Origin of the sequence: Sphingomonas glaciei, from assembly GCF_023380025.1 — a bacterium.
Taxonomy (GTDB): domain Bacteria; phylum Pseudomonadota; class Alphaproteobacteria; order Sphingomonadales; family Sphingomonadaceae; genus Sphingomicrobium; species Sphingomicrobium glaciei.
In genome coordinates, this window is the sequence record NZ_CP097253.1 from 115,031 (window position 1) to 227,172 (window position 112,142).

The following is a 112,142-nucleotide window of genomic DNA, read 5'->3' on the forward strand; positions in this document are numbered from 1 at the left end:
GTAGCCGACCTGGCGCTGCGAGCCGCTGAGCTTGGTGAAGGCCTGCAGCCGCCCCGACTGGGCGATGCGGCAGTTGAAGGCAGGGTAGGAGACGAACGGCAGCAGGCCGGGCGAGCGCGCGCCGAGTTTGATCACGCGGCAGCGATAGTCGTCGTTGGCGATGGCGCCGCCGACCGCCGCGTCCGGCTGAAGCAGGGCGCCCTCACGGGCGATCGCGGGGGCATTGCCCGAGGCGCGGGCCTGGGCGAGGCCGTTGACAAAGGCGGCACGCCATTCGCGCAGGCGACGGCGGTCGACGTCGGTCGCCACCGTCTGCCACGAGGCGGCCCTCGCAACCGGTCCGGCGGTCGGGCGCTCGTTCGGTGTGCAGGCGGCGAGCGACCCGAGCGCGAGCAAGGCGGCGAGGGCGCGCATCGTCATTGCGCGGTCCAGCCGCCGTCCATGCTGAGGTTCGCGCCGGTGATGCTGCCGGCTTCGGGGCGGCACAGGAACAGGGCGAGGGCGGCGACCTCGACCGGCTCGACGAAGCGCTTGGTCGGCTGGGCGGCGAGGAGGACGTCGTTCATCACCTGCTCGCGGGTCATGTTGCGGGCCTTCATCGTGTCGGGGATCTGGTTCTCGACCAAGGTGGTCCAGACATAGCCCGGCGAGATGCAGTTGACGGTGATCCCTTCGCGCGCGGTCTCCAGCGCGACCGCCTTGGTGAAGCCGGCGACGCCATGCTTGGCCGCGACGTAGGGCGCCTTGTTGGGCGAGGCGACGATGCTGTGGGCGCTGGCGGTGTTGATGATCCGCCCGAACCCGCGCTGACGCATGGAGGGCAGGCACAGGCGGGTGGTGTGAAACACCGCCGACAGGTTCACCGCCATGATCCAGTCCCACTTTTCGGGCGGGAAATCGGTGATCGGCGCGACATGCTGGACGCCGGCATTGTTGACGAGGATCGACGGGCTGCCGAGCTCATCGGTGCATTGTGCGACGAGGCCGTCGATCGCCTCGGGATCGGCAAGGTCGGCTTCGGAAAAACCGGCGCAGTCGTTCGATAAAGCGGCAAGCTCGTCCTTGAGCTGGAGGTTGGCTTCGCGGTCACCGAAGCCGTGAAGCATGACCCGCGCGCCCTCGGCAGCGAGCGAGCGGGCGATGGCGAGGCCGATGCCGCTGGTCGAGCCGGTCACCAGCGCGACCTTGTCCTTGAGGATCATGCGAACGGATACTCCTGTTTCTCTCTGCCGTTCCAAGTAGAACCGCGGCGCCGGGTCAAGCCCGGTGCGCCCGATGATCGCCCGTGCAACCGCGCGGCCCGCCGATCATTATGGAAGCGAAAGGGAGTTTGGCATGCGGCTGGGTGGCGGAAACGACGACGACTTCATCGATCGCACGGGGCAATCCGGCGGCATGCCGGTGCTTGGTGGTGGCGGAGGCATCCTGGGGCTGCTCATCCCGCTGGTGCTTAGCCGCTTCGGGATCGTCGGGATTTTGATCCTGGCACTCGGCTATTGCGCGCTCGGCGGGCTGGGCGGGGGCGGCATCCTGGGCGGCGGTGGAAGCCCGACCCAACAAACCGGCGACGCGCCCAATTCGAGGCTGTCTCCGGAAGTCGCGCGTGAGCTGGAGCTAACCCTCAATAACACGGATCAGGTCTGGACGCAGCTGTTCGCCGCTTCCGGGCAGCGTTATGTCGAGCCTACCCTGGTCGCCTATCGGGGCGGCACCGGGACGGCTTGCGGGCAGGGCCAGGCGAGCTTCGGGCCGTTCTACTGCCCGGGGGACCAGAGCATCTACATCGACCCGAGCTTCTTCAACGAGCTGTCGCAGAAGTTCGGGGCGCCTGGCGACTTCGCTCGCTATTACGTGATCGCGCACGAGGTCGGGCATCATATCCAGAAGCTGGAAGGGACGCTGGACCGGGCGAGCACCGCGCAGGCGCGTCTCGGCAAGGCCGAGGGCAATGCGGTGCAGGTCGGGGTCGAGCTTCAGGCCGACTGCTATGCGGGCGTCTGGGCAGCGCTGGCCAAGAACCCCGAGGGCGGCCGTGCGCTCGAAAATGGCGACCTGGAAGAAGGTCTGCGCGCCGCCGAAGCGATCGGCGACGACGCGCTGATGCAGGGTGCGGGACAGGCAGTGCGGCCGGAGAGCTTCACCCACGGGTCGAGCCAGCAGCGGATGGAAGCGCTTCGCCGCGGGCTGCAGAGCGGCGACCCGAGCGTGTGCAACTACAACCGGGTGTGAGGCGAAGCTCCCCCGGGTTACCCGGGGGAGCTTGCCAGTTCAGAGCTTGACCAGCATCTTGCCGGTGTTGGCGCCGCTGAACAGGCCGAGGAAGGCTTCGGGCGTCTTGTCCAGGCCCTCGACGACCGTGTCGCGGCCCTTGACCTGGCCGGTCGCGACCCATGGGCCCATTTCGGCATAGAATTCGCCATTGCGGGGCAGATAGTCGGTGTAGATGAAGCCCTTGAGGCTGATCCGCATGGCAATCACGCGCATCAGGTAGCGCAGGCTGGTCGGCGCGCCGCTGTTGTAGCCGTCAATCATCCCGCAGATGGCGAAGCGGGCGTCCTTGCGGGCCAGCGCCAGCGCCGCGTCGAGGTGCTCGCCGCCGACATTGTCGAAGTAGACGTCGATGCCCTTGGGCGCGACTTCGCTCAGCGCCTTCACCAGCGAGGTGCCGGCCTTGTAGTCGATGCAGGCGTCGGCGCCGAGCGACTTGACGAACTCAACCTTGTCGGCGCCGCCGGCCGAGCCGATCACGGTCATGCCCTTGGCCTTGGCGATCTGCACCACCGCCGAGCCGACCGCGCCGGCCGCCGCGGAGACGAACACGATGTCGCCGGCCTTGGCCTTGGCGGCGTCGAGCAGGCCCCAGTAAGCGGTGCCGCCGGTCAGGCCGAGGTTACCGAGGAACGCCTGCGGCTCGACCCCGGGGATCGACGGCAGCTTGTTCAGGGCCGTGGCCGGGACCACCGCCTCGTCACGCCAGCCGGCCATGTGGAGGACCATGTCGCCGGGCTGAAAGTCGGGCGAGCGGCTTTCCACCACCTCGCCGACCGCGCCGCCTTCGAGCGGTTCGCCGACCTGGAACGGCGGGACGTAGCTCTTCACGTCGTTCATGCGGCCGCGCATGTAGGGATCGACCGACAGCCAGCGATTGCGGACATGAACCATGCCGTCCGCGAGATCCGGCAGGGCGATCTCCTTATGCTCGAAATTGTCGGCGGTGGGCAGGCCGTTGGGACGGCTCTTGAGGTGCCAGGCGTGGGGCATGGATGCGGTCCTTGAAACGAGAAAAGGCCCGGACACCGCTGGGGTGCCCGGGCCTCCTCGTCAAGCCGCTTGGGGCGGCTTACTTCTTGGTCGAACGGCCGCCGGTGGTCGAGCTGTCGTCGTAGGTGCCCGAGAAGCTCTGGTCGAGGACGTGGGGGCCCTCGCCGGTAGCCTGCCCGGTCGGCGTCTGGCCGGACTCGCCGGTCGGCTGGTTGGTCGATGTCTGCGTCTCACGACGCCCATCGTCCGAACCGCCGAACAGCGAACCCAAGACGCCGCCGCTCTTGCGGTCCGAGCGGTCGTGGTCTTCCTCGCGCTCTTCGGTCAGGCGCGAGCGGATCGAGTCCTTGGCGCCGGTCAGATAGACCTTGCCGTCTTCGACCCGCTCCACGAGCGACGCGGTAAAGCTGCGGTGGATGCCGTGGGCTTCAGGGTCGTTCTTGGTCAGGATGACCTTTTCGCCGCGAACCTTGTCGACGGTGCCGATATGCTGACCGCTTTCGTCCACCACTTCGGCATGCTCGCGGATCAGGCCGAGCATCTGACGCTTGGTCTGGCGCTGCTGGCGGAAGCCCGAGAATTCATTCTCGAACCGGCTCTGATGCTCACGGCAATATTCGTCGTAATCGCGGTCCAATTCCTCGATCTGGCGCTGGCGCCAGGACGAATAATGCTGGTCGTGCGGGCTGCGCATCGACTGGCCGCCGGATGTGCCGCCAAAGCTGGAGCTTCCGCTGCTGCCGAAGCCCGAGCTGCCGCCGAAGCTGGACGAGCCCTGGTCCTGGTAGCGATCCTGGCTGCCATATTGCTGCTGGCCAAAGTCCTGGCCGCCCATGCCCGAGCCCTGGCGTCCGCGTTCGCCGGTGCCACGGCCGTAGTCGCCGGTCATCGGGCGATAGCGCTCGCTGCCCTGGCTCTGCAGTCCGCCGCTCGAGCGGTCCTGGTCGGAGCGCGTGTTCTGCGCGCCATAGGACTGCTGGCTGTCGCGATACGATCCGCCACCGGACTGGCCGTAGCTCGACGAAGAGGAGCGGCCCGAGCCGGTGTCGCCACGGTTCTGGCTGCCGTAATCGCCGCGACCGAAGCCGCCGCTTTCGCCGCCGCCGCGACCATATTGGTTGCGATAGTCGCCCTCGTCACGGCCACGGCCGAGGCTGGTCGACTGTCCGCCGCCGAACAGCGCGCCGCGGTCGCTGGTGCCGAAGCGGTCGTCTTCACGCCCGCCGCGCTGGCGGCCCTCGTCCTGGTCGTAGGCGCGCGGTTCATAGCCGCTGCGGCTGTAGCCCGAACCCTTCTCGAAGGCGTTCGGATCGTAGTTGTTGGCTGCACGATTATAGCCGTGACCCTGGTCGCCGCGGCTGCCGCTTTCGTCGTCGTTGAAGAAGTTCGACACGCTGTCGATGGCGCGGTCGAAGAAGCCGCGTTCCTCATTGCGTCCGCCGCTGCGACCATCGCGCTGGCGGTCGTCACGATAACCGCGGTTGTCGCGGTCGTCATACCGATCGTAAGCCATTAACTATCCTCCTAGGGCATCCGCGAAGGGGGGCCGGGATGCTGAAGGGTTAACGAGGAGACGGGGCTGACGTTCCGATGCTTCAAGGTCAGGCGGGGCCGCGCAGAGCCGAAACGCCTGGGCGCTGGAAAGAGGCGGCGAAAAGCGCGTTGCAAGGGGGAGAAAGCGCGGCTAGAGGCGCTCGGACAACCGGTGCGGGGCTGTAGCTCAGATGGGAGAGCGCTGCAATCGCACTGCAGAGGTCAGGGGTTCGATTCCCCTCAGCTCCACCATCGCACCGGTTGTCTTCCTGAAAATCTGATCTGCCGGGCTGGCTTGAGGGTCGCCGCAGCCGGGACGTGGCGCGGATCGCTCCGCGCCATCGCCCTTCGCTCAGCGCCGCTTCTTGCGCGCTGCGTAGCGGGCGTCGCGCGCTGCCTTGCGTTCTTCTTCGGTCGGCTCGGGCTTGATCGCCGCCAGTCTTGCAGCCTCGGCTTCCTCGCTGGCGGCCTTGCTGTCGCGCGCGGCCTGTTCGGCGGCGGCTTCGGCAGCCTTGCGCTGGGCGCGCTTCTCGGCCTGCGCGGCTTCGCGCTTCTGGCTGGCGAGCAGGCGTGCTTCTTCGGCGGCGGGATCGACCTCTGGCTTGTCGCGCAATTTCTCGATCAGGCGCTGTTTGGCCTTGGCGACTTGGTCGACGCGGTCCTGGAAACCAGAGTTCTTGTAGGCCTTCATTGGTGATCTTACCCTTGGGTTTGCGGTTCTTCCGGACCCTTTAGGCTGCGAATGCACCAAAAAGCCACCGGCTCGGCCATTTGCCGCCCTGACAGGGCACGGCCGGTGGCTGACGGGGCCGACGGATCAGAGCTTCAACGACGCCCCAAGCGAGAAGGACCGGCCGACGTCGTAGCGGTTGATGAAGATGCGGGTGCCGCGAACGTCCTGGGTTTCTTCGTAGGCCTGACCGGTGAGGTTGCGCGCCTCGAACTTGAGCTCGAGCTCGCGCCCGGCGAGACGAAGGCCCTGCCGCGCAACGAGGTCGATGGTCAGGCCGGGCCGTTCGAAGATGTCCGACTGGCGGATGCCGCCGCTGGCCGGACCGCGGCTGCTGACCCGCTTTGAGGCATAATTGAACAGCAGGGTCAGCTGCTGCAGTTGGGCGGTATTCTCCACCCCGACCTGGGCGTTGGCGATATGTTCGGACTGGCCAGTCAGCGCATCGCCGTCGAAGAACACCTCGCGCGCCGGACGCGGCCCGCGAAGGTCGTTGAGGATCGTGGTGTCGCCGTCGCCGACCTCGATCTCAGACTTGGAATAGGTGTAGTTGCCGATCAGCACCAGGCGATGCTGGTCGAAGCCGAGGCCGCCGAGCGGGATATACTTCTGCGCTTCGACCTCGACGCCGTAGAGCTTCGCCTTCGGCGCGTTGCCGAAGGTGGTGATCAGCGCCGCGCCGCCGGTGAAGGTGGCGATCGCTTCGATCGGCTTGTTGATGCGCTTGTAGAAGCCCGCGAGGCTGATCCGCTGCTGGGTCGCGAAATAATACTCGAACCGCGCCTCGGCGTTGGTCAGCGTCGAGTCGGTCAGGAACGGGTTGCCGAAGAACTGGCGGTCGCTTTCGGTATCGAAATAGACTTGCGGCGCCAGTTCACGGAACTGCGGGCGAGCCAGGGTCTTCGAACCGTGCAGGCGCACCTGCATGTCGGGACGAAGGTTCCAGGTGAGAGTCGCGGCGGGCAGCCAGTAGCTCTTCTCGATCGCAGGAATCTGGGTCAGGCCGCCCTGGCTGAAGAGGTCGACCAGCGTTACTGACTGCTTGCCCTTCTCGTAGCGCACGCCGCCTTGCAGGCGGAGGCCTTCGACGATGTCGCCGGTCGCCTGCGCATAGCCCGCGCTGACCTGCAGATCGCCCTGGTAACGCGCGGTCCCGGCAAGGCCCGACGTCTCCACCAGCAGGATGTTGTAGGTGTAGACGTTGTAGTCGGACAGCAGGTAGTCCGGGCGCTGTTCGGTGACACCGCCGGGGAGGGCGCTGGCCGGGCGGAACGAGAAGTCGCGCCGGGTCGAGTTGCGGGTGGTGTCGAGATAGGCGCCGCCGGCACTCAGCGTCAGGTTGCGCGCACCGGGCACCCGGTAGCTGATGTCCGCGCCGGCATTCCACACATCCTCGTCGAGCTCCGAGAAGGTGATCCCGGCACTCTGCGGATTGGTGGTGAGGTTGTTCACGTAATCGCGAACGGTGGTGTTGTAGACGTAGTTGAAGCTGCGCTCATAGGGAGCGTTGCGCTGACTGTTGGCATAGGCACCGCGCAGGTCGAGATCGATGTCGCCGAAGTCGAATTCGGCAACCAGCTGCGAGTTGAACAGCTGGCGTTCGAACCAGGAGGTGCGCTGGTTGATCTGCTGAGCTGGGCCACCGGGAACGGGATCGCCGATCTGCACGTCATAGCCGGCGGCGAGGCGACCGATCTTGAGCGTGTCGCGGATCAGCAGGTTGGTAAAGCGGAAGTCATGGCCGCCGACTTTCGCGGTCAGGCCGAGAAGCCCGTTGGCGACCACGCGATTGTCGGTTCGCACGACTTGGAAGTCGGTACCGATCAGGTCGCCACCCTGGGTCTGCTGGGTGGCGTCGCGGGTGCGCCAGCTGTTGCTGTAGCCTGCCGCGGCAATCACGCCGAGTTCGGCGCGACCGAAGCCGAAGGTCGTCCCGGCCGACAGGTCTACGCCGTAATTGGCCGGGATGTCCTTGTTTCGCTGCAGCACGCTGGTGCGGCTGTTGGTGAGGTCGGCAGTGACCGCCTGGAGCTGCGCGCGGGTGAAGTTGGCGCCTTCGCCGATCACCTTGTTGGAGCGGAAGGCTTCGCCGAACGCGCCGTCAATCGCACGGTCGCCATTGTCGAAGCCGAGCCAGTCGGTGTTGCTGCCGTAATAGGTGTAACCAAGCTTGCCGGTGGTCTCGGTATCGCCGCTGACGCTGGCGCCGACCGTCAGGAACGGCTCGCGCGCCGCGGCGGTGGTGGTCAGGTTGATGACGCCGCCGCCGAACTCGCCCGGGTAATTGACCGAATAACTCTTCTGGACGACCGCGCTGCCGATCACGCTGGTCGGGAAGATGTCGAGCGGCACCACCCGGCGAAGCGGCTCGGGGCTGGGCAGGGCCAGGCCATTGAGCAGCGCCAGGCTGTAGCGGTCGCCGAGCCCGCGGACATAGACGAGGCCGTTGCCGACCACGCTGAGGCCGGGCACGCGGCCCAGCGCGCCGGCGATGTCGCCCTCACCGGTTCGCGCAATGTCCTCGCTCGACAGAACCGAGACGACTTCGGGGGTGGCCCGGACGATGTTGCGGCGGCCGCGGACGACGATATCGGCAGGCGGGGCATCGGCGCCGGGGGCCGACACCTCGATGATCGGCTCCTCGGCGGTTTGCGGCGCGTCGGGCTCGGCCGTGGCCGGGTCGGTCGTTCCCGCGGTCGGCGGGGTGACGACGGGCGGAGCGGCACCGCCGGCCTGTGCCAGCGCGGCGGCCGGGCACAGGACGGTGGTGATCAGCAGCAGCGCGGCAAAGCGCGAGACTTGCGACATGGTTGTGCGCGCCTCAGGCCGGAACGGTGTTGCAGCTGCCGCCCGAGCCGAAGCTCGCGTAGCCGCTGTCGCAGGTCCAGCTGCGGTACCAGGTGTCGTTAGCGTCGCGGACGGCGCCGACATAGCTGGTCTGGGTGAAATTGCCGGCGACGTAAGGCGCCGTGACGAAGCTCGTGTTGAGCAGCGTCGCATTATAGGGCGTCGCCGCCGTTTCGTTGGCGCCGTTGATGAACAGGCTGCTCAGCGTGCTGGTGTAGCCAAACAGGTTGTTGGTGTTGGTCGCCGCGTTGAAGGTCTGCGCTTCGAAATCGTCGGCATCGGCATCGTCGCGCGGGGTGCAGGCGAACAGGACCGAGCGGATGACCGGAACGCCGGCCTCGTCCGGGCCGGTCGCCTGGACGGTGGTCGCCTGGTCGACGTCGAGGCAGGCCGACGGGCTCACCACCACGCCATTGACCAGCGCATAGTCGGTGCCTCCGCGCAGGTGGATGGCGCGGGTGCCGGTGCGGGTCTGGATGAAGGTGAAGTTCGACAGACGGGTGTTCTGCCGCGGAGTGAAGTCGTCGGCGCCGGTGACCTCGGGGCTGCTGTCGGCCTCGATCATCGTGTCACCGTTCACGCCCAGCGACTGCGGCCGCTGGATGGCGATGGCGAACTGAATGAAGCCCTTGTAGCCGAAGTCGGTGTCGATCCCGTCGTCGTCGGCGCCGGTGATGACGATGTTGCGCATGTTGTGCGAGCCGCCGAAGATCTCGACGCCGTCGTCACCGCTGTTGTGGATGTGCACGTTCTCGATCCGGGTGCCGGCACCGACGCCGCCCGTGGTCAGGCCCTGCAACTCGGCATTGGGCGAAGCGCTGAAGCCGGTGAAGCGGATCTGGACGAAGCGCAGCTGACCGCTGTTATCGTTGGGCAGGTTGCCACCATAGAGCGCCGGCGAACCGGTGCCCTCGGCCTGCTGCTGGCATTGCGCTGAGCCGCCCGGGACGGCCGACAGGCAGTTGCTGATCGGCGCGCGGCCGAGCAGCTGGATGCCGCCCCACTGGTTGGAACTGGTGTCGGTCGCGCGGCCCTCGAGATTGTCGAGGCTGGTGAAGATGATCGGCGCAGTGCTGCTGCCGACCGCATTGATCTGCGAGCCGCGGTTGACGACCAGGAAGCTCGCCTGGCTTTGGCCGATGACGACCACGCCCGGGTCGATCGACAGAGTGGCCGACTGGCCGCCAGCTGCGGCGCCGTCACCGCCGACGTCGGTGCCGACATCCACGCGGCCATCGATCGAGTAGAACAGGCCGGCGACCTTGGGCAGCGACAGCGCCGAAGCGATCCGCGCCGGGAGGCCGCAGTTGCGGCGGTTGACCACCGGGTTGACGCCGCGGTCGACGGTTCCGGTGGGGCAGCTCGCAGCCGGGCCGGTGCTGACGGGAGGCGGCGTAGTCGTGCCACCGCCATTGCCGCCGCCGCCGATGATCACGCCTTCGCCTGGGGAAGCGATGTCGTCCGCGCCGCCGCAGGCCGTCAGAACGCTTGCCGCAACACCGACCATCAACAGCCGGCGACCCACGTGCACCATCTTCATTTCGATCCCCTTGGCATCATGTACTTTGATTATCGTAGGGACGCGTTGAACCGCTCCCCTTGCCCCGGACGGCTAGTGGGGACTCGCGACTCTCCAGTGTAGGAATCGTGACAGAAATTGGTCGGAGAGCGGTTTGAGACGAGCAGAGACATTGATTGCAGCAAGATGACAGTGATGTTACGCTTCGGCTTCAGTCCGGTGACAATACGCCGGGTAAGGAGTCATCATGCACGCTCTCCTCTTCGCAGCGCTTCTCGCAGCAGGGTCGGCCGAGCCGGCGTCAGAAATCGATTACTCCTCCGGGGCTTTGGCTTACGAGGCGCTTGTCCGGGGTGACCTGACGCTCGCCGAACAGCAGCTCGCCGGTTCGCAGGCCGCCAATCGGACCGATGGGGCGTGGCTGCTCAACTACGGGCAATTGCTCGCCAGGCAGGGCCGCGTGAACGAGGCCCGCGAGGTGTTTCGGCGGGTCGCGCGCGCGCCTGCAAGCGAAATCGTTCTTGCTTCCGGTGAGGTGATGACTACCCGCGAAGTTTCGCGCATTGCGTCGCGTCGCCTGACCCAACAAAGCCTCAGCGCCCGCTGAGCTTTCCAGGCGAGGCCCGAGCCGCCTCGCCGCCATCGGCTTAGGTCCTTGGTCCAGCCCGGGGAACAACTGCCCCGCCGGACCCGTTTCGTTCGCATATCCTATTGATCTGCGAGCAATACAGCCATGGCCACGCGCTTCCGCTCGACCCTGTCCGGGTCGCAATTCTTCAACGACGTCTTCCAGCGTGCACTCAGCCACTGGAACCACGACCGGCTTGCCCCGAGCTTTCCGGGAGCCGCGACCGCTTCGCGGATCGACCGCGACGCGCGGATGATGCGGCTGGAGCTGGGCTTCCTCGAGGAGATGCGCGCCGAAGTGGCGGACGAGGCGGCGAAGGCGCCGACCGATCCCGACGGCTTCATTGCCTGGTTCGAAGGGCTGGAGGCGACCGGCCCCGGTCAGCACCATCCGCTATTCGACTGGCTGGAAACCGAAGCCGACCTCGACGACCTCAAGCTGTTCTTGACTCAGGAAGCGGCGGGGGAGGCCGGGTTCGACGATCTCGTCGCGATGACCCAGGTCCGTCTGCCCGACCGGCCCAAGATGGAGCTGGCCCGCAACTATTGGGACGAAATGGGACGCGGCAATCCTAAGGGCATGCACGGCCCGATGCTTCATTTCGTGGTCGAGGCGTTGGGTCTGAAGCCGTCCATCGACACCACGTGCTGGGAAAGCCTGGCGCTTGCTAATGCGATGACGGCGATGGCCGCCAACCGCAATTATGCTTGGCATAGCGTGGGAGCGCTCGGGGTGATCGAACTCACTGCCCCGGCCCGCTCGGCAGCCACCTCGCGGACCATGCGCAGACTCGGCTTCGACGCCAAGCTGCGCCGTTACTTCGACCTCCACGCCGTGCTCGACATCAAGCATAGCGAGGAGTGGAACAAGGAAGCGATCCGCCCGGCGATCGAGGACCGGGCCGAAGGGCCCGCGCGTGCGCGGGCGATGGCCGAGGGCGCGCTGATGCGGCTGAAGTGCGGCGAGCGCTGCTTCGACTGTTACCGGGAGCTGCTTGGCGCCTGACCGACGGAGGGTTGCGGCGCTTGTCTTGTGACCAGCCCCTGCTACCCGCGTCGCCCATGACCTTTTCCCCCGAACCGCTCGCCGCTTTGCTCCAGGCTCTCGACCAGGAAGGCTATGCCTTCACCACCGTCACCCCGGCGACGCACCACCGGGTGCTGGCGCGGCGTCCCGGGGAGGCGGCGCGCGACCTGCGCGACATCTTCGGCTGGAGCCTGTCCTTCACCCGCGACACCCTCCCGGCCGACCTGCTCGACCTGCTGCGCGAAGGCGGCGCGCTCGAGGAGCGCAACGGCGTCCTGCGCAGCCTGGTCCGGGTGTCGTCCCTCTCCGGGCGGCTGTTCCTTCATTCGGCCTTTCCGACCGACGCTGCCGACAGCGTGTTCTTCGGTCCCGACACGTATCGCTTCGGCCGCTTCGTCGAGGCCAGCGCCGAGAATCTCGAGACGCCCAACCATCTGGTCGACCTTGGGGCGGGCGCCGGGCCGGGTGGGATCAGCGCGGCGGGGCTGCTCGAGCCCGAGCGGATCAGTCTGGTCGACATCAACCCCCAGGCCCTGTCACTCGCCTGCGCCAACGCACTGGCCGCGGGACTTGAGGTCGAAACGGTCGACGGCGGGCTCGAAGGAGTGACCGGCGACATCGACCTGATCATCGCCAACCCGCCCTTCATCGCCGATGCCAAGGGCCGCGACTACCGAGACGGCGGCGAGATGCTGGGCGCCGGCCTGTCGCTCGACTGGGCGCGCCAGTCGCTCGAACGGCTGAGCCCTGGCGGGACCATGCTGCTGTATACCGGCAGCCCGATCGTCGCGGGTGAAGACCGGTTGCTCTCGGCCCTGGCGGAGCTGGCCGAGGAAGCCGACGCCAGCCTGCGCTACGAAGAACTCGATCCCGACATCTTCGGGGAGGAACTGGATCAGCCCGCTTATGCCGAGGCCGGCGCCGAACGTATCGCCGCGGTGGGGGCGGTGTTGACCAAGGGCTAGGCGGCGAGGAGCGGCAGTTCGAAGCGGGCGAGGGCGCCGCGACCAGCGGCCGAAGTCAGCGAGTAGTTGCCGCCGATCTGCCCCGCCAGCATGGTCGCGATCCGGAGGCCCAGGCTGCCGCTCTGCTCAAGGGCGAAGCCATCCGGCAGGCCCACGCCATTATCCTCGATCTCGACCGCGAGCCGTTGCCGCTGAAGCCCGTGGCCGAGGCGGATCTCAAGCCGGGCATCCTCCTGTCCTGGGGCGAAGCCATGCTCGATCGCGTTGGCAATGCTTTCGGCGACGATCAGCGCCAGCGGAATGGCGGCTTCGGGCCCGATCCGTGCGTCACTGGTGGAGATCACCTCGTGACGGATCTTCATGGTAGTGCTCGACTCGATGACGTCGCGCGCCAATTGGTCAAGGAAGGAGCCGAGCGCCTGGTCGCCTCCTGCCGGATCGTAGAGCCGGCGACTGATCCTGCCGATCGTCTGAAGGCGACGCGCTGCTTCGTCCAGGGCAGACTTGGCGCTCTCGTCGGCAATCTGGCGCCGCTGCAACGTCAGCAACGCGGCGACCATCTGCAGATTGTTGGACACGCGGTGCTGGAGTTCGCGAAACAGCAGTTCCCGCGTCTGGGCGAGCCGGGCATTGGCCTCGCGTTCGACCACCAGCAGGCGATTGGACCGCTGCATCCAGTGTACCAGGGCGATCTCAGTGCCGGTGATGAATGCGTAAAAGGCCAGGGCGATCGCGCTGTTGTGGGTCAGCGAGAAATTGCTGCCCGGAGTCAGGAACCAGTACCAGCTCGCAAGGCCGCCGAGCAGCGCGGCAAGCACGCCGGCCCGCAGCCCGAGCGTGAATGCGACCAGCAGAACGACCGGGAAGTAGGTGAGGAAGGGAAAGCCCGGGGGGAGTTGATCGTCGATCGTCAGGCGAACCAGCGTTGCAATCGCTATACCCGCAAGCGCCGCGAGCAGATCGGCGACGAAGCTCAGCTTGGCAAGAGGGTAACGTTCGGTCCAGCGACTTCGAGAAGGGAACGCACCTGTCACGATCGCTGTCCTAGCGTTCAGGCGCAAAAATCGAAGCTGCGACATGACAAAGGCCCCGCGGATCGCTCCGCGAGGCCTTTGGTTTTGGCTTGGACTTCAATGGCTTTCCCTGACCGAGCAGGGAATGGCCTTAGTCGTCGTTGTTGTTGCCGCCGGTCAGGAAGGCCGGAGCGAACTCGGGCGCGGGGCCGTTGTCGTCGCGGCCGCCTTCACGGCGCGGGCCGCGATCGCCCCGACCTTCGCCGCCACGACCTTCGCCGCGCGGACCACGGTCGCTGCCGCCATCACGGCCGCCACGATCGCCGCCGTCACGACGCGGGCCACGGCCCTCGCGGTGACGATCGCCACCACGGCCACCCTCACGGGGGCCACGATCGCCGCGCGGACCACGGTCGCCGCCTTCACGCGGCTCGCGCGGGGGACGGGTGTCCTCCAGCTCGGCGCCGGTTTCCTGGTCGACGACGCGCATCGACAGGCGGACCTTGCCGCGGTTGTCGACCTCGAGCAGCTTGACCTTCACTTCCTGGCCTTCGGTCAGGATGTCGCGGACATTCTCGACGCGCTCGTTCTTGATTTCCGACACGTGCACCAGGCCATCCTTGCCGGGCATGAAGGTCACGAACGCGCCGAAATCGACGATGCTGGCGACCTTGCCGGTGTAGATGGTGCCGGGCTCCGGCTCCTGGGTGATGCCCTGGATCCACTGACGGGCGGCTTCGATCTGCGTCACGTCGGACGAGCTGATCTTGATCAGGCCCTCGTCGTCGATGTCGACCTTAGCGCCGGTGGTGGCGACGATCTCGCGGATCACCTTGCCGCCAGTGCCGATCACTTCGCGGATCTTGTCCTTGGGGATCTGCATGGTCTCGATGCGCGGGGCGTGAGCCGAAAGCTCGCCGCGCGTGCTGTCGAGCGCCTTGGCCATTTCGCCGAGGATGTGCGCGCGGCCTTCCTTGGCCTGGGCCAGGGCGACCTGCATGATCTCCTTGGTGATACCGGCGACCTTGATGTCCATCTGCATCGTGGTGATGCCCTGGTCGGTGCCGGCGACCTTGAAGTCCATGTCGCCGAGGTGATCTTCGTCGCCGAGGATGTCGCTGATCACCGCGAACTTCTCACCCTCGAGGATGAGGCCCATGGCGATGCCCGCGACCGGACGCGCCAGCGGAACGCCGGCGTCCATCATCGACAGCGAACCGCCGCAGACGGTGGCCATCGACGAGGAGCCGTTGCTCTCGGTGATGTCGCTGAGGACGCGGATGGTGTACGGGAACTCCTCCGTCGTCGGGAGCACCGGGTGAAGCGCGCGCCAGGCGAGCTTGCCGTGACCGACTTCGCGGCGGCCCGGCGCACCGAAGCGGCCGACTTCGCCGACCGAGTAGGGCGGGAAGTTATAGTGCAGCATGAAGCGCTGGTAGGAGAGGCCCTCCAGACCGTCGATCATCTGCTCGGCGTCCTTGGTGCCCAGCGTGGTGGTGCAGATCGCCTGCGTTTCGCCGCGAGTGAACAGCGCCGAACCATGGGTACGCGGCAGGAAGCCAACCATCGCCTCGATCGGACGGACAGTGGTGGTGTTGCGGCCGTCGATGCGGCGGCCTTCCTCGAGGATGGCGGTGCGGACGATGTCCGCTTCCAGCACCTTGACGAGCTTGGCGGCGACGAGCTGCTCCTGCGGCTCGGCGTCGGCGAAGGCTTCCTTGGCCTTGGCGCGGGCGGCATTGATGAGGTCCGAACGCTCGCCCTTGGCGGTAACCTTGTAGGCCGCCGCGATGTCGGCGCCGATCAGCTCCTTGAGCTTGGCCTTGGTGGCGGCCTTGTCGTCGGCCTGCTTCAGGTCCCACGGGTCCTTGGCGGCCTTTTCGGCGAGGTCGCAGATCGCATTGACGACCTTCTTCGAGGCTTCGTGTGCGAATACGACGGCGCCGAGCATGACCTCTTCCGACAGCTCTTTGGCTTCGGATTCGACCATCATCACGGCATTGCCGGTGGCGGCGACGACGAGGTCGAGCTCGCCGGTCTTCACCTGCTCCTGGGTCGGATTGAGGATATATTCGCCGTCGATGTAGCCGACGCGGGCGGCGCCGATCGGGCCCATGAAGGGAACGCCGCTGATGGTCAGCGCGGCCGAAGCGGCGCACATCGCGACCATATCGGGCTCATTCTCGCCGTCGTAGGAAAGGACCTGCGCGATCACGAGCACTTCGTTGTAGAAGCCCTCGGGGAACAGCGGGCGGATCGGGCGATCGATGAGACGGCTGGTCAGCGTCTCCTTTTCGGTCGCGCCGCGCTCACGCTTGAAGAAGCCGCCCGGGATGCGGCCGGCTGCGGAGAACTTCTCCTGATAGTGAACGGTCAGCGGGAAGAAGTCCTGGCCGGGCTTCACGCTCTTGGCGGCGGTGACGGCACACAGGACGACGGTTTCGCCCATGGTGGCGAGCACGGCGCCATCGGCCTGGCGGGCGATACGCCCGGTCTCGAGCTTGAGCGTCTTGCCGCCGAGATCGACTTCTACGGTGTTGATATTGAACATCTGATTTCCTTTGGCCCACCGCCGGATGCGGGGGGCTTCGTACATGTGGCGGGCAATCCGGCCTGCCAGCGGGTGGAGCGTTCGTTTAAGCTCCTGGGCTGCCTGCCGAATTGCGGGCGGCCCATAAGCGAAGGGCGCCGCGATGGGCGCCCTTCGAAATTCGTTACTTGCGGAGGCCGAGGCGACCGATCAGATCGGTGTAGCGCTGGGCGTCTTCCTTCTTGAGGTAGGCCAGCAGCGAACGGCGCTTGTTGACCATCATCAGCAGCCCGCGGCGGCTGTGATTGTCCTTGGCGTGGCTCTTGAAGTGGTCGGTCAGGGTCTGGATCCGGGTGGTCAGGATGGCGACCTGAACCTCGGGCGAGCCCGTGTCATTCTCGTCGCGGCGATATTCGCTGATCACTTCGGCCTTGCGCTCTGCGGTAATCGACATCGTGTTACTCCTATTCCTGAAGGTTGAACCCGCGAACGACCCGGTCCCCTTCGACCAGCGCGACGGGGGTAAGCCCATCGACGGCGAGGTGGAGACCGCCCGAGCGCGGAACCCGGGAAAGCCGCTGTCCGAACCGGAGCAAGCGGGCTTCTTCGGGGGTGACGGGAAAGGCCGGGATGTCGTCCAGCCCTGCTTGCAATGGCAGAAGTGCCCCGTCGAGCGTGCGCGCCTTAGCGCAATCACCCAGAAAGTCCAGCGATATCGCCTGACCAAGGGCGAACGGACCAGCCCGCGTGCGGCGGAGCATGGTGACATGCCCGACCGTGCCCAGTGCCAGCGCGACGTCGCACGCGAGGCTGCGGATGTAGGTGCCTTTCGAGACGGTGGCGGAAAGGGTGACCTCCTCTAATTGCCCGTCCTTGCCACCGATGATCTCGAGCGAGTGAATGGTCACGGCGCGGCTCTTGAGTTCGACCTCCTCTCCGGCGCGCGCCAGGTCGTAGGCGCGCTGGCCGTCGACCTTGAGCGCCGAATAGGCGGGCGGCACCTGGCTGATCGGGCCGGTGAAGGCGGGCAGGGCGGCCGCGACCTCGGCCAGGGTCGGGCGGATCGGGCTGCTGGCGATCTCCTTGCCTTCGAGGTCCAGCGTATCGGTCTGCGACCCGAAGCGGACGGTGAAGTCATACGCCTTGACCGCGTCGAGCATCCGCCCGGCAAGCTTGGTCGCCTCGCCCAGCGCGATCGGCAGGACGCCGGTAGCCAACGGGTCGAGGGTGCCGCCATGGCCGACCTTGGTCTTCGCCTCGCCCGCTTCGCGCAGCGCACGCTTGACCGCGCTGACTGCCTGGGTGGAGCCGAGGCCGAGGGGCTTGTCGAGGATGATCCAGCCCGACAGGGGCCGGGTCACGCCGCCGATCCGGACGGATGCGCTTCCTCGGCCGAGCGGAGCCGCGCGAAGAAATGGCGGCGGCAAAGCGCGACATAGCGGTCGTTGCCGCCGATCTCGGTCTGCTGGCCCTGCGCCACCGCGCGGCCCTCGGCATCGACCCGCAAATTCATGGTCGCCTTGCGACCGCACTCGCACACCGCCTTCAGCTCGACCAGCGCATCGGCCAGCGCCAGCAGCGTCGCACTGCCGGGGAATAGCGCCCCGCGGAAATCGGTGCGCAGGCCATAGCAGAGCACGGGCAGGTCCATCTCGTCGGCCAACCGGCACAATTGCAACACCTGGGCTTCGGTCAGGAACTGGGCTTCATCGACCAGCACGCAATGAAGGCGTCGCCGGCTGAGCTCGGCGCCGACGGTCTCCAGCAGGTCGGTGGTCGGGTCGAAGGAATGAGCGTCAGCGCCAATCTCCAGCCGTGAGGAGATGCGGCCTTCGCCGGCGCGATCGTCCAGCGCCGCGGTCCACAGCATCGTCTCCATGCCGCGCTCTCGATAGTTGAAGTCCGCCTGCAGCAGCGTGGTCGACTTGCCCGCGTTCATCGCGGCATAATAGAAATAGAGCTTGGCCATGTGCGGCAAGCGCTTAGCGCGGATGGCGAGCGGGAGCCAATGTCCGCTTACGACCCATTGCGGACATTTCACTTTTGAAGACCGATCACTGCGGCACCGAGCGTCGGATGAAGTCCAGCGCCTCCTGGTATCGAGGGTGCCAGTCGCCATTGAGGTCCTCGGCCAAAGGGTGCCAAAAGAAAGCGAAAACATGATTGAAGTCGTCATGCGTCTGGTGCGCCCATTGGTCGGGAAGGCTATCGATCTTGATTGCGAAGAAGTGCCATACGGCCGCCCCGATTGGTGCTTGGCCGAGATCGCATAGGCCGGACACAATGATGATGCCGCTCTCCTCCGCAAGCTCCCGAAGCGCAGCGACAGATGCGGCCTCACCTCCCTCGATGCTTCCCTTCACGAACTGCTTGCCTGCAGTCGGGTGCCGGAACGCCAAGAGTTCGGCGGCTCCACTCGATGTGCGAAACACCACTGGGCAGACTTTACACGCCATTAGGCAATCTTCCGCTCTGTCGCACCCGAACGCAACGCCCTCTTTCCACTTAAAGCGGACAGTCTGCTTTCCACCCATTGCGGACCTTAGTGTCGAAGCTGTTTAGCGGATGCTGGTTATTGCTCGCCCGCGAAAATAGATGCCCAGTCTGTCTCTGGTCGGCGAGTACCGATGCAGCGCCAACTCGTAGGGAACGCCGTCTACGCAGTAGACCGATGCAGCTTGGAACGGTCCTCGCAGTTCAATCTCACTGTTCAGCCGCTGGGCATCAGCTTGCGAGAGCGGTTTGCCGCCGATGCGAACGGCGTAATCGCTCTTGAGCCCCACCTTGTAATCCCAACTCTTAACGAGGGTCAGCGACTGCCGACCACATTGGTGCGTCCCGATCTCGGAGCCGGCCTGCGCCGGTGGCGGAGGCGGTACGGCTGCCGCTGGCACCGCGAACACTCCCACACTGAGGCCCGCGAAAGTAGCCCAAGTTTGCCGCATGTTCATCGCTGGCAAGTCTCCCGCCCGAAGTTTGCAGAAGGACTGAATAGCGGTCTGATGTCCGCTTTCCACCCATTGCGGACACTGGCGCCGGCAATGTCCACACCAATTTCTCCGGCTACTTCTTCGCGGCAGCTTTCCCGCCCTTCTTGCCAAGCTCGGACTGCGCCGCCGAGGACTTGCGCGGGTTCGATTTGCCTTCCTTGGAGGCTTTGGCGTTAGCCTTTTGCGCGGTGGCGCTGCCGTGGCCCTTCTTCTCGGTCATGTCCTGCTCCTCACTGTCTGCGTCCTCAACGCGAAACAGCGCCCGAGTGCCTTACAGTTCTTCGGCCACCCATTCGTCGCGCAAGATGGAAAACAGGACGGTGTCACGGACATGGCCGTTCCAGGTGATCCGGTCGGCCCGCAGCACGCCCTCGCGGGTAGCGCCGAGCCTGGCCATCGCCGCCTGGCTGCGCGCGTTGCGGGCGTCGACCCGGAACTCAGTGCGGCGATAACCGCAGTTGAACGCCCGCCTCAGCATCATGTCCTTGACCCGCCGGTTGAAGCCGGTGCCGCGCAGGGGAGGGCGGTAGTAGGTGCCGCCGATCTCCAGCACGCCGCGGGCCGGTTCTATCGCGAGGAAGCTCGACATGCCGGCAAACTCTCCGCCCTCGAACAGGACGAAGGTTTCCATGTCCGGACGCGCCAGCCAGGCGTCGAGGCTGGCGTCGAAATGGTCGGGATCGAAGCTGACCGAATAGATCGACCAGATGTCGCGGTCTTCGGCGCAGGCCGCCTTGAGCGCCGCGCGATGCTCTTCGCTGAAGGGGAGGGCGGAGCAGCCGTCGCCCGTCATCGGCGCGGCAAGGTCGCTCACTCCTCGGTAAGGTCCTGCTTGACGTGCGGCGAGCGGAGGATCTGATCGATCTTGCTACCTTCGTCGAAGCTTTCGTCGGGCAGGAACTTAAGCTTAGCGGCAAATTTGGTGTTCACCCGCCGCGCGACCTCGCCCTGGAGATAAGCGGTGTTGGTGCGCAGCGCCTTCAGCACCACTTCCTCATCCTGGCCGAGCAGCGGCTTCACGAACACGGTGGCATGACGCAGGTCGGGGCTCATCCGGACTTCGGTGACGCTGACGAGATGGCTCTGCAGCGTCGCGTCGTGCACGTCGCCGCGGGCCAGCACTTCGCTCAGCACGTGACGCACCTGCTCGCCGACACGGAGCAGGCGAACGGAGCGGCCTTCGGGGGACTCGGTCTTCTTCATGACTTTTCTCACGTCGCTGCGAGCCGGCGAGGGCTGCAACCCTCACCGGCATCGCAATGACGAACGCCTTACAGCGTCCGGGCGCGCTCCTCGACCTCGAACACTTCGAGGTTGTCGCCCGCCTTGATGTCGTTGGTATCGGCCAGCAGCACGCCGCACTCGAGACCGGCGATGACCTGCGCCACGTCGTCCTTGAAGCGACGCAGCGAGCTGATCGTGGTCTTGGAGACGATGACGTCCTCGCGGGTGAGGCGGGCGTGCAGACCCTTGCGGATCGTGCCCTCGAGCACCAGCAGACCGGCAGCCTTGTCGCGCTTGCCGGCCGGGAAGACCTCCTGCACGCGGGCACGGCCGACGACCGTTTCGATGATCTCGGGCCCAAGCTCGCCCGCCATCGCACCCTTGGCCCAGTCGGTAAGGTGATAGATGACGTCGTAGTAGCGAAGCTCGGTCTTGTTGCGCGCCGCAACCTCACGCGCCTTGGCGTTCGGACGGACGTTGAAGCCGATGATCGGCGCTCCGGTGGCCGAGGCCAGAGTCACGTCGCTTTCGGTGATCGCGCCGACACCCGAAGCGAGGATGCGTACCTTGATCTCGTCGGTCGACAGGCGATTGAGCGCATTGACGATCGCCTCGGCCGAACCCTGGACGTCGGCTTTCACCACCAGCGGGAACTCGATCACGGTGGACGCCTTGTTGGCGAACATGTTCTCGAGGCTCATCGGAGCGCTCGTGGTGCGCTTGCGGTCGAGCAGGCCCTGGCGATAGGCCGCGACTTCGCGGGCCCGCGCCTCGTTCTCGACCACGGTGAGCTGGTCGCCCGCCGACGGCACCGAGCCGAGGCCGAGGACCTCGACCGGCATCGAAGGCCCGGCTTCCTTGACCTGCTTGCCATGGTCGTCGGTCATCGCCCGGACCTTGCCCGAGGCGGCACCCACGACCAGCACGTCGCCGACCTTGAGCGTTCCGCGCTGGACCAGCACGGTGGCGAGCGGACCGCGGCCCTTGTCGAGCTTGGCCTCGATCACCGTGCCTTCGGCGGCGCGATCGGGGTTGGCGCGAAGTTCGAGAATCTCGGCCTGGAGCGCGATGGCATCGAGCAGCCCGTCGAGGTTGGTGCCCTTGAGCGCCGACACTTCCACGTCCTGGACGTCGCCGCCGAGCTGCTCGACCACGATCTCGTGCTGCAGCAGTTCCTCGCGGACCCGCTGCGCCTTGGCTTCGGGCTTGTCGATCTTGTTGATCGCCACGATCATCGGAACGCCGGCCGCCTTGGTGTGGTTGATCGCCTCCACCGTCTGGGGACGAAGGCCGTCGTCGGCAGCTACCACCAGCACCACGATGTCGGTGACATTGGCACCGCGGGCACGCATTTCCGAGAAAGCTTCGTGACCCGGCGTGTCGAGGAAGGTGATCAGGTCACCGCTCGGCACCTTCACCTGATAGGCGCCGATGTGCTGGGTGATGCCGCCGGCTTCGCCCGACACTACATTGGCACCGCGCAGGGCGTCGAGCAGCGAGGTCTTGCCGTGGTCGACGTGGCCCATGATGGTCACCACCGGGGGACGCGCCGTCAGCGTGGTTTCGGCATCGACGTCGGCCGCGGTGTCGATGTCGACATCGCTGTCGCTGACGCGCTTGATGTTGTGGCCGAATTCGGTGACCAGCAGCTCGGCCGTATCTTGGTCGATGCTCTGGTTGACGGTCACCGGAGTGCCCATCTTGAACAGTGCCTTCACCAGGTCAGCGGCCTTTTCGGCCATGCGGTTGGCAAGCTCGCCGACGGTGATGCTGTCGGGAACCACCACGTCACGGACCTGCTTCTCGCGCGGGCCGGACTGGGCGTAGGCTCGCTTCTCCTTCTCACGCGCCCGGCGAAGGGCGGCGAGGCTGCGCGAGCGGTCGTCGTCACCGGCAAGCGCGCGAGTGACGGTGAGCTTGCCCGAATGGCGGCGATCGTCGCCGCGCGCGGCGCCGGCACGCGCCGGACGGGCAGGTTCGGGACGGCGCGAGGGCGAGGCACTGCTGCCACCGCCGGAAGGAGCCGACTGACCCTGCGACTGCGGCGCGGCACCCTGCTGCGGCTGCGCCTGGGGCTGCGGCTTGGGAGGGGGAGGCGGCGGGCGGCGCACCGGCTGGAACATCTGGCCCGGACGCGACACCACCGTGCGCGGCGCAGCGGTGGCGGCAGGCGCCGGAGCCTCGGGCTCGGGAGCCGAGACTGCAGCCGGCTGCTCGGCAGCAGCGGCGGCCGCGGCATCGGCCTCGTCGGCGGCACGGGCGGCTTCCTCGATCCGGCGCTTGGCGTCTTCCTCGGCCTGGCGGGCGGCGTCTTCCTCGGCCTTGCGGCGATCCTCGGCGCGCTTCTTCTCGTCCTCGGTCGCGTTGAGCTTGGCCTGCTCCTCGCGGCGGCGAGCGTCCTCAAGCGCGGTCATGCGGGCTTCTTCAGCCTCGCGCATCTGCCGCGCCACCATCTCCTTGCGGGCGGTGATGTCATCGGCGCTCGAGCGCTTGGGAGCCGCCGGAGCCGGAGCAGGCGCAGCCGGACGGGCTGGGGCCGGGGCGGGTGCCGCGGCTTCAGGCTCGGGCGCAGCAACGGGCGCTTCGCCCGGCCGGCCAAGGATGCGGCGCTTCTTGACCTCGACCACTACCGTGTTCGAGCGGCCATGGCTGAAGCTCTGCTTGACCTTGCCAGTCTCAACCGTACGCTTGATGCCCAGCGGCGGCCGGGTACCCAGCTTCGGCTTGTCGGTCTGGTCGCTCATAAATTCCTTTGTCTACTCGTCGTCAGCAAGAGTCGGACCGACGGCGTCGTCGCCGCGGCCTACCCCAGCAGTTCCTACAATGAAAGCACGCCAGCGGGTCAGTGCTGCAAGCACGCGCGCGGCCGCTCCCGGGTCGGTCAGAGCCACATGTACCACATTTTCCCGCCCCAGCGCCATGCTCAAGATGGTGCGTTCGACCGGGATTTCCAAGCCGTGCCGGTGACCCATAACTTCCGAGCCCCCGACCCGCCACGCCTGGTCGAGCTTGCGGCGGCCGTCGAGGCTGGCGTCCGAAGCATATAGCAAGGCTCTCACCTTGCCGCCGCGAGCGGCTTGCTCGATCCGGTCGGAGCCAGTGGTCAGCGTTCCCGAACGCGCCTCCATGCCGAGCCGGTCGAGGGTCGCGCGGGCCAGTGCCTGCTCGATCCGGTCGGGAAGATCGGGCACAATTTCGAGCGTCTGCGTCTTGAACGCGCGCGCCAGGGCGCCGCGCAGCTTGCCTTTGGCGAGCGCGGTTTCGAGGTCAGCCTTGCTGACCCCGATCCACGCCCCGCGCCCGGGCGCCTTGGCGCGGACGTCGGGATGAACCTGATTGTCGGGGCCGAGGACGAGCCGGATCAGCTCCGACTTGTCCGCGGTCCGGCGGGTGAGGACGCAGCTGCGCTGGGGAGAATTACGAGACTTGGCGTCATCCTCGACGGTTGCGTCCTGGTCCTCAGGGCGCGACTCGGCGTTCGTGTCTGGCGGTGTCGCCGCACGTCCGGAAGGTTGATCCTCGACCCCGAGATTGCTCTCGGGGCCGGTGGTGGCTGGAGCGCCTAGCGGATCATTGCGAGGTGTCCGCATCAACGGCCTCCTCGCTTGCAGGTTCGGCGCCGTCGTCCGAGGCTTCATCCTCGAACCAGTGGGCGCGGGCGGCCATGATGATCTCGTTGCCTTGCTCTTCGGACAGGCCATATTCGGCCAGGATCCCGCCCTTGTCCTCGGTCCGCTGCGGCGCATTCTCGGCGCGGCGGCGGGGTTCGGGGCGCTTTTTCTGGACCAGTTCGTCGGTCGCCAGGTCGGCAAGGTCGTCGAGGGTCAGGATCTTGGCCTTGCCCAGCGTCACCAGCATCTGCTCGGTGAGGTGCGGCAGCTCGGCCAGCGCGTCCTCGACGCCAAGACCGCGGCGCTCTTCACGCGAGGCGGCCTCGCGGCGCTCCAGCGCTTCGGAGGCACGCTCCTGGAGCTCGGTGGCGATGTCGTCGTCGAGACCTTCGATCGAGGCGATTTCGTCGGCCTCGACGTAAGCCACTTCCTCGAGGCTGGTGAAGCCTTCGGCGACCAGCAGCTGGGCCAGCGTCTCATCGACGTCCAGCTCGGTCTGGAACATCTCGGAGCGCTCGACGAATTCCTTCTGGCGCTTTTCGGAAGCGTCGGCCTCGGTCAGGATGTCGATCTGGCTGCTGGTCAGCTGGCTGGCCAAGCGGACGTTCTGGCCGCGGCGGCCGATCGCCAGGCTCAGCTGGTCGTCGGGGACCACCACCTCGATCCGGCCTTCTTCCTCGTCGATGACGACCCGGGCGACGGTCGCCGGCTGGAGGGCGTTCACCACGAAGGTCGCGGTGTCTTCCGACCAGGGGATGATGTCGATCTTCTCGCCCTGCATCTCCTGCACGACTGCCTGCACGCGGCTGCCCTTCATGCCGACGCAGGCGCCGACCGGATCGATCGAGCTGTCGTAGCTGATGACGCCGATCTTGGCGCGGCTCCCCGGATCGCGGGCGGCGGCTTTGATCTCGATGATGCCGTCGTAGATTTCCGGCACTTCCTGCGCGAACAGCTTCTTCATGAAGTCGGGGTGCGCGCGGGACAGGAAAATCTGCGGCCCGCGCGTTTCGCGGGCGACGCGCAGGATCAGCGAGCGGACGCGGTCGCCGACGCGGTGCATTTCGCGCGGGATTTGGGCGTCGCGGCGGATCACGCCCTCGGCGCGGCCAAGGTCGACCACCACGTGGCCGAATTCGACCCGCTTGACGACGCCGGTGATGATCTCGCCGGTGCGGTCCTTGAATTCCTCATACTGGCGCTCGCGCTCGGCGTCGCGGACCTTCTGGAAGATGACCTGCTTGGCGGCCTGGGCGGCGATGCGGCCGAATTCGATCGGGGGCAGGGGATCGACGATGAAGTCGCCGACCGCGGCATCGGCCTTGAGCTTCTGCGCGCCCTTGAGGTCGATCTGCTTGTAATAATCTTCCGGCGCTTCCTCGACCACTTCGACGACCCGCCACAGGCGCAGGTCGCCCGACTGCGGGTCGAGCTTGGCGCGGATATCGTTTTCCTGGCCGTAACGGGCGCGGGCGGCGCGCTGGATCGCATCTTCCATCGCCTCGATGACGATGGCGCGATCGATCAGCTTCTCGCGCGCGACGCTGTCGGCGATGGCGAGCAGCTCGGCCCGGTTGGCCGTCGGGGCGGCGGGAGCGGCGGTGGCCATGTCTTACTCTTCCTCTTGGGGTTCAAGTTCGTCGGCGCCCTCGGTGGTGAGCGGTTGGGTCGCCGCAATCAGGCGGTCGGTCAGCAGCAGCTTGGCCGAATGGATGGCATCGAATGGGATGCGGCGATCGCCCTGCGAGCCCGAGATCGAAATGGTCTCTTCCTCGACGCCGAGGATGTCGCCGGTCACCTGCTTGGCACCGTCGACTTCACGGGAAAGCTTGAGGCGAGCCTCGTGACCCTGCCAGTCGCTGTAATCCTTGAGCCGGGTCAGCGGACGGTCGATACCGGGCGAGCTGACCTCGAGCCGGTAGGCATCGTCGATCGGATCCTCGCCCGCCGCTTCAAGCGCATCGAGCCGCTCCGACACGCGCCGCGACAGCGCCTCGCAATCGGCGATGGTGAGTTGGCGGGTGTCCGGCCGCTCTGCCATGATCTGCAGCGTCGGATCGGTCTTGCCGCCGATCATCGCCACGCGCACGAGGTCGAAGCCGAGCGCATTGGCCTCGATTTCGATCAGGTCGTGAAGCTTGTGGTTCATGCGGCTCCCGGAAGTTCAAGCCCCCTCGGACCGCCGCGGGAACCCGGGCGGCCTCGCCAGCATCAACGATGTGAGGAGGAAGGCTCTGTATAGGAGCAAGCCGTCTCCGGCGCAACCGTCTCAGTGCGCCTTGAACACCCAATAGCGGTTGAGCAGGAAGCTGAGGATCGGGGTGGCCGCCATCATCAGCGGCACCGGGGCGTAGGACGACAGGCCAAGCTGCTTCACCGTCAGCCAGATCCAGAAGGTATTGATCCCGAACGCTACCCCGGATGCGGCAAGGAAACGGCCCAGCTGAAAGGTCTCGCTGTCCTTGCGGCCGTCCTTGAAGCTCCACCGGCTGTGGATGGTGTAGCCGGCGATCAGCCCGCCCGCGGTGCTTCCGACATTGGCCAGATACGGGCTTAGGTGCCGGGAAACGAGCAGAGTGTAGATGGTCGCAGCGAACCACGTCACCAGCAGGCCCGCGATGATGTAGCGGATCAGCTGCCGGGATGCGGGGTGGGCGAGCAGCTGCTGCGCCCGCCGCGCATGACCCGCCATCAGGGGTCGAAGCATCAGGCGTTCTCGGTGACCATCGGCGCCGGCGCCACGACGGCGCGCCCCCCGCTGACCGACTTGGGCAACCGCTCGTTGCTGGTGAACAGCTCGGATGAGGTCATTCCCATCTTGCACAGGCGGTAGAGGAACGCCGTGCCGAGCACGCCGAAGCCGTAGGTGCAGCTACGGCGGAAGTTGATGCTCGAGGCTTCCTCGAAATAGCGGGTCGGGCAGCTGATCTCGCCGATCTGGAAGTCCTTCCACATCGTCTGCGCGATCATCTGGTTGTCAAACACGAAATCGTCCGAGCAGGCCGGAAGCGGGAGCGTTTCGAGCACTTCGCGGCTCCAGGCGCGGTAGCCGGTGTGATATTCCGACAGCTTGGCGCCCATCAGCAGGTTCTGCAGCGCGGTCAGGCAGCGGTTGGCGACATATTTGTACAGGGGCATCCCGCCGGCCAGCGCGCCATTGCCCAGGATTCGCGAGGCGAACACCGCATCATAATGGCCCGACGCGATCATTCCGGCCATCGCCGGGATCAGCTTGGGGCTGTACTGATAATCGGGGTGGAGCATGATGACGATGTCGGCGCCACGCTCGAGCGCGATGGTGTAGCAGGTCTTCTGGTTGCCGCCGTAACCACGATTATCCTCGTGGGTGGCGGTGAAGATGCCGAGCTCGCGTGCTAAGGCCGAGGTGCGGTCCTTGCTGCAATCGTCGACCAGGATCACGTCGTCGACGATGTTGAAGTCGATCTCGTTGTAGGTCCGCTCCAGCGTCCGGTCAGCATTATAGGCCGGAAGGACGACGGCCACCCTCTTCCCATTGATCACGAAAACTGTCTCCTGAACCCCGTACAGGCCGCAACCATCGCGCACGAAGGTTAATGGAACCGTAAACGCTTGCAAGAAAAGCGCCGTCTTGGGAAGAGCGCGGTGCCGCAGGGACGGCTACGGGTGGGGAAAGCGTGACGGGCAGAGTGGACAGGTGGCTTCGGCAGCCGTTGCTGGCGGAGCAACCCGCAACGGCAAATCGCCGCGCCCGGTGGATCCTGCTGCTCGTCTGGCTGGCGATCACCCTCGTCATCGCGGTCAGCCACGTGCCTTGGCGCGACGAGGCGCGGGCCTGGTCGCTGATGCTGATGGGCTCGTCCTGGCCCGACATGTTCCGCACTGTCCAGGGCGAGGGCCATCCCTACCTGTGGTATATCCTGCTGCGCGCCGGTCACGACCTGTTCGGAGCGCCCGAGGTGCTGCGGGTCACCGGGCTGGTGATCGGAATCGCGGCGGTCGCGTTGCTGGTGCTGCGCGGGCCATTCCGGATCGGCATGCTGGCGCTGCTGATCTTCAGCCTGCACCTTGGGTTCGAATATACGGTGCTGGCCCGAAACTACGGCATTTCCGCCTTGATCATGCTGCTGATCGCCGCCTTCTGGCCGCGCATCCGCGACAAGCTGTGGCTGGGCGTCCTGCTCCTCCTGCTGTGCAACACCAACGTGCCAAGCGTCTTCTTGGCTGGCAGCTTCGCCTTCTACCGCATGATCGAGCTGTACGAAGCGCAGCCCAGCCTCAAGGCGCCTGCGTGGCGCCGCTGGCTGTTAAACGTGCTGCTGCTGCTGGCCGGCACCCTGCTGTGCTTCCTTGCCGTCTATCCACCCGCCAACGACGGTGCCGCCAGCGCCGCCGCGGCACCCTTCACGATCCCAAATTTGCTCGGCGCCCTGTTCACCGCCGAGCGGTCGTTCATGGCGATCGGTTTCGGCCGCGGATCGCTGACCGGGGCGGTGGTGGTCCTGTTCAGCCTGCTGGCGTTTCTTGATCGCCGCAAGGCACTGGCCACCGCCCTGCTGGCGCTGGTCTGCCTCAAGCTGTTCTTCTTCTTCGTCTATCCGGGCTACTACCGGCACTCGTCGCTGTTCTTCATCTTCATCATCGCGCTGGCCTGGATCGAGGCGGACAAGGGGTGGCTGCGCGAATGGAAGACCGAAGCGCCGCGGCTGGCGCTGATGGTGGGGACCACCGCCTTCACCATTTTGATGGCGATGCAGACCACGCGCTACCTGCGCTACCCGATCGAGAATCTGATCACCGGCAAGCCCTATTCGCACGCCGCCGAGCTCGCCCGGATCATGAACCGGCCCGAGCTGCGCGGCGCGATGCTGATGATCGACCCCGACACGATGGGCGAATCGGTCGTCTACCAGACCGGCCGGCCCTACTGGCTGATCCGCCAGGACCGCCCGGGCCGGATCACCCCTCTCTCGCTGTCGGGCAACAAGCGGCTGACGCTCGACCGGCTGCTGCAGCAGGCCCAGGCAGTCAGCGCACGAACCGGGCGACCGGTCGTGATCGCCCTGGCGCTCGATCTTGAGCGGACCCGGTCGGGTGCCTACGACATGATGTATCAGGATTATACGTTGCTGACGCCCGGCAGCGTCGACCGCTTCCAGGCGGCGACGCGCAAGGTGGCTTCGCTTCGGCGGGGCGGAGGCGACGAGGATTATGACGTCTACATCTACCCCCGCTGACCCCGGGGTTGGCAGCGGCTGGAACTCGATCAGGCCGGAGCCGCTGCTGGCGCCGCGCGGGACACCGCCGCTGTGGCAGCGCCTGGTCCTGCTCGGCGCCTGGGTCGTCCTGGTCGGCTGGCTCGCCTCGCTCCACGTCGTCTGGCGCGACGAGGCGCGGGCCTACGCCTTTGCGATCGGCGGCGACACCGTCGTCGATATGCTCCGCGGCCTGCGCGGGGAGGGGCACCCGAGCCTCTGGTACCTGATCCTGCGTGCCGGGCACGAGCTGACCAGCGCGCGCGAGGTGCTGAGCGGGGCCGGGCTGCTGTTCGGCTTCCTTGCCGCCGCCTTGTTCGCGCTCAAGGCGCCGTTCCGCCTCTGGGTGCTGTTCGCCACCCTGTTCAGCGCCTTCTTCGTGATGGATTACACCGTTATCGCCCGCAACTACGGCATCGCGGCGCTGCTGATGTTCGCCATTGCGGCGTGGTGGGAGCGGATCAAGGACAGCCTGTGGTTCGGGCTGCTGCTGTTCCTGCTCGCCAACGTCAACGTGCCGGTGCTGATCCTGGCCGGAGCGCTGTTCCTGTTCCGTGCGCTCGAGGTGCTCGGAACCTCGCCAAGCGAACGGCGCGGCGAGTGGGCGCGGCTGGCGGTCAATGCCGTTCTCGCGGCGAGCGGGGCACTGGCCTCCTTCCTGACCGTCTATCCGCCCTTCAACGACGCCGCCGTCGGCCTCGACAAGCGCCCGCTCACCGCCTGTAACCTGGTCCGTGCCATCTTCCACCAGAAGACCTTCGTTCGCGACCTCGGCATTCCGTGGCCGGCGCAGACCATCAGCCTCGTCTTCATAACCGGCAGCCTGCTGGTCTTCGCCCGCCACAAGCGCGCCTTGATCGTCGCGGTGCTGGCCTTTTTCGCGCTGAAATTCTTCTTCTTCTTCATCTACATGGCCTATCTCAGGCACATCGCGCTGTTCCTCGTCTTCCTGCTCGCGCTGGCCTGGATCGTGGCGAAGGAAGGCGGGGAAAAGTGCCTGCCCGCGTCGCACTGGCGGTCGAAGGCGGTGCCGGTCGGCAAGTGGATGCTGGTGCTGCTGCTCTCCGTCCAGGTCGTCACCCTGCTGCGCAAGCCGGTCGCCCAAGCCGTCATGGGCGTGCCCTATAGCCGCTCTGCCGACCTCGCCGCGTTGATGGAGCGGCCCGATCTGCGTGACGCGCTGCTGATCGTTGATCCCGACATGGTCGGAGAAGCGGTGGTCTATTACCGCGGCGGCAAACCGCTGTGGCTGCTGCGCCAGTCTCGTTTCGGCAGCTGGGCGCCATTCAGCAAGAACGGTCGCGGCAACCTTACCCTGGACGACATTCTGGCCGACGCCCGGCTCCTCAACGGCCGCACCGGCCGCCCGGTGGCAATCGCGCTGCAACGGCCGATTGGGGAGGACGGCGACTTCCAGATGATGTTCCAGAACCGCACGGCGATCACGCCCGAGGGAAGGTCGCGCTTCCTTGCCGCCACCCGGCCGCTAGTCAGCCTGCGTCCGGCGCAGACCGACGAGGAATATGATGTCTATCTCTATACACGGGGCGCAGCCGGCCGTGGGAGATGAGTCCGATAGCTGGGTGCGCCAGCCACTGATTGCCGCGCGACCACCCTCGTCGAACCGGGGCATCCGCGTCCTGCTATTGCTGGCGTGGTTGGCGACCACCGGCTGGCTCGCCTGGCATCACGTGCCTTGGCGCGACGAGGTGCGGGCCTGGTCGCTGACCTTGATGGCCTCGAACTTGTTCGACCTGTTCCGCGTCGTTCACGGCGAAGGTCATCCCCACCTGTGGTACGTCCTCCTTCGCGCCGGGCATGAGCTGTTCGGGGTGCGTGAGGTCTTGCCCGCGCTTGGGCTGGCGATTTCCGTCGCCGCCGCCGCGCTGCTGGCGCTGAAGTCGCCTTTCAGGATCGGGATCATCGCCCTGCTGCTGTTCAGCCAGCACCTCGGTTTCGAATATTCGGTCGTGTCGCGAAACTACGGCCTGAGCGCGCTCATCCTGTTCGTCATCGCGGCCAGCTACCAGCGCGCGAAGGACGGGCCGTGGTTCGGCTTTCTTCTCCTGCTGCTCTGCAACAGCAATGCGCCAAGCGTCTTCGTCGCCGGGGCGCTCTATCTCTACCGGATGGTGGAGGTGTGGTTGGAGCGGCCCGCCCTTCGCTCACGCACCACGGCGATGTTGGTGGCCAACGGCGTGCTGCTTTCGGTCGGCGTCCTGCTCTGCTTCCTCGCCATCTATCCGCCGGTCAACGATGCGGCGGCCGCTGCCAACCGCGTGCCCTTTTCCGCCGCCAACCTGCTGGCAAGCCTGTTCGACGCCGAGCGCTCTTTCGGGGCGCTTGGCTTTGACAACGCCTTGTTCGCCGCCAACATCTTCATGGTCCTGGCCCTGCTCGCATTCTTGCGAAGCAAGCCGGCGATCATCGCGGCCGTGGCCGCCTTCCTCACCTTGAAGACCTTTTTCTTCTTCGCCTTTCCTGCGGCCTATCGTCATGCGGCGCTGTTCCTGATGTTCCTCGTCGCCCTGCTGTGGATCGAGGCCGGCAAGCGGGGCGCGCGAACGGGTGGGCAAGTCGCTGGTGCCGGCACGCTCGCGCTGGTCGCGGCTTGGGGGCTGGTCGGACTGCTGGCGATTCAGACCATCCTCTACCTGCGCTGGCCGGTCACCGCGACGATCGAGGGCAGGCCATGGAGCCACGCGGCCGACCTCGCCGCCCTGGCCGCCCAACCCGAAAACGCGGGCGCGGTGATGATCTTCGATCCTGATACGCTCGGCGAATCCGCGGTCTATTTCAGTAATCAGCCGTTCTGGCTGATGCGGCAGGGCCGGCCTGGAACGCTGGCTGCATTTAGCAGCACCGGCCGGCGGCATCTCGGGCTCGACGATTTCATCGCAGCCGCCGCGACGCTCCACGGCACAAGCGGACGGCCGATCCTCATCGTCCTCCAGCGCGACCTCAAGACCGTGGCGCCCGGCCGCTACGACGTCATGTACGGCGACACCACGACCTACACGCGAGCTAACATCGACCGCTTTCGCACGCAGACGCGCCAGGTCGGGTCGTTCCGCCGCGCCTATGGCGACGAGAAGTACGACGTCTACCGTTATCCGCGCTGATCAGCCGCCGAGCGCGCCCATCTCGGCGCGGATGCGGATGGTGAGCACGATCGCGTTGAGGATCGAGAAGATCAGCGCCACCTGCCACAGCCCGAATACCAGCGGGAGCACGGCGATCTCGCCGATCACCACCAGGTAATTGGGGTGGCGGACGAAGCGGAACGGTCCGCCGGTGACCAAAGGAGCATTCGGCAGGACGATGATCCGCGTGGTCCAGCGCGGTCCCAGCGTCCGCAGCACCCACAGGCGCCCGGCCTGGAGGAGCAGGAACAGCCCGAACAGCAGCCAGTGTATGTCGCGCCCCGGGGCCAGCCAGAACAGGGTGGCAAGCCAGCCGGCGTGGACCGCGACGATCAGCGGGTAATGGCCGGGCGCATGCTCATAGGCGCCGGCGGCCAGCAGCCGCGCGGTGTTGGCGCGCGCGATCTGCAGTTCGGACAGGCGCTGCAGCACGACGAAGAACAGGATGGCATAGGCCGGCCAGTGCGGATCGCTCATGCGCGCTCCAGGGTCAGTGCGGCGCAGGTGAAGCCGGGACCGAAGGCGGTCATCAGTGTCCGCTCCGGCAAGCCGCGGGCGAGCAGCAGCTCGGCGACGAACAATACGGTCGGCGCGCTCATGTTGCCATGGTCGCGCAGCACCTCGCGCTCGAGGTCGAGGGAGCCCTCGGGCAGTTCCATGGCCGTCTCGATCGCGGTGATCACCTTGGCCCCACCGGGGTGCGAGCAGAGCCGGTCGATGTCGCCGCGGGTCAGCCCCATGTCGCCGAGGATGCCGTCGATCGCGCCCGCCAGCTCGGCGGTGACGAAGGGCGGAATGGCGCGGTCGAACACCACGGCGAGGCCCGGATCCTCGACCCGCCAGCCCATGATGCCGAGCGTGTCGGGCCATAGCCGCTCGCCCGCCGCGCCGATGATGGCGGGCCCGTCGCCGGCGGTGGAGACGATCGCCGCCGCCGCGCCGTCGCCGAACAGCGCGGTCGCGACCAATGCGGCGGGGTCGTCGGTGTCGAGCCGGATCGAAATCGAGCAGGTCTCGACGCAGACGAACAACCAGCGCGTGCCCGGATCGGCCGCGGCGAGACGCGCGGCTGTGGCCAGCCCGCTGATCCCGCCCGCGCAGCCTAGCCCGAACACGGGCACCCGGCGGACGTCCCCGCGGAAGCCCATCCGCGGTGCGACGCGGGCTTCGAGGCTGGGGGTCGCGATGCCGGTGGTCGACACGAACACGATCCCGTCGATGTCGGCGGGGGCCAGTCCGGCCCGGTCCAGCGCGCCCATCGCCGCTTCCTCGAACATCCGCTCGGACGCCTCCAGATAGAGGTTGTTGCGCGACTGCCAGCGGTGGTCGCCGCCATACCATTCGATCGGGGCGACGATGTTGCGGCCCTCGATGCCGGCATTGTCGAACACGCCCGACAACCGGTCGTAGAGCGCCTTGCGCCCGGAAAAGAGTTCGCGGCCGGTGTCCTTGGCTTCAGCCTGGCTGATGCGATGCGGAGGGACTGCAGTGGCGAGGCTGAGAAGGGTGACGGGCTGCACTAAGGGATGTGCTTCCTATATCGAGGATGCGGACTACAGAATATCGGGATGTAACTCGCCGCGGAGGTTTTAGGATGCGATTTGGTACTCTTCAGGGCGTGATGGCCTTTGGTCTAGCTCTTTCCTCGTGCGGGTCGGCCGCCTTGCCGGCGCAGGACCAGCCGGCGGAAGGCAGCCAGCCGTTCAAGGTCACCCCGGTGGCGAGCTTCGATACACCGTGGGCGATGACCTTCCTGCCCGGCGGGAGCGAGGCGCTGGTCAGCGAAAAGGACGGCCGCCTGTGGGTAGTGAATGCCGATACCGGCGCCAAGACCGCCGTCTCGAACGCACCCAAGGCCAAGGTCGCCGGGCAGGGTGGCCTCGGCGACGTGGTGGTCGGCCCGCAGAACCGCATCTACCTGAGCTACGTGGAGGGCGGTGACGGCGACACCAGCGGCGCGGTGGTCGGCTATGGCCGGCTGGCGCGGAGCGGAAGTGCCTATGCGCTGCAGGACTTCAAGATCGTCTGGCGGCAGGCACCCAAGGTCAGCGGCAACGGTCACTTCTCGCACCGCATCGCCTTCGGGCCCGACGGCGCGATGTACTTGACCTCGGGCGATCGCCAGAAGTTCCAGCCGGCGCAGGAGACGACCGGCAACCTCGGCAAGGTGCTTCGCCTGACGCCGGAAGGCCAGCCGTTCCCCGGCAATCCGTGGGCGGCAAAGGGCGGTGTGCAGGCGCAATTCTATTCGATCGGCCATCGCAACCTGCTCGGCATCGCCTTCGCCCCCGACGGGCGCCTGTGGGAGCATGAGATGGGACCGCAGGGCGGTGACGAGGTGAACCTCGTCCTGCCGGGCAAGAATTACGGTTGGCCGGTGGTGTCCAACGGCTCCAACTATGGCGGCGGCGACATTCCCGATCACCCGACCCGGCCCGAGTTCGAGCAGCCCAAGGTATGGTGGAACCCCAGCATCTCGCCGGCCGGCCTGATCGTCTATTCGGGCGATCTCTTCCCGCAGTGGAAGGGCGACCTGCTGATGGGCGGCCTGTCGGGCGAATCGCTGATCCGGATCGACGTCAATGGCGACCAGGCGAGCAAGGCCGACCGCTGGAAGATGGCCCGCATCCGCGAGGTGGAGCAGGGGCCCAAGGGTGAGGTCTACCTGCTGGAGGACAGTGGCAGGCTGTTGCGACTGACCCCGGCCTGAGGACATGAAAAAAGGGGCGGCCCCGCATGGAGCCGCCCCTCTTTCATCGTGAAGCGCGCTTAGACGTTCTTGGTACGCTTGCCGCGCAGGCTGTTCAGCAGCGCCAGGCCGAAGATCCCGGCAGCGGTGTAGCTGGCGGCCTTGTTGTTGTTCACGAAGTCGCGAACTTGGCCGAAGCCCTTACGCACCTGGCCCGAAAGTTGGTCGGTGGCGCCGTCCTGCTGCAGCTTGGTGTCGCCGGTGACGTCGCCGAGGCCGGCCTTGAAGTCACCCTTGGTGCGCGTGGTCTCGCCAGCGATCGTGTCGATGTTCATGTTGCTTCTCCAGAAATGGGGTTGCCGGCTCAACGCGCGACCGCGGTCCAAGTGCCGCCCGTGTTTGCAGTGGCGGCATCATCTGCCAAAGACCCGGCCGTGACCTTCCGGACCTCTCACCTGCTCGCCGCCTTTCCGCTTGGTATTCTCTCTGCGCTGGCGTTTGAGCCGGTCGGCCTGTGGCCGCTGATGCCGCTCGCGTTCGCGGCCCTTGCCATGCTGGTCTCGCGCTGTGGGAGCATGGGCAAGGCACTGCTCACCGGCTGGCTGTTCGGTGCCGGTCAGTTCGTGCTCGGCCTCAACTGGATCGCCACCGCTTTCACCTACCAGGCGGCGATGCCGGGATGGCTGGGCTGGGTCGCGGTGGTGCTGCTGAGCCTTTACCTCGCCGTTTATCCAGCGCTCGCAACCGGGCTGGCGTGGCGTTTCGGGCAGCGCTCCCCCATCGCCCTGGTACTGGCGCTTGCGGGCGGATGGGCGCTTGCCGAGTGGCTGCGGGCGACCATGTTCACCGGATTCGCCTGGAACCCGGTAGGCGTGACCCTGCTCGACACCTTCTGGCTTGGCAGCGCGACGGTGATCGGCACCTATGGCCTGTCGATGCTGGTGGTGCTTTTGGGCGGGGCCATCTTTCTGGTCTTCGCCAAAGCGCGGCGCAGCGCCGCCATTCTCGCCACCCTCCTGCTAGGGCTTGGCCTGCTTGCCTTCGCGACCCGCACGGCTCCCCAGGTCGCCGCTGGCAAGTCGATCCGGGTGGTCCAGCCCAATATCGGCCAGGAAGACAAGTGGCGCGAAGGGCTTGAGGAGGAAGCCTTTCGCCGTCTGACCAGCCTGTCCGTGTTGAAGCCGGGGGCCCGCCCGACCTTGTTGCTCTGGCCTGAAGTGGCCGTGCCCGTCGCCTTCCAGATCGAAGGTCCGCCGCCGCCCCGCCGGACGGCCGGACTGCCGCCGGCACGGCGCGCCGGACAAGTTCTCCGGCCAAGCTCGGACCTCCTCGTCACCGGTGCCTTTTCACTGGTGGTCGATGGTCAGGCCAATTTGGTCGGAAGCACCAACAGTGTGATGCCGATCACCGCCGACGGCCGCATCCTCGGCCGCTACGACAAGGCCCATCTGGTGCCCTATGGTGAATATCTCCCGATGCGGCCTTTGTTGTCGGCGATCGGCCTCAGCCAACTCGCGCCAGGAGTAGGTGACACGCTGTCGGGCCCGGGCCCCCGCAACCTGGCGCTGCCTGGCTGGGGCACGATGGGCCTGCAGATTTGCTACGAGATCATCTTCTCGGGCCAGGTCGTCGATCCGAACAATCGGCCTGATTTCCTGTTCAACCCGTCCAACGACGCCTGGTTCGGCAGTTGGGGTCCGCCGCAGCACCTCGCCCAGGCCCGGCTTCGCGCCGCCGAAGAAGGGCTGCCGGTAATTCGCTCCACCCCGACCGGGATCAGCGCGGTGATCGATGCCAATGGCGCGGTCTCGGCCAGCCTGCCGTGGCGCACCGCAGGCGCGATCGACGCCGAGCTGCCGCTGGCCAAGCCGCCCACGCTCTTTTCCCGGATCGGCAACCCGCTCCCGCTGGGCCTTGCCTTCCTGCTGCTGCTGTTGGCGGTTGGCATGGACGCGCGGGGTCGCTACAGGCAGCACATATAAAGCTATCTTTATATCCTTATATCCGCTTCCAGACGTGCCGGAGTCCCATGCGCCAGTCCTATCTCTTCACCTCCGAATCCGTTTCCGAAGGCCATCCCGACAAGGTCGCCGACCAGATCAGCGACGCGATCGTCGACCTGTTCCTGTCCAAGGATCCCGAAGCGCGCATTGCCTGCGAAACGCTGTGCACGACGCAGCTGGTGGTGCTTGCCGGCGAAATCCGCGGCAAGGGCATCTACGAGAATGACCAGTGGGCTCCGGGCATCCCGGAAGAAGTCGAGCAGGTCGTTCGCGAGACCGTGAAGCGGATCGGCTATGAGCAGTCCGGCTTCCACTGGGATCAGCTCGAACTGATCAACAAGCTGCACGGCCAGTCGTCGGAAATCGCGCAGGGCGTGGACGCCACCGGCAACAAGGACGAGGGCGCGGGCGACCAGGGCATCATGTTCGGTTACGCCACCGACGAGACCCCGGATTACCTGCCGGCGACGCTCTACTACAGCCACAAGATCCTCGAGCGGATGGCCGCCGACCGGCATTCGGGCGCGGCCCCGTTCCTTGAGCCTGACGCCAAGAGCCAAGTGACCCTGCGCTACGACGATGGCCGTCCGGTTGCCGCCACCGCGATCGTGGTGTCGAGCCAGCACGCCAAGGGCTACCACGAAGGCCAGCCCGAGGCTGAGCTCAAGGCCTACGTTCGCAAGGTCGTCGCCGACATCCTCCCGGCCGATCTGCTCAGCGACGAGACCGTCTACCACATCAACCCGACCGGCGCGTTCGAGATCGGCGGGCCCGACGGTGACAGCGGCCTGACCGGGCGCAAGATCATCGTCGACACCTACGGCGGCGCGGCGCCTCATGGCGGTGGCGCCTTTTCGGGCAAGGACCCGACCAAGGTCGACCGTTCGGCCGCCTATGTCGCGCGCTACCTTGCCAAGAACATCGTCGCGGCGGGCTTCGCCACCCGCTGCACGATTCAGTTGTCCTATGCGATCGGCGTCAGCGAGCCGCTGTCGCTCTACGTCGACACGCACGGCACCGGCACGGTCGGCGACGACCAGCTGGAGCAGGCGATCGGCAAGATCGAGCGCCTCGGACGCCTGACCCCGCGCGGCATCCGCACCGCTCTCGGCCTCAACAAGCCGATTTACGCTCCGACGGCCGCCTATGGCCACTTCGGCCGCAAAGCCGAGGGCGATCTGTTCCCGTGGGAGAAGACCGACCTCGGCGACGAGCTGAAGTCGCTGGTCGGCTGATCCTGCAGCTATCCGACCGACGGCACCGGGGCGAGCTTGCCGAGCCCCGGTGTCGGCGCTCGGCTTCGGCCAAGCGACCAGTTCGCCTGCATCCGGACCTGCGGATTGGGGACGCACCAGATCTCGCCGCCCTCGTCCATTGCGACCACCCACAAAAGGTCGAATTCGGGACCATAGTCGATCACGGCCATGGCTTGTCCCTTGGCGCGATCGGCGACGTGGATGGGAAGGGGCGGGGAGAGTTGCCTGAAGCTCATGTCTCAACAACGTGTCTGGCGCACTTCAGGACTCGACGTGACCCAAAGTCCCGGTCCGCTCAGCGCCGGTCGCGGCTGAACTTCCGGTCTGTCGCCGGCTGATCCGGGAGCCCGGCGCCGCCATCGCCGGGGCCGCCGCGATCCTGCACACCGACCCGATGCTTGTAGACCAGTTCGCCGCCGAGCCATCCCGAATAGGCAAGGATCACCACGCTCGCGAGGCTGAGCCATACCCCCAGGGTCCCGACCTGATCGGTCCCGCCGGTCAGCCGCGCGACGAGGTTCACCGCTTCCAGCGTCATCACCACGATGTTGGCGATCATATGCCGTGTCGCGGCGCCGATCCGCTTGACCCGGTCGTCGCCCAGATAATCGGCCATGCCCGCGGCCGCCGCCAGCAGGGCGGTGAGCAGCCCGGCCCCAAGCAGCCAGTTGCTCGCCGTCGCCCAGCCGCCCTCGCGGGTGGTCAGCCACATGATGTCGGTGACCAGCACGCCGATGAAGCTGACGATGGGGAACGGGATCAGCAGCGGATGGATCGGATGGCCGCCGATCTGCGCCGTGCTTCGGGGGTTATCACCGTTCATTGCGCGTCCTTCGTGCCTCACCTGTTGCCGCCTGAACGCGGGCGAGTAAAGGCAGGTCCATGACCGCCTTCAAGTCCGGTGATCCGACCACCATCAATCGTCTGTACGGCCGTTCCAGCGGGCACAAGCTGCGGCAGGGCCAGCAGGAACTGATCGACAAGCTGCTGCCACAGATCAGCGTGCCCGCCGAGGGCGAGATCAGTTCACGAATCCTGTTCGGCGACGACCGTCCGCTGCACTTCGAGATCGGGTTCGGCTCGGGCGAGCATCTCGCCTATCGCGCCGACCTGCTGCCCGACCACGGCTTCGTCGGCTGCGAGCCGTTCCTCAACGGGGTCGCCACCGCGCTCGGCCACGTCCGCGACGGGCCGCTGGGCAATGTGCGCCTGCACATGAACGATGCGCTGGAGGTTCTGCGCCGGGTTCCCGACGACAGCCTGCTGATGCTCTACCTGCTCCATCCCGACCCCTGGCCCAAGGCGCGTCACGCCAAAAGGCGGATGGTCAACGACGGGCCGGTCGACCTGTTCGCAAGCAAGCTCAAGCCCGGCGGAGAGCTGCGCATCGCGACCGACCATCCGGTCTATCTCGACTGGACGCTGATGATCATGCAGCGCCACACCGACCAGTTCGACTGGCTGGCCGAAAAGCCGTCCGACTTCCTCGACCCGCCGTCGGGCTGGATCGAGACCCGCTACGGAGCGAAGAGCCGGCGCGAGGGGCGGCGGCCTTATTACCTGCGCTACCGGCGCCGCTGAGGCTCAGGCTTCGGCCAACTCGGTTCCCTCGGGCGCATGCAGCCGAAGCCGGATCATCTTGCGCTCGTCGGCCTCGACCGACTCCAGCCGCCAGCCGCTCGGGTGCGCGATGCTTTCGCCCGGCTCGAGGATCCGCCCGGCAAGCAGGAAGGCGAGGCCGCCCAGCGTGTCGACCTCGTCGTCCTCGGCGATCAGCCGCGCATCGACCGCGTCGGCAAGTTCTTCGAGTTCCAGCCGCGCGTCGGCTTCCCACAGCCCATCGTCGAGGCGGGCGAGAAGCGGCTGCTGCTCCTCGTCATGCTCGTCGTCGATGTCGCCGACGATCTCCTCGACCACGTCCTCGATGGTGACGAGGCCCTCGGTCCCGCCGAATTCGTCGATCACGACCGCAAGATGGATCCGCTCGGCCCGCATCCGCGCGAGCAGGTCGAGCACCCCCATGCTCTCGGGAACGTAGAGCGGCAGGCGCATGATCTCCTCGACGCTCTTGCGCTCGGTGGCGTCGAAGTAAGCGTTGAAGACGTCCTTGATGTGGACCATCCCGATGATCTCATCGAGGCTTTCGCCGGTGATCGGCAGGCGGCTGTGGCCGGCATCGGCGAATATCTTCGCCAGCTCTTCCATGCTGCTGCCATGCTTGGCCGAGATGATCTCGCCGCGGGTGACGCAGATGTCGCCGGCGGTGCGATCGCCGAAGTGCAGCAGGTTCTTGAGCATCTGCCGCTCGAGCGGGCTGAGGTCACCCTGCTTGGGTTTGTCGTCCTCGGCATCGTCGATCGCTTCCTCGATCTGGTCGCGCAGCGTGGTCTCGCCGTCGTCGCCGAACATCAGACTGCGAAGCCCGCGCCACAGGCGCGAACCATTGTCGGGCTGGGTGGCCATCAGGCGGCCACCTCATAGGGGTTGGACAGGCCCAGCCGGGCAAGCGCACGAACCTCGCGCGCTTCCATGTCCTCGGCGGTGTCGTCGTCCATATGGTCGTAGCCCAACAGGTGAAGGGTGCCATGCACCAGCAAATGGGCGGCATGATCGGGCAAGGTCAGTGCCTTTTCCTGGGCCTCGCGGGCGCAGGTCGCGCGGGCCAGCACGATGTCGCCCAGCATCAGCTCGGGCCCCGGGGTAGCAGCCCCGTCCAGTTCGTCGGGCTCGGCCTGGGGAAAGGACAGGACGTTGGTTGGCTTGTCCTTGCCGCGCCACTCGGCGTTCAGGGCCTGCACTTCCTCGTCGCTGGTGAGCACGATCGACAGTTCGACTGGCCGCGCGGCCTGAGCCAGACCAGGAAAGGCGCTTTCGGCGATGGCGGCCCGGGCCGCGGCTTCGGCAAGCCGCGCCCAGTCGGTGCTACTGTCCCAGTCGTCGTCGGCGTCGAGGCTGATGTCGAGGCTCAATTCCCGGGTCCCTCATAGGCTTCGACGATCCGCCCGACCAGCGGATGGCGGACCACGTCGGCGGCACTGAACCGCACCGTCGCCAGCCGCGGAATGCCTTCGAGCTTGGTGACCGCATCGGCCAGCCCACTCTCCACGCCCCGCGGCAAATCGGTCTGGTTGGGATCGCCGCAGATCACCATCCGGCTACGCATGCCGAAGCGGGTGAGGAACATCTTCATCTGCTGCGGCGTGGTGTTCTGCGCTTCGTCGAGAATGATGAAGGCGTCGCTCAACGTCCGGCCGCGCATGAAGGCGATCGGCGCAATCTCGATCTCGCCGCTGGCGATCCGCCGCTCGACCTGCTCGGTCGGGAGCATGTCGTAGAGCGCATCGTATAGCGGCCGAAGATAGGGATCGACCTTTTCCTTCATGTCGCCGGGCAGGAAGCCCAGCCGCTCGCCGGCTTCGACCGCCGGGCGCGACAGGATCAGCCGGTCGACCTGGCCGCCGATCAGCATCGACACTGCCTGGGCGACGGCGAGATAGGTCTTGCCGGTACCCGCCGGCCCGAGCGCAAAGATCATGTCGTCGCGCGCCAGCGCCTCCATGTAGGCGGTCTGGATCGTGCTGCGCGGAACGATGGTCTTCTTGCGGGTGCGGATCATCACCCGGTTGGGGTTGCTCGACGGCGCTTCGGCATCCGGCACGATCCCGTCGAGCTTGCGCTGGGCGCCCATTCCGATCACGCTTTCGACCACTGCCAGGTCGACGTCCTGACCAGCGTCTAGCCGGCTGTAGAGGTCGACCAGCACTTCCTTGGCGCGGGCCGCGCTGTCGGGCTCGCCCTCGATCTGCACGCGGGTTCCCCGCGCGGCGATGTTGACGCCGAGCCGATCCTCGATCGCGACCAGGTGACGGTCATATTCGCCGAACAAGGGCCCGAGCAGGTAAGGCTGCTCGAATTCGATCTCGAGTCGAGCGCGGGTGGGGTCGTCCACGGCGCGGAGGTCGGGGCGCTTGGGCATCTAGCGGCGTAAAGCCATGGGGTGCGTCATCGTTCCCGAATGTAGTGCGTGCGGCGGCAGAGTCACGCGGCCTGTTTGCTGTTTCGCGCGAGAAGCTCACCGGCCAGGCTGTTGGGCAGCGCGGCGGTCAGGCGCACGTCGACCATATCGCCGATCTTGGCGTCGGTCTCGACGAACACCGACTGCAGCCAGGGCGACTTGCCGATCATCTGGCCGGGCTTGCGGCCGACGCGGTCGATCAGGATGCGGGTTTCGGTGCCAACCTTGGCGGCGTTGAAGCGGCGACTCCCTTCCATTACCAGCGCCTGCAACCTCTGCAGCCGCTCGTCCTTGACCGGCTCAGGCACCTGGTCGCCCATTGTCGCCGCGGGGGTGCCGGGGCGGGGGCTGTACTTGAAGGTGAAGGCCGAGGCGTAGCCGACTTCCTCGACGATCCGCAGCGTGGCCGCGAAATCCTCTTCGGTCTCGCCGGGAAAGCCGACGATGAAATCGCCCGACAGCGCGATCGCGGGATTCGCGGCACGGACCTTAGCGATCACCCGCAGATAGTCGGCGGCGGTATGGTGGCGATTCATCGCCTTGAGGATGCGGTCGCTGCCGGCTTGCACGGGCAGGTGTAGGTAGGGCATCAGCTCGGGCACCTCGGCATGGGCGGCGATCAGGTCGTCGGCCATGTTGATCGGGTGCGAGGTGGTGTAGCGGATCCGCTCCAGCCCCGGCAGCGGCGCCAGCTTGCGGATCAGGGTCGCCAACGTCTCGCTGCCATCTTCCCAGGCATTGACGTTTTGCCCGAGCAGGGTGAGCTCGCGGGTGCCGCCTTCGACCAGCTGCGCCGCTTCGTCGAGCAGGTCGCCGATCGGCCGGCTGATCTCGGCGCCGCGGGTGTAAGGCACCACGCAATAGGTGCAGAACTTGTCGCAGCCTTCCTGGACCGACAGGAATGCGGATACCCCGGCGCGGCGGCGGCGGGGGAGTGCGGCGAATTTGTCGAGCGGCGGCAGATCGGTGTCGACCGGGCGCCCGCCCGCTTCGACCTCGCGCAGCATCTCCGGCAGGCGGTGATAGGCCTGGGGGCCGACAACCAGGTCGATCGACTTGGAGCGGCGCTTGGCCTCCGCGCCTTCGGCCTGGGCGACGCAGCCGGCCAGCGCGATCACTGGGCGCGAGCCGTCCTCGCGGCGCAGGCGCCCGACCTCGCTATAGGCCTTTTCAGCGGCCTTTTCGCGAATGTGGCAGGTGTTGAGGACCACCACGTCGGCGTCGGCGTCGGCGCCCGGGGCCGCCGGGGTCATCCCCTCGGCGCCGAGCAGCTCAGCCATGCGCTCGCCGTCATAGACGTTCATCTGGCAACCGAAGGACTTGATGGCGAAAGTGCGCGGGGCGGTCATGGCGCCGGGCCTATACGCCGCCCGGCCAGAGTAGACCAGCCGAAGTCAGGCCGCCGCCGCCGCCGGCTCGGGCACCACGCCCAGCGCGGCGCTGATCGCTCGCTGCGCTGTGGCCGCCAGCGCCTTGCGGTCCTGCCCGGGGGCGAGCGGGTCGAGGAAATGAAGCGTCACCTCAAGCCTTCCCTTCCGGCCAAGCAGGCGAAGGAAGTTGGCCTGGCCGGTTTCGCCCGCCGGCCAGCCATAGGCCGCGGCAAGAGGGCCATAGTCGACCGCCACCGGCTGAACCGTCAGCGGGACCAACGACTGCTCGGCGATCTTGAGCAGGGCAGGGCGGAACGGCAGCATCTTCCCGTCCGGGCCGACGGTGCCTTCGGGGAACAGGCACAAAGGTTTGTGGCTGCGAAGCGCCTCGTCCATCGCGCGAAGCTGGTCGCCGATGCTGCCGCGCCGCTCGCGCTCGACGAACACGGTGCCATTCTCCTCGCACAGCCAGCGCATGAATGGGTGGCCGCGAAGCCCGTCCTTGGCGACGAAAGCGCAGTCGGCGGCCCCGGCCAGCATCGGAATGTCCAGCCAGCTGACGTGGTTGGCGACCATCAGGGTGGAGCCCGATGGCTTGGGCCCGATGGTGCGAACGCGGGCTCCGGCGAGCCAGCCCACACCGCGCAGCAGGCGCCGCGGCCAGGGCGATGGGCCGAAACGGCGCACGAGCAGATGGAGGCCGGCGCACACCGCCAGCCACAGCGCCATGGCAAGCAGGAGGAACACGGCGCGCAGGGTCATGATCGCCCGTCGCCGCGGACTCGACCCGGTGTCGCGCTGCACATGCGGAGGGCCGGGTAAGGAAAAGAAGCGGGACCCCGGGTCAGGCCCGGGACAACGCGAAGCGGCACAAGACCCTTAGCGGTCGCGCTCAAGCGGGACGCCGTACAGCTCCAGCCGGTGGTCGACGAGCTTGAAGCCAAGCCGTTCGGCGACCCGGGCCTTGAGCAGCTCCAGTTCCTCGTCGTGGAACTCGACCACCCGGCCGCTCTCGACGTCGATCAGATGGTCGTGATGCTCTTCGCTCACCGCCTCGTAGCGCGAGCGGCCGTTGCCGAACTCGTGGCGCTCGAGAATGCCGGCCTCCTCGAACAGGCGGACGGTGCGGTAGACGGTGGCGATGGAGATGTTGGGATCGATCGCCGAGGCCCGCTCGTGCAGCGTCTCGACGTCGGGATGGTCGGCGCTTTCGGAGATGATGCGAGCGATCGTCCGGCGCTGCTCCGTGATCCGCAGCCCTTTTTCGGCGCAGAGCGCTTCGATGTCGATCTGGCGGTGCATGGGGTGCGATTACGGGAGCGGAGGCGGGGCGTCTAGGCCCCGCCGCCACGAAACGACTACTTGGCCACGCGGGTGCCGCGCTTGCGCTTGGTGCCGAGGCCGATGCTCTTGGCCAGCGTCCGCCGCTGCTCGGCATAGTTGGGCGCGACCATCGGGTAGTCGGTCGCAAGACCCCACTTCTGGCGATATTGGTCGGGGGTCATGCTGTAGTGGGTCATCAGGTGCCGCTTCAGCATCTTCAATTTCTTGCCGTCTTCCAGGCAGACCAGGTAATCGGGCTTGACCGAGGAGCGGATCGGAACCTTGGGCTCGAGTTTCACTTCGGGCTCGGGCGCCTTGCCGCCAAGTCCAGACAGGGCACCATGCACGTTCTGGATCAGTTGCGGCAGGTCGTTGACCGAAACGCTATTGTTGCTGACGTGGGCCGCGACGATGTCTGCGGTCAGCGTAATCAGGGTTTCGGCACTCTGTTCATTATCTATCACTCTTAGTCTCCCACTGGGGGACCGCAATTCGGCACGGTCTCAGAAAGCCGCACGATAGTATCATTGGTTACGCTTCAATAACAAGTGTAATGGCACTGCAGCTTCTACTGAGTTGCTCAGACGGTAAGCGTCATCGTCAAGGCGTCGAACCTTTCGCCATTTGTCCCGCGATAATAACTGGTTCGCCGGCCCGCGACTGAGAAGCCGTGATCGCGGTACAATTGGACCGCCGGATTGCCGTCGCGCACCTCGAGGTGGAGATGGTGGGCACCGGCGGCCTTCTGATCGGCGATGAAGCGCTGGACTAGCGCGCTTCCGATCCGGCTTCGGCCGTGGTCTGGGCGGACCGCGATCAGCAGCAGTTCGGCCTCGTCGAGCGTGCGCCTGGCGAGGCTGAAGCCGACGGCATCGCCGTCCCTGCGGGCGACCATCAAGGTGACGCCGGCCATCGGCAGGATCCCGGCACATTGCGCCCGCGTCCAAGCTTCGCCGAAGCTGGAATCAAACGCGCTGCCCATCACCGCCATGACCTCGTCCAGGTCACCACCGCCCCCTCGGTCGATGAGGAGCAAGTGGGGAGCGACGCTGCTCATGCCGCCTTCGGCTTGGCGTCGGGAGCGCGGGCGTAGACGGGCCGGGCGGAGAGGGTGCGGAGGGACGCCGGCAACCGGAGGGCGTTCGCAGCCGAGGGCAGGGCCTCCACTGCCTCGCCATGGCCACGCGCGGCGACCAGTGCGGCCGCGCCCGACCCGGCGACCAGCGGCGCATCGATCGCCGCCGCCGCCGCCGCAGGCGAAAGGCTGACGATCGGGGCCACGGGGCGGAGCGGGTCGCGGTCGAATTGCTGGACGAACAATTCGCCATGCCCGCCAGTCAGCGCGACGGCGACCGGACCGTCACCAGGTAGGCCGGCGGCGATCAGGGCGAGTGTCGACATGCCGGCGAGCGGCGCGTCCCAGCCGATCGAGAGCCCGTGCGCGGCGGCGATCCCGACCCGCAGCCCGGTGAAGCTGCCAGGGCCGCAACCGACCAGGATGGAGTCGGCCCGGCGCCCGTCGAGCAGCCGGTCGAGCAGCGGCATCAACCGTTCGGCATGGCCGCGCGACATCACCTCATCGGCCTGCGCCAGCAGCGTTCCGTCCGCATCGAACAGGGCGGCGGTGCAGGCGGGTGTAGCGGTGTCGAGGGCGAGCAGCATCGGTGGGATAGGGCCATGAAAGAGCGGCAAGAGCAAGAGTTGGCGGTTTTCGGCCTATGCGGATGCGCCGAACTGCCTCCTCGATGCTGTCGTCAGGGAATGAGCAGGACGGATCCGGTGGTTTCGCGCGCTTCGAGCGCTCGGTGAGCTTTGGCCGCCTGATCCAGCGGATAGCGCGCGCCGATGGTCATCGCGATCTTGCCGCCCCGGATCATCTCCCACAGCCGATCGACGCCGGCGCGGCGCTCCTCGGCTTCGGCATAATAGTCGAAAAGGGTCGGCCGGGTGACCCGCAGGCTGCCCTTCTGCGCCAGCACGCCGAGCGCGACGCCGGTCACCGGTCCCGAGGCATTGCCATAGCTGGCGATCAGCCCGCGCCGGGCGGCCGAACCCAGGCTCGCCTGCCAGGTGTCGGCACCGACCCCGTCGAACACGACCTCGCAGCCCTTGCCGCCGGTCAGGGTGCGGACCCGTTCGGCGACGGGCTCGTGATCGTAGCGGATGATGTCGTCGGCCCCGGCCTCGCTCGCCAGCGCGGCCTTGGCCTCGGTCGAGACCGTGCCGATCACCCGTGCGCCGATCGCTTTCAGCCATTGCACCAAGATCAGGCCGACCCCGCCGGCGGCGGCATGGACCAGCACGTCCATCCCGGCCTTCACCTCGCCGCAGCGCTCGACCAGGAATTCGGCGGTGCAGCCCTTGAGCAGCGCGGCGGCGGCAAGCTCCGACTGGACGTCGTCGGGCACCGGCAAGAGGTGCTTCGCCCCGACGATCCGGGCGGTGGAATAAGCGCCGCGCTCGGGCCCGAAGGTCGTGACCCGGTCGCCTGCCTTCAGCGCGACGTCCGGCCCGACCGCCAGCACCCGCCCGGCCGCCTCCATCCCCAGCGCACTCGGCAGCGGGGCGGGGTAGAGGCCGGTGCGGTGGTAGGTGTCGATGAAGTTGATGCCGACCGCCTCGTTGGCCATCACCACCTCGCCGGGACCGGGCGGGGGAAGCTCGGCTTCCACCCACTCGATGACCTCGGGACCTCCCGTGCGGCGGATGATGGCCTGCAGCGCTTTCACGGCGATCAGTGCTTGTGCGCCGAGGCGGCGGGGCGGTTGCCGGGCATCGGCGAACTGCTGGTCTCCCACCAATAAGCCTGGCGCCGGCGATTGCCGGTCACCTCCTCGTTCAAGGTCAGCGCATTGTAGAGCCGTCCGCCCTGCATCACCTTGGCGACCTTGTCGGTGTTGCGGATATTGTCGAGCGGGTTGGCGTCGAGCACCACCAGATCGGCAAGCTTTCCGACCTCGAGCGAGCCGATGTCGCGGTCGAGCCCGAGAGTCCGCGCCGGGTTCACCGTCGCGGCCTGTAATGCCTGCAGCGGGGTCCAGCCGCCCTTGACGAAGCTCCACATTTCCCAGTGTGCGCCGATGCCGTCCTGCTGACCGTGAGCGCCGATGCTCACCGAGATGCCGCGGTCGGCGAGCTTGCGGGCCTCGCGCGCCGCCCAGGTGTCGGCATAATCCTCTTCGGGCGCGATCTCACGCCGGGCGTTGGCAGCAGCCAGCGTTCCCGGCGGGATGTGCGCGCGCAGCAGCGGGTGATCGTAGACGTTGGTGTGCGAGCGCCAATAGGGATCGCCGCCCGGGCCGCCGTAGGACACCACCAGGGTGGGAGTGTAGTTGGTCCGGGTCTGTGACCACAACTGCAGCACGTCGTTGTAGAAGATGCTGCCGGGCACGTTGTGCTCGACCGTCGCATTGCCGTCCTGGATCAGGCTCATGTCCATGTTGAATAGCGAGCCGCCTTCGGGGACCACCAGCATGTTCTCGGCCTGGGCGGCGGCGACCACCATCTGCCGCTGTTCGCGCCGCGGCTGATTGTAGTTCTTCACGCTCCACGCGCCCTGCGCCTTCAACCGGCGGACATGGGCGAGGGCGTCGTCGAACTTGCCGATTTCGGCGAACGCGCCGGCGGCCCGCGCGCCATAGATGATCTCCCCGGTCGAGAAGATGCGCGGGGCGAGGATCTTGCCTGCGCGCTGCATCTCGGCCGCGGCGAACACCTCCGCCGCGCTGTTCGACGGATCGTGGATGGTGGTGGTGCCGAGCGCCAGATTGGCCATCGCCGACCAATTCTGCTGGGGCACGAAGCCCTCGCCGTCGCCCTGTGGCCCGTGGGCATGGGCGTCGATGAAGCCCGGGACGACCGTCTTGCCGGCGAGGTCGACGCTCGGCGTTCCGGCCGGCACAGCCACTTCCCCGCGCCGTCCGATCGCCGCGATACGATCGCCGCGGACCAGGATCACGCCATCCTCGATGACCCCGCCGTCGGCCCCGCGCATGGTGACGATGCGGGCGCCGGTCAGCGCGACGCTGCCGGTCGGCTTGGCCGCGCGCGCCGGCTGCGACAGGTTCACCCCGGCGGTCGGGTACTTATACTCACCGGCATAGCTGCCGTTGGCGTCGGCGGTGTAGAGCACCGGTCCGATGCTCCAGTGTGCGCGGGTCCCGCCGTTGGAGAAATGCATGAAGTCGGCGCCGCCCTGGCTGAGGCGGACGGCGGGCAGTGCGCCCTTGTCGGTCGAGGCGGTGACGTCCTGCGACCCGGGCAGCAGCGGCATCAGATAGGCTTCGTAATTCTGCCGGAACAGCACCGAGCGGCCGTCCTGTGAGACCTGGAAGTCGCTGGCGAGATCGCCCGAGGCATGCACCCGCCGCGCTTCGCCCGACAGGTCGGTGCTGACCAGTTGCAGCTTGTCGTCGCCGCGCATGGTCATGAACAGGCGGTCGCCCGCCGCGCCATATTGCGGGTTGGACGCGCCGCGCTCGACCAGCTTCGGCTTGCCGCCGCTTGCCGGCACCACATAGACGCCGCCGTCGCGGCCCCAGCGATCGGCAGTCAGCCCGCCGCCCGATCCGGCGGCGAAGGCGATCGTCCGGCCATCGGGCGAAAAGCGCGGGGTGATGTAATGGCCGGGGTCGGCGGTTACCGCCCGCGGCGTGCCACCTGCAGCGCCGACGGTCATGATCTTGCCGAGGCCAGCATCGGTCCAGCTGACGAAGGCGAGGGTTCGGCCGTCGCGCGACCAGGTCGGGAAGGCTTCGAAGATGCTGTCGTCGCTGCGGGTCAGCCGCCGCGCGGCACCGCCGCCGTTGGGCTTCACCCACAGTTTGCCGAGCGATTCATAGACGATCTGGCGGCCGTCGGGCGACATTTGCGCCCAGCGCACCATCCTCGTCCCGAAGCTGTCGGGCGCGACCTCGACCTTTGGGTGGAGGCTTTCGGCGACCACCCGGTCGTCGCTGATCCGGAAGGGAATGTCGCGTGCGCTGCCGTCGGTGACCGAAACGCGGCGCAACTTGCCGCCGCTCCACAGCACGACTTCGCGGCTGTCGGCGGTCCAGTCCATGTTAGGATAGACGCCGGTTACGGCCCAGGTCTCCTGCATGTCCTGGTCGGGCAGGTCGAGGAGCTTGCGCTCATTGCCGCTGGCGAGGTCGCGCACGAACAGCTTCGACTTGGCCCGCTCGCGCCGAACGAAGGCGAGATACTTGCCGTCGGGGGAGGGATTCGGGCGAACTGCGCCGCCATTGCCGCCGGTCACCCGCAGCGTTTCGCCGGTGTCGAGTTCGTAGCTTTCGATCGCGAACAGGGCGCCGTTGGAATCCTGTGCATATTGGAAGGTGCCGCCCGGCGTCACGTTCCGGGTGAAGTAGATGTGCTTGCCGTCGGGCGCGAAGGTCGGCTCGCCCAGCTCCTTCTGCCACTTGTCGTTGACGCGCTTGACCAGCTGCACGCCGCTTCCGCCGTCGACATGGTACAGCCACACCTCGCCGGTGCCGAGCGAGCGGGTGGTGGTGAAATGCTTCTTGGCGACGATGTAGCGGCCGTCCGGGCTCCAGCTCGGCTGGTTTAGGAGGCGGAAGTCCTCCTTGGTCAGCTGTTTCTTGCCTGACCCGTCGGCATTCATGATCCAGATGTTGTCGCCGCCCGCTCGGTCCGAGACGAAGGCGAGGCGGCTGCCGTCGGGCGACCAGCGCGGCTGCTGCTCGTAGGACAAGCCCTCGGCGATCCGGGTCGGCGTGCCGCCGCCGATCGGCATGACATAGATGTCGCCCAGCATGTCGAACGCGATCCGACTGCCGTCGGGCGAGACGTCGACGTTGAGCCAGGTGCCCTCGTCGGCGTCGAGCTTGATCTTGCGCAGCGTCATGCCGCGCGGTGCTTCGACGTTCCACTTGGCCGCGGCGGCGTTCTTGTCGCCCGTTTCGCGCGGCGAGGCGACCGGCGGGGAGTGCTGGCTCGCGGCCTCGCTCGGCGAGGCCTGCTGCGGAGGCGGCGGCGGCGGCGGGGCAGCCTCCTGCGCGGCGGCAAGGGCGCTGCTCGCCAGAAGGGCGCAGGTGAGCGAAAGCTTGGCGATCATGAAGGCAGCCTCGTGCTGAAGATGTGATCTGGCCGCAGGCAGGGAGCCCGCCGACGAGAGGGCACGATGGCGCAGCGGGCGCGCTCGCGCAACCGCTCGCGGTAGCGGCTTGCCGACAGGGCTGGCCGTTGGTCGAGGTTGTTCAAACGGGGAACAGCTTGGCCGCTCCGTTGTTCGTCAGAGGCAGCCCTCAGCGGCCCGCTTATCCGTTTCGTCTCTTCTCGAGGTTTGCCGCTTTGTCCCCTGAGCTTCTCCGCGCGTCCGTTTCGCCAGCTGCCCCCACTGAAGCGGCGCCGCTCCCCCGGCCGGTCGAGGGACCGGACAGCGAATATGGCTTGCTCAAGGAAGTGCTGCTGGCGTCCCCGCGCAACCTTAGCATCGTGCCTTGCAACCGGGTCAGCGAGGACGCGCTGGAGAAGGGGCAAAGCTCGTGCAGCGTGACCGCCAGCCGGCAGCATCGCGACCTGGTCGAGACGCTGATGGCGGCGGGTGTCAGGGTTCGGACGGTTCAGCCGGTGGCTGACCTGCCCGACCTTGCCTTCACGCGCGACACCAGCCTGATGACCCCGTGGGGCCTGATCGGGCTGCGGCCCGGCCTTGCCCACCGCCGCGGCGAGGTCGAGGTCGTGCTCGACACTGCGCGGGGGGCCGGCGTGCCGGTCCTTGGGCGGGTCGAGCGCGGATCGGTCGAGGGCGGCGACGTCTGCCTGCTGCGGTCGGGCCACCTGGTCATCGGAGTATCCGAGAAGCGCACCACCACCGAGGGTGCGCGCGCACTCGGCAGCTTCTTCGAGCGCGAGGGGTGGAAGGTCACGTTGGTGCCGATCGATCCCGACCTGCTGCACCTCGACACCCATTTCTGCCTGGCTGACCGCGACGTCGCGCTGGCCTGTGTAGAGAAACTCGACCCAGCCTTCGTGGCGATGATCCGAGATCTCGGGATCGACATCGTGCCGGTGCGTGCCGACGAGATCGCCAGCCTTGGCTGCAATGTCCTGTCGCTCGGGCGCCGGCGGATCATCTCGACCGGCTCGGCCCCGCGGGTCGATCAGGCGGTTCGCGAGCTCGGATTCGAGGTGCTGACCGTGCCGCTGGGCGAATTCACCCAGTGCGGGGGCGGGGTCCATTGCCTGACCATGCCGCTTCGCCGCCAATCGGCAGCGCTCTGAGGTCGGGCCAGAGCCTCAAGTCCTCAGGCGTGTCGCAATCGGCGAGGGTCGGCAGGAGCACGGGAATGATGCCGTGCTGCTTGAGCCGGTCCACCGTGATGCCGAACACCTGGTCGGTGCTCCACGGCATGTCCTCGAACAGATATGGTGCAGGGCCGGTCAGGCCGAGCGCCCAATAGCCGCCGTCCTCGGCGGGACCGATCACCGTCCGGCCGGCGTTCAGGTGGCAGGCGGCTTCGATCAGGTGCGCGGCAGTGAGGTCGGGCAGGTCGGAGCCTACGAACAGCACCGGCGTGGGCGAGGAGGCAGCCTCGAGGCGCGCGCCGAGATCGCCTTCGCCCTGATCGACGAAGCGGATGTCTTCGCCCAGCCACTCGGCGAAAGACGCGAGCGGCGCACCGGTGACGTGCATCTCGATCCGCAGCCCTGACTCCTGAGCAGCCGCCAGCGTTCGTTTGGTCAGCCGCCGGTGCAGCGCCGCTGCACCCTCGGCGCCGAGCGCCGGGATCAGCCGGGTCTTGGCCTTGCCGGGCTCCGGATAGCGGGTGAAAATGACCAGCCTGACCTCGTTCATGCCGCCGCTGCTAAGGCAAGCGCGACGATCGGGCGAATGAAACTTGGTCCCGAACCTGTCATGGAGTGACCGTGACCTTTCCCTGGCAGCTCGAACCCTGGATCCGCCTCGGCGCCTTCGCCGGCGTGCTGGCGCTGCTCGCGCTGGGCGAATTGCTGGCGCCGCGGCGGCGGCAGGAGGTCGGGCGGGCGACTCGCTGGCCCGCCAACCTCGGTCTCGTCGCGCTCGACACTCTGCTCGTGCGGCTGCTCTTCCCGGTCGCGGCGGTCGGTGCCGCAATCTTCGCGGAGGAGCGGGCGTGGGGGCTGTTCAACCTGCTAGCGCTGCCCGCCTGGTTCGAGATCGCGCTGGCGGTGATCATCCTCGACCTGCTGATCTACGGCCAGCACGTGCTGTTCCACGCCGTGCCGCCACTGTGGCGCGTGCACCGGGTGCATCACGCCGACCTGGAGTTCGATGCGACCACCGGGCTGCGCTTTCATCCGATCGAGATATTGCTGTCGATGGCAATCAAGATCGCCGCCGTGGTCCTGCTTGGGGCGGCGGCGCTGGCGGTGCTGATCTTCGAGGTGTTGCTCAACGCCACTGCGATGTGGAGCCATTCCAATCTGCGTCTGCCGACGAGGGTCGACCGAGTGCTCCGGCACCTGTTCGTCACGCCCGACATGCACCGGGTGCACCATTCGATCGTGCCGCGTGAGACCCACAGCAACTTCGGCTTCAACCTGGCGCTGTGGGACAAATTGTTCGGCACCTATCGACACCAGCCCGAAGCCGGGCACGAAGGCATGACCATCGGCATCCCGCAATTCCGGGACCGCGGCGAGCTCAAGCTCGGACGCCTGTTGCTGCAGCCATTTCGAACGGAGGGAAGATGACCGAACAGGGCAACAGAGGCCGCTGGGCAAGGCGGCTGTCGGTGGCGGCGCTGGCCCTCAGCCTCGGTGGGGTGGCGGTCGCCGCCATCGCCGCGGTGGGAACGGGGACGGGGCTGTGGAGCTTCAGCTCCGGACTGGGCGCGCTGCGCTATGCCCTGCCAGCGGCGGTGGTGGGCGGTGTCCTGGCGATCGTCGCGTGGATCGTCGGCCGGCGGCAGGGGGTGCGGACTGGGTGGCTCAATGCTTTGGCGCTGGTGACGGCGCTGCTGTTCGCAGGCTATCTCGGCAACATGATTGTCACCGCCCGTACGATGCCTGCCATCCACGATGTCGCAACCGACCTCGACGACCTGCCGCAGTTCAGCCGTCTGACGGTGCGCGCCGACAATCTCGCGAAAATCCCCGACCAGGGCCGGGCCGAGCTCAAGGCGATGGCGCCCGAGGAGCGGTGGAAGGCGCTGCACCGGCAGGCGTATGGCGACTTGCGGCCGCTGCGCCTGGCCGCGGCGCCGGGCGCGGTGCTGCAACGGGCCGAGGCGCTGGCGCGGGAGCGGGGCTGGGCGGTCGCCGCGGTCGACCCCGCCGCCGGCACGCTGGAAGCGACCGCGACGACCCTGTTCTTCCGCTTCAAGGACGATGTCGTGGTTCGGGTCCGCCCCGATCCCGCGCGGCCGGGCGGGTCGGTCGTCGACATGCGCTCGATCAGCCGGGTCGGGGTCAGCGACATCGGGGTCAATGCGAAACGCGTCCGGCGCTTCCTCGCCGACCTTGCGGAGACCGCCAAGTGAGCGAGTGGACGATCGGGATCATCGGCGGGTCGGGCATCTATGCCATCGACGCGCTCGAAGGGGCCGAGTGGATCGACGTCGAGACCCCGTGGGGCCCGCCCTCCGATCAACTCCTCACCGGCCGCATCGGCGAGGTCCGGTTCGTCTTCCTGCCCCGTCACGGCCGCGGCCACCGCATTCCGCCCGGCGACGTCAACGCCCGCGCCAACATCCACGCGCTCAAGGCCGCGGGCTGCACTGACGTCGTCGCCATCTCGGCGGTGGGATCGCTGCGTGAAGAGCTGCCGCCCGGTCACTTCGTGGTCGTCGACCAGTTCATCGACCGCACCGTCGCGCGGCCCGCCAGCTTCTTCGGTCCGGGCCTCGTTGCCCACGTCTCGCTCGCCGACCCGACCTGTGAGCGCCTGTCGGGACTGTGCGCCGCGGCGGCGACGGCAGCCGGGGCCAGCGTCACTCGGGGCGGCACCTACCTCGCGATGGAAGGGCCGCAATTCTCCTCGCGCGCCGAAAGCCAGCTCTACCGGCAATGGGGCTGCGACGTGATCGGGATGACCGCCATGCCCGAGGCCCGTCTCGCCCGCGAAGCCGAGTTGCCCTACGCGCTGGTCGGCATGGTCACCGACTATGACTGCTGGCGCGGCGCTGGCGAGAAGGTCGAGGTGGCGGCGGTGATCGCGCAGCTGATGGCCAATGCTGACACCGGCCGCCGTCTGGTGGTCGAGCTGGCCCGCTCGCTGCCGCCAGAGCGAACGCCCTCACCGGTCGACACCGTCCTCGACGCGGCGCTGATCACCGCGCCCGACGCGCGCGACCCGGCCTTGGTCGAGAAACTCGACCTGATCCTCGCCCGGACGCTCGGCCGTCAGGCGTAGAGGCGGGCGATGCGCGCCGGGCTGACGCCGAGGCCGTAGAGCGCCAGGCAGGCGAGGTTGCGGGCCGAGCGACGCCACCAGCCATCGCGCCGCCAGCGCTCAGCCGAAGTCACCGCCTCGACATCTAAAACTCGCATTCGGCTGCGCCCGATGCGCCGGACGAGGTCGACGTCCTCCATCAGCGGCAGTGCTCGGAAGCCGCCGAGCCGGTCGTACAGCCGGCGCGAGACGAGCAGCCCCTGGTCGCCATAGGGCAATCCAAGCAGCCGCACGCGCAGCCTCACGCCGGCTTCGATCACCCGTGCCTGCCAGCTCTCGTCGTCGAGCCGGAAGGTGAAGCAAGTGGCCTCGCTCGGGTTCGCGGCGATGTGCTGCCCGACAGCTTCCAGCCAGCTCTCCTCCAACAACGTATCGGCATGAAGGAACAGCAGCCACGCGCCCTTCGCCGCCGCAGCCCCCTGACGCATCTGCTCGCCGCGACCTCGAGGTGCTTCGATCACCGTCGCGCCGAGCGCAGCGGCAAGCGCAGGGGTGCCGTCGCTCGACCCGCCATCGACCACGATCACGTCGTCGGCGCCCCGCAATCGCGCCAGGCAAGCGCCGAGGCTCGCGCCCGCATCGAGCGCCGGGATCACTACCGACAGCAGCGGCTGGCTCAGGCCGAACAGCTCGCCCCGCCCAGCACGCAAAAGCGCGCGCAATGCGGGTGGTTGAGGCGCACAGGACGGCTCGCCTCGGCCAGCGTGTCGCCCATGGTGAACTGGGGGTCGTAGGGGATGAGCGTGCAGGCGGCGACCACCGGCCGGGCTCCGCCCTTGCGCTTCACCACCATCCGGCTCGACGCGCACATGATGCTGTCGGGCGACTTGCCGAGGATGTCCCAGCAGGCGGTGGTGATCTCGGGCACGTCGGCGGTCGCGTCCATCTCGGGAAAGACCACCAGCCCGGCGTCGACCTTCAGGCCTGCCTGCTCGAACAGCGCGGCATAGCCGTCGCGGGCCTGCGCTTCGTCCTCTCCGGGAAGCTGGCGACCGGCGATCGCCAGGCGGAAGCCTTGGTCGCTCAGCCAACGCGCCCCGGCAATCGCCTTGTCCCAAGTCCCCGGGCCGCGTTCGGCCTCGTGGATCGGCTGGCTGTAATGGTCCAGGCTGACCCGCATCGTCAGCCGCTCGCCATGAGCCTGCTGCAAATCGAGCAGGTCCGCTTCGAACCGCTGCATCGGGCGCATCGCATTGGTCAGCATCAATACCTCGAACCCCCGCTCCAGCGCCGCACCGAGCATCGCAATCATGTCCGGGTTCATGAACGGCTCGCCGCCGGTGAAGCCAATCTCGCGCGTGCCCAGCGCCAGTGCTTCGTCGAGATAGGCCTCGGCCTCGGCCAGGCTGATGTAGACCAGCGCGTCGTTGCGCGGCGAGCTCTCGATATAGCAGGTCCGGCAGGCGAGATTGCACAGTGTGCCGGTGTTGATCCACAAGGTGGCCAATCCGGTCATCGCCACCTCGGCACGCGCCTCGCCCCTAGCGGTCACAAGCGGATCGCGGAACTTGGCCGGATCGAGCGGCCGGACGTGCGACACCGCAAAGGGGCTAAGGTCGTTCACCCCGCAGAGCCTACTTGCCGACCCACACTTCCGCCAGCCGCGCATCCCGCCCGCAGTTGGTGCGGTAGAACTTATAGCGGATCGGGTTCTTCTTGTAATAATCCTGGTGATAGTCCTCGGCCGGCGTGAAGGTGCTGGCCGGGAGGATCAATGTCGCCACCGGTTTCTTCAGCTGCTGGGCGGTGCGGGCCTTTGCCGCTTCCGCGATGCGCTTCTCACGGGCATCGGCGACGAAGAAGGCCGAGCGATACTGATAGCCCCGGTCGCAGAAGCTGCCGCCGCTATCCAGCGGATCGATCGTCCGCATGAACCGCAGGACAAGCTGCGCATAGCTCGTCTTGGTCGGGTCATAGGTCACCCGCACCGCCTCGATATGCCCGGTATTGCCTGCCGATACCTGCTCATAGGTCGGGTTGGCGAGCTTGCCGCCGGTGTAGCCCGAGACGGTCGAGATCACCCCTGGCATCTTGTCGAAGTCGGATTCGGTACACCAGAAGCAGCCGCCCGCGAACACCGCGGTCGCGCGCTGGTTGCCCGTCGCGGGCGCCGCGGGGGAGGGCTCGCTCCCGCACGCGGTCAGCAGCGCGGCCAGCCCGAAGGCGGCGGCGAGGCGGCGGTCAGGCCGCACGGAAGGTCATCGCCGCGCCGTTCATGCAATAGCGCTTGCCGGTCGGCGGCGGGCCGTCGTCGAACACATGGCCAAGGTGCCCGCCGCAGCGGCGGCAGTGCACTTCGGTCCGCTTGAACGGGCCGAAGCCGTCGGGCCGTGTTCCGATCGAATTGGCGATCGGCGCGAAGAAGCTCGGCCAGCCAGTGCCGCTTTCGAACTTGGTCTCCGAGCGATAGACCGGCAGCGCGCAGCCGGCGCAGGCGTAGATCCCGCGGCGCTTTTCGGCGTTGAGCGGGCTCGACCTCGGCCGCTCGGTGCTCTGCTCGCGAAGCACCGCAAAGCGTTGGGGCGGAAGGATCCGGCGCCACTCGTCCTTGGTCTTGGTGATCTCAAAGCTTTCCTTCGCCTCGCTCGACCCGCAGCCGATCAGCATGCCGCCAAGTGCGGTCAGTGACCCTCCAAGGAAGCCGCGCTTCGTCATGTTCGTGTCCATATGCCTTTTGCCTTGCTTGACCTGCCCCCACTTACGCTGCCCACACTGGGATCATACGGATGTGGCGCGGGCCTGGATGCCCTACCGCAAAGATGGGAAGCAGCAGCGCATATGCCAACCGACATGAACAGGTCATCGCCAGCCGCGGCGAAGGGTAAGCGCGGGTGAGCCGCTCCGCTGCCGGCAAGCTCGCGCTGTTCACCCTGCTTGCGGCCGCGATCGCGGCCTTCTTCCTGCTCGACCTCGGTGCCTACCTGACCCTCGACAGCCTGAAGGCGCAGCAGGCGGGGCTTGCCGCCTTGCTGGATCGCCAGCCGCTGCGGGTGATCGGCGGCTTCTTCCTGGTCTATGTCGCCGCCACCGCCCTCTCGCTGCCCGGCGCCGCGATCCTGACGCTGGCGGCCGGAGCGATCTTCGGCCTGTGGCTGGGAACGCTGATCGTCTCCTTCGCCTCGGCAATCGGGGCGAGCTTGGCCTTTCTCTCGTCGCGCTACCTGCTGCGCGACTGGGTCAAGCAACGGTTTGGCCGGCGCGTAGCGGCGATCGATCGCGGGGTGGAAGAGGACGGGGCCTTCTACCTGCTGACGCTGCGGCTAATCCCGGCCTTTCCCTTCTTCCTGATCAACCTCGCCATGGGGCTGACGGCGATGCGGCTGCCGGTCTTCTATCTCGTCAGCCAGATCGGGATGCTGCTGGGCACGCTGGTATTCGTCAACGCCGGAACCCAGCTCGCGGCCATCTCCAGCACGGCCGACATTCTGTCGCCCGCGCTGATCGGGTCGTTCGTCCTGCTCGGGCTATTCCCGCTGCTCGCCAAATGGGTGCTCGGCCTGGTCAAGCGCCGCCGCCTGTACCGCGGGTGGAAGCGGCCGCAGCACTTCGACCGCAACCTGATCGTCATCGGCGGCGGGGCAGGTGGGCTCGTCACCGCCTACATCGCCGCCACGGTCCGGGCAAAGGTAACCCTGGTCGAGGCCGGCGCGATGGGCGGCGACTGCCTCAACACCGGCTGCGTGCCTTCCAAAGCGCTGATCCGCAGCGCCCGCACCGCGCATGAGTTGCGCAACGCCGACCGCTTCGGGGTTAGGGGCGGCGATCCGGCTATCGACTTCCCCGCCGTGATGCGCCGCATCCGCGAGGTGATCACGGTCATCGAGCCCGCCGACAGCGTCGAGCGCTACACCGGCCTCGGGGTCGACGTGCGTCTCGGCTATGCCACGATCATCGACCCGTGGACGGTGGAGATCGCCGACCGGGAGGGCGGCACCACCCGACTGACGACCCGCTCGATCGTCATCGCCACGGGCGGTGAACCGCTCGTTCCCGACCTTCCCGGCCTGAAGGAAGCCGGGGTCCTGACCAGTGAGACGATGTGGGACGCGCTCGCCCGCCGCGACAGCGTGCCCCGGCGGATGGTGATCGTCGGCGGCGGCCCGATCGGCACCGAGATGGCGCAGGCCTTTGCGCGGCTCGGTAGCCAAGTGACGCTGGTCGAAGGGGGTGAGCGGATCCTTCCCAAGGACGACCTCGAAGCCTCGGCGCTGGTCCTCGCTACCCTGCGCGGGGACGGCGTCACGGTGCTGCTCGGCCACAAGGCGCTGCGCTGCGAGGGCAAGACCATCGTCGTCGAAGCCGAAGGCACCGAGTCCTCATTGCCGTTCGACGAGATCGTGATGGCGGTCGGCCGCCGCGCCCGGCTCAAGGGCTATGGGCTCGAAGCGCTCGGCATCGACACCGACCAGCCGCTGGAGTTGAATGACAGGCTCCAGACCATCCTGCCCAACATCTATGCCGCGGGCGACGTCGTCGGAGCGTACCAGTTCACCCACGTCGCCGCGCACCAGGCGTGGTTCGCCGCGGTCAACGCGCTGTTCGGCACCTTCAAGTCGTTCAAGGTCGACTATCGCGTCATCCCCTGGACCACCTTCACCGACCCCGAGGTGGCCCAGGTCGGCCATACGGAGGCGACCGCAGCCAAGGAGGGGATCGTCTACGAAGTGGTGCGATTCTCGTTGAGCCATCTTGACCGCGCAGTGGCGGAGGGCGCGCGCTCGGGCTTCGTCAAGCTGCTGGTGGCGAAGGGCAAGGACCGCATATTAGGCGTCACGATCGTCGCCTCGGGCGCGGGCGAGATGCTCGCCGAATATGTGCTGGCGATGAAGCACGGCATCGGCCTCAACAAGATCCTCGGCACCATCCACGCCTATCCGACCATGACCGAGGCGAACAAATATGCCGCCGGCGAATGGAAGAAAGAGCACAAGCCCGAGGGGCTGCTGCGCTGGGTCGAGCGCTTCCACGATTGGCGGCGCGCATTCTGGTAATGAATTTTTCGGCTGACCGGGACTAGGCTTTCATGCGAAACCTCGTCGCTGTCCATGGGAGCACCCTTGGGTAGGGCATTCTAAACACTGGATTTGGTGACTTGCCATGGCTGTCGTTGAAGAGCGTGATGGGATGACTGGCGGCAGCAGCCTGGCGACGGAGCCGCTGTATCTCGACGGAGTGCAGGGGAGCGCCGTCATCGCGGCTGCTGCGACGTCGGTCTGGACGGTCGATCAGATCGCCAATCAGCTCGCCTTCGGTTATTGGGGAGGGGCGAAGCACGCCTGGGACTTGTCGGCCGGCGGTCGAAGCATCTGGTTCGATGTTTCCGCACTGACCGCAAGCGGCCAGGCCCATGCCCGTGCGGCACTGGATCTCTGGGCGGACGTCACCGGCATCCGGTTCATCGACATGCCCGGCAGCAGCGGCAGCAACGGCATCAAGTTCGACGACGATCAGGAAGGCGCCTTCACCTCCACCCAATTTTCGTTCGGCCGCATCCAGTCGGCGACGATCAACATCAGTCGAGACTGGATCGCCGGAAGCAGCGGCAATCTCAACAGCTATGCTTTCCAGACCTACGTTCACGAAATCGGCCATGCCCTGGGTCTCGGCCATGCCGGCGATTACAACGAAACCGCCACCTACGGGGTGGACGCGAAATATCTGAACGACGGTTGGCCGATGACGATCATGTCGTATTTCGACCAGCGGGAGAACACCTACTTCAGCGGCCAGAACTATTCGTTCAACTTCGTCACGACCCCCCAACTAGCCGACATCGCCGCAACCGTCCTTCTCTACGGGATGCCGACTTCGACGCGTCTCGGTGACACGGTTTACGGGTTCAATTCCACGGCCGGACGCGCTGTGTTCGATGCGACGAAATATGCGTCGGTGAGCTACACGATCATCGACAGCGGTGGGACCGACACGCTCGACTATTCGGGCTTCTCGGCAAATCAGCTGATCGACCTGCGACCCGCGAATTTTTCCAACGTGGGTTCGAGTATCGGCAATGTAGCGATTGCGATCGGCACGACGATCGAGAATGCCGTCGGCGGGAGTGGTGACGATCGTATCATCGGCAACGATGTCGGCAACGCTATCAACGGCGGGCCTGGCAACGACGTGCTGGAAGGACGTTCGGGAAACGACCTGCTGACGGGCGGCCCGGGTGCCGACGTACTGAGCGGCGGGACGGGCGTCGACACGCTCTTCGGAGGCGACGGGCAGGATCTTTTTACCGATCTGATGGTCAATTTCAGCGGGGACACGATCGGCGATCTGACGACAGCCGACGCAATTGTTCTGAGCGATGCGAGCTTGCCCTCCTTCCAGTTTTCGCTGGTCGGCAAGGTCCTGAGCTTCATCGGTGGGACTATCACCTTTTCAAACAGCCTGGGCGGTCCGCTCGTCGCAAACACGGCGTCCACCGGTGGAGTGAAGCTGACACTTGCGAAGCAATTCGCCGATCCCACCGGAATCCTGGTCAGCAACTTCGCGGTCGGGGCGGGTGGCTGGTCGACGCAGGACCTTTATCCACGGCACATCGCGGACGTTAACGGCGATGGGTTCGGCGACATCGTGGGTTTCGGCTCCCAGGGCGTGCTTGTTTCCTACGGAGCGGCACTAAGCGGATTCACCCCGGCCAAGATGGCCACCGGTCATTTCGGGTCGAATACGGGCTGGATCAGCGACAATCTCTTTTATCGTGAATTGGCCGACATCAATGGCGATGGCCGTGCCGACATTATCGGCTTTGGCATCGCCGGCACCCTCACGGCGATTGCGAAAGCCGATGGGAGCTTCGCCGACCCGGTCACCGGGCTGCTGGATTTCGGCATCAACCAGGGATGGACGACGCAGGAAGGCTTCGCTCGGGCTACCGGCGACGTGAACGGTGACGGCAAGGCCGACCTGATCGGCTTCGGCTCAGCAGGAACACTCGTCGCGCTCGGCAAGGGCGACGGTACTTTCCAGGAAACACGGTTTTCGCTCGCCGACTATGGGGTGCGGCAGGGCTGGACCAGCGACAATTCGTTTCGCCGGATGCTTGCCGACGTGAATGGCGATGGCTCCGACGATATCGTTGGTTTCGGCTACGCAGGTGCGCTGGTGTCGCTCTCCAATGGCGATGGCACCTTCACCAGTGCCCGATTGATCCTGAACAACTTTGGCCTTCAGCAGGGCTGGTCGAGCCAGAACAGCTTCAGCAGGGACATCGCTGACGTCAACGGCGACGGTTTTGCGGACATCGTTGGCTTTGGAGCCGCCGGAACCTATGTGGCTTACGGTACGGCCAATGGTACCTTTTCGGAAGCAAGGCTCGACGTCGAGAACTTCGCCGCGAAGCAGGGCTGGACGAACGATGCGATTTATCATCGAGAACTGGCCGATATAAACGGCGACGGCCGCATCGACGTCGTGGGTTTCGGGGCAGCCGGAGTTCTGGCCGGCGTGAATCAAGGTCACTGGCTGGCATAGCGACGCTCGGCCCGACCCTTCCAAACCTAGCTGTCGTCAGAAGTGAACTGGCCCGTATTGGCACAGCGGAGGATCACCTGTTTCGCCTTCCCGGAACGGTGATAGTAAGCCGGAAGTTAACAGGAAAGAAAACGGCCTGTATCACCGGGATCGGTGTCGTTTGTAGGAGATTGCCATGAAGTCGCTGAACTATGCAGTAGCTGCTGCGATCGCCACAAGCAGTCTTTCAAGCGCTGCCGATGCGGCGGAAATCGTCACGTCGGGCGAAAATGCGACGACGGTGCAGGTTGCCAATCTCGACGCTGGTGCGAACAACAGCTTCACCATCGGCTTCAGCGATGCGAACCTGACCAATCCCTTTGCCGAATTGCTGACGTTCACCACCGACGTCGCCGGGATGTTGAATCTGTTTGTAGGAACGACGGGTGCGTCGGCCGAGAACAATGTGACCTTCAGCAACGTCTTCCTGACCGGCACTGGCCTGCCGAATCCGAATGGCGTGCCGCTGTCGCAGGTGCTGTTCGACCCGAACGATACCTTCGTCCGGAACATGGTCGCAGTCGGACCGGGCACCTACACCCTCAACATTCAGGGCAATCCGGGAACGCAGAACGGCTCGCTCTCCGGCAACGTCGCCTTTGTCGCCGCGGCGGTTCCTGAGCCGGGCACCTGGGCCATGATGCTCGTCGGCTTCGGCGCAATTGGTTTCTCGATGCGCCGTCGCCGGACGCAACGGCCTGTCCTTCAGCTCGGCTGACCTTCTTACAGCTGTCCATTATCGTTGAATGGCCCGGCTTGATCGCCGGGCCATTTCGACTCGTGGTCGCCAACGGCAGCGGTTGAGCGCAATCTGGCGTGGGCCGGGAGGGTTTCGCGCCCCCTTTGCCTTGATCGTGGCTGAACGATGCAGCCAGTGTAAAGTAATGCGGTTTGCTTAGTTGGCGCCGAATGCAGAATACCATCCAGCGCGCCTTGGAAGTGGCACCGGAATGCAGCACGCTGAAAGAGCTTCGTCAGCGGCTCGCGAGCGAAGGCCACAGCCACATTCACGCGCACCTTGGCGGATTGGGCATACAGCGACAATTGCGCGCGCTCTTCAACCAGCGGCAGGGGCAACGCCAACGCGGAACTCGCTCCGACTGCCCGGCATCGTCATGAACAGACTTGCTGGTGCCGTGAGGATGCGAGCGTCTGCGCACACGCGCTCGACCCAAGCCTTCAGATAAATCAGGCGCCGTCGCCGACCGTTACGATGTAAATGGAGGCCCGACCGGGAATCGAACCCGGGTGCGAGGATTTGCAGTCCTCTACGTCACCACTCCGCCATCGGGCCCCGATGCAGCGCGTCCCCTAAGCAGGGGCGCCGCGGGCCTGTCAATCTTTGCGCGACGACAGGACGGCCGGAAGGGGTGGTTTCGCCTCGTTTCCCTTGACCACCTGGATCCGGAATGCCTTGGGCCCGAGCAGGTAGCGCGCGGCCGCCTGCTTCAAGACGGCGGGGGTCACGGCTTCCAGGTCGGTCCGCTGAGTGCGGATGCTTTCGGCGGTGAACGGGTCCTCGATGTCCTCAAGCGCCCCCATCCAATAGCCGTTGCCATCGCGCGACCGCTCGATCGCCGCCAGCATAGGGCGTCGCGCGCGGGCGAGTTCGTCGGCGTCCACCGGCTTGGACGCCAGGTCGTCGGCGATCCGCTGGGCGGCGGCGAAAAAGCCGGGCAGGCTGGCCGGCGGTGCCTCGACCTGCGCCGCGAGATAGCCGTAGCTGCCCCAGGTCGATGACGCGCCATGCACTGCCGAGGGGGCATAGCTGACGCCTTCCTTTTCGCGCAGCTCGTCGGTCAGGCGCAGCTGGAACACCGCGCCGAGTAGGGTAAGCGTGCGCGCCAGCTGGCGGGTCTCGGGCGAATAGCCGGTGGTCGGCCAGGCGATCATCCCCACCGCTTGGTCTTCGCGGCCCCTGTGGGAGAGGGTCACCATCCCGCCCGCCGGCGGCGGCGGGAACACCATCGGTCCGGCTGGCGGGTTGCTGTCGGCGCGGGCGGGCAGGGCGCCAAAGGTCGCCGCGGTCTGGGCGATCGCCTGGTCGACCGTGATGTCGCCGGCCATGATGATCTCGATCCGCCCCGAACGAAGCGCCGGATCGACCAAGGTCCTGGCGTCGGCGATGCTGCTCGCCCGCATCGCGGTCCGGCTCGGCACCTCCCAGCGCTTGTCGCCCGAGCGCAGCAGCAGCCCGAGATCGCGGCTCAGCACCCCGTTCGGCGAACTTTCGAAGCGATCGTGGATCGAGGCCGCCTGCGACTTGATCCGCTCCCATCCGAGTGGCCGCCACCCGGGCTCGGAGACATAAGCGGCGAGCAGCTGCATTTGGGTCGGGAGGTCCTCCCGGCGGGTCGCGCCGGCGAGGACGAAACGGTCGTCGTCGACTACGAAGCCCGCCCCCACCAGCTTGCCGGTCAGCGCGCGATTGACCCCGTCGGCATCGAGCTTGCCGGTGCCGCCGAAGGTAAAGGCATTGCCCAGTGCCCATTCCGGGCTCGGCCGGTCGGCCGGCATGGCGAGCCGCCCGTCACCGAAGCGGACGCTGACCAGCACCTGCTCCTTGCGCGCCGCGCTCGGCCGGACGGTCAGCCGCACGCCGTTGGCGAAGCGGACGTGGGTCGCGCCGATCTCGGCGAACTCGCGGCGCTCGGCGATCTTTCCGGCGGTGCCGAAGGTCGAATAGGGCCAAGCGATCCGGGCCTGCGCCAGCGGCGGGGTGACCGCCACCTTGCGCGAGGCGTCGTAGGCCGCGAGCGCGGCCTCGGTGGTCACCAGCGGCCGCGGAAGGCTGAGGTACAGCAGCGGCCCTGATCCCGAGAACAGCCGGCGCGCCGCGGCACCGATCCGGGCAGGGGTGAGGGTCGGCGCGACCCCTTCGTAAAAGGCCAGCCGGTCGGCTGGGCTGGTCACAACCTTGTCGCGGTCGACCGCCGCCACCACGCCCTCCGCCAGCCCGGCGCTGGTCCGGGTCGAGGCCGAGGCGACCGCGGCCTGAAGCGCGGTGCGAACTCCGGTCACCTCGCGCTCGATCTCGTCGGCGGTCACCCCATGGTCGACCAGCCGGCGTTGTTCCTGGTCCATAGCGGTCAGCGCGGTGCGCCAGTCACCCAGCCGTGCTTCGGCCGACATGCCGGTCGTCGCGGCAGTCTCCTCCAGCTCGGAGCTGAATACCCGCGCCGCGATGAACGGCGGCCGGCCATCCTGCTGCGCGAGCTTTTCCAGCCGGCGGTTAAGGATGGTCGCGGCCAGCTGCTCCTCGAGCTCGCGAGTACGCTGCGCGACGCTGTCGGGTGAAAGGTCGGGCGGCCGCACCCAATTGATCGTCATCGACGCTGCGAACGAGGGATCGACGAACACGCGTCCTTCGGTTTGGCGGGGGGAGGGGCGGCCCTGGTCAGCGGGCGTGCCGGCGGGACCGACGCCTTTCCAATCGCCGAACTGGGTCTGCAACCGGCGCTCGATATCGGCCGGATCGACGTCGCCGACCACCACCAGGGTCGCACGCTCGGGCCGGTACCAGGCCCGGTAATAGTCGAGCAGGCGCTGGCGCGGTGCGGTGCGGATGATCTCGGTTGTGCCGATCGGAAGCCGCTGGCCGAGGCGCTGGCCGGGGTAGAGCCAGGCCAGCTGGTCGACCAGCATGCGATAGCCGGGGGTGGCGCGGGCGCGTTCCTCCGACAGGACGATGCCCCGTTCGCGGTCGAGCGCGGCAGCGTCGATGGTCGCCCGCCCGGCCACTTCGCGCAGCAGGAACATCGCCTCGTCGAGCGTCGCCTTGTCGGTCTGCGGCAGGTCGAGCTTGAACACCGTCTGCCCGAAGCTGGTCGAGGCATTGGTGTCGGGCCCGAACCGCAGTCCGGCCCGCTCCAGCCGCCGCACGAACTCGCCCTCCGGCACGTTCTGCGTGCCGTTCAGCACCATATGCTCGAGGAAATGGGCCAGCCCGCGCTGGTCGTCGGCCTCGTTGAGCGATCCGGTGTTGATCCGCAGCCGCACCGCCGCAACCCCCGGCGGGGTCTTGTTGCGGCGGATGACGTAGCGCAGCCCGTTCGACAGCGTGCCCAGCTTGAGCTCGGGATCGGCGCGCAGCCCGTCGCCGCGCATCCATCCACCGGCGTCGGCCGCTACGACTGGGCGAGCCGAAGCAGCAGTGGCGGCAAGGCTCGTGCCGGCCAGCAGAACAAGGGTCGCCAAAGCCGCGCGGCGCATCACGAACATTCGATCTCCTGCCCGAATCACAGACACTTGCGGTCCGGTTCGGTTAGAGCCGAGCAGCCCCGGCCTGCCAAGCGCCGTGTCCCCCGCTCTCGACCTCGCGGCTCCTCCCTTCGATAAACGGATACGGCTCTGCTTGGCGGGACGGGCCGCGACCGTTACATGAGCATTGCCAATGACGGTGTCATAGTGCGATAAGACACTTGCAGCGATCAGCTCAGAAGGACGACGAGAAACCGATGGACTTTGCCCAGGCCCGCCGAGCGATGGTCGACAGCCAGCTTCGGCCGCAGGCGGTCACCGATCCGCTGGTGGTGGCAGCAATGGCGAGCGTTCCGCGTGAGGCCTTCGTGCCCGCGTCGTCGCAATCGATCGCCTATATCGACCGCATGGTCCCGCTCGGTAACGGCCGCTCGCTGAGCTCGGCGATGAGCCTCGGCCGGCTGCTGAACGAGCTTCACTGCAGGCGTGGCGAGCGCGCGCTCGTGGTCGGCGCGGGCACCGGCTATAGCAGCGCCGTTCTGTCCGCGATGGGGCTGGAGGTCGTCGCGGTCGAGACCGACCCGGCCCTAGTCGCGCAGTTGCGCAGCCTGCAAGGAGTCACCGTCCACGCCGGCCCGCTCGCCGAAGGCGCGCCGTCGCATGCCCCGTTCGACATCATCCTGGTCGACGGCGAGGTCGAGCAACTACCCGACGCACTGGTCGAACAGCTGAAGCCCGGTGGCCGGCTCGCGGTCGGCCTGGTCGAAAAGGGCGTTTCGCGACTTCAGGTCGGGACACGCTCGGTTCATGGCTTCGGGCTCAAGAGCTTCGCCGATTCCGCCATGGCGCCGTTGCCGGGCTTTGCTCGGCCGGCCGTCTTCACCTTCTGATGCGTCAAAGAAAGCACCCTGTGCGCCATCTTCTCAGCTGCAGCGCGCTTGCCGCGCTGATCCTTGCCAGCCCCGCCGCCGCCGACACGCTGCGCGAGGCCCTGGTCTCCACCTACCGGACCAACCCCACCCTCAACGGCCAGCGCGAGGCGCTTCGGGTAAATGACGCTGGGGTCGCCATCGCGCGGGCCGCGGGTCGCCCGCAGGTCGCCGCCAACGTCGGTCTCAACCGCGACCTCACCCGCTCGGGCGTGCTCGACACCGGTCGCTCCAAGGGGCCGATCGTCTCGGGCGGTCTCGACCTCAGCGTGCCGCTGTTCCAGGGCGGCCGGGTCAAGAATTCGGTCGAGGCCGCGCGGACCCGGGTCGAGGCCGGCCGCGCCACGCTTCGCGCGGTCGAAGGCGATGTCTTCGTCCAGGCTGTCCAAGCCTATATGGACGTGATCCGCGACCGCGCGATCGTCGAGCTCAACCGCAACCAGATCGACGTTCTTTCAACCAACCTCCGGGCAACCCAGGACCGATTCCAGATCGGTGACCTGACCCGCACCGACGTCGCCCAGTCCGAAGCGCGCCTGTCACTGGCCCGCGCCAACCTTGCGCTGGCGCAGGGCCGACTGCTGTCGAGCGAGGCGTTCTACCGCCAGGTCGTCGGTCAGGCCCCGGGGCAGCTTGCCTCGCCGCCGCCGCTTCCGCCGCTGCCCACCAGCGCCGAAGAAGCCGTGCGGATCGCGCTGGTCGCCAATCCCGACGTGATTGCGGTCGTCCGCCAGGCTCAGGCCGCCGGGATCGACGTCCGCGTCGCCGGCGCCGACCGCCTTCCGACCGTGTCGGGCGTGCTCAGCGGCGATTACGTCAACACCGTGGGCGGAAGCCAGGTCGCGGGCATTCCCCGCGCGGGCACGCAGACGACGATTGGCCTCAACACCCGCGTCCCGCTCTATCAGGGCGGCCTCCCCAGCGCGCGTATCGCTCAGGCCCGTGCGGTCGAAGGCCAGCTGCTCGAGCGGACCATCGAGACCGAGCGGGTGGTGGTCCAGTCGGTCCGTTCGGCCTTCGCCAGCGTGGTCGCGACTCGCCAGGCGATCGCCTCGAACGAGGTGGCGGTGTCGGCTGCCCAGCTCGCGCTCGAAGGCGCCCGCGCCGAACGCAGCGTCGGCACCCGCACCGTGCTCGACGTCCTTAACGCCGAGCAGGAACTGCTCAACGCGCAGGTCCAGCTGGTCAGTGCACGGCGCGACCAATATGTCGCCGGCTTCCAGCTGCTGAACGCGATGGGCCAGGCCGAGGCAGAGGATCTCGGGCTCGAGGGCGGGCCGCTCTACGACCCGATCGGCAATTACCGCCGGGTAGCCGGCCAGTGGAACGACTGGAAGAGCGAAGGCCGCTACGTGCCGCGTTCGACCCGCACCGTGTCCGCGGCGGAGGAGCCGATCGCCACTCAGCCCGGCGCGCCGATGTCCGGTCCGCCGAGCCCAGGGGTGACAATCCCTCCGCGTTGAGGGTAGCAGGGCAGAATGGCTGGCCGCGAACCCTCGATGGAAGACATCCTCGCTTCGATCAAGAAAGTGATCGCGGAGGAAAAGGAGCTGCGCAGCACTGTCCAGGTCGCCGCGCCGCCGCCTGCCGCCCGCGTTGAGCCGGAGCCTGAGGAGCCCGCGGAGGAAGAGGTTCTCGAACTCGACCAGCCGGTGATCGAGGAGATGCAGCTTCCGCAGGTCGACCTCGGTCCGCCATTGGTCAGCGACGATGCGGCGGAGGCCAGTCGCTCGCGCCTCGCCGCGCTGCAGGAAGCCGCCGCCTCCGCGCCGCCGCCGCCCGCGGTCAATCCGCTCGAGCAGATGGTCCGCGACATGCTCCGCCCGATGCTCAAGGACTGGCTCGACCAGAACCTCCCCGGCATCGTCGACGAGCATGTGAAGCGCGAGATCGGGCGGATCACGGGGCAGGGGCTCTAGCACCGCCACTTGCGGTTCACCGCCGCGCTGCTACGCCTCGGCGCCATGATCAAGCGCTCCCTCCTGCTGGCGGCCGCTGCCGCCGTCCTCGCCCCCACCGTCACCGCCGCCCGGCCGATGACCGCCACCGACATGCACATGATGCGCCGCCTGGGCGCGCCCGAAGTCTCGCCCGACGGCAAGATTGCGGTGTTCACCCTGTCGACCACCGACCTTGCCGCCAACAAGCGCAACAATGTCCTCCACAGCCTCGACCTGACCCGCGCCGGAGCCGCGCCGCAACCGATCGCTGGCGCCGAGGGCGCGCACGACGCGGTGTTCGGACCCGACGGTGCGCTCTATTTCCTCAAGGCTGTGGGCGAGCGCGACCAGCTGCACCGGATGCCGATCGGCGGCGCCGCGCAGGTGATGAGTGACTTCGGCGCCGACATCTCGGGCTTCAAGATTAGCCCCGACGGCAAGCGCGTCCTTGTCTGGGCCGACCAGCGCGACTGCCCCGACCTCGCCTGCGCCGCGACCACCTTCGCCGCCAAGGAGCCGGGGTCGGGCCGGGTCTACGATCAGCTATTCGTGCGCCACTGGGACACCTGGGCCGAGCCTGGCGTCAAGAGCCGGATCTACACCTTCGACGTCGCGGGCGGGAAGCTGCAGGGCTTCGGCACGCGCGTCACCGGCGCGCTGGTCGGGGACACGCCGTCCAAGCCGTTCGGCGGGGGCGAGGAGATCAGCTGGTCGAGGGACGGCCGCACCGTCTTCTTCGCGCTGCGCGAAGCGGGCCGGATCGAGCCTACTTCGACCAACCTCGACGTGTTCGCCGCGCCCGCCGACGGATCGGGCCAGCCGACCAACCTAACTCCCGATAATGACGGCACCGACACCCTGCCGACTGTCTCGCCCGATGGCCGCACCCTGACCTATGTCTCGATGGCTCGCGCTGGCTATGAGGCCGACCGCCAGGTGCTGATGCTGCGCGACCTTGCCACCGGGCGGGTCCGTGCTCTGACCCAAGGCTGGGACCGCTCGGTTGGCTCGATCGAGTGGGCTCCCGACAATCGCTCGATTCTGGTCACCACCGGCGACACGCTGGAGCATCCGATCTTCCGCGTCGATGTCGCGAGCGGGCGGGTCACCCGCCTGACCGCCGACGGCAATGCCGGCAATGTCCAGGCGCTGCCGAACGGCGGGGTGCTCTACACCTCCAACAGCATCCAGGCCCCCGACGACCTCTACCTCCTCCGCGGCCGCGCCAAGCCGGTTCAGCTGACAGCCGTCAACAAGACGCTGCTGGCTGAACTCGACCCGGTCACCGTGGATCGCTTCAGCTTCGCCGGTGCGAATGGCGACAAGGTGTGGGGGATCAAGGTCAAGCCGGTGGTCAACCACCCGCTGCCGGTCGCCTTCGTCGTCCATGGCGGACCGCAGGGCAGTTTCGGCAACGGCTGGTCCTACCGCTGGAACCCGCGGGTTATGGCCTCGATGGGGATGGGCGTGGTCAGCGTCGATTTTCACGGGTCCACCGGTTACGGCCAGGCCTTCACCGACAGCATCCAGAACGACTGGGGCGGAAAGCCGCTGCAGGACCTCCAGCTCGGCCTCGCTTACGCCACGGCGCAGGACAAGCAGCTTCAGGCCGACAACGCCTGCGCGCTCGGCGCCAGCTATGGCGGCTACATGATGAACTGGATCGCCGGCCAGTGGCCCGACCGGTTCAAGTGCCTGGTCCAGCATGACGGCGTGTTCGACGCCCGCGCCATGGCCTACGAGACCGAGGAGCTATGGTTCGACGAGTGGGAACATGGCGGCAAGACCTATTACGAGGATCCCGCCGCGTTCGAGCGCTGGAACCCGGTCAACCACGTCGCCAAGTGGAAGACCCCGATGCTCGTGATCACCGGCGAGAAGGATTACCGCATTCCCTACACCCAGGGGATCGCCTCCTTCACCGCCCTCCAGCGCCGCAACATCCCGTCCAAGCTGGTCGTCTTCCCCGACGAGAACCACTGGGTGCTGAAGCCGCAGAATTCGATCCAATGGTATCGCGAGGTCCAGCGCTGGATGAAGCAGTGGACTGGCGGTCAGCCGACGATGGGCACCGCCAACTGAGCCACACAGTTGTTTCGGCGGTTGGCTCTCGCTAACCGCCGCAACCATGAGCGACCTTCCCAAGACCTTCGAACCCGGCCCGATCGAAACCCGCTGGTACGGGCATTGGGAGGAGAGCGGCGCCTTCCGCCCGGCGCGCCCCGACGCCGAGCCGTTCACCATCGTCATGCCGCCGCCCAACGTCACGGGCAGCCTCCACATCGGCCACGCGCTCGACAACACGCTGCAGGACATCCTCGTCCGCCGCGCCCGGATGCAGGGCAAGGATGCGCTCTGGGTCGTGGGCACCGACCATGCCGGAATCGCCACCCAGATGGTGGTCGAGCGGCAGCTCAACGCGCAGCAGCAGAAGCGCACCGACTTCACTCGCGATCAGTTCGTCGACAAGGTGTGGGAGTGGAAACACGAAAGCGGCGGCCAGATCACCCGTCAGCTCCGCCGCCTCGGCGCCTCCTGCGACTGGAGCAATGAGCGCTTCACCATGGACGAGGGCTTCTCCAAGGCCGTCCTCCACACCTTCGTCGAGCTTCACAAGCGCGGCCGCATCTACCGCGATAAGCGCCTGGTGAACTGGGATCCCAAGTTCCAGACCGCCATTTCCGACCTCGAGGTCGAGACCCGCGACCAGGCCGGCAAGTTCTGGACCCTGCGCTATCCGCTATCCGATGGCAGCGGCCATATCGAGGTCGCCACCACCCGGCCCGAGACGATGCTCGCCGACATGGCGGTGGCGGTGCACCCGACCGACGAGCGCTACACCGGGCTGGTGGGCAAGCAGATCAAGCTGCCGATCACCGGCCGCCTGATCCCGATCGTCACCGACGAGCATGCCGATCCCGAACTAGGGAGCGGCGCGGTCAAGATCACGCCGGGCCACGATTTCAACGACTTCGAGGTCGGCAAGCGCGCCGGTTTCAAGGCCGGCGACATGCTCAACATGCTCAATGCCGCGGCCAATATCTGCCAGACCGCCGACGGCCTGGTCCCAGCCGAGCTGCTCGGCATGGAGCGCTTCGAGGCCCGCAAGCGCGTCGTCGAACTGCTCGACGCCGCCGGCGCGCTGGTCAAGATCGAGGACCGCACCATCGCGACGCCGCTCGGCGACCGCTCGGGCGTGGTGATCGAGCCATGGCTGACCGACCAATGGTATGTCGACGTGAAGCCGCTCGCCGAACGCGTGGTCGAGGCCACCAAGTCCGGCGCGATCAAGGTCGTCCCCGACACCTGGTCCAAGACCTGGTTTAACTGGCTCGAAGGCATCCAGCCCTGGTGCGTCTCGCGCCAATTGTGGTGGGGCCACCGCATCCCGGCGTGGTACGATGCCGACGGCAACGCCTTTGTCGCGCTGAGCGCCGAGGAAGCGCATGCCCAGGCTGGCGACAATCGCGTGCTGACGCAGGACGAGGACGTCCTCGACACCTGGTTCAGCTCAGCGCTGTGGCCCTTCGCGACGCTCGGCTGGCCCGAGCAGACCGAGGATCTTGCCCGACACTATCCTAACTCGGTCCTCATCTCCGGCTTCGACATCCTGTTCTTCTGGGATGCGCGGATGGCGATGCAGGGGCTGGAATTCATGGACGAGGTGCCGTGGCGCACGCTCTATCTCCACGGCCTGGTCCGCGATGCGCAGGGTCAGAAGATGAGCAAGTCCAAGGGCAACACCGTCGACCCGCTCGGGCTCATCGACAAATACGGTGCCGACGCGCTGCGCTTCACCATGGCGGCAATGGAAAGCCAGGGTCGCGACATCAAGCTCGATGAGAAACGCGTCGAGGGCTATCGCAACTTCGCGACCAAGCTGTGGAACGCCGCCCGCTTCCTGCAGATGAACAGGGTCGGCCCCTCGGCCTCGATCGCCGCGCCGCAAGCGAGCAAGCCGGTCAACCGCTGGATCATCGGCGAAGTGGTGGAGACGCTCGCCCGCCTCAACGCCGCCTTCGACGACCTGCGTTTCGACGGCATGGCCGACGCCATCTACCACTTCACCTGGGGCACCTTCTGCGACTGGTATGTCGAGCTGGTGAAGGGCGGCTTCGACGAGGAAACCCGTGCCGTCGCGGGCTGGGCGTTTGACCAAATCCTGGTCATGCTCCACCCGTTCATGCCCTTCGTCACCGAAGAACTTTGGCACGGCATGGGCGAGCGTCCCTACGACCTGATCCTTGCGAGGTGGCCGGAGCCCGAAGCGGGCAGTGACGCGGAGGCCAAGTCCAAGGTCGAGGCCATCATCGGCTTCGTCGAGGGCGTCCGCACCCTGCGCTCCGAACTCAACGTGCCCTGGACCGCGACCCTCGTTCCGCATGTGTTGGCAGGTGAGGGGGCCGGCGCCATGCTCGCCCTGATCGAGCAGGAAGGCGCGACACTGACCCGCATGGGCAAGGTCGGAGCCCCGGTCGCGGCCGACGCGCCGTCCGCCGGCTCGGCACAGATCGTGGTCGGCGGCGCGACTGTCGCCTTCCCGCTTGGCGATGCGATCGATCTAGACGCCGAGCGCGCCCGCCTCGCCAAGGCCGCTGAAGCCGCGGAAAAGGACCGTGACAGCCTCGGCGCGCGGCTGTCCAATCCGGCCTTCGCCGAGCGGGCCAAGCCAGAAGCGGTTGCCAAGGCCCGCGCCGATCACGAAGCTCGCAGCGCCGAAGCCGACCGCCTCCGCGCCGCGCTGGCGCGTCTGGGCTAATCGTTCGCCTCCGGCCCCCAAGCCGGGGCCCGGCCGGACCCTGTCAAGCGGGGAACAAAGGCACTGGGCCCCGACTTGCGCCGGGGTAGGAGAGTGAATGGCCGATACCGAACCTGCCCCGCCGCCGTCGCGCCCCGGCCAGCGCGACCTCACCAGCGGGCCGATCGGCATTACGCTCATTTCCTTCGCGCTGCCGACGCTGGGCTCGTCGATCCTCCAGTCGCTCAACGGGTCGATCAACTCCGCATGGGTCGGCCGCCTGATCGGCGAGGACGCGCTCGCCGCGACCGCCAATTCGAACATGGTGATGTTCCTCGCCAGCGCCTTCACCTTCGGCTTTTCGATGGCGAGCTCGATCCTGATCGCCCAGGCCTTTGGCCGCCGCGACGTCGATGCTGCCCGGCGTGCGTTCGGCACCGCGGTCGGCTTCTTCAGCCTGCTCGGGGTCCTCGTCGCGGTCGGCGGCTGGTATTTCAGCCCGGACATCCTCGGCCTGCTCGGCACCCCGCCCGAAGCGGTGCCGCTGGCCGACGCCTACCTCCGCGTGATCTTCTTTTCGATGCCGCCGGCCATCCTGATGATCATGACCATGATGGCCCTGCGCGGATCGGGCGACAGCTTGACGCCCCTCTGGTTCATGGGGCTCGCGGTGCTGCTCGATAGCGGGCTCAACCCGTTCTTCATCTCGGGAATCGGCCCGTTTCCCGAAATGGGCATCGCCGGCTCGGCACTCGCCACCACCGTAGCCAACTGGACCGCGCTGCTCGGCCTGGTCATCTTCATCTACGCGCGCGATCTGCCGCTGCGCCTGCGCGGCAAGGAATTGACCTATCTCAAGCCGGCCGGCGACCGCTTGCAGACGATCGTCCTCAAGGGCTTCCCGATGGGCCTGCAGATGATCGTCATCTCGCTTTCCAGCTTGCTGCTGATCGGCTTGGTCAATGCCGAGGGCGTGCACACCGCGGCGGCCTATGGCGTTACCATGCAGCTGTGGACCTACGTCCAGATGCCCGCGATGGCGTTCGGCGCGGCGGTCAGCGCGATGACCGCTCAGAACATCGGTGCGCAAAAATGGGACCGGGTCGGCCGCATCACCGGCATCGCCATCGTCCAGGTGCTGGCGATCACCGGCGCGATGATCGCCCTGTTCCTCCTCTTCGAACGCCCTGCGCTCGGCCTGTTCCTGGGCATGGACAGCCCAGCTTTGCCGATCGCCGTCCACATCCAGTGGATCGCGACCTGGAGCTTCCTGCTGTTCGGCATCACCCTGGTCATCTTCGGCACCGTCCGCGCCAATGGCGCAGTGTTCGTGCCGCTGCTCATCCTCGCGATCGGCCTGTTGCCGGTGCGGATCGGCTTCGCCTGGCTCGGGCGCGAGTGGCTCGGCGCCGACGCGCTATGGTGGAGCTTCCCGGTCAGCACCTTGGTGAACCTTACGCTGGCAGTTGCCTACTTCCGCTCGGGCCGTTGGAAGCAGGCGCGGATGATTGTCAGCGAGGCGCCGCGACCCACACCGCAGCCCGCGCCACTGTAACCGTCACCGGCGTGCGGGCGCTGAGCTCGCCGTCGATCGAGATCTTCTGACGCGGGCGCGCCTCGATCCGCAGCTCCTTGCCGCGGAATTCGGTCACGTTCTGGTCGCGCGACTTGAGCTTGAACAGGGTCGCAAGCCAGCTCCAGCCTAGGTGCACCAGGCTCTTGCCGGTCACCGCCTGCACCACGATCTCGCCCGATTGCAGGTCGGCGCTCTCGACCAACTCGATCCCGCCATGGTGGGTCCCGTTGGCGATCCGCGCCTCGGTCGCCCACACCTTGTGCACGCGCCCGCCCACGGTGATGCGGAGCCGGAACGGGCGGAACTTGAAGGCCACCCGCACCGCCCAGATTATGTAGCCGAGCATCCCCAGCGCCTTCTTGAGATTGTGCGGCACCGTCTCCGCGATCAGCGGCGACAGCCCCATCGCCGCAGCATTGGCGAAATAGTCACCGTCGATCGCGCCGAGGTCGATCCGCATCTTGCGGCCGGTGGCGATGGTCTCGACCGCATCGGCTAGCTCGGTCCCGATCCCCAGTGTCTTGGCGAAGCTGTTGGCGGTGCCCAGCGGAAGCAGCGCGAACACCGTCTCGGTGCCCAGGAAATCGTCGACCGCCTTGGACAGCGACCCGTCGCCGCCCCCGACGATGATCATCGGCGCCTTCTCGTCCAGCGCCTTGCATACGGTCGGGCGCATCCGCTCGGGATCGGTGATGGCATGGGCGGACAGCAGCTCGACGCCGCGTTCCTCCAGCATGCGTTTCGCATCCTCGAAGGCAGCGCCGCCGGTCCGGCTCATGGCGTTGACGATAAGGACGGCCTGTTTCGGTAGCGTATCGTCAGCCATGGTCCCCCAATGCTTGGAACGAGCAAGAGGTGCCGTATAGAGTGGTTATGACTGCTGCTTTTCCCGCGCTTCGTCTCCGCCGAGGCCGCTCCGCGCCATGGATCCGGTCCATGCTGGCCGAGCATCGCCTCCATCCCAGCGACTTCATCCTGCCACTGTTCATTTGCGACGGCGATCGCTGCGAGGAGCCGATCGCCGCGCTTCCGGGCGTAAGCCGCTGGACCGTGGACCGCATCGGCGCTCAGGCCAGGCAAGCATGGCAGGCCGGTATCCCCTGCGTTGCGCTGTTCCCCAACACCCCCGCGTATCTGCGTTCCGAACGGGCCGAGGAAGCGCTCAATCCCGACAATCTCATCTGCCGCGCGGTCAAGGCGGTGAAGGACGCCTGTCCCGACATCGGCGTGCTGACCGACGTCGCGCTCGACCCCTACACCGCGCACGGCCACGACGGCCTGATCGACGAGCGCGGATGTGTCCTCAACGACGACACCACCGCCATCCTCGTTCAGCAGGCGCTGGTCCAGGCGCAGGCTGGCGCTGACATCGTCGCCCCGTCGGACATGATGGACGGCCGGGTCGGGGCGATCCGCGCCGGGCTCGAAGCCGCCGGCCAGTGCGACACCGCGATCATGGCCTATGCCGCCAAATATGCTTCGGCTTTCTACGGGCCCTTCCGCGACGCTGTCGGTTCGGGCGGCCGGCTGAAAGGCGACAAGCGCGGCTACCAGATGGATCCGGCCAACGCCGCCGAGGCGATGCGCGAAGTGGCGATGGATATCGCCGAGGGTGCGGACATGGTGATGGTGAAGCCGGGCATGCCCTACCTCGACGTCTTGGCGGCGGTCCGCAAGCGGTTCGAAGTCCCGACCTTCGCTTACCAGGTGAGCGGCGAATATGCGATGATCGAGCATGCCGCGGCGGCCGGGGCAGGGGACCGCGACGCGCTGATCCTGGAAACCCTGCTCGCCTTCAAGCGCGCGGGGGCGACCGGGATCCTCACTTACCACGCCCTCGATGCTGCCCGGCTGATCGCTGGCTGAGCGGCGAGTGACCCCACGCGACAGTTTCCGGCCCGGGTGACGGTGGAGAGGTGATGGCCAGTCTCGCCCCACCCGCGCCGCAGGCGGCCCTCGCGCCGCGCTGGCTGTTCACCCTCGCCGTCTTCACCGGCTCGTTCCTGCTGTTCCTCGTCCAGCCGATGCTGGCGCGGATGGCCCTGCCGCGGCTGGGCGGGGCACCGGCGGTGTGGAACTCGGCGATGCTGGTCTACCAGGGGCTGCTGCTAGGTGGCTATGCCTATGCCCATTTGCTCAGCCGGTTCGGTTCGCGGGCCCAGGTCGGCATCCACCTCGCCGTGCTGTTTGCTGCAGGCCTTACCTTGCCCCTGTCGCTCGCGGCGGGAAGCCCGCCCGCCACGGCCGAGCCGTTCCTGTGGGTGCCATGGCTGCTGCTGATCTCGGTCGGCCCCCTGTTCTTCGCCATCTCGGCCCAGGCCCCGCTCCTCCAGCGCTGGCTGGCGATCGGGGGCGCAGACCCCTATCCGCTGTACGTCGCCTCCAACCTCGGCAGTTTCTGCGGCCTGATCGCCTATCCGCTGCTGCTCGAGCCCTTAGTCGGGGTCGCCGAGAACAGCCTGTGGTGGTCGTGGGGCTATGGCGCGATGATGGTGCTGGTTGCGGCCTGCGGCCTGCCTTTGCTGCGCCAGGACCAGGCTCCGACGCCGCGCGAGGCCGCGCCGACGATCCCGCTTCGCACCTTTGCCCGCTGGGCCCTGATCGCCGCCGTGCCGTCGGGCCTGATGCTGTCGACGACGCTTCACCTCACTACCGATGTCGCCCCCATGCCGCTGCTCTGGGTGGTGCCGCTCGGCCTCTACCTCCTCAGCTTCAGCATCGCCTTCGCCGAGCGGCGCGGGGTCGCCAACTTCTGCACCGCCGCCGCGCCGTTCGCGCTGATGCTCGCCGCCAGCCTGCTGTTCGTGCTGGAGGGCGACCTGCTCCCGCTGGTGGTCCTGTTTGCTATCCTCGCGATGTTCCTCGCGGCCTGCGCGCTCCACGCTCAGCTCTACGATCAACGGCCCGAACCTGCCGGGCTGACACTTTTCTATCTCGCTCTGTCGGTCGGCGGGGTGCTGGGCGGACTGTTCTGCGCCCTGATCGCGCCACTGATTTTCGACTGGACCTACGAGCACCCGCTGCTGATGGTCGCCGCAGCCTATCTTCTCGGCGGTCGCCAACCCGTGCCCGCCCTTGCCGATGTCACCTCCGGCAAGATGGCAGGCCGCGTGCTGCTGCTGCTGATCCTTGTGCTGCTCGTATCGTCCTTCATCGCGGCAAGTGTCGACAATCGCACCGCGGTGGCGCTGCTCGCTTCGGTCGGTGCGGGACTGGCGACCTTTGCGCTCGGCCGTCGCCGCCTGTTCGCCCTGGCGATTGCAGCGGTGATCCTGGCGGGCGGGGGCTTCAGGCAGATCGAGGACAGCCTGAACGGCCAGATGACCCGAAGCTATTTCGGCGTGTACCGGATCAGCGAGGAATTCGGCCAGCGCGTGCTGATCCACGGCACCACCACTCACGGCGTGCAATTGCTCGGGCCACCCGAGCGGCGCCGGACGCCGACCAGCTATTACTGGACCGGGTCGGGGGTAGGGCGGGTGATGTCAAATCTCCCGGCCCTGATGGGGCCCTCGGCCCGCGTCGGCGTAGTCGGCGTCGGCCTCGGTACGCTTGGCTGCTACGCGCGCCCGGGGCAGGTCTGGACCCTGTTTGAGATCGATCCCGCCGTCGTCGCGCTCGCCCGCGGGCCGCGCTTTCACTTCTTGCGCGAATGCGTGCCCACCGCGCAGGTGGTGATCGGGGACGCCAGGCTGAAGCTGGCCGAAGCCGCGCCCGCCAGCTTCGACATCCTCGTCATCGACGCCTTTTCGTCCGACGCCATCCCGATGCACCTGCTGACCAAGGAAGCCTTCGCCATCTACCGGCGGGCGCTGCGCCCAGGCGGGCTGCTGATGATCCACATCTCCAACCGCCATCTCGAACTTCGCCCGGTGGTGCGGACCGGCGGGGAAAGCGTCGGCATGTCCGGCGTCCTCGCCGCGGCCGCCGGCGATCGCCTCGTCCGCGGGTTCGAGACGACCTGGACCGCTCTCTCTACCGACCCTGCACTGATCGAGCGGGTCAAGGCGACCGAATCAGACCTGTGGGTAGGCCTTCCGTTCGGCGCACGCGTCCACTGGACCGACGACCATGCCTCGATCCTGCCGGTGCTGGAAATGCCGTGACGAGCACCGTCGTCGCCAAGACCGATCGTCTGATCCTCCGCACATGGGACGACGAACGCTGGGCCGAATTCGTGCGCTTCACCAATACGCCGGCAGTGATGCGCTGGCTGGGCGGCGTCTTTTCGCCCGCTCAGATGGCCGCTGCCCGGGCGCGGCTCGATGCCTACCAGGCCGACCATGGCTTCACCTTCTGGGCGGTCGAACGGCGGTCCGACGACGCCCTGCTCGGCTTTTGCGGCCTCAAGCGCGCCAATGCGCCTGGGGCCGAGCCGCTCCACGGGGAGATGGAGATCGGCTGGCGCCTGCGTGAGGATGCGTGGGGGCAAGGCTATGCCAGGGAGGCCGCGACGGCGTCGCTCGACCTCGCGTTCGACCGCTTCGATGCACCGCGGGTGATTGCCTTCACCGCGCTCGGCAACCAGCCCAGCCAGGGACTGATGCTGCGGCTCGGCATGCGGCACCTGCCGGGCCACGATTATGTCGACCGACGCTTTCCGGCCGACGCGCCGCCCAACCCGCAGGTGACGTTCGCAATCGGCCGCGAAGAATGGCTCGCTCAACCTGTCAGGCGGCGCTGAATCGAGGCGATGGCGGCGCGGTGGCGGCTGTCGACTTGCGCCAGTTCGCCAGCGATTGCCCGCACCGCATCGAGATCGCGCGGGACCAGTCGTGCGCCGGACGCGATGCGCTCGGCCACCGCGGCGTCGAATGCGCCGATCGCGCGGGTCACCGGCTCCTGCGCGGCGATCGCGGCGGAAAGCGACTGCTGCGCGCTGATCCAGCTCTCGCTTCCGGAGGGCCCCGCCGCGGCGGCGAGCGTCTCGGCCCTGGCGATCGCGCCGTCCACGGTGCGCGCCTGGGCAAAGGCGGGAGCGGCGATCCCCCGCAGCGCTGCCGCCAGTGCGGGATCGGCCGGCAGCGCGTCGGAGCGATCGACGATCGGCAGGCGGGGATCGATCGCTTCGGCGGGCCGCCGCGCGAGCGACGGTGCGTCTTTCACCGACGCGCAGCCCGCGAGGCCGCTCACGAACAAGGACAGCGCCACGAGGGCAGGGCGGTGGGGCAAGCGACGCATCCTTTCCCTCTAACAGCGACAAGCATCGCAACAAGGGGTTGCGCACTGCGTCACCTGCCTCTAGACGCCGCCCTCGGCAAGCGCCCGTAGCTCAGCTGGATAGAGCATCAGACTACGAATCTGAGGGTCGGACGTTCGAATCGTTCCGGGCGCGCCAATTTTCCTTAGCAAATACAAGCACTTGGTGGTGGCCCTTGCGGGTGCCGCCGAGCCTCTGCCCACGTGTTCTACCGTAAGTCTAACGAATCATGTTGGTGCCTTGCTAAGCCGCACCGGGGAAGCGTCAGCATCTTACCCATGGCGCGCGAGCTTAGGTCTTTATGGGATGAAAGCTTACATGGTGGCGCCACTTAGATCGACGCTGAACAGTGGCCAGGCGACTATCCACTAGCTCAGGCAAAGAATAGATTCGTCACTTAAACGTCACATAATCGCGGGCGGTTAACTATATTTTTAAACCATGGGAACGTTCGTCACTGCCCGGAGTCGTGCTTACCACAGGGGCCAACGTGTAACGCGTAAGGACGATCGCTATGAAGACGCTGATGACCCTGGCCGCAGCAGGAGCGGCCCTCGCTCTTGCCACTCCGGCAAGCGCTGCCATTATCGTCACGCCGTCTCCGGGCGCCGTGCAGCCTGACGAGAACGTACTTTCCACGACCAACATGACCGGCACCACGGTTATGGGAACCACGAACCAGACCCGAACCTCGGTAAGTGTTCGGTCGGGTGCGCCGCTTGCCGGGACGGAAACTCTCTCATCGATGGACTCAAACGGCCAGGCTCGTTTCGCCGCAACTGACGGGTCCTTGGATGCCGCTACGATATTTCTAACGGGTGGTGGCTCATTCACCTCGGCAGAATTTAACCTCTTCAACGCTCTGGCCGGCACCACTTCGGTGACCATCTTCGTCAATGGGGTTGCCACTACGAGCAGTCCATTTTTGCTCGGCAATGGCCAGAACTTCTTTGGCTTTCAAGCAACCGCCGGCGATCGCATCACTTCCATCGGATTTGACACGAACGGCACGGGCGTCGTTGATCTTCGGCAGGTCCGTCTCGGTGGTGTGACCATGACCGCTGTTCCAGAACCCGGAACCTGGGCAATGATGTTGCTCGGCTTTGGCGCAATCGGGGCGAGCATGCGTCGTAATCGTCGTCGCAGCACGGCCAAGTTGATGCAGATGGCTTAAGGCATCTAGAGACTTCAGTTTTGCAGAAGGGACTCAGCTAATGCTGGGTCCCTTCTTTGTTGTGGCCACAAGTGCTGGGACCCTCGTCAGCCGTTAGCTAACGTGTACGTCGTCCCTCCTTCGGCAGCCCCATTCGCCCGAGCACAGCCTAAGCCTGACCACATCAGCGCTGAAGAACGGCTTGCGGCAACGCATACAGCGAAGCCAGCCGACACGCCTCACCATACGCGGCGGGTTGTGATCATGGTCCAGCACTACCTCCCTGCGCTTTCCACGGTCGTCCGGCCATTCCTGCGGCTCAGAGAACCCTAGCCGGTCCGGACGGGGCTCAGTGGCAGGACGGGGCGCGGGGGCAGCCCTGGGCGGCGTTGGCGGCTTGGTAGGGACCACCCCATTGCGCCAGTTGGCTAACCATTCTGGGACGGCGTTCACCTTCCCAACTCCCAGTGTCCGTCGCGCTCCCAGCGGGCGAAGCAATGCACAACCATGCGGACCTCAGTGCCGAACTCGCCCGCGACAACCTTAGCCTCCGCCCAAGCCGCGAAGGCATCGAAGCTGCCCCACTCGCGTACGAACGGTGAGCCGGGAGCCCGCGCTGCTTCCAAACGCCGGACACGCGCAAGCATGGATCGGGCGGACACGTGGTCAGCCCCTGGTGGCTTTGCCGAGGCGTAGTGCAAGAGCGAAGTTGTGCGCTGCGTACAGCCGCGCATACTCGGCTTCTGCTACGTGTCGGCGCTGCAAGCCCTCTTCGATCTCGCGCTGACGGACAATCTCGGCTGCGCGACGTACCTTAAGGGGGTCGTCAGCTAGGCGGGCGTTTTCGGGATTGTGGGTCACAGGCGGATCACCTTCAGTTCGAGGAGCTGGTCGTAGGCGTCTGCCCGCAAGTCTGGGTCGTCGCAGTCGCGCATAACCTCCGCGAGCCGGGCAACAATCATGCGGCGCAGTTCCCCACGCTCTTGATCGGTCAGCCGCTCGACAGCCCGCTTCATGCGTTCGGTCTTCAATGCGTCCTGTATCCGGAGCGGGACCACGTAGAGCGGGAACCGCATGTACTCGGCCATGCTCACCGCCCACTCAATGGTGCGCTGGTATTCGGCGATGGGCTCTATGGGTCCCTCAAAGCCGACCATGTGGCGACCATCCTCATGGGGACCGTGCCATACGACTTGGACGAACAGGTCGTCGGCTTCGGGCTCGTCGGCGACGACCTTGTTGTTTGCAGTCTTGTAGACGGGCATCAGCGTGCCTCCTTCTGCTCGAGCGCTGCAACGCGCTCCTCCAAGTTTTCGACTGCCCGCACGTCCGCCAGCGCCCGGACGGCCTCGATCAGCTGCTTGCCCAGGTCCACGGGCACCGAGCCCTCAGCCATGGCCGCAAGGATTGCCTCGACCTGCTGCGACGTGCTGGCCTGCGGGTTGAAGTTGAACTCCACTGCGGGAGCCTCGGGCCGGAGCGCTGGGGCGATGCGGGAGGAGCACCAACGACGCGGCCTGTAGGTCGCCGTCCTTTGCGGCGGCTGTGACCACACGGGCGATCTCCACGCCCTCGTCCATCAGAGCGCGGGTGATCTTCGTGCGCGGATCAGGTCGACCGGGAGGGCGTCCAGCCGGGTTGCCGCTTTGGCCTTTAACCCACCGTCCAGCGCGTTCCGGAGCGGTTGTGGGTGTCTGGACCGGCGCGGACGGTATCGGCGCGGACGGCGGCCCGGTGAGCCACGGTGGGGGTATATGCTGGGTCACAGGGTGTCCTGTTCTTTTCAGTTGGAGATCAGGCTTACGCCGTGGGCTCGATCTTGAGCGCGGCCAGCGCCTGCTCGTTTGCCCGCTGGAGGTGGGCCACGACGCCGGGCTGCTCACCGATAGCTTTGGCAAACTGCGCCCGTAGAATTGGAGCAGCGGCGTGGAGCCGCTTCTCGAACTTGCGCATGACGTCCAGCCGCCGCACCAAGTCAGGGCGCTTCTGCGTGTGGTACTCGCGAAGGAAGTAGTCTTGGTCGAGCTTGGTCAGCCCGCTGAGGAAACTCTGAGCGCCAAGAATTGCCAGCAGCGTGGCTTCGTCGCCCTGTTCGAACGCTTGCCGCATGAAGGCTTCGCGTTCCTTGCGCTGTAGGCCACGAACGTAAGCGCGAACCTCACCATTAAGTGAGCCCAAGCCCGCCTGCTCGCGCAGTGGCTCCATGAGTTGCTTCTCGGTGTGCTCGATGTTGGCTGCAAGGTCCCGCGCCGCCTTATCGAAGCGACCGAGAACGCGGTCGCGGTGCTTCTCGGCTTCCTTGGCGACAATGACCACGGCACCCTCTTTGGTCACAGCAGGGTTCGCCAGCCAAAGCTCTCGAAGATCGTGGACTTTTCCGAGGGTGACGTATGCGTCGTTGAAGGCGTTCACCACGCTACCCACAAATTGGGCGGTCTCGTCATTGTAGCCCTCGTCCAGACGCAAGTTCTCTGGGTCCAAGCTCACGCTGACTCTAACGTCGATATTGTCGGCCACTTTAGGTGCTCCAAGGCTGATCATGTTCGGTATGTGTTAGAAACCTACCGCAGCCCTTTGAGTCAGTGCTCCTGTTATTTTGGTTTTTCTTTGTGTTATCCGTGTCTTACATCAACTCTACGGCGTCTAAGCTGTGTCGCCACCGCTGATTGCGTATCTGTGGGGCGGCTATTCGGCGGCTATGACCACGCTTGTCCGGGGGGTTCCGTTTTGTCGTCGCAGCCCTATCGTTGAGGAATGCGCGCAACCGAACGGATGGACCTGCTGGAGAAGATCGGCACCGAGCTTCAGCGCCGTTACACATTTTCCGAGATCGATGTCTTCTTACGGGCGCTCGACATAAGCACGATGCACTTCGACTACGGCAGCAGCAAGCGCATCTACGTCAAACAGGTCTTGGGTGACGTGTCCGAAAAAGACCTCCTCCATGTAGCTGACGAATTGGGTCTGTTTAATGCTTCAGCTGGGAATTCAGGCGTGAGCGAGCCGCCCGCGAACTGGAAGGACACGAAAGACTTCCGGCTCTTCATCTCGCACCTCAGCGCCGACAAGCTAATTGCCACACGGTTAAAGGACGCTCTGTCACTTTACGACATCGCCGGGTTTGTGGCGCACGAAGACATACAGCCTACGCTCGCTTGGCAAGACGAGATAGAGCGGGCGTTACAGACCATGGACGCGATGGTGGCGGTTCACACGCCGGGCTTCTCCAAATCGTACTGGACGCAGCAGGAAGTCGGGTTCGCCCTGGGCCGCAGCACCAAGGTGATCTCCTTTAAGTATGGGGAGGATCCAACAGGCTTCATTGGCAAGCACCAAGCGTTGCCCCGCCGCAGTCGGACTGCCGAGCAAATCGCGAAAGAGATCGACAGCTTGCTTGAGGCGGACACCCGCACTGCGCCGCGACTACAGGAGGCGAGGGACCACGGTGTACCCTTCTGATGACCACGGTGCTGCGCCCGGTTAGTTGCGCCTAGGCCATCGTCGCTAAAGTCGCCAACCGTAGCGGGGGTTAGCGACGGCAAGAACGTGGGTTTTCTGTGGCTGGTGAGCTATCGTCGCTATCGTCGCGGTTTTGAGGTGTTGGGGGGCTTGGACTGGTATCTCCTCCGCCACGGGAGGAGGAGATACCTATTCTTTGACACGACCAGCGACTCTCCAATGGTGACTTTCACCGTCCACGGCCCTGTTTAGCCCGCGACGATAGCGACGATGACCGGAAAAGACCGGTATTCTGTGGTTAGTGCCAGCGACGATCGTAGCGACGATCCCGAAAACCGTAGCGACGATTAGCGACGATTAGCCCCCGGATTTGCATCACTGCATGTACTCTCGCAGGACCTCGGAGCGCAATATTATGTCCCGGCCCTTTTTTCCCGTCCGCCCTTGCACAAGTACTCTGTGGTGATCGGCAAGAATGTCTACCGCGTCTTCTAAACGCCCTGTCCGAGCCTTTCGCAATTGGCTCGGCCCAGTCCGTCTTATCTGGTTGACGGAGATGACGAGGCTTTGATCCGTACCGGCACGCGCCCGCTTCTTAGTTTCCTTCACCAACCATTCTTCGAGCATCTGAGCGTCTGCAATCTCCGGAGCCGCCGCGGCTTTACCGCAGAAGCGGACTGCCTCGTCGAGATACCAGCGCATCAAGGCACAAGCACCCAACACGCTGTCGCGGGCTATGGGGTGGCTAGGGCCGTTGGCGAAGACGTGAAAGCAGCAGGCAAGTCGAGCGGCGTTATCGGCTGCCTTGCTCGCAACGTCGCGAATGCTGCCGTACTCGTCTTCGTAGTTAAGCTTCTCCTCCACCTCGTCGTAGAAGGCGATCCAAGACTTCTGAGCGTCGGCGTCGAAGGCCAGCATCTGTGTCTCTAGCCGGTCGTACTCGTCGAACTCGGCTTCAATGGACAACAGCGTGGTCATTCTCTGGCAGAAAGCTGCCAAGGCGGGTCGGGCCGCTGGAGGCTCCTTGTACATGCGGGTGCCCTGGGTAGTTTCGGGCTGGCAGAACAGGAACCGGGCAAAGTAGCCGATGCCCCTCGCTAGCCCCCCTGTCTTGTCTACGAAGTTTTGCAGCACCGAGGGTTGCACTTGAAGGCCCATCGTCACCCTCATGCCCTCGACCCTTACTTCCCCTGCGCCCACAGTGCTCTTGTCTATAACTCCGCCGTCCCACATCTCGTTTGCAAGCGCGAGGTTAGCGGTGACCGATTCCGCTTTCATGCTATGCGAACCGAAGATTGTGCCCGCTTCGGCGCTAGCGATTGTAGCAACTGGATATTTATCGAGAGCGGCAATCAACGCTTCGGTGGTGTCGTTTTTCCGCAGAACACGGACTAATTGCGGCTCCGTAGGCCTTCCGAGAGCGTGCGACGTTCGCGGGTCGATTTCGAAGTTCTGCGGGTTGATGAAACCGGAGGTGATGTTGGCCTGCAGCTCCTCACCCTGCTTCTCCCAATCTTCTAGCTGCGCTTTGTATTCAGCGCGCCGCCTGCTGTAGAGCTTGCGTTGTTCAGCTTCCCAGTCCCGCACGGGCTGGATAAAAATGCTATCTACTGTCGACTTGCGTTCACCGCTCTCTGCAACCGTGAGCAAGTAGAGCGTGGCGGGGCCGGAGAGGGCGGAGTCCCGGCGAACGCCAAAACCCGTCTGGACGGCTGTTGAGACCGCTGTCAGCGCGCATGCGGCGACCATTGCAACGGGCGGCTGCACGTAGCTTGCGACTTCCTCGACGGCGTCGCGGATCAGTGCAGGTATTTCCCAGAGCGGATACGGCTCCGGTTGCATCTCCTCGCAAAGCGGTCGCGGCTTGGGTAGGCGGCGTTCGTCGATGTCATTGGCACCGAAGTCTGCGAAATCAACCATGTCGAACACTCCGTCCTTGAGGGAGTGGTTGCATGGGCTGTCCAGCGCAAAAGCTTGGGGGTATAGGTTCCATTGTTGAGGTTGCTTCCTAAGAAGCGGTGGAGTGTGGTTAGCGTCCACTCCGCCGCTTTTTCTTTGAGCTATGTGAGAACTACGGTCGAAGACTTGCCGTGAGCAGACATAAGTCGCTCATCAGACTCACCTTTTCGGGCCTGTCCGTCACGTATCGGATTTGTGGGGCGGCTTAGGCCGCAACCGTCTCGCTGGTGCTGCGCTTCGCGCCCGAGGCGATCCACGCGAGCAGGTCCTTCTCAGCGTACCAGACCCGGCGAGTACCAGGCGGGCTGAAGAAGCGCGGACCCTCACCACGTAGGCGGTACTGGGCCATGGTGCCGGGGTGAATACGGAGCACTTCGGCTGCTTCCTCACTGTCGAGTGGGCGGCCTTTGGGCTGGTAGGCGAACAGTTCACAAAGTTCTTCGAAGGATTGCTGGGGCACGGTGAGCCCTTTCGACGAGTATGTCCCGACCGTTACTCGGGTACATCACCGGGACCGCCGCAGACGTGCCGCGAACAGTGGAGCTTACCAGACCCTCCTAACGCCTGGTACTACCGGGACCAGTGATCAGAGACCTTGCTGGCACCCAAACTATGCCAAGTTGTTTTTGGTAGCACAACGCTATCTGTTATATCGGGTCGGCTACGCTTACTGGAAGTTGCCTGTTCTCTACAGCATCACTTCTAAGCGCCGCCTCTGTGGGGACCGCCCGCGCTCTTCCAATCTGATGCAGGGTATGTATGGTTGAACTATACACACCATGCATCCCGCTCCGCCGACACGTCCGAAGCCACGCCCTGGCGCTCTGCCGATGCTTCCGGCGAGCGAGCCCGCGCCTGATCGCATCGCAATCACTGCGCAGTCTGCACCACCGCCCTTTGCCACTGACAGAGAGGTTGATCGGTCCCACGCCGAAGCGCCCATTGAAGCAGCGGCAAGCAAGTTGCAGACGGCTCGGAAAAAGGCGGACCAGCTAGGAGCAGCGCTGCGAAGCGAAGCCTTCGACGATTGGGTTCGTCGATGCCTTCTTTCGGCGGAACGGCCTTCTGAGTGGACCCGTGCATCAGAGCTCTACGAAAGCTACCTGCGGCATGTGGTTAGGTACGGGAGCAATCGGGCGGCACGAGGACTCTCCCGAGAGGTCGCGGCTACGGAGACCCGCTTCGGTAGGATGCTTGGATCGATCTCGGCCAAGACGCGGCGGGCCAAGGGATGGTACTACCCGCTCCGCATCAAGAAGGGTGCCTAGGCCCTAAGGGTCACCACGTTACCGCCGCTGGCCTTGGCCTCGGCAATGCGGCCCTGGTCCTCCATCCACGTGCCAATCCGTTCCACTTCGGGTTGCAAGTATTGAAGCCGCGAGGTCTGCAAATAGTGGCGGGTAGTGACTGAGCGGGGAACATGGTTGGTGAGCAACTCGACGCGATAGAGATCGACGTTGCACACAGTCACAGCCACCGACACAAACGTGCGGCGTAAATCGTGAGCGGACAGCGTCTGACCGGCAATTTCGCTTACACGGGTCAGTGGCGCACGGGTGTCCACCACGTGTCCGGCCTTGCTACGGGTAGCGAATACGTAGGGGTTGCCCCGAACGCGGGGGCGGGCGGACAGTAGCGCCTTGGCCTGTACCGACAGCGGTATCCACACCGGGTTGGCGTTCTTGGGGTCGGGGAGGTGGAACCAGCCCTCCTCAAGGTTGACGTTCTTCCATTCCAGCTTCGCGCCCTCGTTGCGCCGGGCACCGGTGAGCAGCAGAAACAAGGCTAGGTCCACGCCAGCTTGCTTGTCGGCGTCCTGCGGGTTCACCCTACCGTCTTCCCGCTGCTGGGCGGCGATCAGGTCGGCCCTGAGCGTGGTCAGCATGTGCCAGACCTCGCCGACCTTGCGGGTGTCCACGTCGCGGGTGCGGGGCTTTAGCTGGATCCAGTCATCGCGGAGTGCCGAGACGGGGTTGTGCGTGATGAGCGGGGAGCCGTCCGCTTTCTTGAACTGCCTTGCGGCGTAGTTGATCAGACTGCGGAGCGTGGTCATCGAAATGTTGGCCTGCCCCGGCGCTGGCTTTCCGGTCAGACCTTTGGTCGCCATCTCGCGGTACCGCTTACGGACTTGGGCCTCGGTGATCTCGGCAATGGGCTTGTGCTGCCAATCGGCAAAGACCTTGGCCACATGCCGCTCAATTTCGGCCTTGCTGCTGTCCTTCAGCTTGCCCGGCCGGGAGACGTACTGCTTGCAGACTTCGGCCAAGGTGATCTTGGCAGCCTCGTCGGCCTTCTTCACGTCGCGGGGGTCAATGCCCTCCCGCATCTGCTGGAGGATGGTACGAGCCTTCGAGCGGGCTTCGTCCTCGGTGAGCTGGCCGAATGGTCCGACGGTGTACTGGAGTTGCTTACCACGTACCCGGCCCGACACGATGAAGACGCGTTTGCCCAGGCTGGACACCCGTAGGCCGTAGCCCTTCACGGCCCGGTCGTGCCCCCCGTCCCAATGGACCTCGTGCCCCGTGGCGGGTGGCTGCACCTTCTCCACGAACGTCTTAGACAGCTTGGCCATGAGCTAGTTTCCTACCGTATTTCTAACACTCAGGAAGAACCCTCCGTTATCTGTAACAAACTATCAAGTGGCTAAGTGTCTGACTTTGTGAGGTAAAGTAAGGTAGAATTACGTAGCGTTACCTCGGCCCACAACTATTCTCCCAAACTACGAATCTGAGGGTCGGACGTTCGAATCGTTCCGGGCGCGCCATTTCCCTCTTAAGAACCCAGCGATGGTGGTTGTGTCGAGGTGCCTTGGCGACTCGGCGGCAGGTCGTGGGCCGGGATCGACAAGGACCACCAATGAAAATGGCCCAGCCTTTCGGCTGAGCCATCTTCACGCGCGACCGCCTTGCGGCGAAAGCGTCAGGCGAACTGCGGAATCTGCCGGGCGCGACGACGGCGCAGCGAAGCGCCGATCCCGCCGAAGCCGATCAGCATCAACGCCCAGGTGCCCGGCTCCGGAACGGCCGCGATGGCGCCGGGCCCGACCCGGATCTGACGGATGTCGGCAAAACCACCACCGGTGCTGGTGAAGCCGATCGACTTGATCGACTGCAGCGTGTCGGTAGCAGCGAAAAAGAAGTTCTCACCGCTGACATTCTCCCGAGCGTCGTCACCGAAGACGTAGGAGTAGGCATTGCCGAACTGGTCGAGGCCGGTGATGGTGGCCACCAGGTTGGCGCCGCTGCCGCTGAACAGGTTGAATTCGATGAATTCGAACGATCCACCGTCAGCGGCAGTGATGAGGATGTTGTTGAGATCGCCAGTGACCGCCTGGATCCGCGCCTGGCCATTGGCCGGGGTGGTGATCTGCTGGGTGCTGGTGAAGTTGAGTTTGTAGCCGGCCTGGGTCTCGCCCATCACCTGAGTGCCCGTCTGGTTGACCGGCAGCAGGACGATCGCCCCCTGGCCGGTCTGCTGATCGGTCGTGATGGTGATCGTCGCCTGAGCCGGCGTGGCGATCGTGGCAGTAGCGATAGCTGCACTTGCGAGTGCAGAGAGCATCAGACGGCGCATGTGTTTTCCCCTTGAACTAGACCGGGTCGGTGCCCAACACGCGACTCGATAATCCGATTATTAACTTGTTTTTAACTATAAAACAATCGCAAGGGCTTGGCCGGTCGCCGCGCGGATCAGCTTTTGCCAGCCATGTGTCCCGTTCCGGCACCATCGGGGTCGGGGTGACCGGTCGCCGTGCGGTCCATTCCGGCGGGAGTTTCCTGAACAAGGTCACAAAGGTCACTGGTGGCGGGTAGTGCGGGCGGGTCCTGCCGCTGGGGAAGGGGCGTGAGGCCACGGGCGGCGAGCGCGCGGCTGCCCTCGCCCGGAGGCGCGTAATTGAGCGGATCGCGGACCCGGAGGAGATAGAGGCCGAGCATGTCGTGATGGACGGTGCGGGTCGCGACCACGTCGCCCCCGTGCATCACCGGCACCTCATGCCCGTGCAGGGCGCGATCGAACAAGGTGTCGGCAAGGGTCGCGGTGACCCGGCTCATCGCGGCTTCGAACGCGGCGGCAAAGGCCGGGGCGCGAGGTAGCAGGCGATAGACGGCGCGGCGCGACAGGCCGACCCCGCGGGCCGCGGCGAGGATGCTGCCATGCTCTTCCAGCAGCTCGAGGAACAGGATGCGACGAGACACGGTCCAGCCATCGACCCGGACGTCGGACGGCGTTTCGGCGCGGATGCGGATGAAGGCGGGATCGTCCTCTTCCTCGGTGAAGAGGGCTCCCTCGCCGCGGCACTCGTACTGGTCGCGCAGCCGCCGTTCGGCATCGCGCTCGGCAGCCTGGCGGCGGAGCATGGTGTGGCGGGCCTTGGGCGGCGGACCGCGCCCGGCCTTGGCGTCCCTCACCGCATGGGCGATCCGCCCCTGGATCGCCCAGGCGAGGTCGAATTCCTCCTCGCTCTCGCAGCTGTTGAAGGTGGGATCGAAGAGGCGGTCGATGCGGTGCTTGTCCATCGACCAGGATAGATCAGGCGAAATCCTACTAGTAAAGAGGGGAGGGCGCGCGACCCGGTAGGGCCGCGCGCCCGGTGCTCAGCGGTTGCGGGTAACGCGGAGGCTGGTCACGCGGCCCGCGCCGTCGACCGTGCAGTTGAAGCGCATGTCGCCCGCCTGCGTATAGGCCTGATTGCGGTTGTTTCCGTAGGCGTTGCCATAGGGCGGCTGGGCATAGCCGGTCATGCCGCTGTCGATCAGGCCGGTGACCCGCAGGGTGGTGCGGTTGCGACGCTCGACCGCGGTGATGGCGGTGACGCGCGGCTGGGCGGCATAGGCCTGCTGCTGGTTGTATCCGCGCTGGCCGTAGCCTTGCTGGTTATAGCCCCGCTGGCCGTAGGCGGCCTGGTTGCGGCGCAGGACGTCGTTCTGGGCGGCGGCGGCGCACTGGCCGATCAGCTGCTGGTCGGTGGCGCCATAGTTACGGCCGCCGAGGAGCTGGCCGATGATGCCGGCGATCCCGCCCTGCTGCTGGGGATAGGAGCCTTGGGGATAGCCCTGCTGCTGCGGATAGCCCTGCTGTGGGTAACCGTAGCCGGGCTGACCGGGATAGGGCTGCGGGGTCTGCTGCGACTGCGGGTAATATTGCGCGGCGGCAGGAGCGGCGACGGCGCCGAGGGTGGCCGCGGCGGCGGCGAGAAGTGCGAAGGATCGCATGACACTGTTCCTTGGTCTCGACCCGGAGAACGCCGGGGGAGTTCAGGCAGTCAACAAGCGGAAGCGGCAATCAGTCGCATGAATGGGAGATAACAGCGGATCGCGGTGGTGAAGCATGGCCTGGTTTTCCTTCCTTCGCGCCTTCGCGCCTTGAAAGAAGAAGGCAGTTTGGCACGCGAAGGCGCGAAGAAGGAAGGGAAGGCGCGAAGGGGTTAGTGGGCGGTGCGGTCGCGTTTCTCCTTCGCCTTCACTTCGGGTCGGCCTTTTCTTGCTCCGGATCAACTTCTGGATAACTTTACCGTGGCAGGAGGAGCGTATGAGCAATCCCTACATGGACATTTTGGCGACGGGCGCAGGCCAGGCCGTTCCGCATCTTGTTCCGCTGGCAGTCTTTGTCTTCGTCAGTGTGACGGCGTTCGCCGCGCTCAGCCGCATGTTCGGGACGAACACGCGCCGCGGCCGGGGCAAGTGGCGGCAGAAGGGCGAGTGGAACCAGCGGCCTCGGAAAGGTGCCCCGGGGTGGCGTGGGCCGGGGGCTTATGCGGTGGGCTCCGCCGAACCGGCGCCGCCGATCCGGGCCAACGTCAACGATGCCGCCGAGCAGCTGCGGATCGTCATGGCGTCCGAATTTCGCCCCAAGCGCCTGCTCAACAAGGGCGAGGAAAAGGTGCTGGCGGCGTTGGAGCCGATCGTCGCGGAGCTGGAACCCGGCTGGCGGGTGTGGACGCAGGTGAGCCTGGGCGAGGTGCTGGACGGCGGTACGGTCGAGGCATTCAACACGATCAACGCCAAGCGAGTCGACTTCCTGCTGGTCGACGCCGACCAGCGCCCGCGGGTGGCGATCGAATATCAGGGGCAGGGGCACCACCAGGGCGCGGCGGCCGCCCGCGACGCGGTCAAGAAGGAAGCGCTGCGGCGGGCGGGCGTCGGCTATGGCGAGGTGTTCGCGGGCGATGGGCCGGCGGAGCTGGCGCAGGTGGTGGCGCGGGTGATGGCTGGGGCGGGGGTGGAGCGGACGTTTGGGGTGCGGCAGAGCGTCTAAAGGTCCGGACAAATACGCTGCCCGTCAGCCTACCGCTTTCAGTTTGAACGTGGCCTCGTTATGTTCGCGTAGCTCATCACGAATTGAAAAGTCGCTCGCGTAGAGTTAATTCTATGCGCTGCAGATTGGCGCCGTAATTGGCGGCTGACGTCTCCATGAGAGATCGTTTTGAGTGTCGAGCGGCGCGAGCTTTATGGCTGAGTTGCCTCACAACCAACTCAAGCAAAGTCTTGCCGCGAAGGCGGGTGCGATACTCTGCCCTAATCGCGTAAGCTTTTTGCTGACACACTTCAGGTTCAATCAAAATACGATTAGGGTGATCCGCTATCGACACATCATCCCCGGAAAAGAGACGGCGAAGACGGCTTTCGAACCATTCGCAGATAACGTCTAGCTCACTGTGGAAGCTTGCCCGCTCAGGTCCAGTCATAAGCCTGAGCCAATCCCAGTCCTCTATGAGGTCATTCTCGATTGAGTATCCATTCGTGAGAATAATATCGTCACACGCAAACTCGTCTGGCGTTCCAGAAAACAACCACGTGTCCCTATCTACAATGGCTACAACATCTGTTCGTCCAGCCGATCTAATCAGATTCCAAGCTTCTAATGTAGCTAGTTTCCCCCCGAGAGTGAGTACGGACAACCCTAAGTCCGAGCAATTCTCCTCGACAATTCTAAGAGCAAGATAATCGTCGTTCCCTTCTGCAAGCACCGCAGGAAGATTTGACCTCAGTGTGACAGCGACGGCTTCGTCAACAGTAATTCTAGCTTTCTGTGCCATCTTCGTCACCACGCATACTGGCTAACAGCAATTCTTTCTCAGGATACTTGCTATATATAAATGGTGAATGCGTCGCGATGATAAATTGATTGTCTTTGTTCTGGCCAACAAGAGTCGGAAACAGAGTTCGCTGCCAATCTACATGCAAACTCAGCTCAGGCTCATCTATGAAAATGATAGAATTTGAGTAGAGTGCGTTATAGCAGATAAAGCTAAGCATCTGTTTCTCGCCGGCCGACAATTTATCCGACGCTATTGCGTCAGCTGTGTCTCCAAAGCTCACACGACCTGACATCTTTATTCCCTTGTGTCGGAAAATCCGGATCACAAGTCGTTGAATAGCAGACAGAGGCTGCATGATAATGTCGCGACGCTCATTCACTTTCTCGATGCGCCGTCCAACCTCGTCCAAAAGAGCAGCTGCCACTCCATCACGCTCATCTTGAGTGCTTTTATCGCTGCGTGATTTGTAATTCTGTATATCTTGAACAACGCTTTCGTTAATCTCGCGCTGCATTGCATTCGCCTGCTCTGACAGGTCAGTGTACTTACCTTGGATGAGTTCACTGATATCGGTAGTTGCAATTGACGTCACAAAAGTGTGTTGCCCGTTGGATAATCGACGGGACACCGCGCTAACAGCTTTTTGAAGAGTACCGATCTCGGTAGTGCTCGCCCATGGAAATTGCGAGCTTCGTGCGGCAGACGTTTGGTCATCAATCCCAAACCCACCTTCTAGACGGCGGAAGGTTGGAAAGAATAGCGAGCTCCCGATCTTCGAAGTAAAATCCTTTACCTCGTCACGAGCATCGGAAAGCACTTCGTGATCACTGTCAAACTCATCTTGAAACGCCAATTTCTTTTCAGACGTTTCAATTTCAGCTTCGCATGTATGCTCGCTCACTCGCACCAAGGATAAAGTGTATTCGTCAGTCTCAAGCACGCACCGGCGAAAGGGAATTTCTTTCAGGGCTATGTGAACGTTTCCGCTCAACAGAAACCACAGCAATTTCAAGATTGTAGTCTTACCAGACCCGTTGAAGCCGGTGATGATGTTGAGATCAGAATGAAAATTGAGCTCGATATTACGACTTCGGCCCATCAAGCCGAAGACTTGGAAGCTTAATACTCGCACCAAGCAGTCCCCTCGACATTTGCCGCGCTGTGAGGCTGTTTGCAGCAGAAGTATACAAAGGCGCAAGGGTTACGATAGACGCTGCCTTCTACCTACTCAGCTACCTCAACCACCTTCTTCCGCCGCCCACGCTTAGGCGCGCCTCCGCCAGCGCCACGCCCAACCGCGGCGCCGCAGTCTCCGCCGCGTTGCCAAGCCCCTGCGTCGAACCATCTGCTCGCTCAAGCAGCGGCCGCAGGTAGTGGCCGGTGTAGCTGCGCGGCTCCTGCACCACCTGCTCGGGCGTGCCGACGGCGACGATCTCGCCGCCCTTGACGCCGCCTTGTGGGATTGCGCGCGGCCAGCCATCCCCCGGATGGCCGTCCGTGCTCATGGTCGAAGATCCAGTCGGCTAAGCGGTCTCTCGCTGGCGCGTCGAGGCAGAACCCCGCTTCTTCACCGTTGGGACTTCCTCGACCGGAACCGCACGCTCGATAAGCGGGCGCAGGTAATGACCGGTGTACGAGCGGGGTTCCTGGATGACTTGTTCCGGCGTGCCGACGGCGACGATCTCGCCGCCCTTGACGCCGCCTTCGGGGCCGAGGTCGATCAGCCAGTCGGCGGTCTTGATGACGTCGAGGTTGTGCTCGATCACGACCACGGTGTTGCCCTGCTCGACCAGGGCGTGAAGAACCTCCAACAGCTTGCGGACGTCCTCGAAGTGGAGGCCGGTGGTGGGCTCGTCGAGGATGTAGAGGGTGTTGCCGGTGGCTCGGCGGGAGAGTTCCTTGGCGAGCTTGACCCGCTGCGCCTCGCCGCCTGACAGGGTGGTCGCCTGCTGGCCGACCTTGATGTAGCCGAGGCCGACCTCGGCCAGCATCGCCATCTTGTCGCGGATGCCGGGGACGGCCTTGAAGAACTCGACCGCGTCCTCGACCGTCATGTCGAGCACTTCGGCGATGCTTTTGCCCTTGTGCTTCACCTCCAGCGTTTCGCGGTTGTAGCGGGCGCCGCCGCAGACGTCGCAGGTGACGTAGACGTCGGGGAGGAAGTGCATCTCGATCTTGAGCAGGCCGTCGCCGGTGCACGCCTCGCAGCGGCCGCCCTTGACGTTGAAGGAGAAGCGCCCGGGCTTGTAGCCGCGCTCGAGGCTTTCGGGGAGGCCGGCGAACCAGTCGCGGATCTGGGTGAAGGCGCCGGTGTAGGTGGCGGGGTTGGAGCGCGGGGTGCGGCCGATCGGCGACTGGTCGATGTCGATGACCTTGTCGAGCTGGTCGAGGCCGGTGACCTTGTCGTGCTTGCCCGCGAGGATGCGCGCGCCGTTCAGGTGGCGCGCGGCGGCGGCGTAGAGGGTGTCGATGGTGAAGCTCGACTTGCCCGAGCCGGAGACGCCGGTGATGCAGGTGAAGGTGCCGAGCGGGACCGAGGCGGTGACGCCGGTGAGGTTGTTCTCGCGCGCGTTGTGGACGGTGAGCTTCTTGCCCGAGCCCTTGCGGCGCTTGGCGGGCAGGGGGATCGAGCGGCGGCCGGACAGGTAGTCGGCGGTGAGGCTGCCTTCCTGCTTCATCAGGTCCTCGAGGCTGCCCGAGTGGAGCACCTCGCCGCCGTGGACCCCGGCGCCCGGGCCCATGTCGATGACATGGTCGGCGGCGCGGATGGCGTCCTCGTCATGCTCGACCACCAGCACGGTGTTGCCGAGCGATTTCAAACGCTGGAGGGTTTCGAGGAGGCGGTCGTTGTCCTTCTGGTGAAGGCCGATCGAGGGTTCGTCGAGGACGTAGAGGACGCCGCTGAGGCCGCTGCCGATCTGCGAGGCGAGGCGGATGCGCTGGCTTTCGCCGCCGGACAAGGTGCCCGAGGTGCGGTCGAGGTGGAGATAGTCGAGCCCGACGTTGTGGAGGAAGCCGAGGCGCTCGTTGATCTCCTTGAGGATCGCGCGGGCGATCTCCTGATGCTGGGGCGTCAGCTTGGGTTCGAGCGCGCCGAACCAGGCGTAGGCGTCGGCGACGCTGCGGCGAACGGCGATGGAGATGTCCTCGCCGGCGATCTTCACCGCCAGTGCCTCGGGCTTGAGGCGGGCGCCGTGGCAGGTCTCGCAGGCGTGGGCGGCCTGGTAGCGGGAAAGCTCCTCCTTCATCCACGCGCTTTCGGTCTGGGCGAGACGGCGGTTCAGATTGCCGATGACGCCTTCGAACGCCTTCTTGACCTCATAGCTCTTGCGGCCGTCGACGAAGCGCAGCGTGATCGGCTTGCCGCCGGTGCCGTGAAGGATGGCGCGCTGGTGCTCGGGGTCGAGGTCCTTCCACGGGGTCTGCAGGTCGAAGCCGTAATGCTTGGCGAGGCTGCCGAGCACCTGCATGTAATAAGGCGAGGGTGGCTGGCTCTTGGCCCAGGGCACGACGGCGCCCTTGGCGATGGTCAGATCGTGGTTGGGGACGATCAGGTCCTCGTCGAACTCCTGCCGCTCGCCGAGGCCGTCGCAGGCCGGGCAGGCGCCCTGGGGGGCGTTGAAGGAGAACAGGCGCGGTTCGATCTCGGCGATGGTGAAGCCGGAGACGGGGCAGGCGAACTTCTCGGAGAAGCAGATCCGGCCCGGGGGCGCGTTGGTGGCGAGGACGGCGCGGACCGCGGCCTTTTCCAGCGCCTCTGCGACGCCGGTGCGCTCGGTCCCGGCGGGCTCGACGGGCGGGTCGGCGGGGTCGAGATAGGCGAGGCCGTCGGCGAGCTTGAGCGCAGTCTCGAAGCTGTCGGCAAGGCGGGTCTGGATGCCGTCGCGCACGACGATGCGGTCGACCACAACCTCGATGTCATGCTTGTACTTCTTGTCGAGCGAGGGGGCGTCGTCGATCTCGTAGAAGGTGCCGTCGATGCGCACCCGGGTGAAGCCGGCGCGCTGCCATTCGAGCAGCTCCTTGCGATACTCGCCCTTGCGGCCACGGACGACGGGGGCGAGCAGGAAGTGGCGGCTGCCTTCGGGGAGCGCCATCACCCGGTCGACCATTTGTGAGACCTGCTGGGCCTGGATCGGAAGCCCGGTGGCGGGCGAATAGGGAATGCCGACCCGCGCCCACAGCAGGCGCATATAGTCGTAGATCTCGGTCACGGTGGCGACCGTCGAGCGCGGATTGCGGCTGGTGGTCTTCTGCTCGATCGAGATGGCGGGCGAGAGGCCGTCGATATGCTCGACGTCGGGCTTCTGCATCATCTCGAGAAACTGGCGGGCATAGGCCGAGAGCGATTCGACGTAGCGGCGCTGGCCCTCGGCATAGATGGTGTCGAACGCGAGGCTCGACTTGCCCGAGCCCGACAGGCCGGTAATGACCGTCAGCTGGTCGCGCGGAATCGAGACATCCACGCCCTTGAGATTATGCTCGCGCGCGCCCTTGACGGTGATGTGAGTCAGCATGGGGTGGTTGTGTTCCGGTTTCGTTCTGGAGGCAATCCCTCGACTTCGCCCGGGACGAACGGAAGGATGGCGCGGAGAGGCGAGATGGGAATGGGGACGGGGGAAGGCAAGCGCCTGGCTTGCCTGCCTTAGCCGCAGCCAATTGCGCCATCATGGGGCAACTTCATTGTGTCTTACTGACAAGGCGCCATAGCACGGTGGCGGTTGGACATGGCGATTGGGAACAAATTTCGGTGATCAACAGTAAGTTACGTGCTGACGGCGCTGCGTTCACAGCTCGCGACATCGACGCAGCGTTCCGGGTCCTGACCTGGATAAGGCAAGAAATGATCGACCAAGAAGAGCAGCCACTCATCGAGAGTCAACGCGACCACTTGTTGCGTTTGGCGAAGGGGATCAGGGCATCCCGAGCCGAACGCACTCTATTTTTCCGTGAAGACCTGTTTGGCGAGGCCTCCTGGGACATCCTGCTTGCGCTCTTCATCGCGGGTGAGGAGGGCTATGAGATGAAGATGACTGCGGTCTGCTACGAGAGCGGCGTGCCAATGACCACGGCACTGCGCTGGATCGACCGGCTGATTGAACTCGGTCACGTCGTTAAGCGGGCCAATGCCTACGACGCGCGATCCTCGCTATTGGAGCTTTCGCCTGAAACCGCCGATAAGCTGCGGAATTATCTGGAGCATGTCCTTTCCCGGCACATGTCTAAAAGCACGCCTTCACCAGATAGTTGATTCACGTCATAACCCTTGAGCAAATTTTTTTGTTCAGGCGTACCTATGTCTCCTCATTCTCATGAATCATCTCCCGCTTCAGTCGAGGTTTACTCCCAGGCACTCGTACTCGTTCAGCAGGCGATCGATTTGCTCGATTGTGCCAAGGCGCCGGCAGACATTGCCGCGCACCTCGACCGCGCGGCCCAACGCCTCAGCGACTTGGCTGGCCTCCTGTCCTGATTTAATCTGGCTTTACTTCAATCCGTTTTGGGGTGTTTGCTCAGGCGCCATCGGCGTCTTGCGGAGTTAAGACCTGGCCACCGGGCAGGAGCCAAGTCATGCGTCACGAAACCATCAACCCGTTCGCAAAGGCGTCCGCTCACTGGTCGACGCCGAAGCTGAAGTCGGTCCCGCTTACACCCGAAGAAGTTCGCACCATCGTCAACGCCGATGATCCCTCCGCTGCCTTGATCGAGGTCTGCCGCCAACGCGAGTTGATCGTGGGCGATTAAAGTAGGTTTGGGTGATTGGAGGCTTTCAGACTCGCATGCCGCAGTTTCCTGCGACTGAGTTGTTGATGCGGTCGCGTCGATAGGCTTCTCGACCACCTTTCCTACCCAATGCCCCGCCGCCCCTGGCAGGGCAGGCGGGTTAGGCGGCGAGCTCGTCAGCGACTGCGGGGGCGGCCTTCGCGGTCGAGGTCGCGGCCTTCGGCTCGGCCGCGGCGACGGTTTTCGATGGTGTAGGCGACGTCCTCCGAAGTGAAGTCGACGCGGTAGCCGCCGCGGCGCTCGTCGTAGCGGAGTTCTTCCCAGCGGACTGGGACGACTTCCTCGTCGAGGCCGAGAAAGCCGGTGGCGTGGCTGAGCACGGCGTAGCGGACCTCGCCGCGGACCTTGTCGATCATCAGCGCCTTGACCGTGCCGAGGCGCCGGTCGTCGCGGCCGTAGACGGGGGTGCCCTCGACCTTGCTGGAGGCAATCAGGTCGCCGGTCTCGTCATAGGGGACGCCGCGGCGGGCGCGATGGTCGTCGTCGCGGGCGATGCGGGAGCCGTCGCGGCGCGAGAGATCGTCGCGGGACGGGCCGCGCTCGTCGCGGCCGCCACGGAAGAAGCCGCGCACGCGGTCATGGTCGCGCGGACGATCGCGGTCATAGCGGTCGTCGGTCATGCGATCGCGGCGGTCGTCGTCGGAGTAATTGTCGTAGGCCATGGGGGGTCCTCCTGATGCACTGAGCGAGGAGATAAAGCGGCAACCGGGCGCGGCGTTCCGCCGTCGACCCCCGTGACGGCGCGGGCTGGCGCGGCCAAGCTACGGGCGGGCGATTCGCGAGGAAGTTCGGTGATGGACATGGACGAAGCCGGGATCATGGGGGGCCTGTACGGCAAGGGGATCATCGCCTGCCGCGATGCCTTTACGACGGCGTGGGCGGACCGCCTTGCGGCCGACATCTGGCGGGTGTGGGAGCGGGTGGAGGACAGACCGGGCGGGGCGCTGCCGCGAGGGGCCCAGCGCTTCTACGTCGAATTGGCGCCCGAGGATATTGCCGGGTTCGTCGATATCGTCACCCACCCGTGGTTCGTGGCGGTGTGCGAGGCGGTGCTGACCAAGGACTATCGCATCGTCGAGGTCGGGTTCGACATTCCGTTCCCGGGCGCCGAGGACCAGCCGTGGCACCGCGACTTTCGTGCGCCGGTCGCGACGCTGGAGGGGCGGAGGCTGAACAGTCTCGCGTTCAACCTGACCGCGGTCGACACCCGCGACGAGCATGGGCCGTTCGAGATCGCGCCGGGAACGCAGTGGGACGCGATCGAGGGGGCGGTGGACGGGATGTTCCCCGATCGCGCGCTATGGGCTCGCTACGAGGAGCGAGCGGTGAAGAAGCTGCCGCAGCGAGGCGACATGTCGGCGCGGTCGGCCCTGACCATCCACCGCGGCACCGCCAACCGATCGAACGAGCCGCGGCCGGTGCTAGTGGTCGGCGTCGATGCGCCCGACGCGACCAATGCCGCGCATCACGATCTGCAAGTGACCCAGAGCTATTTCGAGGGACTGCCGGCGCGGGTGCGGGACCACCTGTCGTGCCGGGTGGTGGAAAGGCTCGAGATGATCGAGCAGCATCATGTGATCGAGGGGCTGCTGTAACCGGCTCAGCCCTCGTTGCGCTGCCTAGCGCTCACGAGGGCTGAGGTCCCGGCCTGCGCCGGGACGACGAGTATCAATGATAGCGGCGGATCAGGCCAGCGAGCTTGCCTTGGATCTTGACCCGGCGGGGGTCGTAGCGCTGTGCTTCGTGGGCGCGGTTGGCGGGGTCGAGACGAACCATTTGCCCTTCGCGGCGGAAGGTCTTGAGGGTGGCTTCGGCGTCGTCGATCAGGGCGACCACAATCTCCCCCTCGCGCGCAACGTCGACCTTGCGGATCAGGACATAGTCGCCGTCGAGGATGCCCTCGTCGACCATCGAATCCCCCGACACTTCGAGCGCATAATGCTCGCCCGGTCCGAGCAGGGCGGCGGGAACGGGGAAGCTGTCTTGCCCCTGCAGCGCCTCGATCGGGGTACCGGCGGCGATCCGTCCGGCCATCATCAGGTCGATGGTGTCATTGGCCGCCACCACCGGGCGCGGCTGTGGCGTCGCCGGGGCTGAGGTCGCCGCCTGCGTGTCGGGGAGCCGCACCACTTCAAGCGCGCGCGCGCGGTTGGGGAGGCGGCGGATGAACTGGCGTTCCTCCAGCGCGGAGATCAAGCGGTGAACTCCGGACTTGCTCTTAAGGTCGAGCGCCTCCCGCATCTCATCGAAGCTGGGGCTGACCCCTGACGCCTTGAGCTGCTGGTCGATGTAGGTGAGCAGTTCGCGTTGCTTGACAGTCAGCATGGTTCACGGGCCCTGTAGTGAACAGACGGGGAACGACTAAGGAACGGATGCGGGGGTGTCAAGCGGGGCGGTGCGAGAGCCGAAGGAAGTTGGCGAGCAGCTGCAGGCCATGCTCGCTGGCGATACTTTCGGGATGGAATTGCACCCCGTGCACCGGGGCGTCTTGATGGGCAAGGCCCTGGATCGTCCCGTCGCTGCCTTGGGCGGTGGCGCGCAGGGTTGATGGCAGGTCGGCGGCGACCAGGCTGTGGTAGCGGGTCATGGCAAGCGGGTCGGGTAGGCCGGCGAACAGGCCGCTGCCGTCGTGGGTGATGGCGTCGGTCTTGCCGTGCATCGGGGCTGCGCGGACGATCGAGGCCCCGGCGGCGAGCGCAATCGCCTGGTGGCCGAGGCAGACGCCGAGCAGCGGCCGGGCTTCGGCGATGCAGGCGGCGGCGAGGGCTACCGAGATCCCCGCGTCTGCGGGATGGCCGGGGCCGGGGCTGATCAGCAGCGTGCCGCCGTGCGCCAGCGCTTCTGGCACCGTGATTGCATCGGCTTGAACGACGGTGACGTCGGCGCCGAGCTGGCGGCAATAATCGACCAGCGTGAAGGTGAAGCTGTCGTGATTGTCGACCACGAGCAGCCGCTGAGCAGCGCTCACGGTGTGCTCCGGCGCGTGTGCCGCCAGCGGCTTATTCCGTGCTGCCACCGCCGCCGAGGATGCGGTTGCGGGCAGCCTGGATCGCGTCGTCGTTGCGGGTGACCTTGAGCTCGCGCTGAGCGGCGGACAGCCACTGCAGGGCGAGTTCGGCGCCGGCGCTGCGCTGGAGGCTGGTCACTTCGCCGGCGATCAGCTGCGGGTTGGTGGCGGCATTGCCGGGCACGACACGGTCGAGCTGGACGAGGTAGATACCCGACGGACCCGCCGCGCGCTGCGCCTTGCCGGGCGCGAGGCTGAACAGGATGCGCAGCGGGGGCGGCACTTCCTGGCCCTGCTGGGCGAACTGGGCGAGGGCGCCGCGGCGAAGCTCGACCGCTTCGGGCGGGCGGATGCCGGCGATCCCGGCTTCGGCGACCGCTGCGGCGAGTGGCTTGCCGCCCTGCACGGCGGCGAGGATGCGGGTCGCGGCGGCATTGGCCTGGTCCTGCGCGCGCTTGGCGGCGAAGTCGGTGGCGACCTGGGCCTGGACACGGGCCAGCGGCGCGGGGGCGGCCGGGACCACTTCGGCGACGTCGACCAGTACGAAGCCGGCCTCGTTCGGCAGCGGCTCGACGATGGGATCGTCGTCGGCGCCGATGTCAAAGCTGGCACCGGGGACCGCGGCGAAGTCGGCGGGAAGCTTGAAATCCGGCTGGTCGAAAGCGGCACCGGCGCGGGTCAGCGCAGGGGTGACGAGCACCGGCAGCTTGTTCGCGGTCGCGACCTCTTCGAAGGTGCGGCCGTCGGCGAGGCTGTCCTCGATCTTGCCGACGAGGTCGGCGAGCGCGTTCTTGCGCTTTTCGTCAGTCAGTTTGGTGGCGATCTCGGCGCGGGCATCGGCGAGACTGCGGCCCGACGCCGTCTGGATGCTCTCGACCTTGATGACGTCGAAGCCGGTGGAGGACTGGACCGGACCGATCACTGCCCCCGAAGGCGCCGAGAAGACCTGAGCGGCGACCGCTTCGCCGGCGGTGGCGACGAGCTGCGCGCGGGTCTGCGGGCCGACGCTGACGTCCGAGGCGGAGAAGCCGGCGGGCGCGGCGGCGGCGGCAAAATTGCCTCCGGCCTTGGCGCGCGCGGCGATGGCGGCGACCGCGGCCTGATCAGGCAGGGTCGCCCGGCTCAGCACGCGCCGCTCCACCCCGCCGTAAGTGGCCTGGTTGTCCTGGTAGTATTTCGCGATCTCCGCATCGGTGGCGGCAACGGGTCCAAGCTGTTCCGGCGTGATCCGGGCCATGCGGAAGCTGCGCCGTTCGGGCACCGTGTAGCGGGCGAGGTTCTGGCGGTAGAAGGTCAAAATCTCGGCCGCGGTCGGGGCCGGGCCGTTGGCGAAGGCGGCAAACGGGATCAGCCCCAGGCTGCCGCTGCGCTGTTCGAGCAGGATATCGGCATAGGGGCGGGCAAGGCCCTGCGCGATTCGGACGTTGGCGGCGACCGGGGCGATGACCAGACGCTGCAGAAGGCTGGTCTCGATCTCGCGGCGGAGCTGGGCGTCAGTGATCCGCTCCTGCTGGAGGAAGGTCTGGTAGGCGGCTTCGCTGAAGCGGCCGTCGAGACCGCGCACGCCCGGCAGCTTGACGATTTCGGCATCGACCAGCTTCTTGGAAACGACGAAGCCGTGCTTCTGGGCATAGGCCCACAAGGTCCGCTCCTGGATCAGCGAGTCGACGATGGCGTCGAATTCGGGGGCGAGGTCGGCGTAGGTCGCCTGCGGGTTTTGCTGGCGCAGGACGGCCAGGCGCCGCTGCATCGCGGTGTCGAGCTCGTTGGCGGTCAGTTCGACCTTGCCGACGCGGGCGAGCGTGGTCTGGGGAAGCGAACCGCCCTGGCTGAGGTTGCTGATGTCGGCGAGCGCGAAGCTGGCGAGGATAAGCAGCAGGAACAGGATCAGGATGCCGGTCCCGAGCTTGGACTTGGACAGGCGGCGGAAGCTTTGCATGGGTCGGCTGTGATCCTGTGGAACGGGTTGCACGGCGCTTTAGGGGCGGCGCCGCCTTCCTTCAAGCAGACGGCCTTGCTAGGCGCGGCCTTGAGCGGAACTGAACGGACAACGGGCATGACGAAGCTGATTGCAGGCAATTGGAAGATGCATGGGACGACCGACAGCCTGGCTGAGGTGAAGGCGATCGCCGACTTCGCGCGCCAGCACGAAGGCGCGGTCGAGGTGGCCTTGTGCCTGCCCGCGACCCTGATCCACCGCGCGGCGGAGGCGGTGCCGGGCTTCGCCATTGGGGCTCAGGACATGCACTCAAGGGACAAGGGCGCGCACACCGGCGATATCGCCGCGGCGATGCTTCACGACGCCGGAGCGAGCTTGGTGATCGTCGGCCACAGCGAGCGGCGCGACGCCCACCGCGAGGCCGATGCGGAGGTTCGCGCCAAGGCCGAAGCCGGGCTGGCGGCGGGGCTGCGCGTCATCCTCTGTGTCGGGGAGAGCCTGGAGGAGCGCGAGGCCGGGCGCGCCGTGGAAACGGTGTCGGGGCAGGTCGATGCCTCGCTTCCCCGCGGCGACTTCGACCTTGGCGGGCTGGCGGTCGCCTATGAGCCGATCTGGGCGATCGGCACGGGCCGGGTCGCGGGCACCGACGACATTGCGGAGATGCATGCCGCCATCCGCGAGCGACTGGTCGCGGCCTATGGCGAAAAGGGGGCGGGCGTCCGGATCCTCTATGGCGGGTCGGTCAAGCCCGACAATGCGGCCGAGATCTTCGCCGTGCCGGAAGTGGGCGGGGCGCTGGTCGGCGGAGCGAGCCTGAAGGCGGCAGACTTCCTGCCGATCGTCGAGGCCGGGGCTGCTGGTTAACCAGACTATCCGTCCGTCCTGAGCGGACGAACGGTCCGTGGTAGCGCGCAGCAACGTTGAACTTGGGCCCGTCCACCGCTAGATGGCCGCCCATGTTCACCTTCCTCCTCATCGTCCAGACCATCGTCGCGGTCGCCCTGTGCACCGTCATCTTGCTGCAGCGTTCCGAAGGCGGCGGGCTCGGCGTGGGCGGGTCGTCGGCAGGCTTCATGACCGCGCGCGGCGCGGCCGACTTCCTGAGCCGGGCGACGTCGTGGCTGGGCGGGGCGTTCATCATCCTGTGCATCGCGCTGGCCGCGATCGCTGGCACCCGCAACGACGGCCAGTCGATCGATGCGTCGATTGCCAATGCGCCGATCCAGGCACCCGCTCAGCCGGGGCCGACGCAGACGGCGCCGGCTAATCCGGCCGCTCCGGCCGACAATGGCGCGGTTCCGCTGGCGCAGTAATCGCTCTCCTGCGGACGCAGGAGCTCCATAGCTTTTCGACGCCGACCGCAAGCAACTGGGCCCCTGCTTTGGCAGGGGAACAAATATTCTCCTTGCGCCCCGTCGATTCTCATCCCTAAGGCTCGTCTCCCATGGCGCGGTTTGTTTTCGTTACCGGCGGCGTGGTCTCCAGCCTCGGCAAGGGTCTCCTCTCGGCAAGTCTTGCAGCATGCCTGCAGGCGCGCGGCTATACCTGCCGCATCCGCAAGTTCGATCCCTATCTGAACGTCGATCCGGGGACGATGAGCCCCTATCAGCACGGCGAAGTCTACGTCACCGACGACGGGGCGGAGAGTGATCTCGACCTTGGTCATTACGAGCGCTTCACCGGCGTGTCGGCCAAGCAGTCGGACAATGTCACCACCGGCCGCATCTATCGCGACATCATCGCCCGCGAGCGGCGCGGCGATTATCTCGGCGCGACGGTGCAGGTGATCCCGCACGTCACCAACGCCATCAAGGAGTTCGCGCTGGCAGACACCGACGGGCTCGATTTCGTGATCTGCGAGATCGGCGGGACGGTCGGCGATATCGAGAGCCTGCCTTACATCGAGGCGCTTCGGCAACTGCGTAACGACCTTGGCCGCGGGCAAACGGTCAGCGTCCACACCACGCTGGTACCGTGGATCAAGGTCGCGGGCGAACTGAAGACCAAGCCGACCCAGCATAGCGTGCGCGAGATCGCGTCGCTCGGTGTGCAGCCCGACGTGCTGCTGTGCCGGTGCGAGATGCCGATCCCGGAGGCCGAGCGGGCCAAGATCGCGCAATTCTGCAACGTGCCCAAAAGCGCGGTGATCGAGGCGTTGGACGCGCGGTCGATCTACGACGTGCCGCTGCAATATCACCGCGAAGGCCTCGACGACGAGGTGCTGAAGGCGTTCGGCATGCCGACCGAGCCCAGGCCTGACTTGTCGAGCTGGGAACAGGTGATGGACGCGGTCGACCATCCCGAGGGCGAGGTGACGATCGGGGTGGTCGGCAAATATGTTGGCCTGCCGGACGCTTATAAGAGCCTGCGCGAGGCGCTGGTCCACGGCGGCATCGCCAACCGGGTCAAGGTCAACATCAAGTGGGTCGACGCCGAGCTGTTCGAGAAGCCCGACGGCAATACTCTGACCGAACTGGAACCGATGCACGCGATCCTGGTGCCGGGCGGCTTCGGCGAGCGCGGGACCGAGGGCAAGATCGCCTCGGTCCGTTTCGCCAAGGAGCGCAAGGTACCCTTTTTCGGCATTTGCCTTGGCATGCAGATGGCCTGCATCGAGGGGGCGCGGGCGGCGGGAATTGAGGGCGCTTCCTCGACGGAGTTCGGTGACACGCCCGAGCCGGTGGTCGGAATGATCACCGAGTGGATGAGCGAAGAGGGCCTGCAGGAGCGCCGTGCCGGGGGTGACCTTGGCGGGACCATGCGGCTTGGCGCTTATGAAGCGACGCTGGGCGGCAACAGCCATGTCGCGGCGATCTACGGCAAGACCCAGATCAGCGAGCGCCACCGCCACCGCTACGAGGTCAACGCGCACTACAAGGCCGATCTCGAGCGAAGCGGACTTGTGTTCAGCGGCATGTCGCCGGACGGCCGCTTGCCCGAGATTGTCGAGCGGCCCGATCATCCGTGGTTCGTGGGCGTCCAGTTCCACCCCGAATACAAGAGCCGCCCGTTCGACCCGCACCCGCTGTTCGCGAGCTTCATCGCGGCAGCCGTGAAGCAGAGCCGGCTGGTCTAACTCTCGAAGGCTTCGAGGATCGGGCAGGGGCCAGCCGACCCGCTGCCGCATTCGCCCGCCAGGCGGACCAATGCAGACCGCGACTGTTGAAGCTGGCGGATTTGCGCGTCGAGCGCGGTGATGCGCTGCTCGGCCAGAGCGCGGATTGAGGGGCGGTCGGTCACCGGATCGAAGGCAAGTAGCTGCCCGATCTCTTCCAGCGTGAAGCCCGACGCCTGCGCCGACCGAATGAAGCGGAGGCGCTGGACGTCTGGTTCGCCATAGCGGCGGATCGCGCCGGCGCTCGGCGGAACGTCGAGCAGGCCCCTGCGCTGATAATAGCGGACGGTCTCGACCCCGACGTCCGCGGCTTGCGCGAGACGGGCGATGGTCAGGTTTGCCATGCTTGACTCCGTACCATGGTACGGAAGCTATAGGGATGCGATGAACAGCGAATCAAGCCCAACGCGACCTCGCGCCATCCTCGTCCGGATGGTGATGCCGGACCACGTCTGTCCGTTCGGCTTGAAGGCGCTGCACTTGCTCAAGAGCCGCGGCTATGCGGTCGATGACCGGCATCTGACCACCCGCGAGGAGGTCGACGCGTACAAGGCCGAAGTGGGGGTGAAGACCACTCCGCAGGTGTTCATCAACGGGGAGCGGATCGGCGGGCATGACGACCTGCGCCGCTTCCTTGGGCTGCGCGTCGCTGAGCCGGGGGCGACCAGTTATCGGCCGGTCGCCGCCTTGTTCGGGATGACCGGCGCGATGGCGATGGCGCTGAGCTTCGCCATGTTCGGCACGCCGCTGACGGTGATGGCGGGCGAGTGGTTCATCGCCCTGTCGATGTGCGTGCTGGCGCTGCTGAAGCTGCAGGACATCGGCAAATTCTCGTCGATGTTCCTCAACTACGACCTGCTGGCGCGGCGCTGGGTGCCGTACGCCAGCCTGTATCCGTGGCTGGAGGGACTGGCCGGCGTGCTGATGCTGAGCGGAGCGGCGATGTGGCTGTCGGTGCCCATCGCGCTGTTCATCGGCGGGATCGGCGCACTGTCTGTGTTCAAGGCCGTGTACATCGACAAGCGCGAGCTGAAATGCGCCTGCGTCGGGGGGTCGTCGAATGTGCCGCTGGGCTTCGTGTCGCTGACCGAGAATGTGATGATGGTGGCGATGGCGCTGTGGATGGTGGCCAAGTGAACGCTTGTCGGCGGCCGTCTGCTCGCCCATGTGGGCGCTGATGCGGTTGCTGCTTGCCCTGTTCGCCTTCGTGGCGCTGGCCCTGGCGCCCCTCGGCATGCCGGCCGAGGCGCGGGCGATGGACGACCATTGCACCGAGATGGCGGGGATGGATCATCACGGGCAGACGCCCGATCCGTCCAATGCCCAGCCAGTGAAGAGCTGCTGCACTGCGATGCCGGCGGCGCTGCCCGAGGCCGAGGCGGTGATGCCGGTGCCGGTCCTGCACGCCCCGGCCGAGACCAAGGTGCTTGCACTGCAGATCGGTCTGCGCCGTGAGGTCGAAGTTCCGCCACCGCGGGTCTGATCACCCTCGATCAGCTGGCCTGCCGCGTGGTGGGCCCCGACGACTTCCAGCGGCCGCCACCCAAGGCGCGTCCGCCGATCAGGATACTTCCCAAGATGACCAAGACCTTTCTTCTGGGGGCGAGCAGCCTTTTGACATTGCTCGTCGCCGTTCCCGCCGCCGCGCAGCATGCGGGGCACCAAGGGCATACGATGCCAGCGCCAGCGCCCGAGCCGGCCAAGCCCATCCAATCCGCCCCGACGGCCACGCCCGACCCGCATGCCGGACACGACATGGGCAAGATGGACCCGCATGCCGGGCACGACATGACGGCCAAGCCGGCGGCCGATCCGCACGCCGGGCATGACATGGCGGCTATGAACCATGGGGAGCATGGGGCGATGATCGGCGCGCTGGGCAGTTATCCGGCCGGGCGCGAATCCTCCGGGACTTCGTGGCAGCCGGATTCGGCCGAGCATCGCGGGCTGATGACGCAGGTCGGCGACTGGCACCTGATGGGCCATGCCGATCTGTTTGGCGTCTATAGCAAGCAGGGGAGCCGCCGCGGCGACGACAAATTGTTCGGTGCCGGCATGATCATGGGCATGGCCAAGCGGCCGATCGGCGGGGGGACGCTGCAGCTTCGCGCTGGATTCAGCCCAGACCCGCTGATGGGCAAGAGTGGCTATCCCCTGCTGCTGGCGAGCGGCGAGACCGCCAACGGGGTCGATCGCCTGATCGACCGCCAGCACCCGCACGATTTCGTGATGGAGCTGTCGGCCAGCCTGTCGCAGCCGATCGGACCGAAGAGCAGCGTCTTCCTCTACGGCGGGCTGCCGGGTGAGCCGGCGTTCGGGCCGGGCGCCTTCATGCACCGCGAATCGATCATGGATTCGCCCGAAGCGCCGATCAGCCACCATTGGCTCGATTCGCAGCATATCAGCTTCGGCGTGCTGACCGGCGGTGTGGTGCTCGACCGGGTGAAGCTGGAGGTTTCCCGATTTAACGGCCGCGAGCCCGACCAGTATCGCTGGAACATCGAAACCGCGCCGCTCGATTCGACCGCAGTCAGGGTCAGCGCCAACCCGACCCGCGACCTAGCGCTGCAGGCAAGCTGGGCCCGGCTGAAGGATCCGGAGCAGTTGGAGCCAGGCGTCAACCAGACCCGCTGGTCCGCGAGCGCCATCTACGCCACCGACCTGGCGAACGGCTGGCGCTCGGCCTCGACCTTGGCGTGGGGCCGAAAGAGTGCGGAGGGGCACGACTATGACGCCTTCGTCGCTGAGACCTCGCTGAAGAAGGGGCTGTGGACCCTATTCGGGCGCGGCGAGATCACCGAGAACAGCGAGCTGCTGCCGATCGACCATGAGGACGGAGAGCATCACGGAGAGGCGTTCACCGTCGGCAAGGTTTCGGCAGGCGCGATCCGCGATTTTCAGCTTTCGCCGCAGCTGAAGCTGGGTGTCGGCGGGCTGGTCGCGGTGAACTTCGTGCCGGACGGCCTTCGCGCCGAATATGGCAAGGCGCGGCCGCTTGGCGGGATGGCCTTCGTGCGGTTGAAGATCGGCTAGTCCGCTTTCGCGGGCGCGCGGCCCCTGCTAGGTGGCGAGGATGATTCACCTCTTCCTCGCCGCCGCGCTGGCCGCCGCGCCCGCGCCCGTCTCCGCTCCCGCTCAGGACCATGCCGACCATCACAAGGGCATGGAGTCGGAGTGCAAGATGGACTGCTGCAAGGGCGACAAGCCCATGCCCTGCTGCGAGAAGATGAAGGCCGCCAAGAAGACCGCCGAGGCGCCCGCGGCGGAGGGTCATGGCGCC

106 protein-coding genes and 3 tRNA genes (2 of these 109 running past the window's edge) are annotated in these 112,142 nt (G+C 66.2%); 42 read left to right on the top strand and 67 right to left on the bottom strand.

Annotated features, from left to right (window positions below):
• Together M1K48_RS00505 and M1K48_RS00510 are read right to left on the bottom strand one after the other, a co-directional pair.
• Positions 1-420: the 5' portion of a DUF4893 domain-containing protein gene (locus M1K48_RS00505; protein ID WP_249503944.1), read on the bottom strand. It extends 207 nt beyond the left edge of the window; the window shows 420 of its 627 coding nt (coding positions 1-420); the start codon lies at positions 418-420; the stop codon falls past the left edge of the window.
• Positions 417-1,202, bottom strand: coding sequence for a 3-hydroxybutyrate dehydrogenase (locus M1K48_RS00510; RefSeq protein WP_249503945.1), 786 nt, complete (start codon positions 1,200-1,202; stop codon positions 417-419). The genes M1K48_RS00505 and M1K48_RS00510 overlap by 4 nt, the downstream gene beginning before the upstream one ends.
• A 133-nt stretch (positions 1,203-1,335) precedes the next feature.
• Here M1K48_RS00510 and ypfJ point away from each other — a divergent pair, with 133 nt between their 5' ends.
• Complete coding sequence (gene ypfJ, locus M1K48_RS00515; RefSeq protein WP_249503946.1) at positions 1,336-2,229, top strand: KPN_02809 family neutral zinc metallopeptidase; 894 nt, start codon at positions 1,336-1,338, stop codon at positions 2,227-2,229.
• A gap of 39 nt (positions 2,230-2,268) precedes the next feature.
• On the opposite strand, the gene M1K48_RS00520 is transcribed toward ypfJ, so the two are convergent.
• Together M1K48_RS00520 and M1K48_RS00525 are read right to left on the bottom strand one after the other, a co-directional pair.
• Positions 2,269-3,261: an NADP-dependent oxidoreductase gene (locus M1K48_RS00520; RefSeq protein WP_249503947.1), complete on the bottom strand. Its 993-nt coding sequence runs from the start codon at positions 3,259-3,261 to the stop codon at positions 2,269-2,271.
• Between the two features lie 79 nt (positions 3,262-3,340).
• Positions 3,341-4,774: a DUF2171 domain-containing protein gene (locus M1K48_RS00525; protein WP_249503948.1), complete on the bottom strand. Its 1,434-nt coding sequence runs from the start codon at positions 4,772-4,774 to the stop codon at positions 3,341-3,343.
• Positions 4,775-4,970: 196 nt separating this feature from the next.
• On the opposite strand from M1K48_RS00525, the gene M1K48_RS00530 reads away from it, so the two are divergent.
• Positions 4,971-5,046, top strand: a tRNA-Ala gene (locus M1K48_RS00530).
• Positions 5,047-5,146: 100 nt separating this feature from the next.
• Here the strand turns inward: M1K48_RS00530 and M1K48_RS00535 are convergent.
• From M1K48_RS00535 to M1K48_RS00545, 3 genes are all read right to left on the bottom strand, one after another.
• Positions 5,147-5,485: a DUF6481 family protein gene (locus tag M1K48_RS00535; protein WP_249503949.1), complete on the bottom strand. Its 339-nt coding sequence runs from the start codon at positions 5,483-5,485 to the stop codon at positions 5,147-5,149.
• Between the two features lie 126 nt (positions 5,486-5,611).
• A complete protein-coding gene (locus tag M1K48_RS00540) occupies positions 5,612-8,332 on the bottom strand; it encodes a TonB-dependent receptor domain-containing protein (RefSeq protein WP_249503950.1) in 2,721 nt (906 codons plus the stop codon).
• A 13-nt stretch (positions 8,333-8,345) separates the two neighbouring features.
• A complete protein-coding gene (locus tag M1K48_RS00545; protein ID WP_249503951.1) occupies positions 8,346-9,911 on the bottom strand; it encodes a hypothetical protein in 1,566 nt (521 codons plus the stop codon).
• A 226-nt stretch (positions 9,912-10,137) separates the two neighbouring features.
• Here M1K48_RS00545 and M1K48_RS00550 point away from each other — a divergent pair, with 226 nt between their 5' ends.
• From M1K48_RS00550 to M1K48_RS00560, 3 genes are all read left to right on the top strand, one after another.
• Positions 10,138-10,497, top strand: a complete 360-nt coding sequence (locus M1K48_RS00550; RefSeq protein WP_249503952.1) for a hypothetical protein — start codon at positions 10,138-10,140, stop codon at positions 10,495-10,497.
• 126 nt (positions 10,498-10,623) lie between these two features.
• On the top strand, positions 10,624-11,523 hold the full coding sequence (locus M1K48_RS00555) for an iron-containing redox enzyme family protein (protein WP_249503953.1): 900 nt from the start codon (positions 10,624-10,626) through the stop codon (positions 11,521-11,523).
• Between the two features lie 56 nt (positions 11,524-11,579).
• Positions 11,580-12,509 (top strand): methyltransferase, encoded by a 930-nt coding sequence (locus M1K48_RS00560; RefSeq protein WP_249503954.1) that lies wholly within the window; start codon positions 11,580-11,582, stop codon positions 12,507-12,509.
• Here M1K48_RS00560 and M1K48_RS00565 read toward each other — a convergent pair.
• The 15 genes from M1K48_RS00565 to M1K48_RS00635 all read right to left on the bottom strand — a co-directional run bounded on the left by M1K48_RS00565 (position 12,506) and on the right by M1K48_RS00635 (position 27,381).
• Positions 12,506-13,543 (bottom strand): sensor histidine kinase, encoded by a 1,038-nt coding sequence (locus tag M1K48_RS00565; protein WP_249503955.1) that lies wholly within the window; start codon positions 13,541-13,543, stop codon positions 12,506-12,508. The genes M1K48_RS00560 and M1K48_RS00565 overlap by 4 nt on opposite strands.
• Positions 13,544-13,673: 130 nt before the next feature.
• Positions 13,674-16,073, bottom strand: a complete 2,400-nt coding sequence (gene pnp, locus M1K48_RS00570) for a polyribonucleotide nucleotidyltransferase (RefSeq protein ID WP_249503956.1) — start codon at positions 16,071-16,073, stop codon at positions 13,674-13,676.
• A gap of 163 nt (positions 16,074-16,236) precedes the next feature.
• Positions 16,237-16,506, bottom strand: a complete 270-nt coding sequence (rpsO, locus tag M1K48_RS00575) for a 30S ribosomal protein S15 (RefSeq protein ID WP_249503957.1) — start codon at positions 16,504-16,506, stop codon at positions 16,237-16,239.
• A gap of 10 nt (positions 16,507-16,516) precedes the next feature.
• On the bottom strand, positions 16,517-17,401 hold the full coding sequence (truB, locus tag M1K48_RS00580; RefSeq protein WP_249505284.1) for a tRNA pseudouridine(55) synthase TruB: 885 nt from the start codon (positions 17,399-17,401) through the stop codon (positions 16,517-16,519).
• 8 nt (positions 17,402-17,409) lie between these two features.
• The gene (locus M1K48_RS00585; protein ID WP_249503958.1) at positions 17,410-18,021 is read right to left on the bottom strand and encodes a thymidine kinase; all 612 of its coding nucleotides are present in this window, start codon (positions 18,019-18,021) and stop codon (positions 17,410-17,412) included.
• Between the two features lie 85 nt (positions 18,022-18,106).
• Positions 18,107-18,451, bottom strand: a complete 345-nt coding sequence (locus tag M1K48_RS00590) for an NUDIX domain-containing protein (protein ID WP_249503959.1) — start codon at positions 18,449-18,451, stop codon at positions 18,107-18,109.
• Positions 18,452-19,115: 664 nt separating this feature from the next.
• Positions 19,116-19,262, bottom strand: a complete 147-nt coding sequence (locus M1K48_RS00595; RefSeq protein WP_249503960.1) for a hypothetical protein — start codon at positions 19,260-19,262, stop codon at positions 19,116-19,118.
• A 51-nt stretch (positions 19,263-19,313) separates the two neighbouring features.
• Complete coding sequence (locus M1K48_RS00600) at positions 19,314-19,856, bottom strand: GNAT family N-acetyltransferase (RefSeq protein ID WP_249503961.1); 543 nt, start codon at positions 19,854-19,856, stop codon at positions 19,314-19,316.
• Positions 19,853-20,245 (bottom strand): 30S ribosome-binding factor RbfA, encoded by a 393-nt coding sequence (gene rbfA, locus M1K48_RS00605; RefSeq protein ID WP_249503962.1) that lies wholly within the window; start codon positions 20,243-20,245, stop codon positions 19,853-19,855. The genes M1K48_RS00600 and rbfA overlap by 4 nt, the downstream gene beginning before the upstream one ends.
• A 68-nt stretch (positions 20,246-20,313) precedes the next feature.
• Positions 20,314-23,010, bottom strand: coding sequence for a translation initiation factor IF-2 (gene infB / locus M1K48_RS00610; protein WP_249503963.1), 2,697 nt, complete (start codon positions 23,008-23,010; stop codon positions 20,314-20,316).
• Between the two features lie 12 nt (positions 23,011-23,022).
• Complete coding sequence (locus M1K48_RS00615; RefSeq protein WP_257794156.1) at positions 23,023-23,856, bottom strand: DUF448 domain-containing protein; 834 nt, start codon at positions 23,854-23,856, stop codon at positions 23,023-23,025.
• Positions 23,837-25,486 (bottom strand): transcription termination factor NusA, encoded by a 1,650-nt coding sequence (gene nusA, locus M1K48_RS00620; protein ID WP_249503964.1) that lies wholly within the window; start codon positions 25,484-25,486, stop codon positions 23,837-23,839. The genes M1K48_RS00615 and nusA overlap by 20 nt, the downstream gene beginning before the upstream one ends.
• A 3-nt stretch (positions 25,487-25,489) precedes the next feature.
• Complete coding sequence (rimP, locus tag M1K48_RS00625; protein WP_249503965.1) at positions 25,490-26,026, bottom strand: ribosome maturation protein RimP; 537 nt, start codon at positions 26,024-26,026, stop codon at positions 25,490-25,492.
• 120 nt (positions 26,027-26,146) lie between these two features.
• Positions 26,147-26,584: a GtrA family protein gene (locus M1K48_RS00630; RefSeq protein ID WP_249503966.1), complete on the bottom strand. Its 438-nt coding sequence runs from the start codon at positions 26,582-26,584 to the stop codon at positions 26,147-26,149.
• Positions 26,584-27,381 carry a glycosyltransferase family 2 protein gene (locus M1K48_RS00635; RefSeq protein WP_249503967.1) on the bottom strand — a complete coding sequence of 266 codons (798 nt, stop codon included), beginning with the start codon at positions 27,379-27,381 and terminating at the stop codon, positions 26,584-26,586. The genes M1K48_RS00630 and M1K48_RS00635 overlap by 1 nt, the downstream gene beginning before the upstream one ends.
• 164 nt (positions 27,382-27,545) lie before the next feature.
• Between M1K48_RS00635 and M1K48_RS00640 the strand changes: the two genes are divergently transcribed.
• From M1K48_RS00640 to M1K48_RS00650, 3 genes are read left to right on the top strand one after another with little or no spacing between them, the layout of a single operon-like run.
• Positions 27,546-29,093, top strand: coding sequence for a hypothetical protein (locus tag M1K48_RS00640; protein ID WP_249503968.1), 1,548 nt, complete (start codon positions 27,546-27,548; stop codon positions 29,091-29,093).
• Positions 29,068-30,681: a hypothetical protein gene (locus M1K48_RS00645; protein ID WP_249503969.1), complete on the top strand. Its 1,614-nt coding sequence runs from the start codon at positions 29,068-29,070 to the stop codon at positions 30,679-30,681. The genes M1K48_RS00640 and M1K48_RS00645 overlap by 26 nt, the downstream gene beginning before the upstream one ends.
• On the top strand, positions 30,671-32,233 hold the full coding sequence (locus M1K48_RS00650; protein WP_249503970.1) for a hypothetical protein: 1,563 nt from the start codon (positions 30,671-30,673) through the stop codon (positions 32,231-32,233). The genes M1K48_RS00645 and M1K48_RS00650 overlap by 11 nt, the downstream gene beginning before the upstream one ends.
• Here the strand turns inward: M1K48_RS00650 and M1K48_RS00655 are convergent, their stop codons facing one another.
• Both M1K48_RS00655 and M1K48_RS00660 read right to left on the bottom strand, forming a co-directional pair.
• Positions 32,234-32,731: an isoprenylcysteine carboxyl methyltransferase family protein gene (locus M1K48_RS00655; protein WP_249503971.1), complete on the bottom strand. Its 498-nt coding sequence runs from the start codon at positions 32,729-32,731 to the stop codon at positions 32,234-32,236.
• Positions 32,728-33,774: a type III polyketide synthase gene (locus tag M1K48_RS00660; protein ID WP_249503972.1), complete on the bottom strand. Its 1,047-nt coding sequence runs from the start codon at positions 33,772-33,774 to the stop codon at positions 32,728-32,730. The genes M1K48_RS00655 and M1K48_RS00660 overlap by 4 nt, the downstream gene beginning before the upstream one ends.
• A gap of 74 nt (positions 33,775-33,848) precedes the next feature.
• On the opposite strand from M1K48_RS00660, the gene M1K48_RS00665 reads away from it, so the two are divergent.
• Entirely contained in the window at positions 33,849-34,964 is a 1,116-nt protein-coding gene (locus M1K48_RS00665) for a PQQ-dependent sugar dehydrogenase (protein ID WP_249503973.1), read from the top strand.
• Between the two features lie 59 nt (positions 34,965-35,023).
• Here M1K48_RS00665 and M1K48_RS00670 read toward each other — a convergent pair whose 3' ends face one another.
• Positions 35,024-35,278, bottom strand: coding sequence for a CsbD family protein (locus M1K48_RS00670; RefSeq protein ID WP_249503974.1), 255 nt, complete (start codon positions 35,276-35,278; stop codon positions 35,024-35,026).
• Positions 35,279-35,377: 99 nt separating this feature from the next.
• Here M1K48_RS00670 and lnt point away from each other — a divergent pair, with 99 nt between their 5' ends.
• Both lnt and metK read left to right on the top strand, forming a co-directional pair.
• Positions 35,378-36,925, top strand: coding sequence for an apolipoprotein N-acyltransferase (lnt, locus tag M1K48_RS00675; RefSeq protein ID WP_249503975.1), 1,548 nt, complete (start codon positions 35,378-35,380; stop codon positions 36,923-36,925).
• Between the two features lie 47 nt (positions 36,926-36,972).
• Entirely contained in the window at positions 36,973-38,181 is a 1,209-nt protein-coding gene (metK, locus tag M1K48_RS00680; protein WP_249503976.1) for a methionine adenosyltransferase, read from the top strand.
• 8 nt (positions 38,182-38,189) lie between these two features.
• Here metK and M1K48_RS00685 read toward each other — a convergent pair whose 3' ends face one another.
• Positions 38,190-38,372: a hypothetical protein gene (locus M1K48_RS00685; protein WP_319941185.1), complete on the bottom strand. Its 183-nt coding sequence runs from the start codon at positions 38,370-38,372 to the stop codon at positions 38,190-38,192.
• Between the two features lie 125 nt (positions 38,373-38,497).
• Positions 38,498-39,025, bottom strand: a complete 528-nt coding sequence (locus tag M1K48_RS00690) for a DUF2231 domain-containing protein (RefSeq protein ID WP_249503978.1) — start codon at positions 39,023-39,025, stop codon at positions 38,498-38,500.
• 59 nt (positions 39,026-39,084) lie between these two features.
• Between M1K48_RS00690 and trmB the strand changes: the two genes are divergently transcribed.
• Positions 39,085-39,783 (top strand): tRNA (guanine(46)-N(7))-methyltransferase TrmB, encoded by a 699-nt coding sequence (gene trmB, locus M1K48_RS00695; protein WP_249503979.1) that lies wholly within the window; start codon positions 39,085-39,087, stop codon positions 39,781-39,783.
• Positions 39,784-39,786: 3 nt separating this feature from the next.
• On the opposite strand, the gene M1K48_RS00700 is transcribed toward trmB, so the two are convergent.
• The 11 genes from M1K48_RS00700 to M1K48_RS00750 form a co-directional block, all read right to left on the bottom strand.
• Positions 39,787-40,665, bottom strand: coding sequence for a hemolysin family protein (locus M1K48_RS00700; RefSeq protein ID WP_249503980.1), 879 nt, complete (start codon positions 40,663-40,665; stop codon positions 39,787-39,789).
• On the bottom strand, positions 40,665-41,171 hold the full coding sequence (gene ybeY, locus M1K48_RS00705) for an rRNA maturation RNase YbeY (RefSeq protein WP_249503981.1): 507 nt from the start codon (positions 41,169-41,171) through the stop codon (positions 40,665-40,667). Before ybeY ends, M1K48_RS00700 begins: the two co-directional genes overlap by 1 nt.
• Positions 41,168-42,178 (bottom strand): PhoH family protein, encoded by a 1,011-nt coding sequence (locus M1K48_RS00710; RefSeq protein ID WP_249503982.1) that lies wholly within the window; start codon positions 42,176-42,178, stop codon positions 41,168-41,170. The genes ybeY and M1K48_RS00710 overlap by 4 nt, the downstream gene beginning before the upstream one ends.
• Positions 42,179-42,240: 62 nt before the next feature.
• Positions 42,241-43,566 carry a tRNA (N6-isopentenyl adenosine(37)-C2)-methylthiotransferase MiaB gene (gene miaB / locus M1K48_RS00715; protein ID WP_249503983.1) on the bottom strand — a complete coding sequence of 442 codons (1,326 nt, stop codon included), beginning with the start codon at positions 43,564-43,566 and terminating at the stop codon, positions 42,241-42,243.
• Between the two features lie 45 nt (positions 43,567-43,611).
• Entirely contained in the window at positions 43,612-44,349 is a 738-nt protein-coding gene (locus tag M1K48_RS00720; RefSeq protein WP_249503984.1) for a lysophospholipid acyltransferase family protein, read from the bottom strand.
• Positions 44,350-44,466: 117 nt separating this feature from the next.
• The gene (locus M1K48_RS00725; protein ID WP_249503985.1) at positions 44,467-44,889 is read right to left on the bottom strand and encodes a Fur family transcriptional regulator; all 423 of its coding nucleotides are present in this window, start codon (positions 44,887-44,889) and stop codon (positions 44,467-44,469) included.
• Between the two features lie 56 nt (positions 44,890-44,945).
• The gene (locus tag M1K48_RS00730) at positions 44,946-45,374 is read right to left on the bottom strand and encodes a MucR family transcriptional regulator (RefSeq protein WP_406696928.1); all 429 of its coding nucleotides are present in this window, start codon (positions 45,372-45,374) and stop codon (positions 44,946-44,948) included.
• Positions 45,375-45,490: 116 nt separating this feature from the next.
• Positions 45,491-45,967, bottom strand: coding sequence for a GNAT family N-acetyltransferase (locus tag M1K48_RS00735; RefSeq protein WP_249503986.1), 477 nt, complete (start codon positions 45,965-45,967; stop codon positions 45,491-45,493).
• Positions 45,964-46,572: a tRNA (adenosine(37)-N6)-threonylcarbamoyltransferase complex dimerization subunit type 1 TsaB gene (gene tsaB / locus M1K48_RS00740; RefSeq protein ID WP_249503987.1), complete on the bottom strand. Its 609-nt coding sequence runs from the start codon at positions 46,570-46,572 to the stop codon at positions 45,964-45,966. Before tsaB ends, M1K48_RS00735 begins: the two co-directional genes overlap by 4 nt.
• A gap of 92 nt (positions 46,573-46,664) precedes the next feature.
• Positions 46,665-47,639: a quinone oxidoreductase family protein gene (locus M1K48_RS00745; RefSeq protein ID WP_249503988.1), complete on the bottom strand. Its 975-nt coding sequence runs from the start codon at positions 47,637-47,639 to the stop codon at positions 46,665-46,667.
• A 5-nt stretch (positions 47,640-47,644) separates the two neighbouring features.
• Positions 47,645-50,986, bottom strand: a complete 3,342-nt coding sequence (locus M1K48_RS00750; RefSeq protein WP_249503989.1) for an amidohydrolase family protein — start codon at positions 50,984-50,986, stop codon at positions 47,645-47,647.
• A gap of 236 nt (positions 50,987-51,222) precedes the next feature.
• Here M1K48_RS00750 and M1K48_RS00755 point away from each other — a divergent pair, with 236 nt between their 5' ends.
• Positions 51,223-52,155, top strand: coding sequence for a dimethylarginine dimethylaminohydrolase family protein (locus tag M1K48_RS00755; protein WP_249503990.1), 933 nt, complete (start codon positions 51,223-51,225; stop codon positions 52,153-52,155).
• Here M1K48_RS00755 and M1K48_RS00760 read toward each other — a convergent pair.
• Positions 52,088-52,729, bottom strand: a complete 642-nt coding sequence (locus tag M1K48_RS00760; RefSeq protein WP_249503991.1) for a TIGR04282 family arsenosugar biosynthesis glycosyltransferase — start codon at positions 52,727-52,729, stop codon at positions 52,088-52,090. The genes M1K48_RS00755 and M1K48_RS00760 overlap by 68 nt on opposite strands.
• A 71-nt stretch (positions 52,730-52,800) precedes the next feature.
• Between M1K48_RS00760 and M1K48_RS00765 the strand changes: the two genes are divergently transcribed.
• Genes M1K48_RS00765 through mtnP form a run of 3 tightly spaced genes read left to right on the top strand, consistent with a single transcriptional unit; the run spans position 52,801 to position 55,267 of the window.
• Positions 52,801-53,607: a sterol desaturase family protein gene (locus M1K48_RS00765; protein ID WP_249503992.1), complete on the top strand. Its 807-nt coding sequence runs from the start codon at positions 52,801-52,803 to the stop codon at positions 53,605-53,607.
• Complete coding sequence (locus tag M1K48_RS00770) at positions 53,604-54,395, top strand: DUF1499 domain-containing protein (protein ID WP_249503993.1); 792 nt, start codon at positions 53,604-53,606, stop codon at positions 54,393-54,395. The genes M1K48_RS00765 and M1K48_RS00770 overlap by 4 nt, the downstream gene beginning before the upstream one ends.
• A complete protein-coding gene (mtnP, locus tag M1K48_RS00775; RefSeq protein ID WP_249503994.1) occupies positions 54,392-55,267 on the top strand; it encodes an S-methyl-5'-thioadenosine phosphorylase in 876 nt (291 codons plus the stop codon). The genes M1K48_RS00770 and mtnP overlap by 4 nt, the downstream gene beginning before the upstream one ends.
• Here the strand turns inward: mtnP and M1K48_RS00780 are convergent.
• From M1K48_RS00780 to msrB, 4 genes are read right to left on the bottom strand one after another with little or no spacing between them, the layout of a single operon-like run.
• Positions 55,258-55,968 (bottom strand): TIGR04283 family arsenosugar biosynthesis glycosyltransferase, encoded by a 711-nt coding sequence (locus tag M1K48_RS00780; RefSeq protein ID WP_249503995.1) that lies wholly within the window; start codon positions 55,966-55,968, stop codon positions 55,258-55,260. The genes mtnP and M1K48_RS00780 overlap by 10 nt on opposite strands.
• Positions 55,923-56,870 (bottom strand): radical SAM protein, encoded by a 948-nt coding sequence (locus tag M1K48_RS00785; protein ID WP_249503996.1) that lies wholly within the window; start codon positions 56,868-56,870, stop codon positions 55,923-55,925. The genes M1K48_RS00780 and M1K48_RS00785 overlap by 46 nt, the downstream gene beginning before the upstream one ends.
• Positions 56,871-56,880: 10 nt before the next feature.
• Complete coding sequence (gene msrA / locus M1K48_RS00790) at positions 56,881-57,498, bottom strand: peptide-methionine (S)-S-oxide reductase MsrA (RefSeq protein WP_249503997.1); 618 nt, start codon at positions 57,496-57,498, stop codon at positions 56,881-56,883.
• Entirely contained in the window at positions 57,488-57,961 is a 474-nt protein-coding gene (gene msrB / locus M1K48_RS00795; RefSeq protein WP_249503998.1) for a peptide-methionine (R)-S-oxide reductase MsrB, read from the bottom strand. Before msrB ends, msrA begins: the two co-directional genes overlap by 11 nt.
• A 176-nt stretch (positions 57,962-58,137) precedes the next feature.
• Here msrB and M1K48_RS00800 point away from each other — a divergent pair, with 176 nt between their 5' ends.
• The 3 genes from M1K48_RS00800 (at position 58,138) to M1K48_RS00810 (ending at position 63,542) form a co-directional block, all read left to right on the top strand.
• The gene (locus M1K48_RS00800; RefSeq protein ID WP_249503999.1) at positions 58,138-60,297 is read left to right on the top strand and encodes an FAD-dependent oxidoreductase; all 2,160 of its coding nucleotides are present in this window, start codon (positions 58,138-58,140) and stop codon (positions 60,295-60,297) included.
• Between the two features lie 106 nt (positions 60,298-60,403).
• Positions 60,404-62,785, top strand: a complete 2,382-nt coding sequence (locus tag M1K48_RS00805) for a M10 family metallopeptidase C-terminal domain-containing protein (RefSeq protein ID WP_249504000.1) — start codon at positions 60,404-60,406, stop codon at positions 62,783-62,785.
• A gap of 175 nt (positions 62,786-62,960) precedes the next feature.
• Positions 62,961-63,542, top strand: coding sequence for an FxDxF family PEP-CTERM protein (locus M1K48_RS00810; RefSeq protein ID WP_249504001.1), 582 nt, complete (start codon positions 62,961-62,963; stop codon positions 63,540-63,542).
• Positions 63,543-63,547: 5 nt separating this feature from the next.
• On the opposite strand, the gene M1K48_RS00815 is transcribed toward M1K48_RS00810, so the two are convergent.
• From M1K48_RS00815 to M1K48_RS00825, 3 genes are all read right to left on the bottom strand, one after another.
• A complete protein-coding gene (locus M1K48_RS00815; RefSeq protein WP_249504002.1) occupies positions 63,548-63,907 on the bottom strand; it encodes a hypothetical protein in 360 nt (119 codons plus the stop codon).
• Between the two features lie 137 nt (positions 63,908-64,044).
• A tRNA-Cys gene (locus tag M1K48_RS00820) sits at positions 64,045-64,118 on the bottom strand.
• A 41-nt stretch (positions 64,119-64,159) separates the two neighbouring features.
• Positions 64,160-67,045 (bottom strand): M16 family metallopeptidase, encoded by a 2,886-nt coding sequence (locus M1K48_RS00825; RefSeq protein ID WP_249504003.1) that lies wholly within the window; start codon positions 67,043-67,045, stop codon positions 64,160-64,162.
• Positions 67,046-67,281: 236 nt separating this feature from the next.
• On the opposite strand from M1K48_RS00825, the gene M1K48_RS00830 reads away from it, so the two are divergent.
• The 6 genes from M1K48_RS00830 to M1K48_RS00855 all read left to right on the top strand — a co-directional run bounded on the left by M1K48_RS00830 (position 67,282) and on the right by M1K48_RS00855 (position 76,186).
• Complete coding sequence (locus tag M1K48_RS00830; protein ID WP_249504004.1) at positions 67,282-67,914, top strand: protein-L-isoaspartate O-methyltransferase family protein; 633 nt, start codon at positions 67,282-67,284, stop codon at positions 67,912-67,914.
• 20 nt (positions 67,915-67,934) lie between these two features.
• Positions 67,935-69,416 carry a TolC family outer membrane protein gene (locus M1K48_RS00835; protein ID WP_249504005.1) on the top strand — a complete coding sequence of 494 codons (1,482 nt, stop codon included), beginning with the start codon at positions 67,935-67,937 and terminating at the stop codon, positions 69,414-69,416.
• A 15-nt stretch (positions 69,417-69,431) separates the two neighbouring features.
• Positions 69,432-69,872, top strand: coding sequence for a DUF2497 domain-containing protein (locus tag M1K48_RS00840; RefSeq protein ID WP_249504006.1), 441 nt, complete (start codon positions 69,432-69,434; stop codon positions 69,870-69,872).
• Between the two features lie 45 nt (positions 69,873-69,917).
• A complete protein-coding gene (locus tag M1K48_RS00845; protein ID WP_249505287.1) occupies positions 69,918-71,975 on the top strand; it encodes a S9 family peptidase in 2,058 nt (685 codons plus the stop codon).
• A 46-nt stretch (positions 71,976-72,021) separates the two neighbouring features.
• Complete coding sequence (locus tag M1K48_RS00850; RefSeq protein WP_249504007.1) at positions 72,022-74,652, top strand: valine--tRNA ligase; 2,631 nt, start codon at positions 72,022-72,024, stop codon at positions 74,650-74,652.
• A 97-nt stretch (positions 74,653-74,749) separates the two neighbouring features.
• Positions 74,750-76,186, top strand: coding sequence for an MATE family efflux transporter (locus M1K48_RS00855; RefSeq protein WP_249504008.1), 1,437 nt, complete (start codon positions 74,750-74,752; stop codon positions 76,184-76,186).
• Here M1K48_RS00855 and M1K48_RS00860 read toward each other — a convergent pair.
• Positions 76,143-77,033, bottom strand: coding sequence for a diacylglycerol/lipid kinase family protein (locus M1K48_RS00860; protein ID WP_249504009.1), 891 nt, complete (start codon positions 77,031-77,033; stop codon positions 76,143-76,145). The genes M1K48_RS00855 and M1K48_RS00860 overlap by 44 nt on opposite strands.
• Before the next feature lie 47 nt (positions 77,034-77,080).
• On the opposite strand from M1K48_RS00860, the gene hemB reads away from it, so the two are divergent.
• Genes hemB through M1K48_RS00875 form a run of 3 tightly spaced genes read left to right on the top strand, consistent with a single transcriptional unit; the run spans position 77,081 to position 80,891 of the window.
• Positions 77,081-78,073 (top strand): porphobilinogen synthase, encoded by a 993-nt coding sequence (gene hemB, locus M1K48_RS00865; protein WP_249504010.1) that lies wholly within the window; start codon positions 77,081-77,083, stop codon positions 78,071-78,073.
• A 53-nt stretch (positions 78,074-78,126) separates the two neighbouring features.
• The gene (locus M1K48_RS00870) at positions 78,127-80,313 is read left to right on the top strand and encodes a fused MFS/spermidine synthase (protein ID WP_249504011.1); all 2,187 of its coding nucleotides are present in this window, start codon (positions 78,127-78,129) and stop codon (positions 80,311-80,313) included.
• On the top strand, positions 80,310-80,891 hold the full coding sequence (locus M1K48_RS00875) for a GNAT family N-acetyltransferase (protein ID WP_249504012.1): 582 nt from the start codon (positions 80,310-80,312) through the stop codon (positions 80,889-80,891). The genes M1K48_RS00870 and M1K48_RS00875 overlap by 4 nt, the downstream gene beginning before the upstream one ends.
• Here M1K48_RS00875 and M1K48_RS00880 read toward each other — a convergent pair.
• Complete coding sequence (locus M1K48_RS00880; RefSeq protein WP_249504013.1) at positions 80,870-81,388, bottom strand: hypothetical protein; 519 nt, start codon at positions 81,386-81,388, stop codon at positions 80,870-80,872. The genes M1K48_RS00875 and M1K48_RS00880 overlap by 22 nt on opposite strands.
• Positions 81,389-81,468: 80 nt before the next feature.
• On the opposite strand from M1K48_RS00880, the gene M1K48_RS00885 reads away from it, so the two are divergent.
• Positions 81,469-81,545 (top strand) — tRNA-Arg (locus M1K48_RS00885).
• Positions 81,546-81,921: 376 nt separating this feature from the next.
• On the top strand, positions 81,922-82,581 hold the full coding sequence (locus tag M1K48_RS00890; RefSeq protein WP_249504014.1) for a PEPxxWA-CTERM sorting domain-containing protein: 660 nt from the start codon (positions 81,922-81,924) through the stop codon (positions 82,579-82,581).
• Positions 82,582-83,417: 836 nt separating this feature from the next.
• Here M1K48_RS00890 and M1K48_RS00895 read toward each other — a convergent pair.
• The 4 genes from M1K48_RS00895 to M1K48_RS00905 are packed head-to-tail and all read right to left on the bottom strand — an operon-like array spanning position 83,418 to position 85,077.
• On the bottom strand, positions 83,418-83,825 hold the full coding sequence (locus M1K48_RS00895) for a hypothetical protein (RefSeq protein ID WP_249504015.1): 408 nt from the start codon (positions 83,823-83,825) through the stop codon (positions 83,418-83,420).
• Positions 83,825-84,019, bottom strand: coding sequence for a hypothetical protein (locus tag M1K48_RS00900; protein ID WP_249504016.1), 195 nt, complete (start codon positions 84,017-84,019; stop codon positions 83,825-83,827). The genes M1K48_RS00895 and M1K48_RS00900 overlap by 1 nt, the downstream gene beginning before the upstream one ends.
• Positions 83,949-84,443 carry a DUF5681 domain-containing protein gene (locus M1K48_RS14365; RefSeq protein ID WP_406696940.1) on the bottom strand — a complete coding sequence of 165 codons (495 nt, stop codon included), beginning with the start codon at positions 84,441-84,443 and terminating at the stop codon, positions 83,949-83,951. The genes M1K48_RS00900 and M1K48_RS14365 overlap by 71 nt, the downstream gene beginning before the upstream one ends.
• The gene (locus M1K48_RS00905; protein ID WP_249504017.1) at positions 84,361-85,077 is read right to left on the bottom strand and encodes a hypothetical protein; all 717 of its coding nucleotides are present in this window, start codon (positions 85,075-85,077) and stop codon (positions 84,361-84,363) included. The genes M1K48_RS14365 and M1K48_RS00905 overlap by 83 nt, the downstream gene beginning before the upstream one ends.
• A 237-nt stretch (positions 85,078-85,314) precedes the next feature.
• On the opposite strand from M1K48_RS00905, the gene M1K48_RS00910 reads away from it, so the two are divergent.
• Positions 85,315-86,019, top strand: coding sequence for a toll/interleukin-1 receptor domain-containing protein (locus M1K48_RS00910; RefSeq protein WP_249504018.1), 705 nt, complete (start codon positions 85,315-85,317; stop codon positions 86,017-86,019).
• Between the two features lie 375 nt (positions 86,020-86,394).
• Here M1K48_RS00910 and M1K48_RS00915 read toward each other — a convergent pair whose 3' ends face one another.
• From M1K48_RS00915 to M1K48_RS00940, 6 genes are all read right to left on the bottom strand, one after another.
• Positions 86,395-87,939: a YfjI family protein gene (locus tag M1K48_RS00915; RefSeq protein WP_249504019.1), complete on the bottom strand. Its 1,545-nt coding sequence runs from the start codon at positions 87,937-87,939 to the stop codon at positions 86,395-86,397.
• Between the two features lie 244 nt (positions 87,940-88,183).
• The gene (locus M1K48_RS00920; RefSeq protein WP_249504020.1) at positions 88,184-88,438 is read right to left on the bottom strand and encodes a helix-turn-helix transcriptional regulator; all 255 of its coding nucleotides are present in this window, start codon (positions 88,436-88,438) and stop codon (positions 88,184-88,186) included.
• An 804-nt stretch (positions 88,439-89,242) separates the two neighbouring features.
• A complete protein-coding gene (locus tag M1K48_RS00925; protein ID WP_249504021.1) occupies positions 89,243-90,550 on the bottom strand; it encodes a tyrosine-type recombinase/integrase in 1,308 nt (435 codons plus the stop codon).
• Positions 90,551-90,897: 347 nt separating this feature from the next.
• Positions 90,898-91,551, bottom strand: coding sequence for a PEPxxWA-CTERM sorting domain-containing protein (locus M1K48_RS00930; protein ID WP_249504022.1), 654 nt, complete (start codon positions 91,549-91,551; stop codon positions 90,898-90,900).
• 116 nt (positions 91,552-91,667) lie between these two features.
• On the bottom strand, positions 91,668-92,495 hold the full coding sequence (locus tag M1K48_RS00935; RefSeq protein WP_249504023.1) for a hypothetical protein: 828 nt from the start codon (positions 92,493-92,495) through the stop codon (positions 91,668-91,670).
• 78 nt (positions 92,496-92,573) lie between these two features.
• Positions 92,574-93,191, bottom strand: coding sequence for a hypothetical protein (locus tag M1K48_RS00940; RefSeq protein ID WP_249504024.1), 618 nt, complete (start codon positions 93,189-93,191; stop codon positions 92,574-92,576).
• A gap of 316 nt (positions 93,192-93,507) precedes the next feature.
• On the opposite strand from M1K48_RS00940, the gene M1K48_RS00945 reads away from it, so the two are divergent.
• The gene (locus M1K48_RS00945) at positions 93,508-94,233 is read left to right on the top strand and encodes a DUF2726 domain-containing protein (RefSeq protein WP_249504025.1); all 726 of its coding nucleotides are present in this window, start codon (positions 93,508-93,510) and stop codon (positions 94,231-94,233) included.
• 76 nt (positions 94,234-94,309) lie between these two features.
• Here M1K48_RS00945 and M1K48_RS00950 read toward each other — a convergent pair whose 3' ends face one another.
• The 4 genes from M1K48_RS00950 to uvrA all read right to left on the bottom strand — a co-directional run bounded on the left by M1K48_RS00950 (position 94,310) and on the right by uvrA (position 99,534).
• On the bottom strand, positions 94,310-95,014 hold the full coding sequence (locus M1K48_RS00950; protein ID WP_249504026.1) for a hypothetical protein: 705 nt from the start codon (positions 95,012-95,014) through the stop codon (positions 94,310-94,312).
• Positions 94,998-96,149 carry an AAA family ATPase gene (locus tag M1K48_RS00955; protein WP_249504027.1) on the bottom strand — a complete coding sequence of 384 codons (1,152 nt, stop codon included), beginning with the start codon at positions 96,147-96,149 and terminating at the stop codon, positions 94,998-95,000. Before M1K48_RS00955 ends, M1K48_RS00950 begins: the two co-directional genes overlap by 17 nt.
• Before the next feature lie 100 nt (positions 96,150-96,249).
• Complete coding sequence (locus M1K48_RS00960) at positions 96,250-96,522, bottom strand: hypothetical protein (RefSeq protein WP_249504028.1); 273 nt, start codon at positions 96,520-96,522, stop codon at positions 96,250-96,252.
• Positions 96,523-96,540: 18 nt separating this feature from the next.
• Positions 96,541-99,534, bottom strand: a complete 2,994-nt coding sequence (uvrA, locus tag M1K48_RS00965) for an excinuclease ABC subunit UvrA (protein ID WP_249504029.1) — start codon at positions 99,532-99,534, stop codon at positions 96,541-96,543.
• A 197-nt stretch (positions 99,535-99,731) separates the two neighbouring features.
• Between uvrA and M1K48_RS00970 the strand changes: the two genes are divergently transcribed.
• A complete protein-coding gene (locus tag M1K48_RS00970) occupies positions 99,732-100,268 on the top strand; it encodes a MarR family winged helix-turn-helix transcriptional regulator (RefSeq protein ID WP_249504030.1) in 537 nt (178 codons plus the stop codon).
• A 320-nt stretch (positions 100,269-100,588) separates the two neighbouring features.
• Positions 100,589-100,762 (top strand): hypothetical protein, encoded by a 174-nt coding sequence (locus M1K48_RS00975; RefSeq protein ID WP_249504031.1) that lies wholly within the window; start codon positions 100,589-100,591, stop codon positions 100,760-100,762.
• Positions 100,763-100,917: 155 nt separating this feature from the next.
• Here the strand turns inward: M1K48_RS00975 and M1K48_RS00980 are convergent, their stop codons facing one another.
• Positions 100,918-101,463: a PRC-barrel domain-containing protein gene (locus M1K48_RS00980; protein WP_249504032.1), complete on the bottom strand. Its 546-nt coding sequence runs from the start codon at positions 101,461-101,463 to the stop codon at positions 100,918-100,920.
• Positions 101,464-101,595: 132 nt separating this feature from the next.
• Between M1K48_RS00980 and M1K48_RS00985 the strand changes: the two genes are divergently transcribed.
• Positions 101,596-102,396 carry a phytanoyl-CoA dioxygenase family protein gene (locus M1K48_RS00985; protein WP_249504033.1) on the top strand — a complete coding sequence of 267 codons (801 nt, stop codon included), beginning with the start codon at positions 101,596-101,598 and terminating at the stop codon, positions 102,394-102,396.
• A gap of 73 nt (positions 102,397-102,469) precedes the next feature.
• Here M1K48_RS00985 and lexA read toward each other — a convergent pair whose 3' ends face one another.
• From lexA to M1K48_RS01000, 3 genes are read right to left on the bottom strand one after another with little or no spacing between them, the layout of a single operon-like run.
• Positions 102,470-103,126: a transcriptional repressor LexA gene (gene lexA, locus M1K48_RS00990; protein WP_249504034.1), complete on the bottom strand. Its 657-nt coding sequence runs from the start codon at positions 103,124-103,126 to the stop codon at positions 102,470-102,472.
• A 58-nt stretch (positions 103,127-103,184) separates the two neighbouring features.
• Positions 103,185-103,769, bottom strand: a complete 585-nt coding sequence (locus tag M1K48_RS00995) for an anthranilate synthase component II (RefSeq protein WP_249504035.1) — start codon at positions 103,767-103,769, stop codon at positions 103,185-103,187.
• A gap of 31 nt (positions 103,770-103,800) precedes the next feature.
• On the bottom strand, positions 103,801-105,747 hold the full coding sequence (locus M1K48_RS01000; RefSeq protein WP_249504036.1) for a peptidylprolyl isomerase: 1,947 nt from the start codon (positions 105,745-105,747) through the stop codon (positions 103,801-103,803).
• Between the two features lie 117 nt (positions 105,748-105,864).
• Between M1K48_RS01000 and tpiA the strand changes: the two genes are divergently transcribed.
• From tpiA to M1K48_RS01015, 3 genes are all read left to right on the top strand, one after another.
• Positions 105,865-106,611: a triose-phosphate isomerase gene (tpiA, locus tag M1K48_RS01005; protein ID WP_249504037.1), complete on the top strand. Its 747-nt coding sequence runs from the start codon at positions 105,865-105,867 to the stop codon at positions 106,609-106,611.
• Between the two features lie 92 nt (positions 106,612-106,703).
• Positions 106,704-107,060 (top strand): preprotein translocase subunit SecG, encoded by a 357-nt coding sequence (secG, locus tag M1K48_RS01010; protein WP_249504038.1) that lies wholly within the window; start codon positions 106,704-106,706, stop codon positions 107,058-107,060.
• 131 nt (positions 107,061-107,191) lie between these two features.
• Positions 107,192-108,823, top strand: a complete 1,632-nt coding sequence (locus tag M1K48_RS01015; protein WP_249504039.1) for a CTP synthase — start codon at positions 107,192-107,194, stop codon at positions 108,821-108,823.
• Here M1K48_RS01015 and M1K48_RS01020 read toward each other — a convergent pair.
• Positions 108,820-109,206, bottom strand: coding sequence for a MerR family transcriptional regulator (locus M1K48_RS01020; protein WP_249504040.1), 387 nt, complete (start codon positions 109,204-109,206; stop codon positions 108,820-108,822). The genes M1K48_RS01015 and M1K48_RS01020 overlap by 4 nt on opposite strands.
• Positions 109,207-109,246: 40 nt before the next feature.
• Between M1K48_RS01020 and M1K48_RS01025 the strand changes: the two genes are divergently transcribed.
• From M1K48_RS01025 to M1K48_RS01040, 4 genes are all read left to right on the top strand, one after another.
• Entirely contained in the window at positions 109,247-109,999 is a 753-nt protein-coding gene (locus M1K48_RS01025) for a glutaredoxin (protein ID WP_249504041.1), read from the top strand.
• Between the two features lie 40 nt (positions 110,000-110,039).
• Positions 110,040-110,345, top strand: coding sequence for a hypothetical protein (locus tag M1K48_RS01030; protein ID WP_249504042.1), 306 nt, complete (start codon positions 110,040-110,042; stop codon positions 110,343-110,345).
• Between the two features lie 95 nt (positions 110,346-110,440).
• Positions 110,441-111,895: a hypothetical protein gene (locus tag M1K48_RS01035; protein ID WP_249504043.1), complete on the top strand. Its 1,455-nt coding sequence runs from the start codon at positions 110,441-110,443 to the stop codon at positions 111,893-111,895.
• Between the two features lie 40 nt (positions 111,896-111,935).
• Positions 111,936-112,142 carry the 5' portion of a hypothetical protein gene (locus M1K48_RS01040; protein ID WP_249504044.1) on the top strand. 18 nt of this gene lie beyond the right edge of the window, so 207 of the gene's 225 nt are visible here — the first part of the coding sequence; it begins with the start codon at positions 111,936-111,938; the stop codon falls past the right edge of the window.

Bases quoted from the DNA above. Each gene is read 5' to 3' on its own strand.
- M1K48_RS00870 (WP_249504011.1), top strand. From the start codon at position 78,127: ATGGCCAGTCTCGCCCCACCCGCGCCGCAGGCGGCCCTCGCGCCGCGC.
- M1K48_RS01000 (WP_249504036.1), bottom strand. From the start codon at position 105,747: ATGCAAAGCTTCCGCCGCCTGTCCAAGTCCAAGCTCGGGACCGGCATC.
- M1K48_RS00690 (WP_249503978.1), bottom strand. From the start codon at position 39,025: ATGAACGGTGATAACCCCCGAAGCACGGCGCAGATCGGCGGCCATCCG.
- M1K48_RS00980 (WP_249504032.1), bottom strand. From the start codon at position 101,463: ATGGCCTACGACAATTACTCCGACGACGACCGCCGCGATCGCATGACC.
- M1K48_RS00555 (WP_249503953.1), top strand. From the start codon at position 10,624: ATGGCCACGCGCTTCCGCTCGACCCTGTCCGGGTCGCAATTCTTCAAC.
- tpiA (WP_249504037.1), top strand. From the start codon at position 105,865: ATGACGAAGCTGATTGCAGGCAATTGGAAGATGCATGGGACGACCGAC.
- M1K48_RS00930 (WP_249504022.1), bottom strand. From the start codon at position 91,551: ATGCGCCGTCTGATGCTCTCTGCACTCGCAAGTGCAGCTATCGCTACT.
- M1K48_RS00810 (WP_249504001.1), top strand. From the start codon at position 62,961: ATGAAGTCGCTGAACTATGCAGTAGCTGCTGCGATCGCCACAAGCAGT.
- M1K48_RS00945 (WP_249504025.1), top strand. From the start codon at position 93,508: ATGAGCAATCCCTACATGGACATTTTGGCGACGGGCGCAGGCCAGGCC.
- M1K48_RS01030 (WP_249504042.1), top strand. From the start codon at position 110,040: ATGCGGTTGCTGCTTGCCCTGTTCGCCTTCGTGGCGCTGGCCCTGGCG.
- M1K48_RS00915 (WP_249504019.1), bottom strand. From the start codon at position 87,939: ATGGTTGATTTCGCAGACTTCGGTGCCAATGACATCGACGAACGCCGC.
- trmB (WP_249503979.1), top strand. From the start codon at position 39,085: ATGACCGCCTTCAAGTCCGGTGATCCGACCACCATCAATCGTCTGTAC.
- M1K48_RS00840 (WP_249504006.1), top strand. From the start codon at position 69,432: ATGGCTGGCCGCGAACCCTCGATGGAAGACATCCTCGCTTCGATCAAG.
- nusA (WP_249503964.1), bottom strand. From the start codon at position 25,486: ATGGCCACCGCCGCTCCCGCCGCCCCGACGGCCAACCGGGCCGAGCTG.
- secG (WP_249504038.1), top strand. From the start codon at position 106,704: ATGTTCACCTTCCTCCTCATCGTCCAGACCATCGTCGCGGTCGCCCTG.
- M1K48_RS00935 (WP_249504023.1), bottom strand. From the start codon at position 92,495: ATGGACAAGCACCGCATCGACCGCCTCTTCGATCCCACCTTCAACAGC.
- M1K48_RS00510 (WP_249503945.1), bottom strand. From the start codon at position 1,202: ATGATCCTCAAGGACAAGGTCGCGCTGGTGACCGGCTCGACCAGCGGC.
- uvrA (WP_249504029.1), bottom strand. From the start codon at position 99,534: ATGCTGACTCACATCACCGTCAAGGGCGCGCGCGAGCATAATCTCAAG.
- rpsO (WP_249503957.1), bottom strand. From the start codon at position 16,506: ATGTCGATTACCGCAGAGCGCAAGGCCGAAGTGATCAGCGAATATCGC.
- M1K48_RS00710 (WP_249503982.1), bottom strand. From the start codon at position 42,178: ATGCCCAAGCGCCCCGACCTCCGCGCCGTGGACGACCCCACCCGCGCT.
- M1K48_RS00750 (WP_249503989.1), bottom strand. From the start codon at position 50,986: ATGATCGCCAAGCTTTCGCTCACCTGCGCCCTTCTGGCGAGCAGCGCC.
- M1K48_RS00630 (WP_249503966.1), bottom strand. From the start codon at position 26,584: ATGCTTCGACCCCTGATGGCGGGTCATGCGCGGCGGGCGCAGCAGCTG.
- M1K48_RS00540 (WP_249503950.1), bottom strand. From the start codon at position 8,332: ATGTCGCAAGTCTCGCGCTTTGCCGCGCTGCTGCTGATCACCACCGTC.
- M1K48_RS00560 (WP_249503954.1), top strand. From the start codon at position 11,580: ATGACCTTTTCCCCCGAACCGCTCGCCGCTTTGCTCCAGGCTCTCGAC.
- M1K48_RS00725 (WP_249503985.1), bottom strand. From the start codon at position 44,889: ATGCACCGCCAGATCGACATCGAAGCGCTCTGCGCCGAAAAAGGGCTG.
- M1K48_RS00805 (WP_249504000.1), top strand. From the start codon at position 60,404: ATGGCTGTCGTTGAAGAGCGTGATGGGATGACTGGCGGCAGCAGCCTG.
- M1K48_RS00925 (WP_249504021.1), bottom strand. From the start codon at position 90,550: ATGGCCAAGCTGTCTAAGACGTTCGTGGAGAAGGTGCAGCCACCCGCC.
- M1K48_RS00655 (WP_249503971.1), bottom strand. From the start codon at position 32,731: ATGAGCGATCCGCACTGGCCGGCCTATGCCATCCTGTTCTTCGTCGTG.
- M1K48_RS00830 (WP_249504004.1), top strand. From the start codon at position 67,282: ATGGACTTTGCCCAGGCCCGCCGAGCGATGGTCGACAGCCAGCTTCGG.
- M1K48_RS00975 (WP_249504031.1), top strand. From the start codon at position 100,589: ATGCGTCACGAAACCATCAACCCGTTCGCAAAGGCGTCCGCTCACTGG.
- M1K48_RS00985 (WP_249504033.1), top strand. From the start codon at position 101,596: ATGGACATGGACGAAGCCGGGATCATGGGGGGCCTGTACGGCAAGGGG.
- M1K48_RS00665 (WP_249503973.1), top strand. From the start codon at position 33,849: ATGCGATTTGGTACTCTTCAGGGCGTGATGGCCTTTGGTCTAGCTCTT.
- rbfA (WP_249503962.1), bottom strand. From the start codon at position 20,245: ATGAAGAAGACCGAGTCCCCCGAAGGCCGCTCCGTTCGCCTGCTCCGT.
- ypfJ (WP_249503946.1), top strand. From the start codon at position 1,336: ATGCGGCTGGGTGGCGGAAACGACGACGACTTCATCGATCGCACGGGG.
- M1K48_RS00860 (WP_249504009.1), bottom strand. From the start codon at position 77,033: ATGGCTGACGATACGCTACCGAAACAGGCCGTCCTTATCGTCAACGCC.
- pnp (WP_249503956.1), bottom strand. From the start codon at position 16,073: ATGTTCAATATCAACACCGTAGAAGTCGATCTCGGCGGCAAGACGCTC.
- tsaB (WP_249503987.1), bottom strand. From the start codon at position 46,572: ATGCTGCTCGCCCTCGACACCGCTACACCCGCCTGCACCGCCGCCCTG.
- lexA (WP_249504034.1), bottom strand. From the start codon at position 103,126: ATGCTGACTGTCAAGCAACGCGAACTGCTCACCTACATCGACCAGCAG.
- M1K48_RS00545 (WP_249503951.1), bottom strand. From the start codon at position 9,911: ATGAAGATGGTGCACGTGGGTCGCCGGCTGTTGATGGTCGGTGTTGCG.
- M1K48_RS00880 (WP_249504013.1), bottom strand. From the start codon at position 81,388: ATGCGTCGCTTGCCCCACCGCCCTGCCCTCGTGGCGCTGTCCTTGTTC.
- M1K48_RS00550 (WP_249503952.1), top strand. From the start codon at position 10,138: ATGCACGCTCTCCTCTTCGCAGCGCTTCTCGCAGCAGGGTCGGCCGAG.
- M1K48_RS00950 (WP_249504026.1), bottom strand. From the start codon at position 95,014: ATGGCACAGAAAGCTAGAATTACTGTTGACGAAGCCGTCGCTGTCACA.
- M1K48_RS00850 (WP_249504007.1), top strand. From the start codon at position 72,022: ATGAGCGACCTTCCCAAGACCTTCGAACCCGGCCCGATCGAAACCCGC.
- metK (WP_249503976.1), top strand. From the start codon at position 36,973: ATGCGCCAGTCCTATCTCTTCACCTCCGAATCCGTTTCCGAAGGCCAT.
- M1K48_RS00535 (WP_249503949.1), bottom strand. From the start codon at position 5,485: ATGAAGGCCTACAAGAACTCTGGTTTCCAGGACCGCGTCGACCAAGTC.
- M1K48_RS00670 (WP_249503974.1), bottom strand. From the start codon at position 35,278: ATGAACATCGACACGATCGCTGGCGAGACCACGCGCACCAAGGGTGAC.
- M1K48_RS01020 (WP_249504040.1), bottom strand. From the start codon at position 109,206: ATGGCAAACCTGACCATCGCCCGTCTCGCGCAAGCCGCGGACGTCGGG.
- M1K48_RS01035 (WP_249504043.1), top strand. From the start codon at position 110,441: ATGACCAAGACCTTTCTTCTGGGGGCGAGCAGCCTTTTGACATTGCTC.
- M1K48_RS00520 (WP_249503947.1), bottom strand. From the start codon at position 3,261: ATGCCCCACGCCTGGCACCTCAAGAGCCGTCCCAACGGCCTGCCCACC.
- M1K48_RS00735 (WP_249503986.1), bottom strand. From the start codon at position 45,967: ATGAGCAGCGTCGCTCCCCACTTGCTCCTCATCGACCGAGGGGGCGGT.
- M1K48_RS00940 (WP_249504024.1), bottom strand. From the start codon at position 93,191: ATGCGATCCTTCGCACTTCTCGCCGCCGCCGCGGCCACCCTCGGCGCC.
- M1K48_RS00825 (WP_249504003.1), bottom strand. From the start codon at position 67,045: ATGTTCGTGATGCGCCGCGCGGCTTTGGCGACCCTTGTTCTGCTGGCC.
- M1K48_RS01015 (WP_249504039.1), top strand. From the start codon at position 107,192: ATGGCGCGGTTTGTTTTCGTTACCGGCGGCGTGGTCTCCAGCCTCGGC.
- M1K48_RS00770 (WP_249503993.1), top strand. From the start codon at position 53,604: ATGACCGAACAGGGCAACAGAGGCCGCTGGGCAAGGCGGCTGTCGGTG.
- M1K48_RS00585 (WP_249503958.1), bottom strand. From the start codon at position 18,021: ATGGCCAAGCTCTATTTCTATTATGCCGCGATGAACGCGGGCAAGTCG.
- M1K48_RS00700 (WP_249503980.1), bottom strand. From the start codon at position 40,665: ATGGCCACCCAGCCCGACAATGGTTCGCGCCTGTGGCGCGGGCTTCGC.
- msrB (WP_249503998.1), bottom strand. From the start codon at position 57,961: ATGACGAAGCGCGGCTTCCTTGGAGGGTCACTGACCGCACTTGGCGGC.
- M1K48_RS00760 (WP_249503991.1), bottom strand. From the start codon at position 52,729: ATGAACGAGGTCAGGCTGGTCATTTTCACCCGCTATCCGGAGCCCGGC.
- M1K48_RS00910 (WP_249504018.1), top strand. From the start codon at position 85,315: ATGCGCGCAACCGAACGGATGGACCTGCTGGAGAAGATCGGCACCGAG.
- M1K48_RS00645 (WP_249503969.1), top strand. From the start codon at position 29,068: ATGACGTCTACATCTACCCCCGCTGACCCCGGGGTTGGCAGCGGCTGG.
- miaB (WP_249503983.1), bottom strand. From the start codon at position 43,566: ATGACCGCCCCGCGCACTTTCGCCATCAAGTCCTTCGGTTGCCAGATG.
- hemB (WP_249504010.1), top strand. From the start codon at position 77,081: ATGACTGCTGCTTTTCCCGCGCTTCGTCTCCGCCGAGGCCGCTCCGCG.
- M1K48_RS00720 (WP_249503984.1), bottom strand. From the start codon at position 44,349: ATGACCCTGCGCGCCGTGTTCCTCCTGCTTGCCATGGCGCTGTGGCTG.
- M1K48_RS00890 (WP_249504014.1), top strand. From the start codon at position 81,922: ATGAAGACGCTGATGACCCTGGCCGCAGCAGGAGCGGCCCTCGCTCTT.
- rimP (WP_249503965.1), bottom strand. From the start codon at position 26,026: ATGAACCACAAGCTTCACGACCTGATCGAAATCGAGGCCAATGCGCTC.
- M1K48_RS00525 (WP_249503948.1), bottom strand. From the start codon at position 4,774: ATGGCTTACGATCGGTATGACGACCGCGACAACCGCGGTTATCGTGAC.
- M1K48_RS00595 (WP_249503960.1), bottom strand. From the start codon at position 19,262: ATGACCGAGAAGAAGGGCCACGGCAGCGCCACCGCGCAAAAGGCTAAC.
- M1K48_RS01025 (WP_249504041.1), top strand. From the start codon at position 109,247: ATGAACAGCGAATCAAGCCCAACGCGACCTCGCGCCATCCTCGTCCGG.
- M1K48_RS00685 (WP_319941185.1), bottom strand. From the start codon at position 38,372: ATGGCCGTGATCGACTATGGTCCCGAATTCGACCTTTTGTGGGTGGTC.
- infB (WP_249503963.1), bottom strand. From the start codon at position 23,010: ATGAGCGACCAGACCGACAAGCCGAAGCTGGGTACCCGGCCGCCGCTG.
- M1K48_RS00615 (WP_257794156.1), bottom strand. From the start codon at position 23,856: ATGCGGACACCTCGCAATGATCCGCTAGGCGCTCCAGCCACCACCGGC.
- M1K48_RS00895 (WP_249504015.1), bottom strand. From the start codon at position 83,825: ATGCCCGTCTACAAGACTGCAAACAACAAGGTCGTCGCCGACGAGCCC.
- M1K48_RS00960 (WP_249504028.1), bottom strand. From the start codon at position 96,522: ATGAGCACGGACGGCCATCCGGGGGATGGCTGGCCGCGCGCAATCCCA.
- M1K48_RS00855 (WP_249504008.1), top strand. From the start codon at position 74,750: ATGGCCGATACCGAACCTGCCCCGCCGCCGTCGCGCCCCGGCCAGCGC.
- M1K48_RS00845 (WP_249505287.1), top strand. From the start codon at position 69,918: ATGATCAAGCGCTCCCTCCTGCTGGCGGCCGCTGCCGCCGTCCTCGCC.